This window comes from Thalassolituus maritimus, assembly GCF_900156675.1.
Classification (GTDB): domain Bacteria; phylum Pseudomonadota; class Gammaproteobacteria; order Pseudomonadales; family Oceanobacteraceae; genus Thalassolituus; species Thalassolituus maritimus.
The window spans coordinates 1-115,343 of sequence record NZ_FTOH01000003.1; the positions used below are offsets into that span (position 1 = coordinate 1).

Genomic DNA, 115,343 nt, shown 5'->3' on the forward strand with positions numbered 1-115,343 from the left:
AAGTTTTTGACCATCCTGAATGCGATGATCCGGAATGGTCAGGAGTGGTCTTATGAATAATTATTTAGCTACGGTTGAACCACAGTCGCTTGTTATCTGGTGCTTTCTGCAGCTTTAAGTAATGACAGAACTTCATCCCGAATGCTGCTCATATCTTTTGGGTTAAAGCCAACGTGCTGACTGTGTAGCTTGCCGTTGTGGTCAATAAGGTAGGCAGTTGGCATACCTCTCAGTTGATAAGTTGCCGCTGTGTTTTCGTTATCGAACAGAGTCGGGTAATCAACCGGGTATTCTTTCAGGAAGCGAAGACCCTCTTCACGGGTTTCATCGACATTCAGAGCCAGAACTTCAAACCCACGATCTTTGAGTTCATTTCTTAGTTCGTTGAGCATGGGCAATGATTTACGGCACGGGCCACACCAGGATGCCCAGAAGTCCAGATAAATCACCTTTCCTCGATAGTCTTCTAAGGATACCTGGCGTTTTTCGTCCAGCGTACTCAGCGTAAATACCGGTGCGTTAATCTGGCTTTCTGCGTGAACCCAGGTACTCCCGGTCAGTAGCAGTATTACTAACAGGCGAGTGAATACTTTTATGAGCGAAACAAAACGCGTAGCGACTTGCATAATCGTTACCCTGAAAAAGTGAGTGAATATTCTGAGGGGTATCCAGGTGTTTGACAATCCGGGCTTTTCAGCCAGATCAGTTCTTGGGGTGGTTTTCGGTTCTGGCCCTGCAGGACTGACAGTGTCGTCTACACTGTAAGGAGTATTTGCAGAGGGAACAGGAATGAAATTACAGAAGCCGCTGATTGCGATGCTGCTGGGTTTACTATTGCATTTGGTCGGAATTAGCGACGCGTCAGCACGAGTGGCTTCGATACCGGGGTATTCTGCAGAGGATGACGTGCTCGACGTGGCCGAATCTCAATCTGGTCAGAATTTGGCTTTTATTACCCGCTACGTTGAGGATACCTCTGGCGAACTGGTGATTGGAGATGAGGACAGCCTGGGCTGGAAAGCAGCACGAGAGGACTTATCTTTCGGTTACACCAACTCGGTGTACTGGTTCCGCTTCAATCTGACAAACTCTGGCCACAGGCACCTCAGCCGTTTGATCAGTATCTCTTACCCTGTTCTTGACTATATCGACCTGTACCGAAAAGCCAACGACGGTGAATGGCAACTTATCAGTCTGGGGGACAAGCAGGAATTCAGTGATCGTCTGTTACCCCATCGCCATTTTCTTATTCCGTTTGAGATCGATCCGGGGGAAATTCAGGAATGGGTTCTCCGGGTTGAAACTTCCAGTTCTATGCAGGTGCCAATGACGCTTTGGGATGAGCGTGATTTCTTTGTACATGATCAGAATCAGCTTCTTGGGCTCGGTCTGTATTACGGCATTATGCTGATTATGGTGTTTTACAACCTTTTTGTGTTTTTCTCAGTTAAAGAGGGGAATTACCTTTTTTACGTTCTTTATGTCGGCTGCATGGCGGGTTTTCTTGGTAGTTTGCAGGGCATCAATTTCCAGTATTTATGGCCATCTGCAATTCACTGGAATGATCAGAGTATTATCGTGTTGCTGTCTGGCGTCATTATATTTGCCGGTATCTTCACCAGAAAATTCCTTTATCTTCATACCGATCAGTCGTTCTTTAATAAGCTGATCGGGTTACTGATCCTGATTTGTATCGGCATAGTATTCCTCAGTAATCTGGTGGCGTATCACACCTTGATAAGGGCGTTAATTGTCGTTGCCATGCTCGCGATGATTGGCGCTATCGTACTAGGCGTGAGACGTTGGGCAGAGGGGTTTGTTGCTGCGCGTTATTACACTATTGCCTGGACCAGTTTTCTGTTGGGCGGGATCGTCCTTGCTCTCAATAAGTTCAACATTATACCCAGAAACTTTTTTACCGAGAATTCGCTTCAGATCGGCTCTGCCATGGAAGTGATTCTGCTGTCATTTGCACTGGCCGATCGTCTGAATCAGGAAAAACGTGAGCGTTACGAAGCTCAGATCAGTGCGTTGGAACACGAAAAATTGGCTCGCAAGGCACAGACTGAAGCCCTGGATCAGGAACGTAATGCGCGTAAGGCGCAGGAAAAGGCCCTTGAACACGAGCGGGCTGCGCGGGAAGCACAGGCAAAAGCACTGGATATTCAGAAGAGAGCAACGGAAACCCTGGAGCGTCGCGTTCGCGAAAGGACACTGGAGCTTGAGAATGTAAATGAACAGCTTGAGCGTATGAGTACGACAGACGCGCTTACAAACGTAAGAAACCGTCGCTTCTTTGATGACTTTCTTGATCGGGAGTTCGCTCTGGCCCGCCATGACATGGCCAACTTCTCGATTCTGCTGCTGGATATTGATCACTTTAAACAGGTTAATGATACCTACGGGCATCAGGTGGGCGATGAAATTCTGCGTTGCATCTCCGGCGCAATCAGTGAAACGATTGAAAACAAAGATTCAGTAGCACGCTATGGGGGGGAGGAGTTTGCAGTAGTACTGCCGGGGTTGAGTCAGGAGCAGGTAGCTTCAATAGCAGAAGCAATTCGTATGTCGATCGCATCTATCAATCTTGACCGTATCGCAGCTGGCTTCCGTGTGACTATCAGCGTCGGTTGTTATTCGGCGATTCCTGATGATGCAGATGGTCCTGAAAGCTGGCTGTCCAAAGCAGACGAAGCGCTGTATCGCGCGAAAGAAAATGGTCGTAATCGTGTGGAGTGCTGGTCGGAGGTAGAAGCTCAGGCGGAGGACTAAATAATCCCCGCCTGTTTGTTTCTTGTTATTGGATGGAGGTCTGGCTGGCATATCCCACTCTGAAGCCACCCCAATGCTTGCCATTAACCCAGATCGGCACAGAAAGGTCATGCATTACTTCGCCAGTGTCACGCTTATAAGTCTGGAGCAAAAATAGTTTTTGGTTACTGCCACAGCGTGACCCAGTGCGGTCATCAAAAATACGCTTAGTGCGATTATTCACCAGGTCTTTGTGATAGTCGCCGCTCAGAGGTTGAGTGAACTTGATGTTGTGAGTCGGGAAGTAGCCATTGTCATCCACGGCACCAGCATAGGCGATGAAAGGGTTGCGCTGTAAAATGGGCTCTTGGATATCTGGCAATAGCTCATCAGTGAAAGCGTCGAAATCTGTGGAAAACTTCTTGGGGTTCGTTTCGGGGATCTCGCGATATTCACGACTGAACAGGGCATCGTGTGTGATTTTTCCGCTAGCAATCGCTTCTTCAAATAACCGACCAATCGCTTCAGCGGCACTGAAGGCTTCAGCTTTAACCGTGTCATGCGGCTCGCCTAAATTACCACTACCGAAAGATTCGAAAATGGTCTCTGCGGATTCTGACAAACCGGATGACTTATCAGCAATGGAAGCAACTTCGTTTTCAGTTTCCTGATAGTGAGCTGAAGTCTGTCCGATGATTCCCGAAATGTGCTGGATATGCCCGGTGTTATCGTTCATATTTTCGACAAGTGCATTGACGGCATGTTGTATGTTGTCGGCGCGTTTATTGATTTCAGTGAGGTGATCATTCAGCTCACGCGTCATGCTGACCCCTTCATCAATTACCTTGATCAGGTTACTGCTGTTGCCTGCTGCAAGTTTCACTTCCTGATTGATTTGAGCAATGGTAGTGCCAATCTGTTCGGTCGCATCTGATGTCTTACCAGCAAGAGCGCGCACTTCGTCAGCGACCACTGCAAATCCGCGCCCCTGTTCGCCAGCCCGCGCAGCTTCAATGGCAGCATTTAATGCCAGCAGGTTGGTTTGTTCTGCAATGTCATTAATGATGCTGGTTACCTTGCTGATGTTTTCAGACTTGGCTTCGAGGTTGGAAATAAGCTCTGCATTACTTTGCACCTGATCGCGGGTTTCTTCCATTTTCGGAATCGTGCGGTTAATGGCCTCGCTGCCAGCTCGGTTAATCTCCATGGCTTCATTAGTGGCGCGTGCGGCTTCTCGTGTCTGCTCCAGCATATCTTCCATTGTGTTGGATATACGCCCAGTGCTGTGCACTATCTGTTCACTGTCTTTTGCTTCCTCGTGAATGCGTTTTTGCAGCTTGTCTGCGGCGTATGACATTTCGGCCGCAGAGATGGCGATATGACCACCGTTTTCTGCAAGGTTCTGTTGGATTTTTCTTGCTGAAGTCAGGTAGTTGTTGATGTCTTGGGTGGCATCTGTAAGCCAGTCCGCGGATGGCTTGATATCGTGTCTGTCGCCTTTTATCGAAGCGGTCAGATTGGAGATAAGATCGGTCGTTGGTCTCAGTATCAGCCTGTGTTGTAGAAGAGCAGTCGTACAGGTCGCGATAACCGCACTCAGTATTAAGGCCAGTATTGGCTCTGCGTCTGTTTTAAGAATTGCAAAACCCAAGACGATTCCGGCTAAGCTGCCGACCAGCATCGACCCAGCGATCAAACGTGAACTAGAAACCATAGAGAACTCTCCGCTTTGTCCTCTTTGAAGAATAGTTCATATGGCCTGAAAGGATATTTGTATGTGTCAGACGGCACAGAAAGTCATGCACCTGCGCGCGTAGCGGGACAGATTATTAGCGTGCTAAAGACGGATTGCTTGCTAAGAGGAGATAGGGAAATACCACCGAATGGTGCCGAAGGGGAGACTCGAACTCCCACGGGCGTAAGCCCACTGCGACCTGAACACAGCGTGTCTACCAATTCCACCACTTCGGCAAAAGGGTGTGACGACAATGTCGTCTACAGCACCACCAACACGGTAGGTTGTTGATGGTGCCCAGGGGGAGACTCGAACTCCCACGAGCGTAAGCTCACTGCGACCTGAACACAGCGTGTCTACCAATTCCACCACCTGGGCAAACAAGATTCTTCTTGCGAAGATTCTTCACTGACCGAAAGATCCGTTGGTACTGAAATATTGGTACCAGAGGCCGGACTCGAACCGGCACACCCGAAGGCGGGGGATTTTGAATCCCCTGCGTCTACCAATTTCGCCACTCTGGCAAATCAGTATCGGTCAGTGGCCGCGTATATTACTCAGTATTTTCTGAACGTCAACAATTTTTTCTAAGTATTTCCTTAACTTAGGAAATTATCTCGGGTAACCTTGCGTCCGGTTTTACGCGCATACTCCGCCCGCTATCCTCAGGCCAAATGAATGAAAACGAGTGACTTCAGCTTCGAGCTTCCTGATCACCTGATTGCCCGACATCCTGCTGCTGAACGCAGTGCTTCGCGGTTGCTGGTATTTGATCCGCAGCAACAACAGATAGACGATCGCATCTTTCGCGATATCGAGTCCCTGATCGAGCCAGGTGATCTGCTGGTGTTCAATAACACCCGGGTGATTCCAGCGCGCTTGTTTGGTGAAAAGGCGTCGGGCGGCAAGCTGGAAGCGCTGATTGAACGGGTTGTTTCTGAACATGACGTTCTGGCGCATCTTCGCAGTTCGCGCTCTCCGAAGCCGGGACAGTCAATTTCTCTCGGCGGGGAAAATGCAGAGGTGGTTGGCCGCGAGGGAGCCTTGTTTCATCTGCGCTTTACCTCTGAGCGCCCAGTACTGGATATCCTTGAAGACGTCGGTCACATGCCTTTGCCTCCTTATATGGAGCGGGAAGATGCTGAAGAAGATCGCGAGCGTTATCAGACGGTGTATGCAGAGAAGCCAGGCGCCGTAGCTGCGCCGACGGCCGGTCTGCACTTTGATGACGGCCTGCTTGAGCGTCTGACAGCGAAGGGAGTGAACTTTGCGTTTGTGACCCTGCACGTCGGTGCCGGTACCTTTCAGCCCGTGAAAGTCGATAACATTCACGAGCATCATATGCATTCAGAGTACATTGAAGTTCCTGAAAATGTTGTCGAGGCTGTCAAGGCGACAAGGGCGGCGGGTAAGCGTGTTATTGCTGTCGGTACGACCTCGGTGCGAAGTCTTGAGTCGGCCAGTCGCAGCGGGGCAATTGAGACGTTTCAAGGAGACTCGGATATTTTTATCTACCCTGGATACGAATTCCGCAGTGTTGATGCCATGATCACGAATTTCCATTTGCCTGAATCGACTCTGATTATGCTGGTGTCTGCGTTTGCCGGTCGAGAAGGAACACTTGCTGCCTACGACCATGCGGTAGCCAATGAATATCGTTTTTACAGTTATGGTGACGCCATGTTTATGCCGTGTCGTCTGTACCAATCGAGCGGGAGCTGATTATGACTCGTGAATGCTTTATGCAGTTTGAGCTGCATGGCACGGATACGCCGAAAGACGAGGGTGGTAGCTTTGCGCGTCGCGGCACCATCACGTTTCCCCGAGGAAAGGTAGAAACGCCTGCTTTCATGCCTGTTGGAACCTATGGTTCAGTCAAAGGCCTGAACCCTGAGCAGGTCGAGGCGCTGGGTGCTCACATTATTCTGGGTAACACCTTTCACCTGATGTTGCGTCCCGGCACCGAGATTATTAAGGCCCATGGCGATCTGCATGATTTCATTGGCTGGGATAAGCCTATTCTCACTGACTCCGGCGGTTTTCAGGTGTTCAGCCTTGGCGATATGCGCAAAATCACAGAAGAGGGCGTTACCTTTGCTTCGCCGGTAAACGGTGACAAGGTTCTGATGACGCCGGAAAGCTCAATGGAAGTTCAACGCGACCTCGGTTCAGATGTCGTCATGATTTTTGATGAGTGTACGCCTTACCCGGCAACGACTCAGGAGGCCGCAGACTCCATGCGCATGTCTTTGCGGTGGGCGCAACGTTCGAAAGACGCGCATGGTGATAATCCATCCGCGTTGTTTGGCATTATTCAGGGCGGTATGTATGAGGACCTGCGGGACGAGTCTTTGCAGGGGCTTATGGATATCGGCTTCGATGGCTATGCGATTGGTGGTCTGAGCGTTGGTGAACCTAAAGACGACATGATGCGCATTCTTCGTCATACCGCACCTAAGATGCCAGAAGACAAACCACGCTACCTGATGGGCGTTGGCAAACCGGAAGATCTCGTGGAAGGTGTGCGCAGGGGCGTTGATATGTTCGACTGCGTTATGCCAACCAGGAATGCGCGCAACGGGCACCTTTTTACACACAATGGGGTTGTAAAACTCAGGAATGCCGCCAATAAGACTGATACTGGTCCCATCGATGCTGAATGCGACTGCTACACCTGTAAGAACTACAGCCGTGCATACCTGCATCACCTCGACAAGTGCGGTGAAATTCTTGGTGCGACGCTCAACACCATACACAACCTGCATTATTACCAGACGCTGATGGCCGGTTTGCGCAGTGCCCTTGAAGAAGGTACATTTGCCGCATTCGTCTCAGACTTCTATGCCCGCCGCGGCAGGGAAGTGCCGCCGTTGGATACACCAGCAAGTTGAGACCAGAAAAATTTTATTTACAGGCGATGCCTGAACATTGGGAGTAAATTTGAATGAAAGCTTTAATGGCGCTGTTTGCTGTTGTTCCTGCAACTGCTTTTGCTGAGGCTGCCCCTCAGCCTGCGATGGGCGATGCCTTTTCCTGGGTATTCCTTCTCGGCTTTGCAGCGATCTTCTACTTTATGCTGTGGCGTCCACAGGCAAAACGTCAGAAAGAACACAAAAATCTGATTGAAGGTCTGGCGAAGAATGATGAAGTTGTCACTGCTGGTGGCATGCTGGGTAAAGTGACCAAGGTCACCGAAGAGTTCGCAGTGATCGAAGTGGCTGACGGCGTTCAGTTCCCTGTTCAGAAAGTTGCCGTAACAGCAGTACTTCCGAAAGGCACTATCAAAGAAGTAAAAGCCTGACCAACCCTGTAACGGCCTCCTTTGAGGCCGTTTTTCATGCTGAAGGAATAGGGCAGTTGTATGCTCAATAAATATCCACTCTGGAAAAACCTCCTCATTCTCGTGGTGGTTGCACTGGCGTTCATCTACGCCGCCCCGAATTTATACCCACCTGATGCCGCTATTCAGGTAACGCCAGCACGAGCTGGTGCTGAGATGTCTGCCGCCACGCTGAATAATGTTCGTAAAGCGCTGGACGAGGCAGAGATCAGTTATTTTGGTGAGGAAGTCAATGGCAGCACGGCGCTGCTGAGACTCGAATCCGCCGACGCACAACTCCCTGCGAAAGCCGCTATTCAGCGTAAGCTGGGTGATGAGTTTGTAGTTGCTCTGAACCTCGCACCGACAACCCCAGACTGGCTGGTCGATCTTGGTGCTGGCCCTATGACGCTGGGTCTTGATCTGAGTGGCGGTGTTCACTTCCTCATGGAAGTCGATATGGACGAGTACGTTTCCGGGCGTATCAAGAACTATCGCGAAGACCTGAGAACCAGTCTACGTCAGGAGGATATCAAATATCGTCGTGTCGTCGTTGAAGGTAATAAGGTCCGGCTGAGCTTCCGCCAGGAAGCTCTGCGCAGCGAGGCGCGAACTTTCATCAATCGCAATTACCCGGGTGAGTTCCTTCCACAGGAAGAAGAAGTGGATGGTAACTTCGACCTGATCCTGATGCTTACTGAGCAGAAAATCCGTGACTTCGAAGACTATGCTCTTAAACAGAACCTCATGACGCTGCGCAACCGTGTTAACGAACTTGGTGTTGCTGAGCCACTGGTTCAGCGTCAGGGCCGCAACCGAATTGTGGTTGAGCTGCCGGGTGTACAGGACACAGCAGAAGCCAAGAAAATTCTGGGTAAGGCTGCGAATCTTGAATTCCGCCTTGAAGCAGAACCGGGTGCCAGCCGCTTTGCGACGGAAGAATACAGCTTCCGTGACAACCAGAACCGTACTGCGCGTCTTGAGAAAAAAGTCATTACAACAGGTGACAGCGTTACAAATGCCAGCTCTGGCTTTGATGAGAACAGCTTCCCTCAGGTAAATATCAGCCTCGACAGCAAAGGTGCCGCGCGTATGACGCAGGTGACCAAGAAAGCGGTTCAGCGCAGAATGGCTGTGCTGTTCGTGGAGCGTAAACCGAAGACTACCTACGAGATGGTCGATGGCGTAGAGCAGCCTAAGACGATTCAGGTTGTCGAGAAGTCGATCATTTCTCTGGCTACGATTCAAAGTGTTCTGGGTAGCAGCTTCCGTATCACCGGGCTGCAGTCTGCCGAAGCGAATGAGTTGGCACTGCTGCTTCGCTCAGGTGCGCTTGCTGCACCGATGGACTTTGTCGAAGAGCGGACGGTAGGTCCAAGCCTGGGTGCAGAAAATATCGAAATGGGCGCACGCTCTGTGATGGCGGGCCTGGCTCTGGTACTGATTGCCATGCTCGTGTTCTACCGTGCGTTTGGTCTCATCGCGAATATTGCCCTTGCGGTTAACCTTGTTCTGTTGGTTGCCCTGATGTCGATCATCGGCGCGACCCTGACCTTGCCGGGTATTGCCGGTATCGTTCTGACTGTTGGTATGGCGGTGGATGCGAACGTGCTTATCTTCTCGCGAATACGGGAAGAGCTGAAAAATGGTCGCTCACCGCAGCAGGCCATTCACGAAGGCTATGACCGTGCCTTCCTGACGATTTTTGATGCCAACCTGACCACGCTGATTGTAGCGGTCATTCTGTTTGCAGTGGGTACTGGCCCGGTTAAAGGCTTCGCCGTCACACTGTCTTTCGGGATCCTGACGTCTATGTTCACTGCGATCATGGTGACCCGTGCAATGACTAACCTGCTGTACGGTGGTCGCCGTGTAGAGCGCCTGTCGATTGGAGGTAAGGCATGAATACTGTGAATTTTATGCGTTTCCGTCATATTTCGACGGCAATTTCACTGACGTTGCTGCTGATTTCAGTCGTTGCGATTGGGATGCGAGGCCTGAACCTTGGTCTCGACTTCACTGGGGGCACGCTGCTTGAAGTGGAGTACGAAACTCCAGTTCCTCTCTCTGAAGTGAAATCGGTCCTTGATACCGCAGGCTACCGGGACGTTGTCGTGCAGAACTTTGGGTCTGAGACCGATGTTCTGGTTCGTATGTCGGAGTCTTTCCGAGATGACTTGGGAAATGAGGTCCTTGGGCTGCTGCAGACGAATGTTGAGGATAACTCACTGACGTTGCTGCGTAGCGAATTTGTCGGTGCAAGTGTCGGTGAGGAGTTACGTGACCAGGGCGGTATCGCCATGCTGGTGGCGCTTTTCGTTGTGATGGCCTACGTGGCATTCCGCTTTCAGTGGAAGTTTTCACTCGGTGCGGTCATGGCCTTGTTCCACGATGTTCTGATTATTGTGGGCATGTTTGCACTCTTCCAGTGGGAGTTTGACCTGAACGTGCTGGCAGCCTTGCTCGCCGTTATCGGTTACTCGCTGAACGACACTATCGTTGTGTCTGACCGGATACGCGAGAATTTCCGAATGATGCGTATTGGTTCTTCTGTGGAAATTATCAACGAGTCGCTGACTCAGACCCTCGGCCGTACCTTGATGACGTCTTTGACGACAATCCTGGTGCTGCTTGCTCTGTTGTTCCTGGGTGGAGATATCATTCATAACTTCGCCCTGGCATTGACCATCGGCGTGGGCGTGGGTACGTATTCTTCGATATATATCGCAGCGAACCTGCTGCTGGCATTCAATGTCAGTCGCGAAGACCTGCTACCGCCAGAGCTAGAAGAAGAGGGTGACGAGGCTCCTTAGTTTCGGTTTACTATCTTCGGAATGAATAAGAGCGGCCCAGCCGCTCTTGTTGTTCTATCAGCCAGATACTCATACGTCTGTTTTAAACGTACTGTTGTAACGGCGTACGCCATTCATGACTGGCGTGTTGCATTTTACGCCATTTGAATGGTATCAATATGTAACGGGATGGCATGGGGGTGTCCCGGGTAGGGTCGGAACATAAGCTTCGGGATGGAGCAAAACAGGACGTTTATGGTGAAACTTGTGTCAAAAAGGGACAGTTAGCCAGATGCGTCTTTATAACAATAATGAAAGCGGTATGCTGCCGCATTGCTGATTCTCTACTGACCTTTTGGGGGCAAAAGTCAGTAAGCCTCAGAATCAGTCACCAGAAGAATAATGAAGGAAGCAGAATGAACGTCAGAACCTTGTTTGCCACTCTGTTTGGTCTTTTGTTTCTGTCGTCCGCAACACTCACTTATGCGGCTGACGATCTCGAATCCCGACGAAACGCAAAGCTCGAAGCAACAGTAATGAACCCCAATCTGCCGCTTGAGAAGCGCATACGTGCGCTCAAGAAATTGCAGAAGGATGAAATGGTTAACGGCCGCATCCTGAGAACTTTCTGTGTCTGGGACCCGCTGGGTAAAACGGGGCCTATTTCTTCCACCGTTGAAGATCAGAAATTGCGTTCTCTTCACTACGGTATGGACCTCAGTGTCATCACTTATCAGGACGAATCTGAGCTGGTCGAGGCTCTTCGCAGCGGCGAAGAATGTGATGCCGCCTTGATTCGTGGTGTTGCCGCAATGGAATTCAACCGTTTTGCCGGCACCATTGAGTCTGTAGGCGGTCTTCAGAGCCGCCAGCAAGTTCAGTTGCTCATGCAGGTAATTGCCAATCCACGAATGGCGCAGCGCCTGGGTGACGATGATTATGTCGTTCTCGGCCTGGCGACTCTGGGTTCTTCTTACCGCTATAGCGCGGATCGTAAGAATCGCTCACTTGCGAGCTTTAAAGATAAAAAGATCGCAACTGAGTCGTTCGACCCCGGAATGGCTCGTCTGACTGAGGCTTTCGGTGCCGATGCTGTCGTTGGAGATATGATGAGCAACGTTCAGAAATACGCGGATAATGAAGTTGCGGGCATGATGTCGCCTATCGTTGCTTATCTTGTTATGGGCAGTGGGCAGATATCAGGTGATGTGTCGATTATTGATACCCCCGTTGCGCAATCTACTATTCAGTTAATTGGTCGCACTGAGAAATTCCCTCCGGGGCTTGCTCAGATTCTGCGTGAAGACTTCCTCTTCAAGTTCGATAACTATGCACGCCGCGTTGATAACGAAATGGCGCTTGTTCCGGAGTCTTTCTGGGCAAAAGACAGTGCCCAGGATATTGCTGCGCTGGAGAAGCATTCTCTGGATGTTCGTCTTAAACTCCGTGAGGAAGGGTATTACGATCCGGCAATGCTCAGGCTGCAACGCAAGATTCGTTGTAAGTTTGACCCCTCTCGTAGTGAGTGTACTAACCCGAAGGAGTAATTCTCCGGCTGGGTGTAGAAACGAACAAAAGGCAGCTCAGGCTGCCTTTTTTAATAATTAATCGTTCTCAGAGCCAAAGTGTCCCCGACTGTTCTCTGTTAATTCGAGTACGGCAGAGTGACTGTGGCGCCGTTCAGCAACGATGGCGTAGAAGGCTTGCTGAAGTTCCGGTACGGTGCCGGCGACTTTAACGTCGTAGCGGCGACAGATCTCTTCAGTAATGACTTCAGGAGCAAAAAAGAATCCATGTCCCTCGCTGCCAAATGCTTTGAGCAGCGCGGAGTCATCGAACTCTCCGGCGATGCGCATTGAGATAGACTGACGTTTGAGCCAGCTCAACAGGTTGGTTCGCATTGTCGATGAAGAGCCGGTTGGTATCAGAAGCGGTGCGTCAATGAGGCAATCTGGGAATGACTTGTCCTCCAGCAAGCGGGCATGAGCAAAGCACGCCAGTCTGCTGGCGCCAAGCTCATGACTGAAGCAGCGTATGTTCATGCCCGGTGGCACAGGGCTATCAGCCAGAACGACATCAAGCCTGTGCACTGCCAGCTCCCCCAATAGCGTAGTCATCTGTTCTTCTCTGCATATCAGCTTCATTTGCGGATTCCTGGCGATGATGGGGGCAAGTAGCTGGTGGGTAATTGACTTGGGCAGAGCATCTACAATCCCCACTCTCAGTTCTTCAGGGCGTGTGGCCAGCCCTTGTTGCATTACCTCCTGCATTTCCTCGCCAAGGCGAAAGATATCTTTGCAATACTCGTACGCCAGATGCCCGGCATCGGTCAGTTCAACGTTACGGCCATTGCGGCGCAGTAACGCTTCGCCCAGCTCATCCTCAAGTAACTTGAGCTGACCGCTGATCGTTTGTGGTGTAATGGCCAGGCGATCGGCAGCGGCCTGAATGCTGCCGCTCTCTGCGACTGCAAAGAAATAATGCAGATGCTTATAGTTGAGTCGATGCATAGTTCGTAAAAATCGATGTATGATATATAGATAATACGAATATTATTGTTGGAAACAGCGTCATACAATACATAAATCAAAAAAGGAGCGAGACTATGAAACGTCCAGATTATCTGAATTCAGAAAGCAATGAGCCGGTTGCGCGCAGCATACCGGTTGATCAGTATCAGGCAGATACCGGTAGCAATGCGGTTGCTCCAGATGCTCAGAAGGTGCTGCGTAACACCTATGCACTGTTGGCGATGACGTTGGTGTTCAGTGCTGTAGTGGCTGGCATTTCTATGATGTTCAATGCGCCGCACCCTGGCCTGCTCATCACTGTGGTTGGCTTTTACGGTTTGTTGTTCGCTATCGAAAAAACTAAGAACAGCGCAATGGGGCTTATGTTTACCTTTGCTCTTACCGGTTTCATGGGATATACGCTAGGCCCGATTTTGTCGATGTACGCTCAGCTGCCTAATGGTTCTGCGCTGATCGGCACGTCACTCGGTGCGACTGGTCTGATTTTCCTGGCTATGTCGGGATGGGTGCTTACTACAGGTAAAGATTTGTCCAACATGGGCAAGACCCTGATGGTCGGCATGATAGTCGCGCTGGTAATGATGGTGGCTAGCATCTTTTTAAATATCCCCGCGTTATCGTTAGCGGTCTCTGCGCTGTTTATTATATTGATGTCTGCGATGATTGCTTATCAGACCAGTGCCATCATTCATGGCGGTGAAACTAACTATATTTCAGCGGCAGTTACCTTGTACGTTTCAATTTATAACCTGTTCCTCAGCTTGCTTCAGATTCTGGGCGTATTCGGTTCAGACGATTAATTACACTCTGACTCTCTGTGCTCACGAGGGTATGCCGCAGGCCTTTGGTCTGCGGCTTTTTTGTTTCTGGACTAAGCTGAACGTATGAAAATACTTTTGTTCTTAGTCGTGATTTCTGGGTTCAGTTCAGTGACCCGGGCTCTCCCGGTGTGCTCAGATCGCGATGCGAAGGCTGCATCAGACGAAAAAGCCCTGAGCTACTTTCGCAAGCAAGGCGAAATATTCCATCCTGCCCGAGTGCTTAAGAAACACAATACGAGCCGGCACAAGGAAGTTGCCAGTTACGTAAAGTTCGGCGAAAAACGCTACAGTATTTTCACTCTGGTCGACACGGAATGCTATGCCAGATTCATTAAACGAACCCGACAGGGTGACTAACCAGGTTCCTTGGTTACTCACAGCTTCTCATTCGCCTGGGTTACTGATAACTTATACTTAAGTTATACAATATCGAGGCATCTTCTATGATTCCGTTCCGCAAGCTGAGCAAGCGTGAGCCGATTGAAAAGGTGATTGTGCTTTCTATTGACCTGGCTCTCTATCAGGTGAGTGTTCTGATGAATGGCGAAGAACATCTTTTATCCGACAGTCGAGGCAAACCACTACGGGCGCACAATACGCTCGACATCGAAGCCTTGTTCGAAGGATATAACGTTCAGAATATGGTTCTGCGTCATGAAAGTGCTTATGACGAAATGGTGAATCAACCCGTTCGCCAGGGGAGTAATCGGATGGAGGTACCACTTGGGCGCAACGGCCTTGGGTTCGCGGCGAACGATAGCGTGTAGATCTTTCCTTTCAGGCCGTCTGGGCTAGGCTTAGTCTATCTGTAATTGCGAGTATCTCGTATGCGAGCGTTATTTGCCCTCATAGATGGCTCGGCCTTGTCGATCCGGACTAAGCTGTTTATCCCGGTTGGTATTCAGGCTGTTATCGTCCTGCTTGTCTCAGCAATTCTCCTGAATGGATATTTCGCGGTGGGAGAAATGCGGAACCGTGAAGCTTCGATGGGTGATCTGCTGAATCATTTATTTCGCCTTGGTGCTGACATCGAGTCATTCATCAATGGCGAAGCTTCTCTTGACTCCATCACTGAAAGATCGATCTCACTGAAGCAGGAGCTTGCTGCTAAAGGAGAGGGGGAACTGAATCTCCGCCTGTCAGGTCTGGAAGTGGCCTTGGCTAAGTACGATCAGTTGCGTACTGAGAAGAATGAAATCCTTAGCGGGGTCCAGGAGATCACCTCTTCCTCCCGGGCACTGTCAAACGCGTACATAGTAGGCGTCAGTAAGCGCCTTGCCGATGCTGAACAGCGTTCTGAAGTGACGACGATTGAGAGAGCGGTTATCCCAGGGGCCCTAAAGAACACCACTAACAACTATGCGATTGAGGACATGTTTCTGCTGCTTGACCGTGGTGATAAATCTGCAGAAGAGGCGATACAACTACTCGATGACACCATCGCCAATACGACACTGGACATCAAACTACTGCAGGGAACGCCTTTCGTGAGTAAAGCTGAGGCGGGGTTGCGGGTGAATAATCAACTCAAGCAGACTCTGTTAGTGTATCTGGAAATTCTCGCGCAGGAACGACTGGCCAGACAGAATGCGGTGAAGTTGCACACGGGATTGATGGAAGATGTTCTTGCGCTTTCCAGTAGCTCTTTGTTGACCACTCTTGATCGAATAACGGTGGGGATATGGACCCTGCTAGTGGTCTTTATTGCTACGGTTGGCATCAGTCTGGTGTCGTCAATTCTTGTATCTGCGTCCGTACTTCGTCCGATGAAACAGCTTCGTCATCATATTGATTCGCTGGCCGATTCCGGAGGCGACTTGAGCTATCGCCTTGATGCCTCGCGTCAGGATGAGATCGGGATGTTGGCGTCGGGGGTGAATCGATTCCTACAGACACTTCAGGAAATATTTTCTGAGGTGAAGCGGGTAGGTGAACGGTTATCTGACAGTTCACATTCTATGGCAGAGGTCACTTCGGGATGCTCTGAGCGTATGAACGAGCAACAGGAGAAGGTGCGCGGCGTTGTTGATGCAACGGGTAAAATTAAAGGTATTGTCGAGCGCGCAAGCGATGAGAGCGAGTCTGCTGCTGAGGCTGTGGAGCGTTCAGAGAGTCGCGTTGTAGAAGTCGTGGACAGCATTCGGAAAACGATCGCTGTGGTGAAAGAGGCAAATATAGAGCTTGAGAACGCCTGTATCGTGATTAACAGACTGGCAGAAGACAGTCAGAATATCGGTGGCATTCTTGAGGTGATACGAAGCATTGCAGACCAGACTAACTTATTAGCATTGAATGCCGCCATCGAGGCTGCGCGGGCTGGTGATCAAGGTAGGGGCTTTGCTGTCGTGGCGGATGAGGTGCGCTCACTCGCACAGCGTACTCAGACATCAACAAAAGAGATCGATAAAATGATCAGCAGCCTGCAGGGAGCATCAAGCCTTGCTACGGGCGTACTCACCAGTACCACAAGTAATATCTCGGCAACCCTGGATTCCAGCCAGATGGCAGGGGATGGGGTGCGTGTTATCTCTGACTGCATAGCCGAGATAAAACAGATCAATACAGATATTGCAGAGATGATGGAAAATCAGCTCTGCAAAGTGCACAGCATTAACCGTGCGGTGAGAGAGATCGGCGAAATATCAGACAACAATACTGATGCCGTTAATCAGGCCAGTAAAACCGCGGAACACCAGGCTCTGGAAGCTGAGACGCTGAGTGCTCTTATACAGCGCTTTAAAGTCTGAGTTACCTGGACGTCAGCATGCCTGCGACACTGATGACGTTCATCGCGACTTCTACAATGCGCTTATTGCTGTCCATCGCTGCCTGACGTAAGTGGCGGTAAGCCTCTTCTTCCGTAATCCCCTTAGACTGAATCAGCATGCCTTTGGCCTTATCGATCAGCTTCCTTTCATCCAGTGCCTGGCGAGCTTCAGCTAATTCGCTACTGATACGCTGCAAGCGCTCAGCTTGTCCCTGTACCAGGTCGGATATGGATCTGGCTAGTTTGACATTAACGCCAGGGGTCAGGCTATTGTCCGTGTTGAGGTTAGATTGCGGAAGCAGACTCAGCGGTGATTCGGGTGGTTCGCTGATATCCGCAAGATCTTTCAGGTGCTCGCGATGCAGCCTCAGATCTTCTTCTGCGGTATTTATTTTCTTTTCACAGAGCTCCATCAGGTCGGCTGTCATATCAAGCTCGATACTTTGCATTTCATCAATGCGACGAGTAGCGACTTCGTACCAGACTTCGCTGATAGAGGTTGGCAAAGCGTCTTCTGCACGGTATCGCTCAATCATTTTACGCAACCGCTCCAGTTCCGAGGTTGCTTCACATCCTTCGAGTTGGTTCCAGCGCGCTTTGGGTATACTGGTTGAGAACTCAGTAAAGATGCCAAAGCAACGTTCCTGAGCATCCAGCAGTTCATGCACTTTGTCTTGCAGGGCGTTACTGAAACTACCACTGGTAAAGCCGATTAACCCCATGGCCCTCTCCTGGCCGGCGTACTCTTTACCTTGAACGAAGTTAAACAGTGCGACGAGGGCGCGTGTGATCTCCGGGTCGTCGGCGATATCCGCGGCTTCAAATATGACTGTCAGCAGACCCGTAATGAGGCGGCTGTAGAGTGCGGTGTTTTCGCTCGCCGATACCTTCCGAGCGGTTACTTGAGCGCGTAATGCGTCAATGCCTTCCAGGCATTGAATAACAAATGCGAGGCTACTTAGCAGCCGGGTGGAGAGCGCCAGAGAATCGCTTTCGCTGAGCTCTGTCAGTGTTTGTCGGAATTGCTGCTGGGCAATTCCCGAGACCTCAAGTTCATCGGCCCGCTGCTGGGCGTAGCGTTGACCGTCAGAAACAAGATAGATGTTGGATAGCCCTCGCTCCCTCTGAAGTTCATGAATCAGCTCGGTGACACGCCCTACGAGGCGACAGTTAACCTGTAGTTGTTGGAGTGCGGCGATTTCAGCGTGTTTCGCAGCGAGCAGAAAGTCTTCCGAAGTGGTCAGTAGAGGCATGAATCTGAATGAATCCTGAAAGTTTGTGGGGATGATACGCCTGACGGAGGACAAGGTGAATTATGACGCGGCCGAAAAGGTGACAAGTTGACCAGTTGTGGCCCGATGAGAATGTTGTCACTAATGTTATGTCACTGATGATTGCGGAATACCTTACTTAGACTTTACTCCTTACAGCCGACTTTAAGAAAGGCATGCTAATCAATGAGTTAGAGTAAATATCAATAGGTGCACACATCACACATTGTGTGGGTGGCATGTATTGATACATCTGTCAGATGGTCATTGGATACACGATCTAATACCATTTACCTATACGGGTCTTACTCCGCGTGGCCGATTTGGACCGAAACGGATAAGTAAGAAAATAATAAGAAAAACAGTGGCTTTAGATTGCCGGGCTCGTACTCCATACCCCGATCAGCCTCAGTCACTCGTTCTCGCAGGTCAATGCTCACGCATAGACTCCATAGGAGTGTTACTTTGATTAACTTCCGCACAGCACTACTCGTCTCACTGATTGCAGGTCTTACCGCTTGCTCATCAGGTGGTTCAGATGGCGATGATCCACGTGTTCCCGATCCAGTGAATGGGGGAGATCAGGCACCAGTGTCGCTTGATTTCTCGTCAACGCCAGAAGGTAACCCTGTAGAAGACGAGCGCTGGGAATACCAGATAGAGACGAACGCAGGAACTGCTGATAGTGTCACTTTCCGTTTGCTTAGCGGTCCTACTGGCATGGAAGTCTCGCCTGGCGGAAGAGTGACCTGGACGCCGACCGATGACCACGGCGATACAGTAAATGTGACGTTGGAAGCGGTTTATGACGATGGCGAGACCCGGCTGACCGCTCAGCAGGAATTCACGTTACAAGTCGTTCATGTTAACGATAAACCTCTAATTGTCTCTACGGCGCCATCTTCTGCAATTCTCGGTGGTTGGTTTAGGTACCAGGTCGAGGTTGCGGATTCAGATGACGTTAATAACGGTACTGATTTAATATTCAGCGCTTCTTTGCCTCTCGTTCTGGAGGCCAATCGAGATAAGTACAACCTTGAGATATCGCCAACCGGGCTGGTGTCGCTCTTTATTCCCCAAGATTTCCTTAGCGATATCGACACAGAGGGTCTGGGCCTGGAGAAGATGCTTGTTGTATCGGTTTCAGTAACTGACGGCGAAGAAGATTGGCGGTCTCTTATTAATCTCCCGTCTCGCCAGCAATGGAATTTGCAGGTTGTTGAGGGCAACCTACCACCAGAAATTATTTCCGATCCTGTCACTACAGCGACAGAAGACGTTAAATATCAGTATCTGGTAGAGGCTCTTGATATCGCGGGTCAGAATGGTCTTGGTTTTGATATCAATGATGATCTGAGTTTTACCCTGACCGATGCACCGCAAGGCATGACCATTTCATCAGCAGGCCTGATTGAGTGGACGCCGACCGAGCAGGGTGCTGAGCCATACTCTGAAAACGTCACTGTAGTCGTTGCTGACGGAGGCGAAGATGGCGCTGACCCCGCAACTCAGTCATTCTCTATTGATGTAACTCCTGTCAACGATGCACCGGTGTTGTTAGGTGCGCCAGTCAGTTTTGTGGACATCGGTACCACTTATTCTTATCAGGTAGAAGTGCTCGACCCTGACGACGACAATAATGGCACAGATCTGACATTCTCACTTCTGACCGCACCTGAAGGGATGACTGTAACTGACCAAGGCTATGTTACGTGGATTCCGGAGCTGGCGTCTGGCCTCATCAGTGTCGAGGTCGAAGTGGTTGATGGCGGTGAAGACGGTGCTGTACCTGCGACGCAAAGTTGGACTATTGAAGTCCGCGGAGGTGACAACATCGCCCCTGTAATTGATCAGGGCGAAACAAGTGTCCTGACGATGGCTGAGGATTCGGTCGGTAGGGTTACCTTCACTGCGAGCGATGTTAACGGTGACACACTGAACTGGATGATCAGCTCTGATGCAGGTAATGGCGCTGCCACAGTGTCTGATTCTGGCGAAGTTACATATACCCCAGACCTGAACTACAACGGCACTGACAGCTTCACGGTCGAAGTGTCTGATGGTGTTCTGTCCGACACGATTGATGTCAGTGTGACGATCAGTGCCGTCAATGATAAGCCTGTGATCGTTTCTGAGAAGCCAACGTCTGCTGTGAAAGGCGCCTGGTTTGAATACCAGATGGAAGTAACTGATGTGGATGATGAGAACAATGGCACTGATCTGACGTTCACTGCGTCTTTGCCTCTCGTCAGTGAAGCCAATCGCCCTCAGTACAACCTTTCTGTCTCGTCGACCGGGTTGGTACGGGTTTATGTTCCTACCTCTTACAGCTACAGCGTGCTGAGACTGAAAGTAGGAGTGACTGACGGTGAAGAAGACTGGCGTAACGGGATCAACGTGGCGCCTTATCAGTTCTGGGATCTTGCTATTGTAGGTGGCAATACCGCCCCAGTGATTACTTCAGAGGCCGTAACTACCGCCACTGAAGATGTCCTCTATTCGTATCAGGTCGCTGCTGAAGACAGTGCGGGTGAGACCGCCGAAGGTGACCCGCTTCAGGACGAACTGACATACAGCCTGACTGAAGCACCGGCAGGCATGACCATCTCTGATACAGGTCTGATCGAGTGGACGCCGGCAGAGAACGGAGCGTCCTCATATTCTGAAAACGTCACTGTTATCGTTGCCGACGGCGGTGAAAACGATGTAGAGGCTGCAACTCAGAGCTTTACCGTGACAGTAACGCCTGTGAACGATTCTCCAGTGCTGAGTGGCACGCCAACCAGTTTCGTTCAGTTGGGCAACAGCTATTCCTACCAGCTTGAAGTGGCGGATGCCGACGACAATAACAACGGCAGTGATCTGACCTTTAACTTAGTGACTGCACCTTCGGGCATGACGGTCAGTGATACCGGTCTGGTGACCTGGACACCTGCGATCGCCGCGGGCGTATATAACGTTGCTGTCAGTGTCACGGATGGCGGTGAAGACGGTGCGATTCCGGCAACTCTGGCTTGGACCGTTGAAGTCCGTGCTGCTGCTAACGTCGCTCCGGTGATCAACGAAGAAAGCGCCTCGATTGAAATCGATGAAGATACGCAGGGCAATGAGACGCTGACCGCGACTGATGCAAACGGCGATACTCTGACCTGGTCTGTTATCAGTGCGGCCAGCAATGGTTCTGCAACAGTAACTGGCGGCAATGTGACTTACACACCGGCCGCTAATTTCCACGGCAGCGACAGCTTCACTGTTCAGGTGTCTGACGGAGATCTGACGGACCTCATTGTTGTTGATGTCACCGTAAACTCCGTTAATGATCTGCCGGTGATTGACCAGGGCGCGACCACTTCTCTGACGACGCCTGAAAACACCGAAGGCAATATCACGTTGACCGCCTCCGATGCGGATGGTGATTCGCTGAGCTGGTCTGTCAGCGCGGCAGCGACTCATGGTTCTGCCTCTGTGGTGGACGGCAATGTCAGCTACACCCCGAATGAAAACTTCAACGGCAGCGACAGCTTCACTGTTCAGGTAACTGATGGCACAGCCACTGACATTATCGTCGTTAATGTGACGGTCACCGCAGTGAATCAAGCACCGGTGATTGATCAGTCGGAAGCTTCTGTGACGACTGATGAAGACACTGAGGGTACGACCACACTGACGGCAACTGATACTGATGGCGATGTCCTGAGCTGGTCGGTCTCCAGTGCAGCAAGCAACGGCTTGGCGGCTGTGACCGGTGGCAACGTCACCTACACCCCGAATGAGAACTTCAACGGCAGCGACAGCTTCACTGTTCTGGTTTCTGATGGTGAGCTGAGCGATACGATTGAAGTGTCCGTGACCGTGAATGAGCTGAACGATGCGCCAGTTATCGATCAGGGCGCAACGACCATACTGACGACCGACGAAGACGAAGAACAGACGCTCGTACTGTCTGCTTCTGACGTTGAAAATGACAGCCTGAACTGGTCTGTTAGCAGTGCAGCCGCTAACGGTTTTGCCAGTGTGGTTGATGGTACGGTGACCTATCAGCCAGCGCCTGACTTCAATGGTACCGATGCCTTTGTTGTGATGGTGTCTGACGGTACTGATAGCGCGACGATTGCAGTCAGCGTGACGGTGAATGCCGTTAATGACCTGCCAGAAATCACCTCGTCCGCAATAACGACGGCAACCGAAGGCGTTGAATATTCTTACGCTGTTCTGGCGAGCGACGTCGAAGACGATTCTCTGACCTTCTCTCTGAATACGGCACCTGCGGGCATGAGCATCAGCAGCAGCGGTGTGATCACCTGGACGCCAGCAGACGGCATCAGCACCGCCAACGTGATTGTGGCTGTGTCTGATGGTAGCGGAAGTGTGACTCAGTCGTTCACGATTGCAGTGACCGATGTGAACGATGCCCCTGTGATTACCTCGGTGGCTCCAACGTCTGTCGTACTGGGTGAGGAATACACCTATACGCCAAGCGCCACCGATACCGAAAACGACACCCTGACCTGGAATCTGACTCAGAAGCCAGCCGGCATGACGATCAATGCAACAACCGGTGCGATCAGCTGGACACCAGCCGAAGCAGGTAGCAGCGGCACTGTGCGTCTGGTCGCCAACGATGGCAACAGTGATTCTGTGGCCCAGACCTTCGTGATTACTGTGTCTGAGCCAGACAACGAAGCGCCGGTCATCGCTCAGGGCGAAACAGACACGCTGACCACCGATGAAGATACTCAGGGCAGTACTACTCTTATCGCCACCGACGCTAACGGTGACAGCCTGAGCTGGTCGGTATCCAGCCCGGCGAGTAACGGCAGTGCTGCGGTCGTGGGTGGCAATGTCACTTATACGCCAAATGCAAACTTCAATGGCAACGACAGCTTTACCGTTCAGGTGTCTGATGGTTCTCTGACCGACAGCATTGTAGTGAACGTGACCGTGAACGCGGTGAACGATCTGCCAGTCATTGCACAGGGTGCGGGAACTACGTTGACCACCGCAGAAAACACCGCAACGGGCGTGACTCTGAACGCGTCTGATGTCGATGGAGATAGCCTGAGCTGGTCGGTCAGTACCGCTGCTTCTGATGGCTCGGCAAGTGTAACGGCTGGCAATGTCAGCTACACCCCGAATGCCGGTTTCAATGGCAATGACAGCTTCACGGTTCAGGTCTTTGATGGCACGGCACCAGTCAGCTTCGTTGTTAATGTCGAAGTGACTGCGGTGAACGATGCGCCTGTGATTGATCAGGAAACGGCATCAGTTTCGACGTCTGAAGACAATCAAGGCACGACTGCTCTGACGGCTACCGATATTGATAGCGCCAGCCTGAGCTGGACCGTTTCAGTTGCGGCCAGCCATGGTTCGGCGGCTGTGTCCGATGGGAATGTCACTTACACCCCGCATGAAAACTTTAATGGCAGCGACAGCTTCACCGTTCAGGTGTCTGATGGTGAGTTGAGCGACAGCATTGTGGTCAGCGTGACCGTAACCGCAGTGAATGATGCGCCGGTCTTTGCTAATGCCGCGTCTACTTCGGCCGTAGAAGGTAGCGAGTACCGATATCAGGCGGAAGTGACTGACCCGGATGATGCCAATAACGGTACGGATCTGACCTTCACTCTGGATCAGGGGTCGATTGATGCGGGCCTGACTGTATCTGGCACCGGTCTGGTGACCTGGACGCCAGATAACGGCGTGACCTCAACCTCGGTGTCACTGAGCGTAGCGGATGGTGGTGAAGACGGAGCGTCTGCGGCGGTTCAGAACTGGACCATCACCGTCGGCAGCGTGAACGACGCCCCTGTGATTACCTCCGAAGCGCCAACGACAGCGACTGAAGGGGTGGAATACCAGTACTCGATTCAGGTGAATGATCCGGACGACGCCAATAACGGCACCGATCTGATCTTTACCCCTGTATTGGTTCCTGAAGGTATGTCGGTATCGAACATGGGCCTGGTGACCTGGACGCCAGAAAACGGTGTTGAATCTGCGAATGTCGAAGTGCAGGTGCGCGACGGCGGTGAAAGTGGTGCGCTTCCAGACAGCCAGAGCTGGACCATCACCGTATCTCCGGTGAACGATGCACCTGAAATTACTGAAGGCGCGAGCGTTGCGTTGCCAGCAACCGAAGACGTGCAGGCAACTCTGGCACTGAACGCAACCGACATCGATAACAGCGGCGCTGAACTGACATGGTCAGTACTGAGCGCGCCAGTGAACGGTGTTGCTGCGATGTCTGGTACTGGCAACAGCCAGAGCCTGACCTACACCGGCAACGCTGACTTCAATGGTAGTGACACTCTGGTTGTTCAGGTGACCGACGGCGACCTGACCGACACCATCACAGTGAATGTGACGGTGGCGGCTGTAAATGACGCTGCGGTATTTACGTCAACGCCTGTAACAACTGCGACCGAAGGTGAAGCGTACGTTTACTTCGCGACGGCAAGTGATGTCGAAGGCGATACCCTGAACTTCAGTCTGCCCGTGAAACCGGTGGGTATGTCGATCAACAGTACAACGGGTGAAATGACCTGGACGCCAGCCAATGGTGTTGAGTCTGCCAACGTGACCGTGCGTGTTAACGATGGTATTACGGATACGAACCAGAGCTTCACGATCACTGTGACTGCGGTGAACAATGCCCCGGATATTACGTCAGTGGCCGTGACCACGGCGACAGAAGGTGAACTGTACAGCTACACCGTGACCGCAAGCGATATCGACAGCTCTGATCTGACGTTCAGCCTGACCGAAGCGCCAGCAGGCATGAGTATTGATTCTGAATCTGGTGTGATCACCTGGACGCCAGAGAACGGCGTTGAGTCTGCGGCGGTAAGCGTCGAAGTCTCTGACAGCGATCTGACTGACAGCCAGAACTTCACCATTACCGTGACCGCGGTGAACGATGCGCCTGAAATCGATCAGGGTGAGAGCACAGTTCTGACCACCGATGAAGACGAGACTCAGACACTGAGTCTGTCCGCAACCGACATCGACGGCGACAGCCTGAGCTGGAGCGTTACTTCTGGTGCCGCCAATGGCGAAGCGTCAGTCGATAGCGCTGGCCTGGTAACTTATGTGCCTGCGGCCGATTTCAACGGGTCAGATACTTTCACTGTTCAGGTCAGCGATGGTGAATTGACTGATTCCATTCTGGTGGATGTATCTGTGAGCGAAGTGAACGACGCGCCAGTGGTTGCTCAGGGCAGCGTGGTTTCTATGACGACCGCAGAAGACACTCAGAAGTCTGTCACTCTGACGGCCAGCGATGTTGATGGCGACAGCCTGAACTGGGCGGTAAGCACGCCTGCGAGTAACGGTTCTGCTGCTGTAGCGGCCGGTGTTGTGAGCTACACGCCTGCAATGGGCTATAACGGCAGCGACAGCTTCGTGGTCTCTGTGAGCGACGGCACTGAGACTGTGACGGTACAGATCAATGTCACCGTGACCGCAGAAAACGACGCGCCGGTGATTGATCAGGCAGAGGCGTCTATCACGACCGCAGAAGATACACAGGGCACGGTAAGCCTGAGCGCGACCGATCCGGAAGGTACTTCTCTGAACTGGAGCATCACAGGTGTTGCGGCGAATGGTACCGCCTCTGTGAGCAGCTCTGGTCTGGTGACCTATGATCCAGCCGCCAACTTCAATGGCAGCGACAGTTTCACTGTCACCGTATCTGACGGCGATCTGAGCGACAGCATCGTTGTGGCTGTGAGTGTAACCGCGGTGAACGATGCGCCTGAAATCACAGAAGGTGAGGCCGCTTCTCTGAGCACCGACGAAGACAACATGGGCAGTGTTACTCTGAATGCTACTGATGTTGAGGGTGACGCCATCAACTGGAGCATCCAGTCTCAGGCCAGCGATGGCGTTGCGGTTGTGTCAGGTGCTGGTACCAGCCAGACCGTGAATTACACACCAGCAGCGGACTTCCATGGTAGCGACAGCTTCGTCGTCCGTGTTTCTGATGGCGATCTGACCGATACCATCACTGTGAATGTCACTGTTAACGCCGCGAACGATGCGCCAGTCATCACTTCAACCGAAGTAACGACAGCGACCGAAGGCGAAGCGTACCTGTACACCGTGGCCGCGAACGACGTTGACGGCGATGCGCTGACCTTCAGCCTGACAGAAGCACCAGAAGGCATGGTGATCTCTGGAAGCACCATCAACTGGACACCAGAAAACGGTGTTGAGACAGCGAACGTGACCGTAACTGTGGCTGACGCTACAGCAGAGGCGACACAGAGCTTCACTATCACCGTGACGCCAGTGAATGATGCACCTTCTATCACGTCAGCCGCGGTAACTAACGCCACTGAAGGTGAAGCCTACAGCTACACCGTTGTGGCCGAAGACGTGGACAGTACTGAACTGACGTACAGCCTGCCTTCTGCTCCGGAAGGTATGAACATCTCTGGCGCGACGATCAGCTGGACTCCAGCCAATGGTGTTGAGTCGGCGAATGTGACTGTCGAAGTTTCTGACGGCAGTCTGAGCGATAGCCAGAGCTTTATCATTACCGTTGGAGCAACCAACGATGCGCCTGAAATTGATCAGGGTGCCGTTACTGCGCTGACAACGGATGAAGACACCTCTGCAACACTCAACCTGACGGCGACCGATGTCGACAGCGAAAGCCTGACCTGGCGCATCAGTAATGCGTCTGAAAATGGCAGCGCGAGCGTTGATGCATCGGGTGTTGTCAGCTACGAACCCGCCGCTGACTTTAACGGCAGCGACAGCTTCGAAGTCGAGGTCAGTGATAGCGAACTGACGGATACTATCGTCGTTAACGTAACGGTTAATCCGGTTGCCGATGCGCCAGTGATTGCTGAAGGCGAGACTGCTTCACGCACCACCAATGAAGATACCCCTCTGACCTTCGCATTGAATGCGACCGATGTCGATGGCGGTACTCTGACGTGGAGCATCAGCAGTGGCGCGTCCGAAGGAACAGCGACCGTATCCGGCACTGGTGCCTCTCAGACCGTAAGCTACACGCCTGCGCCTGACTTCAATGGCACAGACAGCTTCGTGGTACAGGTAAGCGATGGTGCACTGACAGACACGATCAATGTCACTATGACCGTTACGTCGATCAACGATCTGCCAGAGATCACGTCTGTAGCACCAGTGGTAGCAACGGAAGGCGAGCTCTACACGTATCTGCCAACGGCGACCGATGTAGAAGGTGACGCACTGACCTGGAACGTGGGCACTGCGCCTGCGTCTATGACAGTGAACTCAGCGACCGGTGAACTGAACTGGACGCCGGCTGAAGGTGTAACCTCTGCGGAAGTCACTCTGTTGGTCAACGACGGTGGTGCTAACGTGACGCAGGCCTTCACTATTACTGTGACGGCAGTGAATAACGCACCAGTGATAACTCAGGGTGAAAGCACAAGCGTGACCATGTCGGAAGACGGCGCACCAACTCCGTTTACCCTGGTGCTGAATGCGACCGACAGCGACCACGCAGGCTCTGAACTGAGCTGGTCAGTGAGTTCGGCTGCAACCAACGGCACTGCGACTGTGTCGGGCACTGGTCTGAGTAAGACGGTGAACTACACCCCGGATACTGGCTTCTCAGGAGCTGACAGCTTCACTGTCCAGGTCACTGATGGTGAACTGACTGACAGTATTGTGGTGAACGTCACTGTAGAAGCAGTGAACGCCGCACCTGTGATTGATCAGGGTGATACCACCACCATGACACTGGATGAAGACGGTACTCAGACTCTGTCACTGAGCGCGACAGACAGCGACGGTGATTCACTGACCTGGAGCGTTACTTCCTCTGCCAGTGATGGTGGGGTGAGCGTCGATACTAACGGTCTGGTGACCTATGTTCCTGTTGCTGACTTCAACGGTAGCGACACCTTCACAATTCAGGTCTCTGACAGCGAACTGACTGACAGTATCACCGTGAGTGTGACTGTGAACTCAGTGAACGATGTACCGGTCATTGCCGAAGGTGCATCAGTGACGCTTGAAGTGAATGAAGACAGCTCTGATTCTGTGACCTTTACCGCATCGGATGCGGATGGCGACCCTCTTACCTGGTCTATCTCTTCCGGAGCGGTAGAAGGCATCGTTACTCAGACCGGTTCTGAATTCAGCTATGCGCCTGCAGCAGACTTCAACGGCAGTGACAGCTTCGTAGTGCAGGTCAGTGACGGTACGGCAACGGGCACCAGCACAGTCAATGTGACAGTGATCGCAGTGAATGATGCGCCGGTTGTCACCTCTTCGCCTGTGACTACGGCTAATGAGTATCAGGTCTATGCCTACGATGTAGCGGCCTCTGACGCTGAGGGCGATGCGGTAAGCTACTCTCTGACAAATCCTCCGGCTGGCATGGTGATCAGTAGCGCAGGTGAAATCCGCTGGATTCCGGAATCCGCAGGTACTTACAGCGTGGTTGTGAATGCGACTGACGGCTCTGATGCTGGGACACAAAGCTTTGATATCACCGTCAATGCTGAGCCTGCTGTTGCTGGCCGCGCAGTGAAAGGTGTGCTGGCGAATGCGCCAGTGGAAGCTGCCGTGTACGCAGGTCTGGATGCCGAAGGCGAGCACAGCTGGAATGTGATTGGCACCACCACGACGGACGCCAATGGTTATTTCGGGTTTAACCTGGGTACCCAGTCCGCGCCGGTACGTGTACGTGTCACAACCGATGCAGAGACCACCATGGTGTGTGATACGCCGAGTGGCTGTCTGGTATCACCGCCTGCCAACTTCGGAGACAGCGGTACACCGGCTGCGGGTATGATTCTGGATACCATTGTGTCGGGTGCTGATTTTGGTGGCCCAGTAGCGGTTACTCCGATGACACACATGGCTGCGACCTGGCTGCAAGCCTTCCCGCAGGCTCTGGATGACAACAATGTTCTGCTGGCTCACAAGCGTCTTGCCGTCCTGTTTGGCTTCACTGATGACTCCTATGTCAGCCAGCGTGTGCCAGACCTGACGGATGCCTTCGAGCGTAACTTTGCACTCAGCAGCGATGAACAGGCTCTGCGCCACGCAATCTTCTCTGCGAGCCTGCAGGAGACGGCCATCGTTGCCAGTCTGCCGATTGATAGCCTGGCGGAGAACATTGGTCTCATCTTCGGACTATTGGGCGGTCAGATGCCGCTTAAATCTGGCGAGCTGGATGTAAGTACGCTAGGTCTGACCGATCCTGATACTGAAGAGCCGATCACTACCATCAGCTATACAGGCTTCGATACCTTCGTTGCCAGTGCTGAAACCGTAGGGCAGTTCATCAACGACGGTAGTCTCGACACCATGATTGCAGGTTTCGGAAGCCTGGTGACCGATTGGTCGCCAGAACTGGCGGACCCATCGATCTGTCTGGTTACTGACAATCCGGAACTGGATCGTACAGAGTGTCGTAACGTCACTACTATTGGTGAGGCTACTGGCTACGATGCAGCGAACTTCGCACGTGCACTAGCACCAATCGATGTAGCTGGCGGGTATCTGGACGATGCGCAGGCAGCAGAGCTGGCGAACGGTTCGACGGTGAATCGTGATCTGGGGTGGTTGTATGTTGATGAGGCTGCGCAGAACGAGACGGCAGAGATGCTGGGAGGACTCACAGAAGTTCTTGGCTATGGACTGAAGACGGCCCTGTGTGTGCCTCAGAAGAATAACATTCCGTATACCTGCACTATGGAAAAGAGTGCTGGGTTCGAATCTTTGAATGTCTCTCTGAGTAACTGCGAGGGCTATAACGGAGATGACTCATGTGATCTGCGGGTCACTGGCTCTGCGAATGGTCAATCTTTCAATGTGTCTTCTCGAATTGAGGATATACGTGAAATGCTAGGTGGAAAACGTCGCATTGGTTTGTTCCAGACTAACTACGACTTTACAGCCGGTCCTTTACCGATGTGCTTCACCGGTACCATCAGCAACTCCATTGCGACGATGAACCTGAATAACTTCTGCTTGATTCTCAATGTCTCTGATAGCCGTAGCGATTTACTTGCACCTTTCGAGGACTTGAACGCTGTTGCCTACACTTACATAGGTGATGAGGGTTCAGATGCGTACAACGCGATGGAAAATCTTCTTGATGAGATTGTCCTGGAAATTGGTGCTAGTGGCGGCCTTAGCCTGGCCAGTACCGATAGCAATATCGGCACGTACAGCATGAGCAATATTGATATGTCGTTCGTGTTTGACCGTGAGAGTCTGGTGAAGGTGAACAAGGGAACTCCGGTGTTTGACTTCGAGGTGGCCTCGTTCAGCCGTACAAACCCTTGGGGTGAGACACTGAACTCTGTTTCAGGCTATCCGATGTTCAAATTGCAGGTGGATGACACAACTATTCTGACTGGCCGTAACGTCAAAGATAACGTCGGTGTTCCACCAACGCTGTCAGTGACCAATGCGATTGTTGAAGGCTTGGGCCCTGTGGTCGATATTGCTAAAGAGTATGCCCTGAGCATGATCGATACGACGGTCGCTGCACCTGAGCTGACGCCAGAACAGTGGGATGCGATCATCGCTGAGGTTGAAGCGAATCTGGCCTATAACGGCACGATTACCACGACGATTCAGGATCCATCGGTTGGCGACCGCACCTACATCGCGACACTGACGCCAGAAGGCAATGTGTTCATCAGTCAGGAGAACAGCACAGCGAATGCTATGCAGCTCTACCTGTCCGGTGCTACTGGCTACATTTATGCTGACGAAACGCTGGTGGCGACTGCTCACCTGGGTAACAGTCAGGATGGCATGTTGCTGAGCTTTGTCGATGGCAGCCAGCGTCGCTATACCAACGCTAACCCGAATCTGTCGGGGCAGTTGGATAGCTTCCTGGAGTTCCTGCAGGTTCTGGTTCCGCCGGCTGAAGAAACAGCGCCTTAACCGGCGCTGGTTAATCCAGCTCTAAAAATGAAAATAAAAGCAATGACAATAAAAAGGCCACGCAATGCGTGGCCTTTTTATTGTCTGTGTGATTTATAAGATTAAGGGCACTCAGGATCGCCGGGGCATATCATGCCTGGTCCGGGGTCAAGTGGATCAAGGCCCGTTCCGGGGCCTATCGGATCAAGCGGATCTCCGCCCGGATTGGTTGGCAACCCGGAGCCAGTGCCTGGTTCCTGTGGTTCTGTTATTGGGGGCTCAGGCTCAGTAGCAGGCTCTTCCGGTTCTGGCTCCTGGGGCTCTGGTTCTTGAGGGACGGGCGGCTCGGGCTGAGAAGGCGCCTCAGTCGGTTGTTCCGGCGTGAAGGTTGGGTCAAATTCGTCTGGCAGGCCAAACCTCGTCTCCATACGCTCGATAATGCGTTGGACCTGAAAGTCGTTGATGTACTGCTGTGACTCCCGGCGGCTTTGCTGGCGGCTCTCGTCAGAGGACCGTCGGTTGGCATTCTCTTGTGCTCGTGCATCGGCGGGGTCATCAGTATTAACGCCGTTAATATTGCTGAGAGTGCCGTTATTTTGCTCCGTGTCACTTTCATTGCTAGCCTGAGGCTGTTCAAAAGTAAGTGGCGGCGCAAAAAAGAAAACGGGTGCCAGCCCGTCGCCAGCAATAACACTTCCTTCAGGCTGATCAACCGTGATTCTCTGACTTCCCGCAGTCACCACAAAGGTACCTGTTGGAATGGAAGAGTAAGGGCCGGGGCCCATCAGCGACGAATAACTCAGGGGGCCAGTCTCTGGCGGCAAGTTGATATCAGGAAAATGCACCGATGCCTGCTCAGGTGAGAGTATCGCGGTCACCCCCATAGTGCCCAGCACAGCGACTTCGGTGGCGGGTTGCAGGATTCTGAAAGCATTCAGGCTACCATCAGCAATGCGTCCGGTGGCGAACTTCAGTTGTCCTGCTTCCTGAGTGATCTGCAATTGCCCGGTCTTGAGGTCATCGTCAAATTCGTAGTGATCCAGAGTGATCACAGAACCTTCGCCGAATGTGAAGGTACTTTCGTCCCGCAGAAGTAGCTGGAACAGCTGTCCGTTGTCAGACTCAATCCGGTCACCAGAGAAAATATCATCGCCGCTGTACGCGGTCAGAAGCTGGTCATCGCGATAGACAGTCACTGATCCTTTCAGCCCAGCCAGTACACCCGCTTCCTGTGCATGTGTATGGACTGCTACGGCCAGCGCGCTGAGTGTCAGAAGGGTGGTTTTAAGGCGCTTGCCGGATTGGAAATGTCGGGTCATTGCGATATCCGTCTTCATTTCAGGGGCCCTCACAGACTGAAGAGTTTTGTGACCGAGGCCGACCAGCGGGTATTACGGTACTCATAATTAGAAATATCTGCGCGATTCAGCTGGCGTTCGCCACTGATCGTCAGGTCCATATTCTCAACCAGATTTACCGGCAATGTCAGTGCCAGAGATGCGAACAAAGGTTTGCTGTGTCGCACCAGCGAAGGGTCACCGGTGACGAATTCTGAGGAGCCTGAGTAACGCGTGCGACTCTGGCTGACATAAGCGGCAACTGACTGCCCGGCGGCCGCTGTCCAGCGGTAACTCATGCTGGTGGACCAATTGGTGTAACTGGAAGCCTCCGAGCGGGCTTCTTTGGTACTGTATCCCAATGCCAGATAGAGATTGTGCACTTTATCGAAGGTCAGCGAACCAGATACTTTTGAATAGTAACGCTTGCCTGAACTGGCATCGCTGCCCGGAGCGATGTAGTTGTCTGTCGAGACGCCTGTACTCAGGCGCGTATTAACGTAGAGGTTGAGGCTTTTCAGGTTCCAGGCGTACGAAGAGCTGAGGCTTCCTCCGTGGCTTCTCAGCAAGCCTTCTCCATGCAAAGACTGGTGTTGAGCATTGCCGGCGAAGGTCAGCTTTATTCCATCAAAATCGAAACGATTTCCGAGGGTGCCATACCAGCTCGAGAAATCGAGCGTGTCCTGGGTGGCATAGTTATCCCGGGTGTATTGAAGCGAAGCAATGGCAGCATGCTGACGATACTCACCCCAGGCATAATCAAGGTCATAACTGATATTGAACTCGGTACCGTATTCCTCAACTTTTTTCTGTGGGAATTCGAACTCATAGCCATAAAACAGAATGGTATCGTCGTCAGGGGCATTATTGATGTTGTCGTCGTGATGCCCTGTGATAGATAACGAGAGGGTCTGGGTTGCGCGCTGATCCATCTCATCAATTCTGCGAAGATAGTCCAGAACCAACCACTCGTCGCTTTGCGGCAGCGGCCGGGAGCGTACTTCTTCAAACTCCTGACGCGCTTCAACCATCATATCTGAGTGATAGAGCAGACTGGCGTAGATAATTCTCGCTCGGTTCTGATGGGGCTCAAGCAGAAGAATCCGCTCTACGACCGGAATCGCGGACTTAATGTCGCCTTCATCGATTTTCTGTTGGAGGTAACAGTAATTGAGCGCCAGATCATCCGGGTTACGGTAGATGTCACTGAAGCTGATGTCTGCCGGACAATTGTCTGACTCAGTTGCAGCTGGTGAAGTGGCATCGGCTCTGACCACGATGGCAGCCAGAGAAGTAATGAAGAAAATAACGTACCGCACGTTCCGTACTCATAAAAATCCTGAGCGCGAATTGTACGCCATTTGCGCCAGCATGTATTCCCATGGGCGCATGTAGGCGGGCCAGTTTCACTGGAATTCAGCCTGTCAATCTGGGCTGCTTTGCCTTAGCCAGCTTGTTTCAGTCTGGATTTCAGTTCGGAGCAAGCCTGCTGGAATTTTTCGAGTTTGTGCTGTTCTTTTTCGATCATAGCGGCGGGTACGCGGGATAAGAAGCCATCGTTCTGAAGCTTGTTACTGATCTTGTGAATTTCTTCTTCGAGCTTCGACACTTCCTCCCGGATTTTGTCGACATTGTCTGCGTTAAGCGCCTGTTCGCCCATCTGAAATTACCTCCGTGTTAGCGGGACCCCATAGTCCTGCCTGCGTGGTTCATCAATAAGTATAGACAAGATTTTCGTGTTTGCCTGAAAGGCCATTTCAAACAGGCCGGAACTCTTAGCAGCTTTACCGTTCGTAATATTGGAAGGCCGGGAATACTGAGAAATACAGGCGTGGAACTGAGTACTTGAAGTCTCAGTACTGAAGCAGAGAAGCGCAGCATTATTCAGAACTGGCTAAAACGCTAACGATATTTTGAGGTGACAACAATGGATATTTCAGCACTACTCGTTTTTCTGTTAATCGGCGCACTTGCAGGCTGGCTTGGTGGCGTTATCACTAAAGGCGGTGGCTACGGTCTGCTAGGCGACATTGTCATTGGCGTGCTCGGTGCCGTTGTTGGTGGCTATGTGTTTTCAGTCGCCGGTGTTGCCGCAGGTGGTTTCATCGGATCGGTTATTACCGCCACGGTCGGTGCCGTGATATTGATCTTTCTGGTTCGCCTGCTTAAAAGAGCGTAACCATTGATGGTTTAACTCAATGAAAAAAGCCCCGTCTGTCGGGGCTTTTTTATGTCGATCACTTATTAAGCAACGCCTGCTATTTCAGCTTCCGCTTTTTCGGCTTTTGTTTCGTCCAGCATCAAACCGCTGCCGTCGATGAAGGTGACATCAGTCATTCCCATAAACGCCAGAATGTACTTCAGCCAGCCACTGACGAAATCATTTTCCGCGCCCAGAACAGTGCCACCCGATGTCACTACGACATAGACTTTTTTGCCTGTTAGCAAGCCAACCGGGCCTTCTTCTGTGTAGCGGAAAGTTTCACGGGCGCGCGCCACCATATCGATCCAGGCTTTCAGAGCAGCCGGTACGTGGAAGTTATAGACAGGTGCTGTAATAACGACGGTGTCAGCTGCACGCAGCTCATTCACTAACTGGTCGGATGTTGCCAGAGATGTCTTCTGCTCATCGCTGCGGTCGGATGGATCTGTGAAGTTCGAACCAATCCAGTTTTCATTGATCAGTTCAATGCCGTTTGCCAGATCTCGCTCGGTAACCTGGGTGCTGCTGTCAGACAAGCGTTCGATCAGTTTATCCGCGAGATTACGGCTAACTGAACCTTCCGTTCTCATACTGCTGTCTACGCGAAGAATATGTGTCATTTCCTTCTCCTGTGTCTTGTGAGGATACGTTTAACTATTCAACGGAAACCACGATAAACATTTCTTAACTATGGAAAAATACTCTATGATTGAAAATATTATTCTGAAAAGTAGAAAAATTAGAGGTGATGGGTGCTTAACGTGATGCATCGACGGGGTCATATCAGAAAAGGGAGTAGCCTATGAGTGAGCTGGAAGAAGTACGGGTCTTCGTCACACTGGTAGAGTGCCACAGTGCATCAAAAGCGGCAGAACGCCTTGGTGTTGCAAACTCGGCGATCAGTCGACGTATGAAGGCCCTTGAAGAAAGGTTGGGAGTGCAGTTACTGCAACGCACCACACGGACGATGCACCTGACTGATGACGGCCAGCTCTACTATGAACGCTGCCGCAAGCTACTTGACGACTGGAAGGACGCAGAACAGGAGGTGATGCAATCGGCCACGTTACTGAGCGGCAATATCAGGGTATCCATGCCTCTCAGCCTTGGCATTTCCCAACTTTCACCGATCATTGCTGACTTCATGAGTGAACACCCCGGGGTGACGGTCAATTTCGATCTGTCTGACCGCAGGGTTGACGTTATTGAAGATGGCTTTGATCTTGTCTTTCGCATTGGTCACCTTGAAGATTCGACCCTGATCGCCCGCAAGGTTACACGGGTGAGGCATATGGTGTACTGCTCACCGGATTTCGTGGAAAAGTACGGGCCGTTTAATACCCCGGATGATCTGCACGGCGTACCGGTTTTTGGATACAGCAATCTGCGCTATCCCGGACGCTGGCCATACACATCACCAGATGGAAAAACAGGGGAGATTCGTCTTTCACCAGGTACGTTATCGAATAATGGCGAAGCATTAATTGCTGCCGCTGAACGGGGACTGGGAGTCGGTTGCCAGCCAACATTCACTTTGCAGGAAGCCTTCTCAAGCGGACGATTAATTCCGGTGCTGACCGACTATGAATGGTTTGGGATGAACCTTTACGCTGTGTATCCCCGGGCCCGGCATTTATCGCGGCGGGTACGTGCTTTGATCGACTATGTCATTGAGCGCCTCGGCAAAGAACCATACTGGGATAAATGTATTGATGAGTTGTGATACTTATACGGATAGTTGGTGTCATAGTTAAAAACACGGGTAGGTTTATATCCATGTGCAGGCGACAAAGGAAACATCATGTTCAGTAAATGGCAGTGGTTATTTATCAGGTTCACTCATAAATTATGGGTCAGAGCGGCGCTGTTTGCGGTCATGGCGATAGTCACTGCATTGATCGCCGCGCCAGTAGAGCGATTGCTGCCCGAGGCTCTGTCGTTTCAGATTTCGGTCGCCACGATCGATCAGATACTCGATATTCTGGCAACCAGCATGCTGACTGTAACGACCTTTTCGTTGGGAGTTATGGTGTCAGCCTTCACTGCGGCGAGTACCGGGACGACACCCAGAGCAACTCAGCTCGTTCGGGAAGATCCGATTACGCAAAATGTTCTTGCAACGTTTCTGGGTGCATTTCTTTTCAGTCTTGTGGGCATTATTGCGCTTAATACCGGTGTCTATGGTGAGGGCGGGCGTTTGGTTCTGTTTGCCGCAACGCTGCTGGTGATCGGCATCATACTGGTCGCCATACTTCATTGGATTGAACATCTTTCGGTATTAGGGCGAGTCTCTGAGACCACCGATCAGGTCGAAGTCGCAGCCGCCAATGCGTTGCACGCACGAGTAGAGCATCCGCACTTGGGAGCACGGTGCTTACCCGAAGACTGGCAGCGCCCAGCCAATGGCTTTGATATTAAGTCAGAATCCACGGGTTACATTTGTCATATTGATATCGCCAGCCTTCAGGAAACTGCTGATGAACTGAAGTTGAATATCAACGTGTTATTGACTCCGGGTAGTTTTGTCTTTCCCGGTAAACCTCTTGCCTGTGTCGAGTTTAAAGAGAAAGAAGTCCTCAACAGTGAGCAGGAAGCGCACCTGATCAATCGTGTCACGTCAGCTTATACCACTGGGAAAACCCGGTCGTTCGAGCAAGATCCAAGGTTTGGTTTAATTGTACTTTCTGAGATCGCGAGCAGAGCACTGTCACCGGCAGTCAATGATCCTGGTACAGCAATCGACGTACTGGGCAGGGCAGTAAGATTGTTCTGTATCTGGAGAGATCACCGGGTGCTGGACGATGACGATGACGATGAATCTATCTGCTTCCCGTCGGTACGTGTACCGGCATTAAAAACGTCTGACCTGATTGAAGATTTATTTATGCCAGTTGCACGTGACGGTGCGGGGTTAATTGAAATTCAGATACGCGTTCAGAAATCTATGGCGGCTCTCGGAGATATGGCTCCCGAGGCCTATTGTGATGTCATGGCCCACTACGCGGAGCTTGCAGTAAAACGAGCCAGTCAGAGTCTGGCTCTTGAAGAGGAAGTGGAGCAGTTAAAAGCGGTACAGTACAAAAAAGACTGACCTTCCGCGTATAGGCAGTGTTGAGGTTGTGTTTGAGTCAGTATATGAATCAGCGGTAAATGCGCTGAGCCCACTCTGTCAGGCCCGACACAACGCTGCCAAAGTGATCACCATCGAATAGTGGTACTTCACCAAAGACGTTTTCGACCGCATTTGTGATCACGGGAGACTTTGCACTTCCGCCAGTGACGAAAATCAGATCAGGGGAGACGCCAGCCTGGTCTTTAGCCTCTTTCATCAGCGCAATAATTTTTTCAAGTGGACGCTCGATTGCATCGGCAAGTTCGGCTCGGTTGATATCCGTACTGAGCGATTTTTCGACGAACTCAAGATTCACCGATGTGATTTCAGCATCGGACAAGGAAATCTTTGCCTCCTCCGCATGGCGAACCAATTGCTGATTCTGCTTGTTTTTACGCAGTCTGAGTAATCGACCAATCAGCTCGGGTTCAGCACAATCGCGCTGCAGTTGTTCAAGATACAGCCCTGTTTCCAGACTACTGAAGCGAGTCAGAGCGGAAACATCGTTAGTAGACACTGCATCAATAAAGGTTTTTGTCGGCATTGGCTTGCCACTTTTGAGCGCGGCATTCATGCCAAATAGTGGCATCAGAGATTCCGTTGCCAGGCGGATGTCGAGGTCGTTTCCGCCGACCCGTTCGCCCGTATGTGCAAGAAAATCCGCTGCACGATCTGCTTTCTGAATATGATCCGGCCCCATGCGTACCATTGCACAGTCACTGGTACCACCGCCAATATCGACAACCAGAACGGTTTTATCCTCAGTGAGCTGGCGTTCAAAACTTAAGCCAGCCGCAATTGGCTCGTATTGAAATTCGATGTCTTTAAAGCCGCTGCGTCTGGCTGCCGTTTCGAGAATAGATAATGCTTGTCGGTTACTTTGCTCTGAATTCAGCCCCTGAAAATTCACCGGGCGACCAATAACGGTTTGAGTCAGAGTATCGCCAGCAGAGACTTCTGCGCGATGTTTGATCGTCTGCATCATGGCCGTGACGATATCTTCGAAGAAGCCCACAAACTCAGGGCGAAGCCCGCTGGCACCAAGAAAGGATTTTGGGGATTTAACGAAGTAGCCTTCTTCCGGATCGGCAAAATACTCTTTGAACGCCGCATGCCCGACGAACATCACATCATCATCCGCGTGAAGGTCGAGCTCGCTCCGAGCCCTGAGGGCCATCTGCAACTGGGGTTTGCGTGATGCAATAAATGCATCGCGGTCAAAAATCAGTTTGTGACTTACCTGCTCAGTAATCAGTTCGCGGGCCATCGCATATAGGGCAGAGGGCATAAAAGTGCGCTCGCCATCGACCGGCAATAAACGTATCCCGCACTCCTGTTGCACGCCAATAGCGCAGTTGGAAGTGCCGTAGTCGAAACCGCAGATCATGTTAAGCAACCCAAAACCGCGAAATTTAGCACAGGCGTGAAGTCATAATCCAGACAGTTGTTAGAGTATGTGAAACGACCTCCAGCCTCTCCTGTCAGGCACTGAACATGGATTTAAAGTCGACGTCGTCGCCAGAATCCTGTGTGGTATTAATCGTCTGGTAAATCGCATCCAGGTGATGATCCATCCAAGTCTGCGCTTCTGCCACCTGATTGCTTTCAATTAACTTGAGCAGCTCAGTGTGCTCGCCACAGTCGCAGCCAACACTCGAACTTGTGCCATAAAGAGAAATGATCAGCGACGACAGAGAGGTCAGTTGTGCTACCTGTTCACCCAGAATGAGGTTACCGGTTGCTACCGCAAGTTGCACATGGAAGCGTGCAGAGAGCTGAACTTCCTCCTGAAACTTACCTTCCCTGTGCGCCGCTTTTTCCTGCGCGACTAAATCATGCAGCTCTTTATAAGCGTCAGAATGACGGTTTTCGTAGACCGCCGGGATCAGCGCGACCTCAATCAGACGACGGGCTTTGAAGACATCCGCCGCTTCTTTCCGACCCGGCTGTGCAACCCGCGCGCCGCGGTTGTGCTCCATACTGACCAAACGCTGCTGGGCAAGCTTCTGCAATGCTTTGCGAATGGTAGTACGGCTGACCTTAAAGGCCTCGCCGAGAGAGTCTTCGGGCAAGCGGGTGCCGGGGCGCAGGCGCCGATCAACGATGGCCTGCAATAGCTCCCTGACGATCTGTTCATCGCGCGAGGTGGCTTTGCTGCCGGGCGGTGTTACGTATAGCGAAAGATTGGGTGAATGCGTCATGTATACCTCAGATTGTATACAGAATTGATCGTGTTCTGTGCTCCATTATCACCCAATATCATCGGCGGCGCACCAAATATCAGCACAATCGCTGTAGCATGGGCTTCAGAGCATTAACTGGCTTTCGGCTGGAAACCTACGGTAACGCTAATGATTTCAAAGGCTTGATCATAAAGTCGTGACAATTTCGTGATCTGGCACAAATTTAGCTACTCAGTGTATACACGATTGTATCCAATCCTGATATTTTATCGTGTACGTTAAAACTGGGGGCGTCTTTTCCTGCGATGGTTCTGTAAAGAATCTGAAGAAGGAGGCAGAACACAAACAATGTTCTGAGCGGTGCCATGCTGATCCGGCTCTTGCAACGCAGACCGGGAATACAGATGGGAGAAAAACAATGTCGGGTACACAGTCGGTCGCTGCAGACAGCAGCTATGACCTGAAAGCTGGACAAGAAACTATAGCGGGAGAGGGAAAGGCCCTAGGGGAAGAAAGCCTCGCACCGCAGAAGCAACGCATTATGGGCAAGTTGTCGTATTACTTCGCCTGGACCGGGGGCTGTGTCTCTATCGGTACTTTTACCATGGGGTCGAGTGTGGTCGGCACACTTAACCTGCTGCAGGCGACACTGGCCATAGCCATTGGTTGTCTGGTCATCGCAGTGGCACTGATGATTAATGGCGCGGCAGGTTACAAGTACGGCATTCCTTTTATGGTGCAGATCCGCAGTTCTTTTGGCTTTGCCGGATCGCGCTTGCCCGGATTAGTGCGGGCGTTGCCTGCGGTGGTCTGGTACGGCTTTCAGAGCTGGATAGGGGCGGGTGCACTCAATGCCGTATCCGAAACCCTGTTCGGTTACAGCAATCTTGTGGCCTTCTTTATTGGCTTCCAGCTGCTGCAGATCGCCTTGTCTATGCTCGGCTTCAAAGGCATTAAGTGGCTGGAGAATGTCGGCGTTGTCTTTATTCTCGGTTCACTGATTTACATGTTCTTCAGCGTGATCAACCGCTATGGCTCAGCCATTACTGAGCAGCTGGTGAATATTGAAGGCACCTGGGGCATGCCATTCTGGGGGGCGACCATGCTCTTCCTGGGCATCTACAGCACCATGATGCTGAACGTCAGTGACTATTCCCGTGAGCATACGAAAGGGACAGGCTCTTCCATGCTGACGACTATTTACGCCTTTTCTATTCTGCCTGTGACTCTCTTTATGGGCCTGATCGGTCTTATGGTCTCGGGGGCAACCGGCGTGATGGACCCGATTCAGGTGTTCGCCAATGCGGTAGATAACCAGTTATTGATGGTCATTACTCTGCTGTTCATTGCGTTTGCGCAGGTCACTACCAACGTACTTAATAACGTTATTCCACCGACCTATGTGTTGATGGATGTGTTCAAAGCACCGTTCAAACTGGCGACTATTTTGGTTGGTCTGGCAGCTTTCGCTACTTTCCCATGGGAGCTGGTAAAAGACGAGTCAGCATCTGGTCTGCAATTGTTTGTACAGATTTACTCTGCGTTCCTCGGTCCTATTTTCGCCATCATGGTGGTGGATTATTTCATTATCCGTAAGCGCGAACTGTCGCTCGATAATCTTTATGACCCTAAAGGCCCGTACGCTGGCGTGAACCCGGCTGCCATTGTCGCTGCGATCGCAGGCTTAGCTGCTGCGTTCTCATTCCCAGCAGTGTCCTGGTACGCAAGTCTGATTCCGGCAGGCCTGACGTATTACCTGCTTATGAATCACTGGTCAGCGTGCGCACGTTTCCGCCAGTAACGCACACATAGATTTCAAAGCAGATTTTAAAAGAACGAATTTTTCAGGAGAACACATATATGGCTCGCATTCTGGTGATCAATCCCAACACCACGGCAAGCATGACCGAAACCATCGGCGAGGCTGCTCGCTCCGTGGCCGCCGCAACCACTGAAATTGTTGCGACGAACCCGGAAGACGGTCCGGTATCCATCGAAAATCACTACGACGAAGCCATGAGTGCAGCGGCTATGTTGCAGGTCGTTCGTCAAGGTGAGGCGGACGGATACGATGCGTTTGTTATTGCTTGTTTCGGTGATCCGGGGCTGACCGCCGCGCGTGAAGTTGCCAGTGGCCCTGTCATTGGTATTGCGGAAGCCGCCATGCATGCAGCCAGCTTTATTGCGACAAAATTTTCGGTGGTTACGACTCTGTCACGGACCTGTGTCATCGCAGAGCACCTGGTGCGTAATTACGGCATGGAGCATTTCTGCGCCGGCATCCGTGCCTGCGATGTACCTGTCCTGGAGCTCGAAAACGAAGAGAGTGGTGCCTATCAGTTAATCCGTGATGAGTGCCTGCGGGCAATCGCGGAAGACGGAGCCGGTGCCATTGTTCTGGGTTGTGGCGGCATGGCCGACCTGACTCTGAAACTTCAGGCCGACATCGGTATTCCCGTGATTGACGGTGTGACTGCTGCAGTGAAATTTGCCGAAGCGCTGGTGGACCTGGGTCTGAAAACCAGTAAGCACGGCGACCTCGATTATCCGGGGCCAAAGAAATATACAGGCGCGTTCAGTCAATACGCACCTGGCAAGAATTAATCCATTTTAAAACTTTATACGAATTTAAATACTTCAGGAGTTCATCATGAAAAAGACAATCAACTTCCGCCTGTCGGCTTGTACTGTTGCGATTCTGAGCTGCGCAGCATCCGCACCTGCAATGGCCGAAATTGAAATTGGTAATGGCTTCAGTGCCATCGGTCAGTTTGATGCAGGCTATCGCTTTACTGATGCCGATGACGACAACAGCGAACAGACGCAGACGTTTTCTACGAATGAGTTTCAGATCGACCTGAACTACAACCACGCAGAAACTGGCTTGTACGCTCACCTTGAGCTGGAAGGTCGCACTAACGACAGCAGTGACAATCAATTCCGTACCGAAGCTGCCTTTATTGGTCGTAATTTCGAGAACGGTGCAGGTTTTAAAATGGGTCAGTTTATCAGCCCATCCGGCTACGAAGGTGCAGAGCCATGGGATCGCTTTGGGCGCACGACCGCGTTCGGCGGCATCTTTGCCTATCTACAGAACGGTGTAGCAGGTTACTACCAGAGCGGCATCTTCAATGTGTACGGCGCTTTCGTTGATGGTGCGTGGAGCGGTGACAACGACATCACAGATCCAAGTGCCGAAATTCAGTTTGGTATCACCACTGATCAGAGTGTTACCCGTCTGACCATGGCCTACGAAAAAGTCGATTCAGAAGACAGCGACGATGATGGCATCGCTGATACCGAAGAGCAGGACCGCACAATGGTCAACCTCTGGTCTCAGTACACACTGGGTGAACTAACGGTCGCAGCCGAATATAACTACCTGACCGACATGAACCGTGCTCTGACCGACACCACCACAGCGTGGGATGGTCAGGCGTATATGGTCTTTGCCAAATACAGCCTCAGCCCAGCGTGGAAACTTGGCGTGCGTTATTCCGAAGCCGAATACGAAGATATCAACGGCGACACCGTGTCGGATTCCTCTGAAGTCACTATCACTCCGCGTTATCAGGTGCTGAGTGGTGATGTGAACTGGGACTTCCGCGCCGATTTCCGCTTCCAGGATGGCGACAACGAAATTGCCGGTGTGCAGGATGGTTTCCTGTTTGAGCTCGGCACAACTCTGAAGTTCTGAAGTTTTAACTGTGTGTCGGCGTGCGGGGTATACACCGCACGCTGGCATGTTTTATCTGTAGTAAATAGTGGAGAACCCATGCGCGGTGATCATTTAAACCTCGACCAATATCCTCGTGATATGGTCGGTTATGGCAGCAACACACCATCAAATCCTTGGCCGAATAAGGCGCGGATTGCTGTGCAATTTGTGCTGAATTACGAAGAGGGTGGCGAGAATTGTGTGCTGCACGGCGACAAAGGATCGGAAACCTTTCTGTCTGAAATCGTCGGCGCCAAATCCTTTCCGGCGCGACACATGAGCATGGAGTCCATGTACGAATACGGAAGCCGGGCTGGCTTCTGGCGCATTCACCGGTTGTTCGAAGAAAAGAATATTCCGGTGACTGTCTACGGCGTAGCAATGGCATTGGTCCGCAATCCCGATGCCGTTGCGGCTATGAAAGCGAGTAACTGGGAAATTGCCAGCCACAGTTACCGCTGGATTAACCATCAGTTTATGCCGGAGATTGAAGAACGCCGCCATATTCAGAAAGCGATCGAAATTCATACCGAAGTCACAGGCTCACGGCCACTGGGCTGGTACACCGGACGCGACAGTCCGAATACCCGCAAGCTGGTGGTAGAGCAGGGCGGCTTCTTATATGACTCCGACAGTTACGCTGATGATCTTCCGTACTGGACGACTGATTACGGTGATCCACACCTGATTATTCCCTACACGCTGGATACCAATGATATGCGTTTTATGACACCTCATGGGTTTCATAACGCCGATCAGTTTTTTGCCTACCTGCGTGACAACTTTGATGTGCTTTATGCCGAAGGTGAGCATGCTCCCAAGATGATGACCATCGGCCTGCATAACCGGATTATCGGTAAGCCTGCACGCTTCAGGGCATTGCAGCGCTTTATTGATTATGTGCAGCAACACGACGATGTCTGGATCTGTCGTCGCGAAGATATCGCACGTCACTGGCACGAAAACTTTTACCCGGCGTAAGCCGGTACACACCCGGCCACTACGGCAGGGTAAATAAAAAACTACTGCAGGAGGCTAACAATGTCTGCTCACCACTACGACGCCGGAGATGCCGGTCTACACAATGATTCTTTAGTGCCTCTGAAGAAAAAAGAACAGACCTGGGGTTGGTTCGAAATATTTAACGTCTGGGCGAATGATATTCAGAGCCTGTTTGGTTACTCCCTTGTCGCCTCCCTGTTTATTGCCTATGGCGTGACAGGCTGGACTGCCTTTGCGGCATTGATTGCAGCAGGGTTTCTGGTGATGTTTCTGGTTAATATATCGGGCAAGCCCGGACAGAAACACGGTATTCCATATCCGGTACTCGCGCGCGCAAGCATGGGCGTAAATGGCTCGAAACTCCCGGCAGTATTACGTGCAATTGTTGCTGTGTTCTGGTTCGGTGCGCAAACCTATTTCGCGTCGACGGCACTCGAACTCTTTTTAGTCTCAGTGACAGGCAATACCGGCGGCGAGGAATTTCTCGGTCTGACGGCCTTCGGCTGGATCAGCTTTGTCGCGGTCTGGGCGTTTCAGGTGCTGCTGTTTTCCCGCGGCATGGGTTGGGTGTCTACCTTCCTTAACCTGGCCGGGCCTATCGTTTATCTGGTGATGGTTGGTCTGTTAGTCGTACTCTGGATTGAGTCCGACGGTAAGCTGCTGAGCGCTGCGCAAACCATCTTTGCCCCCGAGAATCCAACGTTTTCTAGCGAGTTCACCGGCTTTATTGCCATCGTTGGCACTATGGTTGCGTACTTTGCTGCGGTGATGATTAACTTCAGTGACTTCTCGCGTTACTCAAAAAGTACGTCTTCCATGAAGTTCGGCAACCTGGTTGGTTTACCTGCGAATATGGTGATCTTCTCTGCATTGGCCTTACTGATTACTGCCGGTGCTGCCGTTGTTTACGGTGAAGAACTGACGAACCCTACCACTATTGTTGAGCGTACTGACAGTGTTCTACTGAGCGTTATTGCTGCCTTTACTTTCTTTGCTGCAACCGTGGGCATCAACCTGGTGGCGAACTTTGTACCTGCTGTGAATGGTATTGCCAACCTGGCCCCAAAAACGCTCGATTATCGCCGCGCAGGCTGGATCGCTTCATTGCTCGCTCTGGTGATTGGTGCTTTCTGGGTCAGCCTCATCAGCCAGATTGGTATCAGCGCCTTTGTGAATACGCTGGGCGCCACGCTGGCTCCTCTCTACGGCATCATGATTGTTGATTACTACTGGCTTAAAAAGCAGCAGCTTAAACTGAAAGACCTCTACAGCTCAGACCCTGACGCGGCTTACCACTACACAAATGGCTGGAATAAGTCGGCGCTTTACGCGTTCGCGGTCGGTGCAGTCTTCTCTGTGGCAACGGTATGGGTGAAGGAGCTGCAGTTTCTTACTGGTTACGCCTGGTTGTTCGGCGCGGTACTCGGGGGCGCTGTGTATAAAGTGCTGTCGCCCTCCGCTGCCGCACAATCAAGTGCAAAAGAGGCAGCTGCCAATTCTTAAATTGTATACAAAGTAATAATCATATTGTGTACAATAATTTTTTCAACATGCCACCTCATCCCCTGAGGCTCAGCATAACAACCGCAAGTCCAGCGTGCTCCCTCAGGAGCCGCTGTCTTGTTCTTTGGAGAAATACAACGATGAATGCAAGCACAGAGGCTCCGGCCGTTATCCATACCCATATCGACCTACTAGGTGAGAAATACGGCGGACAGGCACTTTCCTGTAACGACGAGTTCTTCGCAGAAGCCAGCAATATGGTGAAGCGTGAAGAACCAGTCTTTATTGCCGACAAATACACCGATCGGGGCAAATGGATGGACGGGTGGGAAAGCCGCCGTCGTCGCACAGAAGGGCACGACTGGTGCATTCTTCGCTTAGGTGTACCGGGCCGTATTAAAGCGTTTGATGTGAACACCACGCACTTCCGTGGTAACGCGCCTGCTCAGGTGTCCATTGAAGGCTATATCGGTACCACAGATCCGGGCAGTGATGCTGAATGGCAGACGATTCTTGAAGTCTCAGACGTCAGCCCACACAGCCACAACTTCTTCGAAATCGACAATGCTGAGCGCTGGACACACCTGCGCCTGAACATCCTGCCAGACGGCGGTGTGGCGCGTCTGCGTGTTTATGGTGAGCCGATCCCGGACTGGTCGACCCTGCTGACCGGTGAAGTAGTTGACCTTGCAGCCTGCACTAACGGTGGTCGTGCGGTGGATTGTTCAGACATGTTCTTCAGTCCGATGAACAATCTCCTGGCACCGGGCCGTGGTATTAACATGGGCGATGGTTGGGAAACCCGCCGTCGTCGTACTCCGGGCAAAGACTGGATCATTGTGCGCCTGGGCACGCCGGGCAAAATTGCACGCTTACTGGTCGATACCTGCCACTTTAAAGGTAATTACCCGGATACCGTATCGCTGGAAGGCACTGTGTCTGACTCTGATGGTGTGCCAGCTGAAGATGCAGAATGGGTAACGATTCTGGATCAGGTGAAAACGGAAGCACACACCGAGCACTATTATCAGGAAGAACTTCAGAACACCGACGTGAAATACACCCACGTGCGTCTGAATATCTTCCCGGACGGTGGTGTCAGCCGCCTGCGTGTTTACGGTTACCCGGAACTGGATTAATACGCAATAGAGCAAACTGAGTAGATCCCAGCCCGGCAGTTGCTTCGCAATCGCCGGGCTGATTTATGAGAGGCAGATGATGACCGAAATAAAACCACTGACCGCTGAAGCGTTCGCAAAATATGGCGACGTGATCGAAGTCGATAGCAAAGAACCGATCGGTATTAACTATGGCTACACCGAGCGCTTCCATGATTTAGCGAATATCGATGCTACCGCTGAAGGTGGACGAGCAGGAGTCAGTATTTTCCGTTCACAGCCACTCCCGATGCCGATTTCCATCAAAATTATGGAACGCCACCCGCTGTCGAGTCAGGCATTTATGCCACTGTCGAACGAGCCCTATCTGGTCGTTGTAGCGCCTGCGGGAGAATTTGACGAATCCAGGATTGAAGTCTTTCTGGCGCAGCCCGGGCAGGGCGTGAATTACGCTGCGGGAACCTGGCATCACTTCTGTCTGGCACTCAATAAACCAAGTAACTTCCTTGTTGTCGATCGTATCGGAAAAGGCCACAACTGCGATGAAGTTGAGTTGAAGGAACTGAAGTCGATTGTCGTGTAACATACCGGGAAGGAAGCCGGAGCAGTTGCATGCGTACGAAGATAGGAAACTACAAGCTCACATACCTTAATCGCGAAAAGAAGGACTGGCGAAGGAAGGTACTGACCGAGTTTGGTCTACTGGCTAATATCTGGATAAGTGGTTTTTACATACCATTCCATCTATTCGATGGGCAGGATTATGCCTCTTTTATTTCACTTGGCTGCGCGTTAATCCTCAGTCTACTTTGTTGCTTTGGGTTGTATCGGTTGCAGGGCTCCCCTGTACGACAACTATACTGGCTGGAAAATATTCCCGTTCTGATTATTGAATTTTCAGCGGGTGTTCCTATTTTCTATCTCCTCATCGGCGTTATGACCGGAGATTTTTCAGCCGCTATTCTTTTCTTTCTTGCCGCAATATACGCGTTGCCGTTTATTTTTGACTACGTTCTGCCTTCACAGCCTGAAGTACCAAAGTTCTTCGGTACCCTCGAAACTGATGATAACAGCCCAAGTAGTGGCTCACGCTGCATGACCAAGGAAGAGCTAAAAGAGTCCTGGAACCGTTGCTGGTCAGGTATTGGAGCTGCTGGGGATGGGGTGTCGTTGAAAAACGACTTAGTAACCGCTTGGAATGAACCTCAGCGTAAGTACCATACACTCCAGCATCTTCATGAGTGTCTTTCTATTTTCGAAGAATTCCAGCACCTTGCCGAACATCCTCACGAAGTTGAACTCGCAATCTGGTTCCACGATGCCGTGTACGATATTAAAGGCAAGAATAACGAGCAGAAGAGTGCGGAGTGGGCACGGGCTGTACTCCATGAAGCAGGCGTCAGTAAAGAGCGTATTACGCGGATTTACGACCTCATCATGGCTACAGAACACAGTGTAATGGATGAGCTAGATACGTCAGATAAGCGATTACTCGTCGATATTGATCTGGCCATACTAGGCAGCTCTCCAAAAAGATTCGCTGAGTATGACAAGCAGGTAAGGGCGGAATACAGCTATGTTCCGGGCTTTCTCTATAGAAGAAAGCGTAAGCAGATACTGCAGTCGTTTCTTAAGCGAAATCCGATTTATCAGACACCCGACCTGAAACTCAGATTTGAGCTTCAGGCGAGACGAAACTTGAGCTGTTAGCCCGCGCTACCAATCACCATCTGAGCTTCCACCGACACCGGTACGGACTTAAATGCCGGTGTCCGGCTGCGCTGATCAACGGTCTGGCCGACGAGGACATTCGCTTCAGGATAGTAAGCCGCGATATTGCCTCGCGGAAGGTCAAATGCGACGACATCCAGATTCCGCATCTCGCCAGTATCAGAACGCAGGGTGACTTTATCCTTCTCTTTTAAACCGAGTGCTGCGATGTCGTCTTCGTTCATCAGAACCGAATGTCGGTGGGTGGTATCCCGGTAGCTGTCACGCTCTTCATAAATGATGCTGTTGAACTGTCCTTCGCTGCGGATGCTCATCAAGGTAAAGGCATGTTGTGCTTTTCGCTCTTCAGGGTGATCGTGCGGGTTGACGATAAACACCGCGCGGTTATCCGGCATATTAAATTCAGGCGTGTGTTTAATACGATTGCGGATAAAGAATTCTTTTTTCGCAACATCAATATCGGCGAGATCCTGCATACCCGGAATTGACTTCGCAATGGCATGGCGAATCGTGGTGTGTTTTTTAAAGGTCGAGAAGTCGAAGTGGCTTTTATCGACAATGCCCATGCCAATGTCCGAGAGGATATCGACTTCTGAACGCAGGTTATCAAGGCGATCGATGCCACCATCACTCAGCCGCACGTAGTTGAACATGGATTCCTGACTCGTAGCATCATGCTCTTCATCGCGTGCCAGTACCGGGAAGATTATGCTCTCGCTGTTATCGCAACCATGCACATGGCCCTGATTCAGGGTGGTGGTTAAAAAGACTTTAAACGGAATATTATCCAGCGATTTTTCTGCCCACTGGCTGTCAGGTGAGGCCGCATACAGATTGCCACCTAGCATAAGAGCGTTGTCGATATCGCCTCGTTCAGCAGCCTGAAGGCAGGCCATAGTATCCATGCCTTTATTGCGGGGCAGGGTTATTTTAAGTTCATTTTCAATGGCACTGAAGACGTCTTCAGCGAGAACAGGTTTAACACCGACGGTTCCCACACCCTGAATGTTCGAATGCCCTCGAAGTGGTAGCAGTCCTGCACCGGGTTTACCAAGCATGCCGCGAAGCATGGCAAGGTTGGCGATGGCCTCGACGTTATCAACGCCGTGCAGGTGGTGGGTCATGCCCATGCCCCAGGCGAATACGGTATTTTCAGAGTGTGCGTATACCTCGGCGACGGCGTGAATATCATCACGCGAAAGTCCGGTAATCGACTCGATCTCGTTCCATGACGTCCCTTCTATGTCAGCCAGATAGGCATCAAAATTGCGGGTGTACTGCGCGATAAAGTCAACATTGTGCTGTTGGTTCTCAATAATACTTTTCGCAATGCCTTTAAATACCGCGACATCGGTTGCGATTTTTGGTTGCAGGTATTCCGAGGCAATATCGTTGCCGCCCATTAACAGAGATTTCGGGCTTTTCGGTACGGCGAATTTCACCAGCCCGGGTTCTTTGGCCGGGTTAATTACAACTACGTGGCCGCCGCGCTCGCGACAGTTTTTCAGTTGGTGAATAAAGCGTGGGTGATTTGAAGACGGGTTCGCGCCCAATACAAAAATCAGGTCAGATTTTCCCAGGTCTGCGAGTTCTACGGTTGAGGTACCTGTGCCTATCGTTGTCGCCAGCCCGTCACCGGAGGCCTGATGACAGTAGTAAGAGCAGTTATTGATGTTAGTGCTGCCATACAGGCGCGCCATTAACTGCAACACAAAGGCCGCTTCATTGGATGAACGACCAGACGCATAAAAGAAGCTGCGCTCCGGCGCCGAAGCCGAAAATCGCTCTACCGTGCGGGCGATGGCATCGTCCCAGCTTATAGGCTCAAACTTATCCGAACCGGCTGCTTTATGGAGCGGCGTGCCTAAACGGCCCAGATGCTCAATTTCGTGGGATGACAGCTCTTTAAAGTCTGTAATCGTGTGATCGAATACGGGCAGAGGGATGGGACCCTGAATGTCGGTCGACTGCGCCTGAACGCTTTTGTTACACACCGACGGAAATTCATCCAGCTCATTGATCATACCGCCACGCTGGCCGCCCATACCCAGACCGCAGGCCTTGCAGGCATTGTGCGCTGCCAACGCTTTCGCGGCGTCTTTCACGCCAATACGACGCACGGTATTCAGGGTGTAGAGGACTTTCTTAAAGCCACCGCCAACGATCTTCTTGTGCATCGAGCTGTCTCTGTATGTCGTGTTAACAATAAGAATCAGTAAAGCGTAGATACTGGAGGCGGGCAATACGTCGGATTACGTATTTGCAGATATCTGATCGCTGATGTGTTTTGGTTGAAGGAATCGGGGTTAATAATGTTGTATGGTAGCGCTCTCGGAGTCGCAGCGACAATCAGGTATCAAACAGCGCCCGCCTGAATAGGATCCCGACTGGTAGGGTTTGTAGCGACGATGGATTGAACAAACATGGATTGAACAAAAGGATAATAAATGTACACCGATTCAGATCTGGAAAGTGCTGTCACCAAAGGCATATTCACGCGTGATTCCGTAGAGCGTTTCCGCCAGGACTACGAACAGCAGCACGCCAGCCCCATTGTTGATGAGGAGAACTTCCGCTTAGTCAGTGGCTTCAACGATATCTTCGTCGTTGTTATCTCTGTGGTCGTACTTCTTTCCTCCCTATCCTTTTTCAGTTCCATGTTTGGCGATGTGATTGGTTTCGCTGTCACGGCCTGTGCCGCTTGGGGACTTGCTGAGTATTACATTCGTATTCGCCGAATGGCGTTGCCTTCCATCGTGCTGCTATTTGCTTTTATTCCCAGTGCAACGGCAGTCATGGCGTTCCTATATTTAAGCGCGGCAGACATCAGAGAGTTGCCGATAAATGACCTTGTTAAGGAAAGTGGATTTGTAATTCCGCTGTTTTCTCTTATTGCTGCGCTTGCACATTGGTTACGTTTTCGGGTTCCGGTTACCATTGCGCTCATTACTGCTGCCGTGGCTGCTACGGTACTCGCCATACTGTTTACGTCGTTCCCACAACTTAGTGCCTACCTGTACCCGATGATGATGGTGGCTGGTGGTGTGGTATTTATCTTCGCCATGGGATGGGATATTTCCGATACTCGCCGCGTCACGCGTCGTTCGGATGTAGCATTTTGGCTGCACCTTCTATCGGCTCCGTTATTGATGCACCCCTTGTTCAAGATCATTGGCGTGATGGATGGTGATGTGAGCACCTCGGTTGCGGCTGTGATCCTCGGCGTATTTGTTCTGATAACGCTGATCTCTCTGCTGATTGACCGACGTGCGCTGATGGTTTCTTCTCTTGCCTATGTTCTTTATGCCATGAATGCGCTGTTCGATAATGTCGGAACACTTGGGCAACAACTCGGCCTGACAGGTTTGATCGTAGGCTGCAGCATGGTGCTCCTCACTGCATATTGGGATAAAGCCCGAACCTCGTTGCTGAAGCCGTTACCGGATAGTGTCTCCCGTTTGCTTCCGAACAAGGCGAGCGACGGTCCGACTTCATAGGGTGTTTGTTCAGCAATGTCGTAAAGAGTCTGAAAGTTACGAACTAGTCCAGAGCCGGTTTGTACAAATATTGTTCTAATTTGGTTACCATTGTTCGCCTAACGAAATAGGCATATCGCGACATCCCCTGGCGCGATAGGCAATAGGAAAGCCAGACAGGACATAATAATCATGGCGATTAAACGACTTGCAGCAATCATTTCCGCACTGGCGCTAGCATCTTGTGGTGGAGAAGGGTCGAGCATAGAGGGCCCCGCAAATCATCGCGTAAGTACATCCGTTACCGGGCAAGGCCAGATCTCACCCGATTTAGCGGATGTCGCTGAGGGCAGCAGCGTCCAGATGATTCTGCAACCTGTCGATGGCTATCAGGTCGCTACCGCCAGCGGTTGTAACGGCTCAATGCAGAGCAACCTGTACTACATCAGCAGTGTGACTCAGGACTGCACGGTGAACGTGTTGTTTACTGAAGTTCAGGAAGCACCAGCTGCACAGGAAGAGCCGGACGAAGAGCCTCCACGAGTATCCGGCGCAGTCTCTGCCGGTAACGGCCTGGTGATCGTCCAGTTTAACGAGCCGATGTCTGCGGACCTGATCGATTCCGTCGTTAACTTCAATATTACCCGTACCGACACCCAGCAGATTCTGCCGGTATTGGCTGCAAGCTTTGTCGATAGTCGCCAACAAGCCGTGCAGTTAGCAACCGGTGCTCAAATTAACACCGAATACAGTCTCGTCGTTGTGAACGCCTACGACATTGCGGGTAACGCGATTGCGCCACCAAGCGAAGAAGTCGAAATCAATCCTAACTCAGCCACCTTTATTGGTACCCGCCCGGATGGCGATGAGTTGATCGACAGCGACGAAGACGGTCTTGCCGATTACATCGAACTCGAAGGCTGGCCGGTGATCGTTACCCGCACCGACGGAAGCACTGAAACCTTCCACGCCAGCTCTGATCCACTCGACCCCGACACCGACAACGACGGCGTCCCCGATAACGACGAACGTCACGGCGGTTTAAACCCGTTAAGCATAGATACCGACGGCGACACCCTCGACGACGACGCCGAATGGAACCGCATCTATTCAGACGGCACCAAGCAAGACACCGACGGCGACGGCATTCAGGATGGCTTCGAATACGTCTTCTTTAAAACTTCGCCGATTCTGGCCGATACCGACGGCGACCAGATGGACGACCCCAGCGAAGTGGCATCAGGCAATCGTAATCCATTGATGGCCGACATGCCGATCCCGGATATTGATGTGGGCTTGGTGAATCTGCAGCTGGATACCCGTTTAACCTACACCGATGAAAGCGGGCAGGTCGTTACTGAATCCAACACCAGCGAAGCCACACTGACGCAGGGTAATAACCAGACGTACTCCTCGGCCAACGAGAACTCAACCAAAGAGACGGTAGAAAACTCCGTCTCACTGACGCTCAGTGCAGAAAAAGAAATTAAATACGGCGTGACCGATGGCGGTGGTAAAGGCAGCACAAAATTCAGCGCGAGCCGGACAACGTCCGCATCCAATACTAACGAATGGGGCAGCACCGTCTCATTTGGCGAAGAGAGTAACCAAAGCGCCGAAGAGGCCTACCACGACTCGCTCACTACCGAAAACGCCCGTGATACCCGCGAGAGCATTACCCGTGAAGTTTTGGGTGCATCAATGCGTGTCGACGTGACCGTGGCTAATGCCGGCAATATTCCATTCTCGATCAGCAACCTTGAACTGACCGCACAGGCACAAGACCCGAATAACCGCCGCCGTATTATTCCTATCGGCTCGCTTGTGCCGGAAAACGACAACCTCGATTCTGTGAATATCGGTGCCATTGGCGAAACCGCTCGTGGGCCGTTCATCTTCCGTACCGAGAACGTCTTCCCGCAAGAAATCGAAGACCTGATGAAAAACCCGCGAGGTTTAGTCGTGCAATTAGCTAACTACGACATCACCGATGAAAACGGCAACAACTACGCCTTCACCTCACAGCAGATCCAGGACCGAACCGCCGAGATTACCTTTGATATGGGGAATGGTGTGGTCGAAAGCTACCGCATTGCCACCGCCAGTGATCATCATTCTTCGACTGGTGCACCCAACGGCATCAGCATGAAACGCGCGTTAGAGATTGCCGGTATCCGTGGCACACAGATTATCCGCGACGGTGGCAACGGTGTGGTCGAAACCGTCGCCGCGCCAACCTCCGATGATGAACAACTCGAAACCGCGGGCAGCAGCGTTGAGCCGCGCAGCATTATTATTGCCGCCGGTGACGACAACAGCATCACTACCAGCCCCGGAGGTGACGACATTCTGATAGAGCCGGATTACGCCACCGAACTGTTCGCTACCTCTGCGGTTATTATTGACGGCGGCAATGGCATCGCCGAAACCGATGCCTCCGGTGATGATGATTTTGTCAGCACCCTGAACGCCGACATCGAACCCGGCCAGGTAGTCATACGGGCGGGCGACGACGGCGTGATTGATTCTATCCCGACCGGTGACGACGTACTGGTTGAAGCAGGACAAGAGCATTACGTACTGACGCGCTTCCGCGATGTAGAAGCCATCGCCGGTGAAGCCCGCTTCTGGGTACTGTTTACCAACAACCAGAATATCGAAAACGTCGACTTCGATAACCTGCGTCTGCGTTCTGGTCAGCAATACAACTTGACCTACGTGCAGGACAAAGACCTCGACCGCGTCTGGGCGCGTGAAGAATACCTGCACGGCAGCTCAGACGAGAGCATTAACACCGACGGCTGTGATCAGGACAATGGTCTTGAGGTGTGCGATACGCTTACTGACTACACCGAAATCAAAGAAGGCTGGCTGGTGCAGCTCAAAGGCGCACGTCAGAGCTACCGCGTGTTCTCCAATCCGGCACAAGCCGACTCCGACCGCGACGGCCTGACCGATGATCTCGAACGCGCTTGTGGCCTCGACCCACGCCTGCGTGACACCGACCTTGATGGCCTTACTGATTATGAAGAAATTACCGGTCAGCGCGTCGAAGGCAACATCGTAACGCCGATGGTCAGCATCGATGTTGATGACTCCAGCGTACCGTCCATGACGATTACGCCTTACCTGGGTACAGAGCCTGATCCGATTCCAACAGAGCGAGAGACTGGTGCCATATGGACGGAGCACAGCGTTAGTGCTGAATGCCAGCAGATGCTTGAAGACAAACTCACCGGAGGTTACGCCACTGATCCGCTGAACCCGGATACCGACGGCGACTTCGTCAATGACCTCGCCGAACTGTCACTGGGTCTGCACCCGAACGACCGCGTCGACGGCGCAGACTTCCTCGATGACGACGGCGACGGGCTGGTGAATTCTGCTGAAAGCAACGGCTGGATCGTGACCGAAGCCTTCTGGGGTGCGAACCGTTTGGTCACTGCTGACCCTACTAAAACCGATACCGATGAAGACGGCCTGCCGGATCTGCTTGAGTTCTACCTCAAAACCGACCCACGCAGTACCGACACCGACGGCGATGGTATTAGCGACGGTGATGAATACCGCAACGGCGGTGACGTCTGTGTCACACGAGCCAATCCGTGCATCACCTTTAATCAGGTACCGGAGAACGACTACGCCGCCTTCGTGCGTGCCTGTAACCTCGCACCGGCCTGTAACGTCGCCCAGATCGAAGCGACACTCGCGGCCGAAAGCCAGTACGGCACCAACCCAAGCTCTGTTGATAGTGATACCGACACACTCTACGACAGAGAAGAACTCGGCCTGCCACAGGGCGCGACACCGCCACGCCGGATTACCATTAACGGCAGTGATATTGGCATCTTCGTATCAAACCCGCGCGTCAGCGACACGGATAACGACGGCCTGAACGATCAGACGGAATACCTCGACTACACCAACCCGAACGCGGGCGATTCAGACGGCGACGGTAATTCAGATTTTTTTGAGAAATACACTTCAGGCACGAATCCGCGCCAGGGTGATATCAAATATAAAATCTGGCTCGACGGTTTTGACCTGCGCGTCAACGCCGCCACCTGGTTGGATGTCAACGCAGGGCGGACACTTACCGAATGTGACTTCCGCATATCGGTTGGTACCTTCTCGTACGATGCGACACTGCCAGCAGGCACACCCATCCCGTGTTATTACGGCGAATATATCGTCGATACCAACAACGTGTTGCAGCCGGGCTTAGGCTTCCCAGCTCTGGAAGCCTATATCCAGACCAATGGCGGCAATAACAACTACTGTTACCTCAGCATCCCGCTGGATTACGGTAAGGTCGAAGGTTCGCACTACACCGTGACCTGCTCGCACAACAACGGCACCTATAACGACATCGACTTTACTGCGCGCTTCTACTTTGATCGGGTGGAAGAATAAATAAAGTGGGTGAAACGGTAGGATGAAGGGACTTTTGAGTGATAAAACAGCCGCCGTTTGGCGGCTGTTTTGGTTGTGCCTCAGGCCCGTCGTTTGGTGCGGGCTTTCTGGCGCTTACGCCACCAGATTTTCACTCCGCTGTAGCTGAAATAGGTGACCATCAGTCCTAGCAGGCACACCAGTAGCTGATAAGGTCGGCCAAATACTTCCGCCATATGAAGAGCGTAAAGCCATTGCGTAACTGTGGTGCCTGAGTACTGACCGGTTGGCCAATACACATCAAGGAACTCACCCGTCGCAGCATCAATATAGATCACACTTCTGGCGATGGCATCGTCAACGTCCCGCGATGAATGGAAGCGATACTGAAACGTATTTTTTGCTTTCAGGTAACGAAAAGACCGCTCGTGCCCCAATGAAACCTTGTACTCGCTGGCGATACTTTCGGCATGAGCGCGGGCCATCGACAATGCCTCCTGAAAAGGCAGAGGCGTTAACGTGTGTCCTGTAGAGGGAGTTTCTGGCGGCGCTTGAAAAACCGCATAAGTCACAGGCTTATAAACATCACGAAGATTAAACGCCACCGATGACCAGGCGAATATCAGCAGTAAGGCCCAGAGCCAAAGACCCGCAGAGCGGTGCAGTAAAAAGTGAAAGGTATAGCCCTTGCTTTTCCAGCGCATTTTAAAACTTTGCTTCCATCGCTGGCGGAAAAGCTTCCACGAAAACCTCTTCATGATAGGAAGAGTCGTGGCGACTGCGATAAAGCAATCGACTGTCCAGATGAGCGCGATAATGCCCAACAACAGAACACCCCAGGTGCCGGGCAACCAGAGCGTGTAGTGGAGCTTATAAATGAACCCAGCGATGTTCCGCCAGCTGTCTGACAAGTCACCCCATTGCCGTGCGCCCATCACCTCGGCGGTATAAGGGTTAATAAATAGCCGGTTAAATTCCTCAGAGCCATTAACATACAGGCGTAGCGAACGCCCGGACACAAACTCCAGGCTCATGGTGTTCAGCGTACCGCCGTGCGATTCGGTGTACCCCTGAGCGGCTCTATACAGATAATCTTCTTGTAGAAAATTACTGCCTTTCTGCTCAGTAAAAAACAGATCAGGGTTCAGCCACTCATCAAGCTCGTGGTAGTAAGCCAGTATGCTACCGGTCAGGCCAGATACCACCAGAAACAGCGCAATGGTTAATCCAAAGTAGCGGTGCAGAGAAACAAATTTCTGTTTATGTTGTGCGTGTGAAAACATAACTCTCAATAACTAAAAAGGGCCCGCGTTGCGGACCCTGAGTACAGGATTCGATTCCTGGTTAGGAACGTACCGGTGATCAGAACTGCAGGCGGCTGCCCAGCACAATCGTACGACCCGGACCTTCTGTGTAGTAGCTTGCATTCGTTGTCAGGCTCTGTGACGCAACCGGGAAATAATCCTCGTTAAACAGGTTTTCTACACCTGCATACACCTGCCAGTCACCTGGTTGATAGGTTACACGTGCATTCGCCACCTGATAACCAGAAATCGGGCCTTCATAGTTTGAATAAGTACCGTCTTCCTGTGCGTCGAACTCATCACGCTCACCGATATGCGTAATATCTGCATTCACAGTGACATTGTAAGACACCGGCCAGTTAACGTATGCCGTCAGCTTATCAGGGCTGATAAAACGATTGCTTAGCGGATCGTTGGTATCCGGATTTTCGCCACGGATATGGCTGTAAGTAGCACCTAACAGCAGGCCAGAGTTAAATTGATAATCCGCAAGGATTTCAACACCGTAAATTTCCTGAGGCTCGCGCACAGGCAGGTAAATACCCGTGTTCGGATCTTCAACGGTAGAGGTACCCAGCGTGGAAGTACTTCTGTAGATAGCGACTTCAAGGTGCAGATTATTGACGTCACTGCTGGCACCAATTTCGTAGTGTTTTACTTTTGAGGCTTCGGTTTCTACCTGAGACAGACTGGTAACCGTGGCACTGCGAAGCAGGCGACCGAGGTCTGAAATGTCGTAACCTTCAGAGTAGTTAAAGAAGGGGCTGAACTCCGGCATTGCTGTGTAGCGTACACCCAGGTTGTAGGTGGTCAGGTTATATTTCAACGTACCACCTTCAACAGCAAACGCTTCAGAACAGGTGTCTTCGCTGCGGCAAAGTCTTAATGTATCGTAGTCATCCACCTGGATCTCAGTTCTTTGCTGACGGATACCCGCCTTAAACATCCAGTTGTCATTCCAGTTCAGGTTGTTCTGAACGTACGCTGCCGTATTATCCATATCCATTTCGGGCACCCAGATACGGCCATCGACCAATGGTTGCGAGCTTACGTCTTCAACGTAGTCGACGCCGTAAGTAATGCGGTTATCAAAGTCTCCGAAGCTGAAGACGCTGGATAAATCGGTACGTAAACCCTGTTTCTCAGACAAAATCACAGACTGACCACCGTCATAACCTTCATCTGGGTTGGCCAGGCGGGTACTGAAGAAAAAGACGTTCTCAATTCGCTGTTTATACGCATCTATCGAGAAAGAAGTACCAGGCAGTACTTCATCGTGGCTGTACTTCACCATAAGGTTGTAATTGTCGTTGGGACCCTGTGGGTCACCCGGGCGTGCTTCGCCAGTGTCGTTATCAACCGCAATGGTTTTCTCGCCCGTGGCGTAACTGCCTGGCTCATCAATCAGGTTGGTGTCCTGCTGAGAGTCAAAGTAGTTGTAGGTCAGGTGAATGCGTTGCTGATCATCAAACTCCCAGCCCAGTTTAGTGAGCAGGTTCTGAGTCGTTAAATCAGAGAGACCATAGACCAGACCCATAGTGTCGCCATCAGAGTCTTTCTGTTCGCCGTAACTGTCGTAAGCGCCGCTCACCAGATAAGAGAACTGCCCCAGCGTACCGCTAACCGTAGAATCGATACGCTTACTGAGGCTGTCTTCAAACTCTACGGCTGAGAAGCGGGTGCTGATGCCCACATCGCCACTGAATTCTGAATCCGGGTCAGCCTGCTTAGTGATGTAGTTGACCAGACCGCCCGAAGCGCCGTGACCATACAAAGAAGAAGAGCCTTTAATGACCTCGATACGCTCGATCGCAGCGGCATCAATGGTACGCAGACCCAATGCGCCGTTACGCAGAGGGGTAGACTGAGGTACACCATCAATCAGAATCAGAGCATTACGACCGCGTAGCTTAAAGCCGGAGTTACTGGTGCTCGCTTTCGACGGCGAGAAGCCCGGCACCTGAACCGACAGCAGCTGCTGAATTTCTGGCGATACCTTCAGGCCTTCCTCAATGGCTTTCTGATCCAGAATGTTCACCGACGCAGGCATACTGGCCACGCGCTCTTCGGCGCGGCTGCCCGATACAACCATGTCATCGAGGGAAACATCCTCGGCCTGAGACGTGCCTGCCAGCACGATAAGAGTGGCCGCAGAGAGACTACGCATGAAAGACTCCTAATAATTATTTATGAGAATGATTTGCATTATGCATATATTTGTCAGAATTGTAAGTGATTTGTATTTACGAAGGGGCAAGTTCGAGAGGAGCTGTAGGAGCGCAACGCGAAGCTTGCGCGATGGCTGCACGTTTCCGTTAGGGTAGTGGACTTGTAGGAGTGGAGGTTATCTGCGACCTGTTCACACAACAGCGGCATCTGCAACGACATTGATTTCACTGCGCGGTTTTACTTTGATCGGGTGGAGAAGTAAATGAGATGGAGTGACCTCGAAGGGAAGAGGGGCCTTTAGAGTAATGAAACAGCCGCCATCGGGCGGCTGTTTTGGTTGTTGGGGTGGCGGAATATGGGGTTGTGAGGATTGGGGATATCCGACAAACTATATTTCTCAAGGAATAGGAGAACCAGGGATGTTAAAGGTACATGTATGGCCACCGCATGGCGGGATGGTTGGTCACACTTCATTGTCGTTCGGGGCGGACTACATTAGCTTCTGGCCACAGGATGTAGCAGGTAAAAAAGATCTGAAAATCAAGAGGACGCATCCTGGTCACTTTATGGCGGCCTTGCAGGAAGATATTCGCGCTGAAGGTGGTCGGCAGCCCATTACAGTTGTGATTAACAACGTCAACAGAACCGAACTGGCCAAGCATATTGCGAACTTGATTGCTAATAAACCCTCGTATCAGCTAGCTCGAAACAACTGTTCCAACATTGTCGCTGAATGCCTGGAAGTGGCTTGTGGGATTGGCCCATCATTCAAACCCTCAGCACATGATTATGGCAAACTTGGAAAAGTGCTTGGGCGTGGTATATGGACGCCTAATGAGGTATTAAGATACGCAAATGAACTTGCAAGAGATAGCCGGACGCTCGCATGAAAATCATATATAACGAGAACTTCAACTTTGACCTCGGGTTGCTGAAACATCTGCACCCTTTTGAGGGAATGAGGTTCCGTAAAATATATGATCGACTCTCTCAAGATAATGGCATTGAATTCTTGTCGCCCGAAGAGCCTGTATCTGATGAGATAATCAGTGAATTTCTTTCTGAGGTAATGCTGCAACTCGTTAAGAATCGAAATGGCGTTTTAAAAGCACTGGAATTTCCTAGGCTACCGTTTATTACTCAGGCGTACCTCGAACGGAAAGTTCTGAGTCCGATGCGATGGGGTGTGGCAGGTACTCTGTTTGGCGCTGAAAACGCATTGCAAAGTGGTCAGAATTATTGGAACTTATCGGGTGGTTACCACCATGCCATGCGAAATCAGATGGAAGGATTTTGCGTTTACAACGATATAGGTATCACATATCAGCAGTTGCTTAAGAGCGGTCAAGTGACCGGCGATGATCGTATTCTGATTATCGATACCGATGCTCATCATGGTAATGGTACCGCACACGTGTTTATGGATAACCCAAATGTTGTCCTCATGGATGTGTATAACGCCAGTATTTATCCGACCAGTGAATACACTCGCGATCGTGTCGATATTCCAATGAAGCTCAAGCCAGGGACCGATGGCGAAACCTACCTTGAGTGTTTGAAAATCGCTTTGGGAGAAATTCAAGGAGACTTCAGGTTAGCGTTTGTTGTCGCCGGAACGGACGTTCTGAGTTCTGATAAATTGGGTGGTTTGAAACTTACTCCTGATGATGTAGCAAAGCGAGAAAGGCTGACTTTAAGTCGTTTAAAGGAACTCGCTATACCAGCGGTCATTACTGGCGGAGGCGGCTATTCCTCAGATGGAGTGGATGCGACAGTGAAAGCTGTTCTTAAAGCAAAGTCCGAAGGGTTGTAGATGGTATCCGGAGGCTAAAGCCAGTGGCAGATCCTAACGTATATTCATTGGAAGTTGATTTCGCACATATCAAAACCTTCAGTTGTGTCAATGGACGGCCTTTCCGCTGCAAAGGATTACTAGTCACCGTAGAGCAACCAGTAGCCGTCAAACCTGACGAAGATGATGCCGAGCTTCCACTGTGTGATATGTCACTGGTAAATGTCGGCTCTTTCGTCGTCAGTAATGATCTTTATGAGTACTTAAAGCCACTCGCTGGCAACACGGTGCAATTCATTGAGCTGCAGTGGGAGAATGCTCGCTTATGGCTCTGTAATGTCGTCAGCGTGGTTGATTGCCTTGATCAGCAGAAGTCAGAGATGAATCCATTCGGTGGGGTTGCTAATGCTGTTTTCGATTTGAGTAAAGTTCCGGAGCAAGGCTTCTTTAAAATCAAGGAAGACAATTTTACAGGTATTTACCTGAGCCCAGCTATTTATGAGGCATTGATTGCCTATCAGCCAAGTGGAGTTGAGTTTGAAGAGGCCGCTCTTACTTGAAGCTAAGGGACTTGCGACAGGTCATGGGCGGATACCATGGTGTACAGAATCTCAACGAATGATTTGGATTTCCTTAGTTTGATCTATAACGATGAAGAAGTCATAGAAAAACTCGGGGAAGATAATCTGATCCAGGTTGAATGCGACCCAAGAGAATATGCACCTATATGGTAGAAACTGTCAGTCCGCTTTGAGTCTGCACTAGGTGGTAAGAGCGATAAACCTATTCCTGATCTTCAGGTACACAGCGGCCATCTCTTTTTATCAGAGAGAGCCCTGAAGGCATTGAAAGACGTTCTCGAGCCTCATGGTGAGCTGCTACCAGTAGTCTATAGCTCTGAAAACGAAGCTCCGAAAGAGGGAGCTATTTTCAATCCTTTGAAGGTCGTACCAACCAATGAGAGGACCAGTACTAAGGATTCATTCGGGGAGGTTGCTTCTTTGTTTTTCGATACTGAGGAAGTGATTTTCAAGACAGATTTTGATGATTACTTTGGTTTGTACTGTAGTAACGAGTTTCAGAGGTTTATTAAAGCGAATGAGCTTACCGGTTTGGAAATGAGAGAAAACCTTGCTTCTAATGAAGCTCAGATTAACACTCGGATGTGATCGATGAAGATTGTGACGTGGAATTGCAATGGAGGACTCAGAAATAAACTTCATGCAATTGACTCACTAGAGGCAGATTTAGTTGTTGTTCAGGAATGTGAAGATCCTGCCCAGTCTACGAAGGCCTACAGAGAATGGGCCGGCGATTACATTTGGTATGGAAAGAACAAAAATAAGGGGATAGGCATCTTTCCCCGCAATGGAAATTGTGTTCGGAAAGTAACATGGTCGGGAGAGTTTACGATCGAAGGCTTGGGTTCCCATGATCGCCCTATATTCTGGCGAACTGAAGATCTGGAATTATTCCTACCATTTCGATTAAACAATAGGTTCACGTTGCTGGCTTGTTGGACAAAAGGTGGTTCAAAGGCCTTCGGGTATATCGGTCAGCTGTGGAAGTATCTTCAGATACATAAATGCGACCTCTCTGAACCGAATACTATTGTATTAGGTGACCTCAATAGTAATTCTATTTGGGATAAAGACGATCGTTGGTGGAATCACTCCAATGTAGTAGAGGAGCTGCGTGATTTGGGCTTGCAGAGCGTATATCACAACAGAAGAAATGAATCTCAAGGAACAGAAACTCAGCCTACTTTTTATCTCCAGCGAAACAGAGCTAAGGCGTATCACATTGACTATGCGTTTGTTTCAGAGAACCTTCTTTCCGGCTGCGTGTTGACCATCGGTGACCCAGATATCTGGCTCTCGATTAGTGATCATATGCCACTCGTTTTGGCATTGTCGCTAGATAATCATGTTTGATCGGCCGATCTGTCTATTGAGAGAGGCCAGTAGTCTCTCTACAATGTGAGGCTTTAAATATTTGCCAGGTTGCAGTTATGTCCGACAACAAACCAGAACTCCCCAATCACCTGTCCATCAACCCGCGCAGCCCGCACTTCGTTGAAGAGTGCTTTGAGTACGACATCGGCATCCGCTTCAAGGGGAAAGAGCGCACGGACATCGAGGAATACAACATCAGCGAAGGTTGGGTGAAGATTTCTTCTCCGACGACTAAGGATCGCTTTGGTCGTCCGCTGCTGATTAAGCTGAAGGGTGAGGTTGAGGCGTTTTACAAGTAAGCGCTTAGTCCCGCATCTGATAGCAAAGAAACCGCCTTTTGGCGGTTTCTTTGGTTTTATAGGTCGGATTACCGGTGTTGGCAAAAGAGAGGTTTAGATGCGGGAGGTCGTAGGCGGGTTGTTCCAACCCGTATCGCCAAAGCTGCGCGTATGGCTCCTACAGGGGCGGCTCAGGCGGCGATGCCGCCTTTGTGTTGGTAGTGTGAGAAGAGCATGGTCTTTTCATCTACCAGGCAGAAGACTGCGATTGCTTCATCATTCCTCATCATCGCCTTTGACGCTGCTTTGGCAGCTGCTTCGTTTTCCCAGACGATGAACTCAATCCAGTGGCCGTTTTCTTCGCTGTAGTAGTAATCCCTTGATTTGAAGCCTTCTGCAGTCTGTACGACGGCGTTAAGGTTGGCCATGGCGGTCTCCTGAGCGGCGAAATCGACGTCTGCGCGGAACTGCAGTGCGATTATTTCGAAGCTGTTGTTCAGGTTGGCAGCGGTGGCATTAAGAGTCGTGTGCATATCCGTATCTCCGGTCTGTTCTGTTCAATTCGGTTCAAGTCAATTGTCGGGGGGTTGCTCCCGAGTTGTGTGTGCGCCTTTGTCTTGGCACAGATTCAGAGTAATCTTATAACCGACGCTAAATGTCGGTTATTTTGTTAGGCTGTGAACATCGAACTAACGCAGGCTGTTTCAGGAGAAAGATACGCGTGGCGAAAGGGAGCTTACTGAATAAGCAGAATCGCCTGGATCGTCTGGTCGGATTGTTACGGCAGGATGAGGTATGGACGATGAAGCGCCTCGCTGAACAACTTGAGGTGAGTGATCGTACGCTGCTGCGTGATATCAATGAGCTGCGTGAGCAGGGAGTGCCGATTGAAGCCGAGCGCGGCCCCGGTGGTGGTGTCAGCCTGAGTCGTCGCTGGGGTGTCGATAAGCTGCGGCTGAATCACGAAGAGGTGATCAGTATGCTGGTGTCGCTGGCGATTACAGAGACGCTGCAAAGCCCGTTATTGGCAGAACCTGTGCGCAGTGTTCGACAGAAGATGACGTTGGGTTTACCAGAGCATCAGCGTCAGGTGGTCAATCAGTTACGTAAACGTATTCTGGTGGGTGATCCGGCATCAGGGCAGGTCACACAGACCTACAGCCAGCCCAGTGCAGCCATTACCAGGCAGGTAACGACCGGGTTCTTTGAGCTGGAGATGCTGGATATTGAGTATATCGCGGGCACGGGGGCAGTGACTGAGCGTCGGATCGAACCTCAGTATTTGTTCTTTAATTGGCCGGTCTGGTATCTGCTGGGTTGGGATCACTTGCGTGATGCGCCAAGGGTGTTCCGAATTGATCGGATGCAGAAGGTGAGGCTGGCAGGTAAGGTATTCAGGCCCAGGTCAAAGTCGCTGATTTTGCAGGGGCTGGATGATTATTATCGGTTGTTGTGAGGGGGCTTCAGGCTTTTCGCCGTTAGCAAAATGCGCTGAACGGCTCCTACGGGAATATGCATGGCACTGGACTCCCGCCTTTGCGGGAGTGACAAACTTGGTTCAGAACTTATCCGCGAGGCTTCGTCTGTTCGCGAATATTTTTTGTGCAGGCCGCACAGGTTCCCATTCCAAGTCGCAGTTGCAACTTGTAAAACCGAAAAATAGGGCCTGATCCAATTCTGGTGTAATCAAACTTTACTGGAAGGACTCGATCTGGATCATCAAAACCGTCCTCAAAAGGACTGATACCACACTCCTGGCAGCGAACAGTACGTCGAAGCTGCACTACCGCGAAAATAATGAATGGGACGACTAAGAATAGTGCGGCTAGTGGGATGTTGTTATTCACGATTACCTTGTGCAGCATGAAGATCGATGCTGCACCAGAAGCGACGAGTGCGAGTTTTAAAAAGTGCATTTGATGTCTCATTGAATGGCCAATACTTCAAACGTTGAACCCGTAATGGGTGCCATCAGGCAGTTCGATATCAATTTTCAGCTTGCCACCAGATGCTTCAACGTATCGTTTTAGCGAAGAGAGCTTCAGGTCTCTGCCCGGCTTTTCCATATCGGATACCGTCGGCTGTTTGACTCCAAGCGCTTCTGCGATCTGGCCTTGAGTCATATTCATTTTTTCGCGTAGCTCAGCCAGGTGAATATCAAGGAGGGTATCAGCTGCAATCTTCTTTGCCTTTACGACGACTTCAGGCTTTTCATTAGCAATGATGTCTTCAAGCTTCATTGTGTTTACCTCGACTTCAATCTGTTCAGATGTTCGGTAAATTCCCGATCAGCAATCGGGATCATAGTTTTATAAAACCGCTTCTCGTTTCCGGTTTTGTTTCCTGCGCAGAGCAGAATGGCTTTGCGTTCTGGGTCAAAGGCGAAGAAGGCACGTATCGGGTCGCCTTTGCTTTGTACCCTGAGTTCTTTCATGTTGCTGTGGACTGAGCCTTTGACGGTATCTGCGTATGGGCGTGGCAAACCAGGCCCTTGTTCTCGCAATACCAACATGGCCGCAAGCACGTTAGCTCGGTCGGTATCGGAGAGGTCTGCGTACCAATCATCAAACCAGTCGGTTGTTTCAACACTCCACATGACGAATCCTTGTCTGTATAGGTTTTAGTCTATATAGGTTTTGGTCTATGTCAATCGGTTGTTTGAGAGACGCCTAAGAGGGCGGTGTTCGCAAAATAGGGCTTTAGATGGGGTAGGACGTAGGCGGGTTGTTCCAACCCGGTTCGCCAAAGCTTCGCGTTTGGCTCCTACAAGGGGAGCGCAGTTAAACCTTAAACCCGGCAGGTCTGTCGGGGATAAGATCCCCTCCTACAGGCGATGGCAGTAGCCTGAAAGAAACGAGATATAAAAAAACGCCAGGTCTTTGCAGAGCTGGCGCTTTTGTTTTCAGAGCGGTGTCGCTGATTACAACGCTTTGATCTTTTCGATCTGGTCGTTGAGTTTGGCGATGTCACGCTCGAAGCCGGCGGCTTTTTCTTTCTCTTTTTCGATCACGGCTTCTGGTGCTTTATCAACGAACCCTGGGTTACCCAGTTTGTTCTGTACGCGCTCCAGTTCTTTGCCGAGTTTTTCAATCGACTTGGCCAGACGCGCGACTTCTGCGTCTTTGTCGATGAAGCCAGCCATGGGTACGAGTACTTCCATGTCGCCAACCAGTTGGGTGACAGACATTGGTTCTTCGTCGCCTTCGTTCAGCCAGGTCAGTTTGTTGAGCTTGGCGAGTTTCATCAGGAAGGCCTGGTTTTCTTCAGCGCGGCGGAAGTCTTCGTCGCCGCCGTTTTTGAACAGCAGTTCCAGTTCAAAGCCTGGGGCGATGTTTTTCTCAGCGCGGATGTTACGCACAGCGGTAATCACGTTCTGCAGCCATTCGATGTCGGCTTCTGCGCCTTCGTCGATCAGTGCTTCCTGTGGCTCTGGGTAGGCCGCCAGCATAATGGTGTCGCCTGATTTACCCGCGAGGTCTTTCACCTGATGCCAGATAGACTCGGTGATGAATGGGATGATCGGGTGCGCCAGTCGCAGAATGGCTTCGAGTACGCGTACCAGTGTACCGCGGGTGCCGCGTTTCTCTTCTTCGGTGGCGTTCTCATCCCACAGTACTGGCTTAGACAGCTCGAGGTACCAGTCGCAGTATTCGTTCCAGATGAATTCGTACAGCGTCTGTGCGGCCATGTCGAAGCGGTACTGGTCCATATGGCGGCGTACTTCGCTTTCGGCGCGCTGCAGGCGGGAGATGATCCAGCGGTCTGCCAGTGACAGGGCGGCATCTTCACCGTTCACGCCGCACGCGGCTTTCATGGCGTCGGTGATTTCGATCAGGCCGCCATCTGCGTTTTCGACGGCTTCTTCGCCCGCTACAGACAGCATCACATAGCGTGAGGCGTTCCACAGCTTGTTGCAGAAGTTACGGTAGCCTTCGAGGCGCTTCATGTCCCAGTTAATGTCACGGCCGGTCGAGGCCATAGCAGCGAGGGTAAAGCGCAGGGCGTCGGTGCCGTGTGGCGCGATGCCTTCCGGGAATTCTTTTTTGGTGCGCTTGCCGATTTTCTCAGCCAGTTGCGGCTGCATCATATTGCCGGTGCGCTTTTCCATCAGGTCGTCGAGGGAAATACCGTCGATCATATCCAGCGGATCGAGGACGTTACCCTTAGACTTCGACATCTTCTGACCGACTTCGTCACGGATCAGGCCGGTCACGTAGACGGTTTTGAACGGTACTTGCGGCTTCCCATCGTCGTCTTTGATGAAGTGCATGGTCATCATGATCATGCGCGCTACCCAGAAGAAGATGATGTCGAAACCGGTAACCAGAACGTCGGTCGGGTGGAAGTCGAGCATGCGCTTGGCGACCTCTGGGTCGTCCAGGTTTGGCCATCCCAGCGTACCGAAGGTCCAGAGAGCAGAGGAGAACCAGGTGTCCAGTACGTCTTCGTCCTGAACCAGTTCTACGTCGTCAGCCAGTTTGTTGGCAGCGCGTACTTCGGCTTCGTCGTGGCCAACGTAGACGTTGCCTTCTTCGTCGTACCAGGCTGGGATACGGTGACCCCACCACAGCTGACGGGAAATACACCAGTCCTGAATGTCTCGCATCCAGCTGAAGTACATGTTTTCGTAGTTCTTAGGTACGAATTGAATGTCGCCGTTCTCAACCGCTTCAATCGCAGGCTTCGCCAGGGTTTTAGCGTCGACGTACCATTGGTCAGTGAGCATCGGTTCGATGACAACGCCGCCACGGTCGCCATACGGCACTGTGAGGTCGTGGTCTTTGATTTCGTCGAGCAAGCCCGCTGCTTCGAAGTCTGCAACGATGGCTTTACGCGCAGCGAAGCGCTCCATGCCACGGTACTTCTCTGGAATGCTGGCCTTCACGTCTTCGTTGACACTGCCGTCGGTATTGAATACCTGCGGCACGTCACGCACGTCGGCGTTGAAGGTGAAGATGTTGATCATTGGCAGGCTGCAGCGTTTGCCGACTTCATAGTCGTTGAAGTCGTGTGCTGGGGTGACCTTAACGGCACCGGTGCCTTTGTCCATGTCGGCGTGTTCGTCGCCAACAATCGGAATGCGACGGTCTACTAAGGGCAGAACGATGTCTTTACCGATCAGATCTTTGTAGCGCGGATCTTCCGGGTTAACCGCAACACCGGTATCGCCCAGCATGGTTTCTGGGCGAGTAGTCGCAACAACGATGTAGTCTTTGCCTTCAGAGGTTTTCAGGCCATCGGCAAGCGGGTAGCGCAGGTGCCACATGTGACCTTTCTTGTCTTTGTTTTCGACTTCGAGATCGGAGATGGCGGTGTGCAGTTTCGGGTCCCAGTTGACCAGACGCTTGCCACGGTAGATGAGGCCGTCTTTGTACAGACGGATAAACACTTCCTGAACGGCTTTGTAAAAGCCATCGTCCATGGTGAAGCGCTCGGTTTCCCAGTCGACTGAGTTGCCCAGTCGTCGCATCTGGCTGGTAATGGTACCGCCAGACTGTTCTTTCCATTCCCAGACTTTTTCGAGGAATTTCTCACGGCCAAGTTCGTGTCGGTCTGGCTGGTTTTCAGCGGCGAGCTTGCGCTCAACAACCATCTGAGTAGCAATACCGGCGTGGTCAGTACCGACCTGCCACAGTGCTTTCTGCCCCTGCATACGCTTGTAGCGGGTGAGGGCGTCCTGGATGGTGTGCTGGAAGGCATGACCCATGTGCAGCGAGCCGGTAACGTTCGGCGGCGGGATCATGATGGAGTAACCGTCTCCATCAAGGCCTTCCTGATACGGTTTGAAGTAACCTTTCTGTTCCCACTCCTGATACCAGGACTGTTCAATTGCGCTGGGCTTGTACGTCTTATCCATTACTCGCTGCTACTCATATCGGACTTGAAAAAATGAGCAGCAGTATACCGGAATTGAACGCGGCCGTCAGAGGTCTTCTTTGTTGTTGAGCATGTCGCGTACGCGGGCACGAAGGCGGCTTTTGATCATGGGCATCAGCTCTTCAACGAGCTCATCGACCATGCGCTCACGCTGGAGCAGGGAGGTCAGCGACGCTGTGGTTTCGGCCATGTTGGCATCCAGCTCAGCACGCTTTGAGCTCAGTGCTGTTTCGCTGGCACCCGGGATCGGCGTCATTGCGGGCGTTTCGGTTTCCTGGCCGCGATTGATCTTGTCGAGGATCTGATTCAGCGGGCTCAGGCCACTGGGAGGCGCTTGCTTAGGTTCAGGTTGAGGTGCTTCAGGTGCGCGTTCAACAGGAGGCTGCGGCTTTGGTACTGCACGCAGTGACGCTGGCTGAGAGGCGACGTCATTAACTGTTGGAATATCTGTAACCGTCGGAATGTTGCTGAGATCAAGTTCAGCAGGTTCGTTGACGGTAGGGATGCTTCCGTCGAACAGGTCATCCAGAACCGGAATGTCATCCGCAGAGGAGCCAGATGAAGTCGGGTTATCAAGCACCCGTTGCAACATCTCGAGTTCGGCCAGAAGGTCTTTTGGCTCTTCCTTGTTTTTCATCAGCTCATTCTCATATCGTTGTGCGTCACCGGGTATCCCCGATCTTTCAGAAACCGGAAGTGTTGGCGCGTGTAGGCCAGAATATCGTCTTTCTGAACGACAATTTCTACCAGTCTTTCAAAACGGCTGAAAAAAGCCGGTAATTCAGCGCTCAGGTTAATAATGACATCGTGGTGATGTCCGGGTTCCTGAGCCCAACCAATGCTTACCGGACAGTCTACAGGTGCGTCTTTTGCTGTCAGCAGCGCGTGCGGTACAAAGGCGTCTGCCCGGAATTGCCAGAGCATATCATCGAGTTCTCTGGCTTTCTGCTCATTGTCCACCTGAAGCAGGATTTTATGACCTTTCTGCTGAATCTGTTCTACCAGCCGACAAGCGAAGAACCACTGATCATGGTCTGCCTGGCCACCTAGTATGTAGAAGTCTGCTCGGGTCATTACGAATCTTTCTGCCTGCGAAACCGGTGTAATACTACGTCGATTTCGAGTGTCAGTGAATCAATTGTCTGGAGTTTTTCTGCGCGTTCCGGACTTACCTTCCAGCGATGCGGTGTCATATTGAACAATGCGACCAGGGGATCACCACCGGGCACCGTTACTTCGTAGGTCAGCTTTTGCTCATCGACTGCGATGAAACCGGCATCTGCCATCTTCGGAACCGGCGTAAAACTCTCAGCCTTCACTTCATCGTAGATGACTTCCCGCAGTTGCATCAAATGCTGGGGGCCGGTGTTAACGGTAATGATTTCACCGTCATCCGCAAGCGCATGATCCAGGCCCTTAGGCATGAGCGGGGTAAACAAGCTGATAATGGTTTTTATACTGCGGGCGGAAACCGGAGGCCGCGCGCCACTGGCGACCAGCCAACGGATATCTTTTGTACGTCGGCACGCCCCTTTGATGGCTTCGCGGGAGATATCCAGACCGATGACTTCACACCCTGATTGCTGCTGGAGGCGATGAGTGTAGTAGCCCTCACCGCAGCCTATATCAAGCACGGGGCCTGTCTTTACCAGTGCATTCAGAGCGTCTGAAATCGGCTCATAGATTCCGGAATCCAGAAACGCTGTACGCGCCCGGACCATATCTACGTCATCTCCCGGATTTTTCGACTTTTTCTGGTTGACCAGCAGCAGATTGATGTAACCCTGCTTCGCTGTGTCGTAGCTATGGCGGTCAGGGCATTGCCACTGGTTACCCTGAGCTGTCAGGGGTTGCTCGCATTTGGGGCAGATAAGCCCGGAGGCAGAGTCTTTCATCAGGCGAGTAATTCAACCAGCATTGCTTCGTAGATGTCGGTCAGTGTGTTCAGATCATCGGCGCTGACGTGTTCATTGACCTGGTGGATGGTCGCATTGATCGGGCCAAGCTCGACGACCTGAGCACCTGTCGGAGCAATAAAGCGTCCGTCTGAAGTACCGCCAGATGTTGATAGTTCGGTCTCGCGACCGGTGACGTCTTTAATCGCTTTAACAGCAGCTTCGACTAAAGCGCCTTTGTCAGTAAGGAAAGGCTGGCCGCTCAGTTTCCAGTCGATGTCGTACTCAAGACCATGCTTGTTCAGAATCGCTTCGGTGCGTTCTTTCAGAATATCTGCGGTCAGTTCAGTCGAGAAACGGAAGTTAAATACGACTTCGCATGTACCCGGTATCACGTTAGTCGCCCCGGTACCTGCATTAATGTTTGAGATCTGGAAGCTCGTTGCAGGGAAAAAGTCATTGCCCTGGTCCCATTCTTCTGTGGCTAGTTCTGCTAAAGCCGGAGCAGCGATATGCACTGGGTTTTTCGCGAGGTGGGGGTAGGCAACGTGACCTTGTTTACCTTTGACCGTAAGGACGCACCCAAGAGAACCGCGACGCCCATTCTTAATAACGTCACCCACCAAGTTCGTGGAGGATGGCTCCCCAACAACGCACATATCGATTTTCTCGTTGCGGGCTTCCAGCGTTTCAATGACTTTAACAGTACCATTGTGCGCCGGACCTTCTTCGTCAGACGTAATCAGGTACGCAATTGAACCTTTGTGGTCAGGATATTTTTCAACAAAGCGTTCGGTGGCTACCAGAAATGCAGCCAATGAACCTTTCATGTCGGCAGCACCTCGGCCATGCAACATGCCGTCGATGATTTTCGGCTCAAACGGCGGGTTGTCCCAGTTGGCTTCTGGTCCGGTAGGCACTACGTCTGTGTGCCCAGCGAAGCAGACAACCGGCTGGCTGTTGCCTTTACGCGACCAGAAGTTATCTGTATCACCGAAGCGTAATGGCTCGTTGTTGAATCCGAGAGCGGCAAGGCGCTCCATCATCAATGCCTGGCATCCTTCATCTTCAGGTGTCACGGATGGGCGGGCGATCAGATCAACGGCAAGTTGCAGCGTCGGTGTCATGGTGGTTCCTGCGTTTTTGATGTTAGTTATTGTGATTCAGAGGCGTGAATCATATCACACAGGGGGTGTATGAGGCGTTTGTTCGCTTGCCGCGAGTACATCTGGCCCATACCATAACAGTCTCTTTACAAATGTATGTGGACTTAGAACTTATGACCGAGAGCCTTTCGCGCGAGCAACTTAATACCGTGATGGATGAAGCTGATCTTCTGAAAAGCAAAGAAGAAGTCGAAGCTGCCCTTGATACTCTGGCGGCTGACATCACAGCGCGGCTGGCAGACAAGATGCCTGTGGTTTACAGCATTATGAATGGTGGACTCGTGGTTGCTGGACAACTGCTGACGCGGCTGAAGTTTCCTCTGGAGCAGGGGTACATGCATGCGACCCGTTATCGTGGGGAAACCTCGGCTCAGGCTGATCTTCAATGGCAGGCGCCACCATCCGTGCCCATGGATGGCCGTACCGTGCTGATTGTCGATGATATTTTTGATGAAGGCTACACGCTGGAGGCAGTCGTTGAGGCCTGTAAAGCACAGGGCGCGGCGGAAGTTCTCACGGCGGTGCTGGTGGATAAGCAACACGATCGCAAAGCCCCCGGTATGAAGGTCGATTTCATTGGCCTTGAAGTCGAAGATCGCTATGTTTTCGGCTTTGGCATGGACTACCGCGGTTACTGGCGTAATGCCCCCGGTATATACGCTGTAAAAGGTCTCTGATCAGCGTTTCGCCAACGCTCACCAGACCTGACGACTGAGGGAGCCAGTACCCTGTGTACTGGCATCTCTGTAATAGGTAAATCTTTCCGGCAAGGCCAGGCAACTCGACTACACTGAGATTGCGGAGGTGGCCGATTATATGAATGTTCAATTCATCAATCCCTTCATAGAGACGATTAGCAACATACTCGCAACCATGGCATCCATGACGTGTGAGCATGGCAAACCATATCTGAAAGAAGGCGAGAATCCCCTTGGAGTCGTGACAGGGCTGATCCCTATGGAAGGCGATGCGGTTAATGGTTCTCTCGCCATCAGCTTTAACGAAGACACCATCATCAAGATAAGCAGCAGCATGCTCGGCGAGGAAGTCGCGGAGTTTGACGATACCTGCAAAGACCTGACCGGTGAACTTACGAATATGCTATCTGGTGGCGCTCGTAAGCTACTCTGGGAGGGCGGGTACAGCTTTGAGATGGCTACTCCCAAGATGTTAACGGGCGACGCGCCTATCGTGCACCACGTTGAAGGGCCTGTAGTCGTTATTCCGTTCGATACAAAAGCCGGTGAGTTTTACATTGAGGTTGTGATCGGCAGCCGACTCAAACGGGCCGAAGTCGCAGGCGCGTAGCTGCAACAGACTGTTGCGATATTCGTAGTAACTGTCCTTTTTTGTGCATTTGATTCCCCTTCCTTAGTGTGTAATATGACGATTCGTCAAAAATGACGGATCGTCAAAAATGATTGTATTGCACACAGCGCTACAGACCTTGAAAGGTCTGCTCTTCAACATACGCCCCTACTGCCCCTTTCAGCAGTGGCGGATGGCGGGTTGCCCGGATTCGACGGTCATGTTGATGGACGACATGTCGCCCAAGAGTTCTACTAAGGCACCTGAGCCCGTAAAGCCTGAGCGCACCCCGCGTCAGGAAGAGAAGTGGCAGAAGCGCGAAAACACACTACTTGATCACGTTCAGTTCATCATTGATGACGTGGGTTACGCGCATTTCAATATGGATCGTCTGGTCCGCGCCAGTGATGTATCCAAGGGCACCGTCTACAACCACTTCACCAGCAAAGAGGATTGCCTCGCTGCACTCTGTTGCCGTGGGATGGAAGAACTCAAAGATATGTTCTTACGGGCGCAGGCATTTGATGGCAAGCCTCGGGAAAAAGCCCTGGCGATTCATTACGCCTACCGCCTGCATATGAAGTTGCACCCGGTGATGTCGACTGCTTTGGTGACAGCCCGCACGGCGGCCTTCGTCGAGAAAACCTCACCGCAGCGTGCTGCGAAAGTCCGCCACAACGATGAAACCCTCTTTGCAATCGCCTTTGAAGTGATCGATGCCGCCGTTCAGGCGGGTGACCTTGAGATCACAGAGGATCTGGATGCCACCGTAATTACCTTTCTGACATGGTCGACCTCCTACGGGATCAACATGTTGGAGGACACAGGATTCGAGCACACGATCAGTGATCTGCTTGAAGAAAAGAACATCGCTTTAATCGGAGCGAATGTGCTGATGGACGGCATTGGTATGAAACCTTTGTCGAGGGATTGGGATTATCGGGCAACCTGGCAGCGTATTGCCGAAGAAGTATTCCCCGAAGAAAGTCAGAAAGCTTCGCTTTAATTCAGGAGAGCGCACTATGCGTCAATGGGTAGAAAAACTGGCAACGGAACGTGCATGGTTAGTAATTGCCGCGCTGATTATTGCGGCTCTGGCCGCAGCGGCAGGTGGTGGCAATCTTTATTTTCGGGGAGATTACAAAGTCTTCTTCGAAGAAGGGTATGGCCCGCTGAATGATTTTGAAGAGATGCAGAAAATCTTCAATAAAAGCGACAGTATCGCGGTATTAGTGGTGCCTGAATCGGGCGAAGTGATCGACGAGACGATTCTGACCCTGATACAGGAATACACAGAGGAAGCCTGGCAAACGCCGTTTTCCAGTCGCGTAGATTCGCTGACCAACTATCAGAATACGTGGGCCGAGTACGACGATATGATCGTCGAAGATATGGTGCTTTATCCTGAGGAGCTAACGGAGGACGATCTTAACCGAATCCGTGAAACCGCGCTGGCGGAGCCGTCTCTGAATGGCCGCATCATTTCACCGGATACTGACGTCAGCCTGATCAATATTACGTTGCAATTGCCGGACGTCACGGACAACACAGCGAACGTCGCCAGTGTGATGGATTTTGTGCGTGATCTGAGCGCGCAATTTGCCGAGCGCTACCCGGATGTTGCTTTCTATCACACCGGAATTATTCCGATGAACTACAGCTTCGCGACCGAAGGCCAGAAAGACATGTCGACTCTGGTTCCAGCAATGCTGCTGTTGATCATCGTCCTTCTGGCGGTTCTGCTGCGCAGCGTACTGGCCATGCTCGCCACCGTCGTTGTTCTGGTACTGACCATTATGGCCACCATGGGGCTGGCGGGATGGATGGGCTTTTTCCTGTCGACGGGGACGATTAACGTACCAATTGTGGTTCTGACCATCGCGGTGGCGGATTGTGTTCACGTTGTCGCGACCATGCAATATGGCATGAAGCAGGGTAAGAGCAGAAAAGAAGCCGTGCGCTACAGCCTCGAGTTGAACTGGATGCCGATTTTTATTACCAGTGCGACGACCGCGGTTGGCTTCCTGACACTGATGATGTCGGAGTCTCCCGTATTCGCTGACTTCGGCTTTCTGTGTGCCATGGGTGTGATGTTAGCGTACGTGATGTCTGTCACTCTGTTCCCTGCATTGTTGTCGGTGCTGCCGGTCGGAGCGGGTGGCCGCGTTGACGATAAAGCGCCTGCGATGGCTCACTTTGGTGATTTCGTGATTCGTCACCAGACGCCTTTATTATGGGGCGGTGTCGCTGTTGTTGCTGTATTAAGTGCACTGGCGATGCGTAATGAAATTAACGATGTCGCAACAGAATACTTTGCTGAATCGACGGCGTACCGTCAGTCGGTTGAAAAGCAGGCCGATACGCTCTCAGGTTCACAGTCTATCGATTGGGCTATGTATACCGACGAAGCGGGTGGCATCAGTAATCCTGAGTTTATTGCAGTGATGCGCGATTTTACCGAGTGGCTTGAACAGCAACCGGAGATTGATCACGTCAGTGGCCTGTCGGATACCTTTATGCGTCTGAATAAAAACATGCACGCAGACGATCCTGACTGGTACAGAATTCCAGACGATCGAGAGCTGGCAGCGCAGTATCTGTTGCTTTACGAGATGTCATTGCCGTACGGACTTGATCTGAATAATCAGGTTAACGTGGATAAGTCTGCGGTACGTATGACATCGATTCTGAAAAATCTGGGCAGTGTTGAGATTATCTCGCTCGAAAATCGCGCCAAAGACTGGATGGATGCGAATGCGCCCGGTATCCGGCTTACTGCTGCCAGCCCTTCAGTGATGTTCTCTCACATTGGTGAGACGAATATGAAGAGCATGATTCTCAGCATGATGATGGCCCTGGTGATTATCTCGGGTATCCTGATTTTTGCTTTACGTTCACTCAGACTGGGTGTGATCAGCCTGTTCCCGAATATTACGCCGGCACTGGTTGGTTTCGGTTTCTGGACCTTTATTTCGGGTGAAATAAACCTGGGCCTTTCTATCGTCAGCTCAATGACTCTGGGCATTATTGTCGATGACACAGTGCACTTTCTGAGTAAATACAAGCGTGCACGGTTGGAGGGTATGACGACCGAAGCGGCAGTGCGTTATTCGTTTATCAACGTCGGTCGTGCACTGCTGATCACAACTCTGGTTCTGGTATTAGGCTTCTCTATGCTGGCGTTCTCGGCATTCCGCCTGAACTCAGACATGGGTATCGCAACGTCCCTGATTATTCTGATCGCACTGATTATTGATTTTCTCATCCTGCCACCCATGCTGTTGTGGCTGGATAAAGATAAGCCTGAAGCAAACGCTGAAGAGCAGACATCCCTAAAAGGAGAACACGCATGAAACTGATAACTACACTCGTGACGGGACTGGCATTGGTTGCACCTTTCGCTATCGCTGATGACGGTGGGCGAGGCCTCGAAATCGCTAAGGAGCGTAAAGCGCGGGACACCGGCTGGGGCGATTCTCAGGCTGAGATGACTATGATTCTGCGTAATTCACAGGGGGAAACCTCTGAGCGGAAAATGCGCCTGAAGAATTTTGAAATCCAGGATGACGGTGATAAAGGTCTGACGATTTTTGATGAACCTAAAGATGTCAGCGGTACGGCGTTTCTGAGCTTTTCTCACAATACGAAACCTGATGATCAGTGGCTGTATTTACCTGCACTGAAGCGTGTTAAGCGTATTTCTTCCCGCAACAAGTCAGGCCCTTTTATGGGCAGCGAATTTGCTTATGAAGATATGGGGTCGTTCGAGCCTGAAAAATACGAATTTACTTACCTTCGAGATGAACCTTGCGCTCAGGATATGACGTGTCATGTGGTTGAAAGTGATCCGGTGGATAAGTTTTCTGGTTATACCCGCCAGATCAGTTGGATCGATACCGAGCACATGCGTGCCGTAAAAACGGAATATTACGATCGTAAGAATACGCTGCTGAAAACACTGGAGCTGTCTGAGTGGAAACTCTACAAAGATAAGTTCTGGCGTGCTCACAAGCTGGATATGCAGAACCACCAGAACGGCAAGAGCACAACCATCATCACACACAGCATTGAGTTTGATACCGGGCTGAGCGAATCGGATTTCAGTCAGGCATCGCTTAAGCGTGCGCGATAAGGCAGTGATATGAAAAAGCTAATTCTGACAGCGTCTGCGTTGCTGGCAGGCGCGGGGACTTCCCCTCTGGTGAGTGCGCTCGACTGGTCGCTTGAGGCGGGCATTGAAGGACGTCGCTTCCTTGAATCCGGTGCTTACAGCGGGCAGGTCGATGATCAATGGTCTCTGACCTTGCAGCCTGAAGTCGTCTGGGATGCGGAATCTGGCAACGGGCGCTTCACCTTTGTACCTTTTTATCGCAAAGATTTTGCAGATAACGAGCGAACGCACGGCGATATTCGCGAAGCCATGTTCATGACGTGGAATGGCCCATGGGAACTGCGTGCTGGTATCGGTAAAGTGTTCTGGGGCGTCACAGAGTCTCTCCACCTTGTGGATGTCATTAACCAGACGGACTACGTAGAAGCTATTGATGGGGATCAGAAACTGGGTCAGCCGATGATTCAGGGTATCTGGTTGTCTGACGTTGGTACCTGGGAGGCGTTCGTACTGCCCGGCTTCCGGGAACGTACATTTCCGGGCGAAGCAGGGCGTTATCGCACAGAACTTCTGGTCAGTGATGATGCAGAATACCAGGCCGACGAAGAGCAGCAGCATGTTGATCTGGCGGCGCGCTGGTCATATGTGTCTGAACTGAACGGGTATCCACTGGACCTGACAGCGTCTGTATTCCGCGGTACTTCGCGAGATCCTTTGTTGGTTCCTCAGGTGGAAGTGGTCAACAGTGTGCTCACTCCGACTGAGCTGGTGCCGTACTACGCTATGCAGAATCAGATTGGTTCTACCATACAGTTTGCGCCTGAGGGGTGGTTGCTTAAGGCAGAACTCCTGTATCGCGATTATCAGATTGATACCTTACCGGGTGTGATTGAGGTGAAAGATCAGACAGCGGCCGTTGGTGGTTTTGAATACACTCTGGTTGGCCCGTTTGGGGATGCTGCCGATCTTGGCTTACTTGCCGAGTATCAGTACGACAGTCGTGGTGCAGACTATTCTGACGCTCAGAATGATCTGTTCCTGGGTACGCGTTATGTCTTCAATGATATGGCATCGAGTGAAATTCTTGCGGGTATTACACAAGATCTCGATTATACGGGCACTCGTTTATTTCTGCTGGAAGCCAATACCCGGTTAAATCCGTCGATGACGATTGATGCGACCATTACGCTGGTAACAGCAGAAGAGGAGTCACTTGCGAGCATTTTCCGCCGTGATGATACCTTCGAAGTGGCGTTAAACTTTTTCTTCTGAGCCATTTTGCACTGACGGCCTGTCGAAGGCCGTCAGAGGCGGTAAAGAAGGGTAAAATGCAATATCAGTCGCTCTGCTGAGGCTCTATCATTGGGCTCAGATTATTATGGAGCTTCTTCCGTGAGCGGACCCCCTTCCTACCTCTCTGGCCGGTCGACAAGACTGGCGTCCCGGCTATTTCTGCTTTCTTCTGCGGTCATGGCGCTACAGGGTTGCAGCAGCGTCGCTGTCTCTGAACCTGACCCCATCGTTCTGCCTGATACGTTTACTGATCAACAACAGGTTCTACCTGCAGTCGACTGGTGGACGACGTTCAATGACAGTGAGCTTAATGAGCACGTAAACGATGCTCTGCAAGGCAACTACAGCCTGCAGGCCGCAGAGGCGCGCCTGCGCCAGAGCCTGGCTCAGTTGCGGGGCTCGCGCAGTGATTACTATCCAGAAGTAAATGCAGAGCTTGGTAAAAGCCGGGAATGGACCAGCGAAGACTCAACCACGGATACCTGGTCGGCCGGCTTAACCGCTAGTTATGAAATCGACCTATGGGGTGGCATTCGTGCAGGTGCGGCAGAGTCCCGTTTCAGTGCCGATGCCAGCGAAGCGGCGTACCGTACGCTGGCAAACACCGTGGCGGGTGAAGTTTCGACCTATTGGCTGGGGTTACGAGTTCAGGCCGGAAAGCTTCGTCTTCTCGAAGATCAGAAGCAACGTCTCGCAACTGCGCTTAAGGTAGTCGAAGGGCGTAAACGTCGAGGTCAGGCAGCGTTGACGGATGTCTGGCAACAACAGCAGCTCGTTGAGTCTCTGAGTGTTGATATCATCGAAGCTGAAGCACAGCGTGATATCTATCTGCAGCAGCTCGCTCTCTGGCTGGGTCGTGGGCAAGCGCCGCTAACTGCTGATATGGTGTCTGACCTGACACCAGTGCCTCAGCCTGATATGACACTGAATAGTGTCCCTCTGGAAGCCCTGAAAGCACGCCCGGATATTCAGGAAGCGTACGCCAGGCTTCAGGCGGCCAGTGCCGGTGTAGCGGTTGCAGCCGCGAACCGTTATCCCCGTTTTTCGCTTTCGGCAAGTTATCGCGACAGTGATGCAGATTTCAGTCAACTGTTTGATAACTGGGTAGCCAACCTTGCTGCCTCTCTGGTGTTGCCGATCATTGATGGCGCAGGCCGTCGAGCAGAAGTCGAGCGCCAGAAAGCAGCAGAGCAGGAGGCTCTCGCGGACTATAGTCAGACCGTTCTTGAAGCCGCTCAGGAAGTTCAGCAGGCGCTGGTAGAAGAGCAGCGTTACCTGAAGACGCTACAAAGCCTGACGGATCAACTTGAACTGGCACGAAAAACTCTCGAACTACAGGATTACTACTACGCGCGTGGTCAGATTGATTTTCTCGACCTGCTTAACGCCCAGCAAGAACTCCTGAGCCTTGAGTCCCAGCAACTGACCGCCCGCTGGAACCTCACCCAATCAAGAATTCAATTATACAAAGCCGTTAGTCACGGTAGATTCGGAGAAACTGACGCATGACCGATCGTAAGAAAAACCTGGCATTAGCCGGTGTCAGTATTCTTATCATTCTTGCGAGTTTTGGCGCGTGGAAACTCATTCAGGACACGGCACCTAAGCCGGGTAAAAAAGAGCGGGAGAAAATAGCGCGGCTTGTAGACGCGACGCCGCTTGAGAAAGTGGCCTCCCGTGCGTCGTGGCAAACTGGCGGTGCGGTAACAGCCTCCGACAGTGTGACTCTGGTTGCTCAGGTAAGCGGAAGAGTGGAACAGGTTTCAGCTCAGGCGGTGCCCGGTGCGCTGTTAAAGAAAGGCGCGTTATTGGCGCAGCTTGAGAAGGGTGATTATGAATTAGCGCTGGAACAGGCTCAGGCAACACTGGCTCAGGCGAAAGCGGCGCTGGCAATTGAAGAAGGACAGGTCAGCCTGGCTCAGGAAGAGTACGCGCTTTCAGGTACCGAGCTGTCGACGTCGGACCGTGCGTTGGTTCTGCGCGAGCCTCAGCTTCAGGTTGCTGAAGCCGACATGGCCAGTGCTGAAGCTGCGGTTAAACAGGCGAGAATTAATCTGGCGCGTACCGAAATTCGTATGCCTTTTGATGGTCGCTTGAGTTCCCGAGCGGTCAGCCCGGGGAGCTATGCCAGTGCAGGTAGTGAACTCTTTTCGGCCGTTGCAACTTCTGAATTCTGGGTCGAGGCGAAACTCCCCCGATCTTTCTTACCGCTTCTGGACCGTGATCACGAAGTGATCGTATCGCACTCCGCCTGGGGCAATAGAACCCGCACGGCTTCTATTCTGAACGTGTTACCGGGCGTCGACAGTGGTGACCGTCAGGCACGCGTTATTTTATCACTCAAGAGTCCTCTGGACCCAGAGTATGGCCCGATCGTTCTGGTGAATGATTTTGTCACACTGACGCTCGCGGGTCGGGAGTTTGACGATGCCTATCAGGTACGTCGTGATCGCGTTAATGACGACGGCAGTGTTTGGGTTATTAATGACCTGAAGTTACGCAAACGACAGCCTGAACTTCTTTATTCCGGGCGTGACTTTGTTTGGTTCTCGGAAGGCTTTGAGCCAGGGGACCAGCTGCTGGCCAGTCAGGTTGATGCCGCAGTTGAGGGGATGCCTGTGCGGGTTTCAGGCCAGAAATCTGACGAAAGCGCAGGAGATCAGCCATGATCAACAAGGCTGGGCCAGTCTCCTGGATGGCGCGACACGGTGTTGCGCCTAACCTGCTGATGGCATTTCTGATCATTGGCGGCATTCTTATGTCGCTGGCAATTCGTAAGGAATTTATCCCGAGTACTGAAGCCGATTATGTTTCGGTGAATGTTGCCTATCCGGGAGCGACGCCTTCAGAGATGGAGCAGGGCGTTGTCTTACCGATTGAAAATGAACTGACGGGCCTCGATGGTCTGAAAGAAATTACGTCGACGGCTGCTCAAGGCTCCGCCCGTGTTTCTGTTGAGATTGAGAATAGCGGCGACCGTCAGAAAGCGTATCAGGATATTCAGCAGGCAGTCAGTAATATCAGTAGCTTTCCGGCGGGTATCGAGCGTCCTGTAGTTAGTTTGTCCGGCCACTCTATTGATGTCATGGACATCAAACTCTTTGGCCCTCTGAGTAAATTTGAACTGAAGAAGCTGGCCGAGCAGATACGTAATGATTTACTGGCGGCGCCAGAAATTACCAACGTTGAAGTTAAAGGTACGCCTGATGAAGAACTGCACGTTGAGATCTCTCAGGCGACGCTTGAATCTTACGGCCTGACCCTTCAGCAGGTCGCGAATACCATTGCTGCTAACGCTATCGAGCAGAGCGCCGGTACGGTTCGTACCAGTGGCGGCGATATTCTGCTGACGTTGGATAATCGTATTTACTGGGCGGATGAGTTCAGTAAGTTGCCTGTGATCAGTGATGACTCAGGTGTGCTTTTACAGCTTGGTGATATCGCTACTATTTCTGATGGCTTTGGCGATACCAACCGTGAAGTAACTTATAACGGTAATCCTTCCATCGGGCTGGATATTTACCGTAGTGAAAACCAGACGCCGTTCACCGTCACCGAAGCTGCGTATCGGCAAATGGACGAAATCAAAACCCGTCTTCCTCCGGGCGTTGAACTGATCGTTACAGATGACGATGGTGAAACGTATAACCAGCGTGTCGGCCTTTTGATGAAAAATGCCGCCATTGGTCTGGTGCTGGTTCTTGTATTGCTGAGTCTGTTTCTGGAATATCGTCTCGCCTTCTGGGTCACGATGGGTATTCCAACAGCGTTCTTGGGCGCCTTGCTGTTAATCCCAGCGGCCGATGTATCCATCAATATGATCTCGATGTTCGCCTTTATTATTGCACTCGGGATTGTGGTGGATGATGCCATTATCGCCGGTGAAAATATCTTTGAGCATATGCAGCAGGGCATGGCATTTCCGGATGCCGCAGTACAGGGGGCGAGAGAAGTCGCCGTGCCTCTGGCATTCGCCATTCTGACCAACGTCGCAGCATTTTTACCGATCCTTGCGTTGCCGGGGATGATGGGGAAACTGTTCCTTGCGATCCCCGTGGTTGTTATCAGCTGCTTCCTGATTTCTTGGATCGAAGCCCTGTTTATTCTGCCTACACACCTCGCGAATCTGAAAAAGAAACCGAAAGACGCGCCGCTGAACTTTCTGGAGAAAATTCAACGAAACGTCGACAGCAAGCTTGGTTACTTTATTAACGAAATTTATCAGCCGATATTACACCGTGCAGTCCGTGCACCTGGCCTGACCTTCGCTGTCGCATTTTTCTTTCTGATGATTGCGATGGCGTGGGCTGCAAGCGGTCGAATGGGCTTCAGCATGTTCCCGCGTCTTGAAGGAGAGTTTGTTGTTGCGACGGTCGAGCTGCCTTCAAATGCACCTCTGCAGCAGGCGACGGATGTGCGCAAAAAACTGGAGCAGGATCTTCGTACCGTTGTTGCGCCATACGAAGCTGACGGGACTGAGTTTTTGTTAAGTATCGAGGGCGACGTTAATGGCACCAGTGTTGAAGTCGAAGGACAGCTGGTTGACTCGGATGCACGACCAATTCCTGCAGCAGAACTGGTGAACTTATGGCGTGAAGAAATCGGTGAAATTGCGGGTATTCGTAGCTTGACGTTTGACTCTGAGCGCGGCGGCGGTCCTTCTGGGGGCGCGGGCCTGACGGTCGAACTGCGTGGCAGCCATACCGATGTGCTGGAGCGAGCCAGTGAAGATATGGCGAATGCTCTGGCGGGTATTACTGGGGTCAAAGACATTGCGAATGGATTTAACAGCGGTAAACCTGAATGGGATGTTGAGCTGACGGATCAGGGGCGCAGTCTGGGGCTTGAGGCCGACGATGTTGCGGCACAGATCCGTGCGGCGATATACGGCTCACGTGCATTGCGCCAGCAGCGAGGTAACAGCGAAGTCACGGTATTAGTGCGTTTGCCGGAAGATGAGCGTAGCCGTGCCGCGGATATTGAGCGTTTACGTATTCTGACGCCGTCTGGAAGTTACGTACCTTTGGCAGAAGTCGCGATACTGGAGAAGGGCGTGTCGCCGTCATCCATATCACGACGCAACGGTCGTCAGATTGTGAATGTAACGGCGAACGTCGAGCCGAGAGAACAGGTGCCCGCGGTAATGACTTTGTTACGGGAGAGTATCTTCCCGGACATGCGTTCGCGTTATCCCGGCGTTGATTTCGGCTTCCAGGGGCGTCAGGCCGAAACTCAGGAAAGTATGTCGTCACTTAAGCTTTATGGCTTTTTCTCGATGCTGCTGATTTATGTCTTGCTGGCGATCCCGTTCAGAAGTTACTCGCAGCCTTTGCTGGTGATGGCGGTGATTCCCTTCGGTGCTGCAGGAGCCTTGTACGGGCACCTGATGATGGGCTATGGCCTCAGCGTGATGAGCATTATGGGGATCGTTGCGTTGGCGGGCGTTGTAGTGAACGACAGCCTGATTCTGGTCGATTTTGCTAACCGACAGCGTCGTGATAAAAAAATGAGCGCGCATGACGCGATTATTTCGGCGGGCATCCGTCGTTTCCGACCGATTCTGCTCACCACCCTGACGACCTTTGGTGGGCTTGCGCCTATGGTGTTCGAGACTTCGCGTCAGGCGCAGTTTATTGCTCCCATGGCGGTATCCCTCGGGTTTGGCATCCTGTTCACGACCTTCGTCTGTCTTCTGGTTCTGCCAGCGCTCTACATCATGTTAAGCAATGTGCTTGATAAATTGGGTCTGAGTGATGTTGTGGAGACTGATGAGGCAGGTGAAAAGGACCAGAAGCCTGTGGATATGCCTGTAAAACCAGTAGAAGCATGAACTACTGGTGAAACCAGTGCTTCGTATCAGTAAATTGCCTGGCGGCCTTTATCGCGTCGCTGGGCTTTACTGATGGGCATGACCATGCGGAAGTGCACACCGGTGTCTGACGGCTCAATACTGATTTCGCCTTTCATGCGCTGCTTGATAATGTTGTAAACCAGATGCATACCCAGGCCAGTACCGCCGTCGCTCCGGCAGGTCGTGAACATTGGCTCGAATATCTTTTTCGCAGCTTCACGGCTGAGGCCGATACCGTCGTCCTGATAATCCATGATCAGGTTGTCTGAATCTTCTTCTACCGTAATAACCACAAGCCCCTCAGCCCGACCTGAAAAACCATGTTTCAGGGAGTTGGTGATAAGGTTAGTGAGTACCTGAGTGATCGCTGTCGGAGATGCCTGTATGCAGATATCCTCAGGGCAGTTAACCCGGATTTCGTACGGGTGATTGCGCAACATAGGCGACAGGCTACGCAGCAGATCAGAAATGGTTTTGTGAATATAAATCCAGTCGTTGTCATCATTGATATGACCCGCCGACACCGATTTGAAACTCTTCATCAGGCTGGTAGCACGGCGCAGATTTTCTCTCAGCAGCTCCAGGCTCTCAGAAACCCGCGACCATTCTTCCGTTTTTGCCAGCTCTGGATGTTCAGCGATGACCGCCTGTACATCATTACGAAGGCAGGACTCCATTGTCAGGCATAAGCCCAGTGGTGTTTCGATTTCGTGTCCGATGCCGGCAATCATGCCGCCGAGCGCGGATTGTTTTTCCGCTTCGATCAGTTGTGACTGGGTAGTGTTCAGTTCGTCGACGGTCTGATTGAGCTGTGCAATGGTTTCTGACAGGTGCTCGGTACGCTCCTCGACTCTGTCTTCAAGCTCGGTGTTCGCTTTACTTAACTGGTGTTGCGCCAGCTTGTTGCGCTCAAGCTCTTTAATCAGCTGCTCGTTGAGTTCACGAAAGGCCACCATCAATTGATCGACGTCGTCCATGGAGCGGCTTGGGCTGATATCGACTGGCGTCAGAATGCCGTGTTCAATCCGGCTGTTTACAGCCCGTGCGAGCTTAGTGATGCGTCGTGTGACAATCTGATGGAGTACGAGCACCAGGGCGCCCGCGAGCACCAACAGCAGGAGGAAGATACTGCCGATATAGGGGGAGGCATTCTCCAGTGCTTTCAGCCAGGGGCTACCATTGAAATACGCGACACTGAGATCGCCGACTAACAGTTCGTCGTAGTAAACCGGGATACGGGTAACGTGCGAATGGTATGGCCTTGTACCGGCCTCGGTACTGAAGTTCGTTGTGTCGACGGCACGGACATAAGAGACCCCCGGGTCCCCCTGTAAACCGGCTACAAGAAGACGTAACTGCTGTTTGTCGTACTGCCAGAGAGCGTGGGCAATGGCGGGTTTGAAGGTGTTCGTGATGCGCATCATTTCCTGATGCTCACGCTCAATTTCACGTTCAAACTGAATACTGTAGAGCAGGGTGCCGGCAATGCTGCCAACGAGGGTTAGCGTCAGGCAGATATACAGAAACATCCGACAGACGATGGAGCGTCTGGCGGATGTTGATATCTTCTGAGGTTCTTGGCTCACGCTGGCTCTTCCTTGTAATACTTGGACTCGCTTCCTGTTATCCCCCGGCGTAACGGTTACCCGTTATCGCTGGGCTGGCTGGTGAGCTTTCCACGCATGGCGCTGAAGTAGAGCAGCGGAATCACAACCAGAGTCAGAACAGTCGATACCAGAATACCAAAAATCAGCGAAATCGCGAGACCGTTGAAGATCGGGTCATCAAGAATAAAGAAAGCGCCAATCATAGCTGCAACGCCTGTCAGAGCAATGGGCTTTGAACGTACGGCCGCAGAGTGCACGACGGCGTCTTCGAATCGCATGCCTTCGCCTGTTTTCTGGTTAATGAAATCAACCAGCAAAATAGAGTTCCGCACAATGATGCCGGCCAGCGCGATCATCCCGATCATTGATGTGGCGGTAAACTGGGCCCCAAACAGGGCATGCCCGGGCATGACACCAATGACCGTTAATGGAATAGGCGCCATGATAATGAGCGGTACCAGATACGATCTGAATTGCGCGACCACGAGCAGGTAAATCAGGATCATGCCGATACCGTAGGCGATGCCCATATCCCGGAATGTTTCATAGGTTATCTGCCATTCGCCATCCCATTTCATTTCGATCGTGTCGGCCATAGGCGGTTGCTGAATGAACCATTGCTCCCAGTTCAGGTTGTGCTCTGGCATGTCCATGGCAATTGAGAACAAGCCATAGAGAGGACTGTCCAGTTCGCCAGCCATATCTGCGGTCACGAAGACTACGGGCTTGAGGTTCTTACGGTAAATGGTTTTCTCGACTGTCGATTTTTCAATCGTCACCAGGTCCGCGAGCGCAAAATAACGACCGTCTGCACTTTTTACTCTGAGAGTCAGGAGATTATTCAGACCGGTTTTATCACCTTCGGGTAACTCCAGACGAATCGGTAAAGGGTACTTCTGCTGGCCTGTATGAAGGTAACTGACATCTTCACCACCCAGCGCGGTATTAATTGCCTGCACAATGCTGGCTTGCGCTACGCCCACATGAGCAGCGCGTTGACGGTCGATACGTATCAGCCACTTCGCCTGATCATCTTCAATCATATCGTCGGTATCAACGATATCGGGTGTCGCTTCAAAGACTGTGCGTAGCTGTTTTGCTGCAGCTATCTGGCGTTCGTAATCGGGGCCATAAATTTCAGCGACAATGGGCGCCATGACCGGTGGTCCTGGCGGTACCTCAACGACTTTCACATTGGCATTCATTTTCTCGCCAATGGCTTGTAGAGGTGCGCGGACTGACAGAGCAATGTCGTGGGACTGGCGATCTCGCTGATGTTTATCGACAAGGTTGACCTGAATATCTCCCTGATGAGGAAGCCCTCTCAGATAATATTGTCGTACCAGACCGTTAAAGTTGATAGGCGCCGCTGTCCCCGCGTACATCTGAACGTCACGAATTTCAGGAACCGTCATCAGCTCTTCAGACAAGGCTTCCAGCACAGCGAGTGTTTCCTCGACGGGGGAGCCCTCAGGCATATCTACGACGATCTGAAATTCTGATTTATTGTCGAAGGGCAGCATTTTCATCACTACCGCGGTAAATACCGGCAGTGACACTGCGATCATGATCAGAAGAGTAATAGCGGCAAACAGTAACCCGCGTTTCTTTCCTGCACCTTTGCCTTCAATAAAAGGTCGCATCGACTTATTAAATACGGCATAGAGTTTTCCTGATGCTTCGTCGTCATCGTGCGTTGCTGGTGTGTTCTCGTGTTTCTCTGACACTTTTTTAAGCAGCTTGTATGACAGCCATGGTGTGACGACAAAGGCCACAACCAGAGAAATAAGCATACCTGTCGAGGCGTTAATCGGGATTGGACTCATATACGGGCCCATTAATCCAGAAACAAACGCCATCGGCATCAGTGCAGCAATTACCGTAAACGTAGCCAGAATCGTAGGGCCACCGACTTCCTCGACGGCGGTAGGAATAACTTCAAGAAGCTTTTTGCCGCCTTTATGCATATGGCGGTGAATATTTTCTACGACGACGATGGCGTCATCGACAAGAATACCAATGGAGAAAATAAGGGCAAACAAGGAGACTCGGTTGAGGGTGAAGCCCCAGACCCAGCTCGCAAATAAAGTGATTGCGAGGGTAATAAATATGGCGCCGCCAACAATAATGGCTTCGCGCCAGCTCATGGTCGCCAGTACCAGCACAACGACAGCGGCAGTCGCGAACAGGAGTTTTGCGATCAACTTGTCGGACTTATCCTTCGCTGTAATACCGTAGTCACGAGTGACCTCGGCAATGACGGTGTCTGGAAGCAAGCGGTTTTTCAATGTAGTAAGCCGAGCTTCAATGCCTTGTGTAATATCGACTGCGTTTGTCCCCGGCTGTTTGGCTATAGCAAGAGTGACGGCTGGCAGGCTGCTTTCCATACCAAGGGCCCGGTAGCTGACGTATTGCTCTGGCGTGTCATTGGCCAGCGTTATATCTGCAACATCAGCCAGGTATACCAGCCCGCTTTGACTGCGACCGACAATCAGCTGGCCCACTTCAGAACGGTCGCGGAGAAAATTTCCCGACTGAATCTGAATAACCTCGTTATTCTGGACGAGTGACTGACGATAGCCTCCGACATTCGCGCTCAGAAGTGCATTCCGGACATCGCTGAACGCGAGCCCGTGACCATTCATGCGTGCAGGGTCGAGTTTTACCTGTAAAACATCTGAGTGAGTTCCAATGCTGTAGATATCCCGCGTACCGGGTATCTGCTTCAGATCAGTCTCGAGTGTATGTGCAATGGCGGTCAGTTCGTTGGCGCTGATGGAAGCGTCTTTACCGCGCAGGGTAACACTCATGATGGGAACATCATCAATGCCCATCGGTTTAATGACCGGCTCCATGACGCCAAGGTTGGGTGGAAACCAATCTTTGTTGCTGTGCACCTGGTTGTAGAGATTCAGGATCGCTTCTTCGCGAGGAATTCCGACTTCAAATGCGACGGTCAGTATGGCCTGCCCCGGCTGACTGATTGAAAAGATGTCGTCGACTCCCTTTATTTCAGACATGACCTGTTCAGCGGGGATCGAAACCAACTGCTCAACATCCTGTGCACTGGCTCCCGGATATCCGATGAACACATTTGCAAAGGTCACGTCGATCTGTGGTTCTTCTTCTTTCGGCGTCACCAGGATGGCGAAGAAGCCAAGTAATAAACCGACGATGGCGAGGAGAGGAGTAATCGCGGAGTTCTGAAACGCGCGCGCGGTTTTTCCTGATATTCCCAGAGGTTGTGTCATGGTGTCCTCACTTACTTAACATCAGGCTTAGCATCGGTGCTGGTGCTACTGTCGGCACTTCTGTTGGCACTGGGTGAAATGTCGCCCAGTTCATCAAGCGCATTGGCCTTGATGGTTTCGCCAGCATTCAGACCCGCCAGAATTTCGTACCAGGTTTCTCCCTGGTGTTGTTGCGGGAGTTGTCTTTGAGCGCCGACGCGCACTTGTCTCAGAGTAGAGCGCTCGTTCATTGTGACAAAGACAGCGGTCATTTCGCCACGGCGCAGAATCGCGGCTTCAGGGACGAGAATGGCAGGGCGTGAGCCTACCTGAAGCTGAACTTTAACCCACTGGCCCGGAACGACCGTCTGGCTCGTATCTTCAGCAAGTGTTGCCCGCAGGCGGACACTGTGGCGGCTGCTATCTGCGAATGGGTAGAGGGTAACGCCTGTTGCTGGTGTGTGTGTGTCTTTTACCTGAATACTGACCTGACTGGTATCTGTGTACTTTGCAGCGATACGCTGTGGAACGTCTGTCACAGCGCGCATTGCGCCAGTGCCATAGCCACTCATTAGGGGTGTTCCCGGGCTGACAAACTCTCCGACTTCGACAAAACGCTCCATGATGATACCGGCGTAGGGTGCTGTGACTTCGGTATAAGAGAGCTGTGTGCGGGCCTGACGCAGAGCTGCTTTAGCTGCCTCGACGTTGGCAGCTGAACTTTTCGCCTGTGCTTCCGAACGGTCATATTCACCTTGAGAAAGTGTGCCTTGTTTAACCAGCCGTGCATTGCGTTTCAGCAGTGTCTGGGCGTCGTCGTTGAGTGCCTGGGCTTGAGCGAGCGCTGCTTCTGCTTGAGCTACCGCCGCCTTTTGTTGGGTGTTGTCGATACGGATGAGTATCTCGCCATTTTCTACTTTGTCGCCGACATCACCATTGATTGAGAGAATATTGCCACTCGTCTGTGCTGAAATCGTACCTGAGTTGACTGCTTCTATAGTGCCGTTGAGGTTAAAGGTATCTGGCAGCATAGTTTCTGTGATGGTGAGTGTCTCTGCCATCGAGTGAAGAGGCATCAGGATAACGCTGGTAAGCAATGCGCTGTTCAGAAACTTCTGGAGACTCATGGTTGTTCCTCTCTGGTTCTCTTCGGCTTATTCACTTCTGGCTGATTCCTGTCTTCGCCGGAAATGTCTAAATATTACTACTTGGTAATATGCTAATAAAAGAACATGTTTTGCGCAACTCTTCTGTGCCGAATGATTTAACATCATTCCATGTCCACTGTAGACAGGGTAGTCGACAGTGGACATGGCTTTCGACAAAACGGGCTTATACCGAGTGGGCTGGTGCAGAGGGCTTTCAGAAGTCAGTAAAAGGGTCGTGCCAGTCGTCAGGGATGTCGGGCCAGTGGCTGCCGGAAGGGGATGAAAACAGGCGCTGCTGTACCTGGCCGTCGTTGAACTCCAAAGCCCAGGCATGCAGATAGGTCCGGTCGGCTTGATCACCACCGTATCGGGTATCGCCGAGAATAGGGGCGCCGAGGCTTTTCATGGCAACACGCAACTGGTGAGTTTTTCCGGTATGAGGCTTCAGCAGAAAAAGGCGCTCACCCCCGGAGGTGTCAAACCTGCTCCAGAAACGGGTGATTGCGGGGTTATCGAGGGTGCGTAGAAGGCGGTAACTGCCGTTCCGGGCTTTACCCATATCGCCTTTGATGATGCCCTGCTTCTTCTTAGGCCGCTGCCGCGACAGGGCAAGGTAGTACTTACTGGTTGTCCGCTCTGCAAATTGCTGCGACAGGAAAGCGGCGCTCTCTGTTGAGGTGGCGACCAGAACCAATCCTGAGGTGACTTTATCCAGCCGGTGCACAGGCCAGAGCTTCTGGCCAAGCGCGGCTTCGGCTGCGGCGAAGAAGCCTGGCTCTCCGTCTTCACTGTGAAAGCTTTGGCCTGCGGGTTTATCCAGTACGAGCCAACCTTGCCCCTGAGCAATGACTGTGGGCGCCGACTCGGAGGGTTCAGTCGCAGAGGATTCACTCAACGGTGTGCGTCCTGCTCCATGATTTCGAGAAGACGTCTTACCAGGGCTTCGAAGAGCTCCGCTTGCTGATTACCTGACTCGGCGGTTGTGGTGTACATCAGGCTTTCTATTTCTGCTCTGGACATGTACTTAACAGCAACAGGGTTCGTCATAGAGGTTCCTTACGGGCAAGCTGTTCTGATCAGAAGCGGTAGCTGATCAGAAGGTTTGAAAGGATAGGGGCTGGAGGTGTGTCGTTTCCGGTGGCTGCCTTATTTTCCTGGCGGTAGTCACGGGTATCGCGGTAGGTCGCCGCGATTTCAAGAGTAAGGGCCTGGTATTGGTAACCTGTGCCAAGCTGCCATCCCCAACCATTAAAGACCTGTGGGTCAGCCTCGCCATTACGGCGCACATCAATCACTTCGCGATGCCATGCAGGCCCTGTGTGAATGCGGAATCCCGGCTGGGCCAGGCCGTAACCTATCATCATCTGGGTCTCATAGCCCCAAAGTGAGGTATCGCCCTCATCGAGTGCGTAAATAATAAAGCGGGAGCCGTGGTAGTTGTCCTGAGGAAATTCGGCAAAGATCGTAGTGCCTGACTGGCGGAAGTCCGGCATGTAGTCAGGAGCCGGGTGAATGTCGTACTTCAGGAGGCCAGCCCCGACTCTGAAGTTAGTAGGCTCAGCATGTACAGTATCGACCGTTGCGAAGATTGTTGCGAACACTGCAATGAGCGGCAATAGCAAGCGCATGATTTGGGCTCCAGATTAAGTCCCGCAAGGCTATCCCAGCAACCCGCGGCTGGCAAGCGCTACCAACGCGGCGTCAGGCCGGGTAAGCTAACACTCTGTTCGCTCCGCCGAACAGATACATTCTCTACCGGTGTTAGCGTGTCATATGAAGTGTGAGCCTGGCTGCGGCGCCTGCTGCGTTGCTCCGTCGATCTCTAGTCCGATTCCCGGAATGCCTGAGGGTAAGCCTGCCGGTGTCCGCTGTGTTCAACTCGACGACAACAACCTTTGTCGCTTGTTTGGCGATCCATCACGTCCGGATGTCTGTCATCAGTTCAAAGCTGACCCTGATATTTGTGGCGAGGGGAGTAAACAGGCCATGGCGAATCTGATTGAGTTGGAACGCATCACCTGACCTACCTCGTTGACTGGAGGCTAACGTGTATAAATTCGTATTTTTTGTACCAGCGGATCATCTGGAACCCGTGAAGGAAGCTGTCTTTGCTTCTGGGGCGGGCCGGATCGGTGACTATGAACATTGCTGTTTTCAGAGCAAAGGAGAAGGCCAGTTCCGTCCTCTCGAAGGTGCACAGCCACATATCGGCAAGGTTGGTGACATCGAGAAAGTCGTGGAATACCGCGTCGAACTGGTCTGTACCGACGATCTGATCAAAGCGGCAGTCGCCGCAATGAAGTTGGCGCATCCCTACGAGGAGCCTGCTTACGACGTGTGGCAGCTCGCTGATATCTGATCGTCAGTCATTGCCCGCGTGTAAAGCCTGGTCGGGGCGGATATCAAATACGTGAGGCCCGGTAGCGCCGTCGATAAAGCGCTTCAGTGTTTCTGATACCGTTGGGAAGGCGATCTTATCCCATGGGATTTCAGCGGGTGTGAAAAGCGCAACCTCCAGACTTTCAGGGCCGGCAGAAAATTCGGGTACCTGCATCTCAGCGAGAAAGAAAATATGTACCTGGTTGATGTGCGGCACGGTAATCATGCTGTAGAGGTTACCCAGTACAGGACGGGCTTCCGCTTCTTCCCAGGTTTCTCTGAGAGCCGCCTGTTCGGTACTTTCACCGTTCTCCATAAACCCGGCAGGGAGTGTCCAGTAGCCTTTGCGCGGCGAAATCGCGCGTCTACAAAGCAGTATCCGGCCGTCAAAAACAGGAAGTGTCCCGGCAACGATTCTGGGGTTTTCGTAGAAAATGGTGTCGCAGCTATGGCAGATGTGACGATGGCGATTGTCGCCTTCGGGAATATCGAAGGTGACTTCAGCTCGGCAATGGCTGCAGTATTTCATGATGATGGCCCCCAGTAGAACTGAGGGCAGTATATGCAATCAGCTATTAGCCTGCATAGGGAAGGCGAGAACCTGAGCCTGAGAAGGCGCTTCCAGTGGCATCACGAAGTCGTCTGCCGTCTCGCCCACAGCTGCATTCAGCGTCTGACGCATTGTGTACAGAGAATCGTGCATCATCTTTGAGATTTTGATGCATGCGCCCATCGGGTTATTGGCACGGCGGCGTTCCATATCGATCTGGAACTGCAGTCCACGCAGGCGGCGGTGGCAATTTGCTGGTGCTTCGGCGATGGTTTCTTCAATCAGTTTCAGGCGGATACGTTCCAGTGTTTCAGGATCGTTCTTCGCTAAGCGAACCATTTCGTCAAAAGATGGCATGTCCACGGCTCAATACCTCGTATCTGTTTCTAGATTCTGCAAGTCGCGCATTTGCATATTTCGGAAACTAGTCTACCCCAAGGTGAAAGCGTCAAACATACATCACTGCCATTGTTTAACCTGTCTAACTATCTGATTATCTTGAAAAAAATCTTTACTGTAACTTTGTGTTACTTGGAAAATTGTTATAAATCAGTGGGTTAACCGCTTGTTCAGCGAAAGTGGATTGCGGTTTTTCTAGTAGGTTAGGTTATTTAATTTATTGCTCTGATTATAAAATGATCTATAAATTGGTCAAGATACGACAATTAATGTAGTTTGATGTTTTTAGTATTCAGTGGCTGCGATTTTTTTGACAGGGCGTACGGATAGCCACGGATTACCTCTGAGCTTACAATGGCCATATGACGAATATGCCCCTACATGATCTGTTGTCGATGAAGCATCAACAGTTGACCCCCAGACAGATTCCTCAGCCTGACCTTGCTGAGGCCGGTGTCTTGCTTGCTCTTACCGATGAGCCTTCTCCGAATGTTCTTCTCACACGCCGGGCCGCACATCTGTCTTCTCACAAGGGGGAAGTGGCCTTTCCTGGTGGTAAACGAGACCCGGAGGACGACAGCATTGTAGCCACGGCACTTCGCGAGGCGCATGAGGAGGTGGCTCTGCACCCAGCGGATGTTACCGTCATCGGGGAGCTTGATCAGGTGGTCAGTCGTTTTGGGTATCTGGTGACTCCGGTTCTGGCGATTATTCCGCCTGGGCTTCAGCATGTGGCCAGCCCCGATGAATTGGATGCAGTATTCGAGGTGCCGCTGTCGTTGTTCACTCAGCCACCCAGTCGCTATTTTGAACGCGGGAGTATTCGCTTACCGAGCTACGATTTCGAGGACTTTCATATATGGGGGTTAACCGCCATGATGATTGCCGAATTTATGAATAACTTCTGGGATACGGATATCAGTCTCAAATACTGATCCTGTCGTCCCGGACATCTGAACCGCCTGTCGAGGTTCATCACTCGTCAGAACAAGAGGTACGTTATGTTTTACCGAATCGATGACCGAACTCCAGAAAAGAAAGAGGGGGTATTTGTCGCCAGCAATGCAACGGTTATCGGCAGTTGTGTTCTGTGTGAGGAATCGAGCATCTGGTTCAACGCTGTGCTGCGCGGTGACAACGATGTTATTACAGTGGGGCCCCAGTCAAATGTTCAGGATGGTGCGGTTCTACACACGGATTCAGGCATTCCTCTGACTTTGGGTAAGGGGGTGACTGTTGGTCATAATGCCATGCTGCACGGGTGCGATATCGGCGATTATTCGTTGATTGGTATTGGTGCTGTGATTCTGAACAAAGCTCGTATCGGTAAGCACTGCATTATTGGCGCCAACGCTCTGGTTCCTGAGGGCATGGATATTCCTGATGGTTCTCTCGTGGTGGGGTCTCCAGCGGTCATAAAGCGAGAGTTAACTGATATGCAGAAGAAACTATTGGAAGCGAGCGCCGCGCATTACGTGCAGAACGCTGAGCGTTATACGAGCACTCTGGAAGAAGTTGATTTATGACGGACACAAACGAAACGCCGCTCAGATCACCTTGTGTCAGTATCTGTGCTCTTGATGAAAATAATGTCTGTCTGGGCTGCTACCGCACCGGTCAGGAAATCACAGACTGGGGCAGCATGACGAATGACCAGCGTCGCGAGGTGATGCAGTTAGTCGGCGAGCGGGAGCGCGCGGCAATGAATTTTTTTAGTGTGGATACTTCAGCAGAATAGTCTCTCCGTACTACGCACATTTAACAGATTTGGATTGATATTATGACCACGATTGGTACTCCGTTCTCACCTTCGGCAACCCGCGTCCTTCTCTGTGGCTCGGGAGAGCTCGGAAAAGAAGTCGCTATTGAACTGCAGCGGCTCGGCTGTGAGGTTATTGCTGTCGACCGCTACGCCAATGCGCCTGCTATGCAGGTGGCTGATCGTAGCCATGTTATTTCAATGCTCGACGGCAATGCTCTCCGTGAGGTGATTGAGAGTGAAAAGCCTGCTCTGATTGTTCCTGAAATTGAAGCCATTGCGACAGATACTCTGGCTGAACTGGAGTCAGAAGGATTTAACGTGGTTCCGACTGCGCGTGCGACTCAGCTGACCATGAACCGCGAAGGTATTCGCCGGCTCGCGGCCGAAACCTTAGAAGTACCAACATCTTCGTATCAGTTCGCCGCTTCCGAAGAAGAGTACGAGGCTGCGGTAAAGTCCATCGGACTGCCATGTCTGGTGAAGCCGATTATGAGCTCCTCAGGCAAAGGCCAGAGTTTTGTTAAATCAGAAGATCAGATTAAAGCCGCCTGGGATTACGCTCAGGAAGGTGGACGTGCTGGTAAAGGTAAAGTCATCGTTGAGGGTTTTGTCGACTTCGATTTTGAAATCACTCTGTTGACGATCCGACATGATGATGGCGCTGGCAATACCGTTACGAGCTTCTGTGATCCTATCGGGCATCGCCAGGAAGATGGCGATTATCAGGAGTCCTGGCAGCCGCAGGCAATGACGGATGCCGCTTTAGGAAAAGCAAAGCAGATTGCAGAGAAGGTCACGTCAGAACTCGGTGGTCGGGGTCTGTTTGGTGTCGAACTGTTTGTGAAAGGTGACGAAGTTATCTTCAGTGAAGTGTCTCCACGTCCGCACGATACTGGGCTGGTGACTCTGATCTCTCAGGATCTCTCTGAGTTCGCTCTGCATGCGAGAGCAATCCTTGGTTTGCCGATTCCGAATATCGTGCAGACTGGGCCTTCAGCGTCTTCGGTTTTGCTGGTGGCCGGTGAATCGACCAATATGCAATTTGGTAACCTGACCGCCGCACTGAGCCGACCAGATACTCAGGTACGTTTATTTGGTAAGCCCGAAGTTGTGGGGAAACGCCGATTAGGTGTCGCTCTGGCACGTAGCCAATCTATCGAGGAAGCACGCGATACAGCGAATGCTGTGATTGCCGATATTTCTGTCACTTTATAAGGACGAAACCATGAAAACAGCACTCATTACCGGAGGCAGCGCTGGCCTTGGCAAGATCACTTCTGAGACTCTGGCAGGTCTTGGCTACCGGGTAGTGATTGCTGCGCGAGATGAAGTAAAAGGCCAGAGAGTGGTGCGAGAAATATTGGAAAAACATCCCTCCGCAGACGTCGAATTCGCTCAGGTGGACATGGCTGACTATACGAGTGTCGCTGAGTTTGCAGAAGCTATCGGCTCCCGATTTGATCAGATTGATCGTTTGATACTTAATGCAGGTTTGTTTACCTCGTCGATCCGGAAGAACGATGCAGGCCATGAATATATGTTTGCGGCCACGCACATGGGACATTTCCTACTGACTCACAAGTTAATGCCTCTGCTTAAGCGTTCTGATGATCCCCGCCTGATCGTAACCAGTTCTGTCGCTCATTGGGTTGGTAATATTCTCGATTTTAATGCGACCATCACGAATCCACCGCGAGGCGACCGCTTCCTGTTGAAGCAATTCCTGCTGTATGGACGCTCTAAACTAGCCAATATCCTGTTCGTTAACGGTCTTGAAAAGCACCTGAAGGACAGCAATGTAAAAGTATTTTCTTTTCATCCAGGTGGGGTGAAAACCGAGTTTTACAGGCAGTTTCCTGATTTGTTTGTGAAGCTGTTTTTCCCATTTCTTATTTCTGAACGAAAGGGTGCTGACACGCAGATATTTCTGGCGACGGATGATTCAAAGAGCCGGAACGGTGGATATTGGTGTCGCAGAAAACCAGGTATCAGAAGCCGGTCATCGCGTAGTGAAAAGCTTACGGATGACCTCTGGGACTTCAGTAAAGAGGTTTTTGGTATTTCTACTTTCGGTGAGTCATAACGGGACGTTGGTCGACTCAGGGCTGCAGATCTGATCTCTTCCTTGTGATTTGGCCTGATACAGAAGTTCATCGGCTGCCTTAAGCAGAGTATCTGTTTCGTCCGAGCTACCTGGTTGGCGTGCAATTACTCCAATGCTCGCGGTCACTCTGATGCTGTGACCAGAGACGGAGACAGGTACTTCTCTTATCAGGGACAGAAGAGTCTGCGCTGCTGCGCGAGCGGTGGAGAGATCTTCATCGGCCATCAGAATAATAAATTCTTCACCGCCATATCGGGCACAGACTGCATCAAAATTTTTAGCAACTGACTGAATACGGTTAGCGATATCGATCAGGCAGGCGTCACCTGCGGGATGGCCGTAGTGGTCGTTAATGGCTTTGAAGTGGTCTATATCTAACAATATCAGGCTTAACGAAGATCCGTCATAGGTAGCGTCCTGATGAAGTCGCTGAAATTCCTGGTCGAAGTGGCGTCGGTTAAACAGGCCCGTCAGCGGATCGGTGATACTCGCCTGATGCAGTTGTTCGTTCGTTTTCTCCAGCTCAACTGTTCTTTCGCGCACTAACACATCCAGTTTTTTATTCAGCTTTTGCTGTGTTTGCAGCAACTCCGCATTGCTCAGGCGCACGGCCAGCTCGGCCTTATGCCTCTTGTGCTGTTCCCAGCGCATACGTTGAGAAAGTAATAGTGCGTAGAAAATGGCCATGATAGTAAAGCCTACGTCGCCTGCGGAGCGGGTGACGGGTGTCGACACAATCAGACCTGTTTTTTCTAATATTGTGATGCCCATTCCTATTAACAGAAATGCACTGGCGCTGAAGCCGTAATAAGCGGGCTCGTACTGATCAAGGACCCTTATAGCCTGTGAACTGATGACGACCAGAGTAGCAAAAATGGCGTAGCCGGTAAGAAGCTTGATGGACAAAGAGTAGGGAATGTACATGGCGGCTATGGCCAGTATGACTCCGGAAGCAATAACAGCATTGAGGGCTTTAGAATACCCTGGACGGCTACGAGGCAAGTCGAGTGTCCTTTGTATGTAAAATATGCAGGACAGCGCAACGAGTGCATACGACCACGACAGAAAGTGGTTACTGTGTCGCCGGAGGCTTTCGAATGCGTATGCGTTTATGTAGCCCTGAAAGTAAGCGAAGATGCTGACCAAAGTAATAAGGAAGGCCGAATACCAGAAATATGAGGGTTCTCTGAGCTGGGCAAACAGAAGCAGGTGGTAGAGGGCAATCCCCACTAATATGCCGTACATCATCATGTCGAATACGGTTGTCCGGACCGAAGATGATACGAACGCACTTTGCGCCCAAAGTGTCAGCGGTACATTGAGAGTCGCCTCGGTTTTCACACGGACAATTATCTGGTGCTCACTCATCGCAGGGAGTCGGAAATCGGCAAGCAGATGTGGATGCTGTATCTTCTGAGCACTTGCAGGGCGTGTGTCACCCAACTGATGAAGGGTCTCATTGCCTGATTCATCTTTAATATACACATCCACTTCATCGAGCAGAGGGTAGGGGAAATCGAGAATCAGGTTTTGTGTCTCGGATGAGGTATTGCGCACGGCAAAGCGGATCCAGAGGTTATCTGGGTTGAATCCGAAAGTAAGTGTATCGCGGGCGACTTCCCAGTCGGTATTCATTTGCGGACGATCTGGAGATGCCTGCAACCTGTATTCCAGCCCTCCTTCGAGGTTGTAGTGTTCGAACGAGTTTCCTGTAATGACTGTGAGTGCCTGCGTTGGCATGCAGAACAGTAATACGAGAAACAGTGTTAGTCGCATATCGGGATAGTCCAGTGACGGAAGATTGAGGTAGTCAGTCATGTGTGTCAGCGAGTATGTCGTTTCCAAGCCGTTCTACTCATAAAAAACCCGCTGTAACAAGGTAGTTCAGAAATGTAGAATGCGCAGCATAGGCTGGATAGTTAAGAGATATTTTGAGTGCTTGACCTGAGAGTTACTCGCAGGTTTATCGTACACTGAGTTCGAAGCTAAACAGGTGAGTGAGTGTATGAAAGCGAGTGAGCTTGCGAAAAGGTTTGCCGTGAACGTGAATACCGTTCGGCATTATGTGCGGTCGGGGCTGCTGACACCCGGTAAAGATGCTTCGGGGTATCATAGTTTTGGCCACGAAGAAGTCAGGCGACTCTCGTTTATTTTGAGGGCTCGGGCGCTGGGCTTCACGCTGGATGATATCCAGCAACTGCTTTCGGATGCTACCCAGGGGCAGTCTCTTTGCCCTCATGCCCGTGAATTGATTGAGCTCAGGTTGAGAGAGGCTCAGGAAAAACTGATTAATATGCAGGCTTTGGTAAAGCGCATGGAGTCTGCGGTGGAAGAGTGGAAGAAATTACCGGACTGTTCCCCTTGTGGCGACCATATTTGCCATCTGATTGAAGGAGGTCACTATGAGTGACGATAAGAAAAGCTGCTGCAGTGCGTCATCTCCGGCAGACACGTGCTCAGATACTTCCAGTAAGCCTGCGGCAGAAAGTACTGGTTGTTGCGCTGGTAAGCCAAAAGAGCCTGTCAGTAGCTGTTGTGGCCCCGAGGCTACTGCTAGCAGTGGTGATGCTTCCTGTTGTGCTCCCACCGACAAACAACGCCGTGACTGGATTATGTGGACCTGCTTACCGGCGGTGGTGGTGGGCTATCTGGGCTTTCTGGTCGTCGGTCATACCGAGCAGCTTCCTGATTGGCTGGGCACTATGTTCCATACCAGCTATGAAATGGTGAATGCCATGTGGTGGGGAATACTGTCAGCGGCGTTCTTCGTTGGCATTCTCGGGCGGATTCCGCGTGAAGCGATCATGTCGGTACTCGGCAGGGGAGGCAGTAAGCGCGGTATATTCCGGGCGACGCTCGCCGGGCTGCTGCTTGACTTGTGCAACCATGGCATCCTGATGGTCGCGATGAAGTTATATGAGCGTGGAGCGAGTATCGGACAGGTGATGGCGTTTCTTATTGCCAGCCCATGGAATTCCCTGACACTGACACTTATTCTCGTCGGTTTGATCGGCCTGCAATGGACGTTACTGTTTATCCTTGCATCATTGGTGATCGCCTGGATCAGCGGTTGGATTTTTGATCGCTTGTGTGACCGGGGTGTCCTGCCCGGAAACCCTAACACTGTGGAGTTTGACGACATTGCGTTCTGGCCGTCTGTGAAAGCATCCTGGAAGGAACACGACTGGCGTCCTAAGGCCTTGCTCCAGATGTTCTGGGGCGGATTGAAGGAATCCAGAATGGTGCTGAGATGGGTGGTTTTCGGCGTTGTACTGGTCGCCTTGATCCGGGCTTTTGTACCGCCCGAGAGTTTTGGCGTGTGGTTTGGGGCAAGTATGTCTGGGCTGCTATTGACCCTGCTGGCCACCACGCTCATTGAGGTTTGTTCTGAGGGTTCAAGCCCCATCGCTGCCGACCTGTTCAATCGAGCCGGGGCACCTGGGAACGCGTTCACCTTTCTGATGGCTGGTGCAGCGACCGACTATACAGAGATTATGGCGTTGAAAGATACGACACGTAGCTGGAAGATTGCATTGTTTTTGCCTCTGGTTACGGTGCCGCAGGTTTTGGCTATCGGTTGGATTATGAACGTGGCAGGTACGTGACACTTGCAGGAACTCCTGGGTAAATGGATACTCTGTATAAGTATTGAATAACTTTGGAGTTCCATATGCGCATTTCTCGTCAGCTATCTCGTTCAGGAGTGCTATCCGGGGTACTGGGGATTGCGGCAGCAGTGACTGTTGCAGGGTGCTCGAGTACTCAGGTGGATCATGCGGCCGGGCGCTCACCAAAACTAATCCCTCAGACCTTTTTTGAAGGGAAAATCTGTGCCGATGGCGTGGTTCGTGATCGCAGTGGTGCAGAAATACGTTCGTTTAACGCACGTATCGATGCCAGCTGGGATGAGAATGGCGTCGGTACATTGGATGAGGTATTTTACTTCTATGATGAACCGGGTGCAGAAGCCAAGCGTGAAACGCGAATCTGGACCCTTACGCCAGCGAGGGAAGGTGGGCGAGAGGTACTCAGTGCCAAAGCCTCGGATGTTCCTGAGGCAACCACCATGGAGTGGGCGGGTAACGCGATTCACATGGCATACACTCTACGTTATGGTGAGCCAGGTGATACGATTGATCTGAATATGGACGACTGGATGTTTCATGTCGCTGATGGTGTGGTTGTTAATGAAACGCGCATGACCAAATTCGGCATCCATGTCGGTCAGATACTGCTGGTGATGCGTAAGGTCGATCCCGAGACACAGTGTCTGTGATTATCCGCAAAACAGACTATTAGCTGGTATTTCGATAGCTACCTGATCCATTCAATACAGAGGACGTAAGTGTGATTGATCACCTGAGTACATATGCACGTGACTTTCTCAAAACCAGAGATTTTTATGCGGCTGCCTTTGAGCCTTTAGGATACTCACTGCAGATGGAGTTTACTGCTACCTGGAACAAGTATTTTCCGACTCAGAGAATGTGTGCCTTTGGGCCTGAGGGAAAGCTGGTGTTCTGGGTTATTGAAGTGAAAGAGACATTTACACCACGACACGTTGCTTTCTCTGCCAAAGACCGCGTTGGGGTCGATGAGTTCTATTCTGCTGCGATGAATCAGGGAGCTGAATGCAACGGAGAGCCGGGATTACGCCCACAATACCATGAGCATTATTACGGCGCCTTTGTGATCGACCCGGATGGCAATAACATCGAGGCAGTCTGTCACACACCAGAGTGACTGGTCATTCTCAGGATCAGCGAACTTGCAACATTATTCAGCCGGGTGATTTCTGTCACCCTGTCGCTTGTTTTCTCCGTCATGAAGGTTTGCAATATCAGCTCGTTAATCCCTGCAACCAGCGCCAGAGCTTCCTGTCTCGATAAGGCGTGATTCAGCTCCGCTGACGAGCGCCTCAACTTTGTCTGACTGCTGAGAAACTCCGCAAAGGTCTGACTGATCTCTCGTCTTACTTCCAGGCCACTCTGGCCGAGAGCCGCCACCTCCACATATAAGGCGTACATAAGAGTGGGGTGTTCGGCGATGAACTGCAGATACCCGGATGTCACTTTTGTCACAGTTTGTGGCCAGTCATCAGCCGCGTCGTATGAGCTGATGATACTTTTCATAATGCGCTCGCTTGTCGTTCGAGCCAGCGCCAACAGACATTCGTCTTTGTTCGTAAAGTGCTCGTAGAAGGTGCGTCGCGATACTTTGGCACTGCTGGTGATATCAGCCAGGGTGACGTCGCGATAGCGCTTCGTCGCCATTGCATTTTCGAGTGCGGAGAGGAGCCTGTCTTTATGATCCCTGGCAGGTGCAGTCATTCGCTTTGTTCATACCGCTTATCGTAATTTCACTCAAGTATAGCGGATGGTACTTGACAGTACCAGTGCTGATGGATAGGTTGGTACGCAAGAGTACCGGTTGGATTTTCCAGATCTGGTGAAACTTCAGGGAAACTGTCCATGAATACTCCAGAGCGCCACGGCATCCATATCCATACAGCCAGAAAAATAGCATCTCCTATTTTGTTGACGATAAAAGATCAAGCAGCTGCCGAGCCGAACTCTGTCGAGTGGCAGGAATTGGGGCAGCAGCTTCTGTGCGGCGATCCATTAGCTGACGATGTGGCGGCTTGGTTGGCAACCAGTGAAGGGCAGTGGTCAGTCATAGAGTATGCTTTGAAAGGCAGTATGGCAGATGTCTCTTCACTACCACCTGAGTTACAAGCCTTTGTTCAGCATGCGCACCAGCTTCCGGATTGGCTTAATGAGGAGGCGTTGAGCCGAGGTTGTGCTGTCGTTGCCCGGTCAGGTAAGACGGGGATGCGTATTCTCAGGGATTTCGGCCTGATGGCTGGCTATCAGGCCAGCGCGATTAACCAGGCTCTGTTGAAAACCGGCGCTCTTGGAAAGGGTGCACAGCGCAGAGTGGCTGAGACAACGAAATGGTGGATGGATTGTACTGAGCCGGGCTCTATCCTACCCGGTGGTCAGGGCTTCGCTACGACTCTGCGTGTCAGACTGATACATGCTATGGTTCGGCGCCAACTCTCGGTACGCAAGGACTGGGATCATGATTATCTGGGTCTGCCAGTAAACCAACTTGATATGCAGGTCACTTACCTCGCGTTCTCTGTCATGTTTCTCCTTGGCCAGCGCGTACTCGGTGTCATTGTTTCGAAGGAGGAGGGTTCAGACGTAATGCACCTTTGGCGCTACATAGGTTGGCTGATGGGGCTGGATGAATCGCTGCTGGTGGATAATGAACAGGACGGACGCATTGCTTTATATCGTAATCTGCTGAGCCAGGCTCAGGCAGATGAAGGCTCGAAGCAGTTGGCCCAGGCTTTGATGGATGAACCTCTTGGGCGTTATTACCCAAGCTTCCAGAAGTTGAGAGGGCATTGGGACAAAGAGGTGCATCTCAGCATTATCCGTTTGTTTATTGGCTCTCAGGGAATGCGGGCATTGGGCCTACCCGCTTGTCGTTTGCCCTGGTATCCACTGCTGTTCATGCCCCTCAATGCAACGTTTCACACGGTGATACGCTTGATTCCGGGCGGAAAAACATGGCTCTCCAGGCGCGGACGTCGTGCGCAGAACCAGATGCTAGCCGTACTATTCGGCCAGCATAAGCCTCGTATTATTCAGGTTGCAGAGACGCAATGATGCCAAGGGCCAGTGCCTGAATACCCGCAGGATCTGAGGTCGAAGATGCGCCTTCATTATTGAAAGTGACACCTGTGCGTACGATCACCAGATCATAGTCTGGAAGCATCATGACTATTTGTCCCTGAAATCCTCGGAAAGCGTAAGTTGATGCCGGAAGTGACGGCCAGAAACCTCGATCGGTATTCAACCATATTTGATACCCGTACAGGGGGTTACTGTTTGAGGGTGTCAAAGTTTTGTTTATCCATTCTTCTGAAAGAATCTGCTGGCCGTTCCACTCCCCGTTATTGAGGTAAAGCTGCCCGAGTTTCGCCCAATCGCGAGTTGAGAGGTAATGAAAAGCTCCGCCAACAGGCTGACCTGTCGCGTCAAATTCGACAATTGCGCTAGTGATGTTCAGTGGTTTGAACAGGTGGTTCTGAATGAATTCATAGTAGTCGCTGAGCGCACCACCTACTTTATCCTGAACCAGACTAGCGATCAGATTGCTGCTTCCTGTTGAGTAGTTAAATACTTCGCCGGGGGTAGCTACCATAGGCTGATCAACGTAGTAGCCGGCCATGTCCGGTACTTCAAAGAGGCCGTAGCCCTGATCAGGATCGTCACCTTGAGCAGCTTCATTCCAGTCCAGACCAGCGTTCATCTGGAGCAGGTTCTGGAGTTTAATGGTCGATCTTGCATCATCTCTCCACTCGGGAACTAATACGTCGGCATCCTCCATGAGAACACCCTGATCGTAGAGAATACCGGCGGCCGTCGCTGTGATGCTTTTTGCCATAGACCAACTAAGCAGAGGGCTGGCTGGCTCGATGTCATCGGAATATCGCTCAGAAATCAGTTCTCCTCTATATGCCACTGCAACGGAGAGTGTATTACGTGTGACTCCCTCCGGTTCTGCAAAGGCTTCATCAATTACGGACTCAAGGAGAGTATGATCAAACTGTGGGTGGAGGCTCTCGATTGGGGCATCGCCTGCGGGCCACAGTGACTGATAGTCTGTATTAGGATACGTCATCTCATAAGGTATCTGACGATCCAGCTCTTCCAGTGTTTTATCGTGGATAAGAGTGCAGCCTAAACCTTCACGGAAATATGCGGTCTTGGCATTCTGCGAACCGAATAACCGATCTCTTACTGTGACAGTGTGGCTGGTTTCGTCGATGTCGATTTTCCAGATAAGGGGCAGGGGGGCTACTTGAGGAGCGATGAAGTCTTCAGTCAGACGTTGTTCATCAATCTGGCTTATCCATAGCCCGGAGCAAAGGTATTTCGCTGCATAGCCAGTGCCAATGGGAATATCGTCTAGTATGCATCCTGACATCGCAATGGATGTGCCTACTAACAAGGAGAACTTCGTCCAGCTCGTGTGCTTCATAGTGTTATCTGCCAGTATTATTATTCTTTTGGACAGTATCTCATAACTCCTCCATTAAATGACTAAGTGTTATCTATTGGCGCGCTTTGATTGAATTCGGCGCTAAAGTCAGAGACCCTGTGCCAGTCTCCTAAAACTCAGGACGTCCTATTGAGATCAATTCTTCTATTACTAGCTAGTATGGGTGTAGCTGCTGGTTGTGCTGCGCTTCTGAATAACGATACTGAAGAAGCTCATATGAGCCGGCCAGCTCATCACATGGCTGACGGTACTTTCGTGAACACCGATGGCAAGGCAATCAGTAAATCCTTCACGGATCTCTTACGTTGGCGGTGGAACAGGGCGGAGCCAGACGCTCAACACTTCGATGTTATTAAGCCAGACCCTGATCTCATATCGAAGCCAGCGGTCACTCAGATCACATGGTTGGGACACAGTGCTTTTCTATTGCAGGTGAAAGGTAAAAATATTCTTACTGATCCACATTTCTCGAAGCGCGCATCACCTCTTAGTTTTTTAGGCCCTGAACGTATCGTTGAGCCTCCGATGATGATTGAAGAGCTCCCTCATATTGATGCCGTGGTTATTTCTCATAACCATTACGACCACCTGGATGAAGAATCGCTCACTGATATTTATCTCAGGCAACAAGGTACCCCTCCTGTATTTCTTGTACCGCTGGGTTTGAAAGAGGAGTTACTCAGTTACGGAATTGAGCAGGTGGTGGAGCTTGATTGGTGGGAGTCCTACGAATATGACGGCGTGGTACTCACAGCTCTTCCTGTAAAACATTGGTCTCAACGAACCTTCTTTGACAGAAATAAATCACTCTGGGCTGGGTGGCTGGTCGATGTGGAAGATTTTCGCTTTTTTCACACAGGAGACAGTGGTTATTCCGATGACTTCAGAAAAATCGGAGAGGGCTATCCGGGGATAGATCTGGCAACCATTCCGATTGGCGCCTATGATCCGCGCTGGTTTATGAAAGACGCGCACATGAGTCCGGAAGAGGCGGTGCAGACATTTATTGATCTGAAGGCTGAAAAAGCCATAGGAATGCACTGGGGGACTTTTATTTTAACGGACGAAGAGATGGATGAGCCGCCAATAAGATTAGCTGATGCATTGCAGGAAATGGGGATTGAGGCGAGTAACTTCCCGGTCATGGGACATGGCGAGATTTATCAAATATCTAGCGCTGACGAATAAGTGGAAAGCGTTTTAAAGAATAGGGCTATCGACCAGTGCATCGATAGCCCTCCGTTTGTTATTGAGGCACGTTGAAAATCATATCAAGCACGATAGTTCTGTTTGATGTATTCAATTCTACGTTTTCAACGGCGTAGTAACCGTATACAGGACTGTCGTTTTCAATGTTTCCATCGAAAAATGCTGGGTTGATATTGCTTATTGGTAAGTGCATTTTACCCTTCATCCAGCTCGGCGCGTGAGGGGTTGTCCTCCAGCGCTCTTCAGTCTCAAAATCATGGTAGGTTACGTTACATATCTCTACGCTGATTACTTCCCCATCAAGTCGGCATGTGTAGCTGTAGAGGTTGCGCGACTCAATACTATCAGTGATCTCCAGAGTGACTGGCTCCGATGTAGGTAAAGTGAAGTGCTGCCCCCGGAAAGGAGAGAAGTAGAAATACTCAGGTTCAGAATAAAGATCGTTATAAAGTTCGCCATCATTAAAGGCACTGGCAACGGCAATGTCCAGGCTGTTGGCGCTATTACTATAACTAATCGGAGCGGTAAGTGGAGTTCCGCTATAGTCACCTGCTCTGACCACTGTGTTGATACCTGAATCCGACGTTACTAATGCTGTGCACGGGTAATATTCACCTTGTCCGCCATCGAGTGTTGCATAACAGCTCAACTGTCCTACCGCAGTCTCAACTTCATACTCTTTGATGATCACAGATGGAGCATCTGCCACGTTAATCGTGTCGGTAACTATGTTCCCCTGTAGTGAAAGAAGTAAATTGACAGGTTCACCTTCAACGAGAGGAACTCTGACCGGTGAATTAGAACTGTTAGATTCCAGAAGAGTAGAATGTCCGCCATCGTCTCTTACAGTAGAACCAAAACATTCAACAGGGCGCACAACACTCCCATCAGTCACTGTGCATGAAATAAATGCAGCGCCCTCGCCGGTATAGCCCAGGTTTACGTTGACTGAAATATTACCCGGGACCGTCGTGAAAGAAGTCTGGCCAGTATACAGGTCACCATTGATCGCTCTCACTCTGGCACTGGCGGTTAGCTCGATGCCAGGAGCCAGATTTACGATAGTAACGCCCTCGCGGCCTATTGACGTTGTCCGATAAATACCGTCCGCAGAAAGAGAGACATTACAGTTGTCTTGTGGGCCGATCTGTGAGCCATTAACCAGACAGTTAAGTGTGATAGATGCTCTGTCTTCGGCTTTATAATAATCCCAGTTCCACGTAGTGAAGTGCTCTACTGTTGCGATCAGGCGCATACCTGTTGGTGATGTCGCAGAGGCAACGATTTCGCCAGCACCTTCTTCAACCCAAAGGCCAGTGGCCTCATCAAACCACCACATTTCAATTTCTTCGCCGATTGCATATATGCGTCCGTCCGGCCCGGTTTCGGTCACCAGATCCATTTCAATCCGTGCGCTGGCTTCTGCTGCCAGTTGCACTGCTTCACCGTTCTGGGTGAATTCAAAATCGATCATACCCAGTGACAGAAGCTGAACGACTTCGCTTTCTTCGGTCAGAGCAACGCCACCACCGAGGTAAGACGCACCCATTTCACGGGTATCAACAGGCGTAATAGTGGCTGTGATTTCTCCTGTGACAGGATCACCATTGGCGTCCACAAAGGCACCTGCCGGCAAGGTGACGCTGGTGTTCAGGTCACTATTTTCGACAGTCACTTCAGTGTCGTTGTTGAATGAGACAGGATTGGCGCGCTCCATCAGCGTTAACTGAATATCGGCACTTTCTTGAGCGGATGCGAGATCAAAGCGATAGCTTTGTGGGATATAGCCCTCTTTATTGGCAGAGACGGTCAGTACCGGGGTCTGAGTCAGGCCGGTAAACGCAGCGATACCCTGGGCATCGCTTTCGACGGTCACACCGTCAATAGTCACAGTGACGTTTTCTAAGGGAGCTTCTTCCATATCCAGAAGCTCGACATTCACTGCAAAGTCAGCATTGAGGATCTCGGCAGGGAGAATATCCAGCCTAACTTCTGCCTCGCCAGTTTCACCTTCTTCATCGGTGATTTTTACGCTCAGAGTATGCTCTCCGGCGGTGGCGATCAGGGCATTATCAATAGGCAGGCTGCTGATGATCGCGCCATCGAGGAACCATTCATACGCGATCTGGCCAACAGCATCCGGGTCAGCTTCAGCTTCATAAGAGAACGGCTCGTGTTGGGTAATGGAATCCGGCACGATGATGTCGACGGTCAGGGTATTACACCCAGCCAGTATCAGCGTGAAGAGTAGAGTCGAAAGTAGTCCGGCGATTCGGGACATTGATGAACACTCCGTGTGTAGTTGAGATCAGGGTGAAGGGGCCTGACTTCATCGGTGATCCTTCACCTTTTTTAGAAATCGTCACAGCACTTGGACGACCGCGTCAGTATGCCAGATAGACAGGCGTTAAGGTACTGTCATGCTGCGACGAATCAGCGCGAAGTCAGTCTTTGCCTGAACGCTTACGCTGGGCTTCTTTGTAAGCCAGCTTTTCTTTTCGGCGCTGGTCGCGGATGTCGTTCAGATCGGCGCCCAGATGGTCTAGACCTCGCTCGCGAGCAAGCTGCATCTGCTGCTCACGCTGGCGGAAACGTTCCTGTTGTTCCGCTGTGTATTCGTTAATGCAGTGATGGCAACTGACACCTGCTTCATAATCGGCGTGTTCTTTGTCTTCATCGGTGATAGGGCGTCGGCACGCATGACACAGATCGTAATGACCTTTGTTCAGTTGGTGGTCGACGCTGACGCGATTGTCAAAGACGTAACATTCACCTTCCCACATGCTCTCTTCAGCGGGCACTTCCTCGAGGTATTTCAGAATGCCACCTTCGAGGTGATAGACCTCTTCGAAACCCTGCTCCTTGAGGTACGCGGTGGATTTTTCACAGCGGATACCACCGGTACAGAACATCGCCACCTTTTTGTGCTGCTCAGGGTTAAGTTTCTCCTTCACATATTGTGGGAACTCACGGAAGGTCTCTGTCTCTGGATTGACGGCCCCTTTGAAGGTACCAATACCTATTTCGTAGTCATTTCGCGTGTCGATCAGGGTAACGGCGGGATCTGAGATTAAATCGTTCCAGTCCGCAGGCTTTACGTAGGTGCCGACAGTATGGCGAGGGTCGATGCCCTCTACACCCATGGTCACGATTTCTTTCTTAAGTTTGACTTTAGTCCTATAGAAGGGCATTTCGTTTTCATAGGACTCTTTGTAACTGATGTCTGCGAGGCGATCGTCCTGAGCTAACCATTGGAGCAATTGGTCGATACCTTCACGTGAACCGGCAACCGTACCGTTAATGCCCTCTTTAGCGAGGAGTAGGGTTCCTTTGATGCCGAAAGCGACCATAGCGTCGTGAAGTGGCTCACGTTTTGCTTCGTAATCATCAAGTGTCACGAACTTGTACATCGCACAGATGACGAAAGTATTGGGCTGACTCATAAAGAAACCTACTGGGTCTGAGGGATCGGCGGAACCGGTTTAGTGGTCGCCTGATACTGGTAAACACGAGCCTGAGAGGCTAAACGCGGCGGAGTATACCTGAAAGTAGTTTTTGCGGCATGCCCTGTAGCTTTTGAGGCCGGGTCTGTGTGAATCAACTCACAGTCCATTGCGATGGACTAGAGTTAAATGTGAGCAGTTCACAAAAACTGAGCGGAAGGATGCAGATTATGTGGCTAACCATAGGCTTTGCTTGTCTTGTACTTTTTGCAGTAGCGATGTTAATGCACCGTTTTACGGCAGAATGGAAGGGCGTGCCGGGTGAGTATGCAGGAATCAACTACGAGTACCGGACCCACGAGGGAAAGACAGGGCGTCAGATTAAAGTCGGTATGGAGGTCTCCCTCCGCTATGACTTTGTAATGCGCCGCCATGGTGCGCTTGATCGACTGCTGGCCCGTGTCGGCGTCGACAGTGATAAACGAATCTGTAATCCCGCCTTTGACGACTCTCTTCTCATTTTGTCTGACGACTTCACTGCTTCACAGGCGCTTGCCGCTGCGCCAGGCCTGAGCGATAAACTCTTGAGAATGTTTAATCTTGGATCGCCGGAGACAGTGCAGATCAACAAGCTGGTTTGTCGCCGCGGGCGGCTCTGGGCGCTGGTCGATGATAATTCGCAGGACAGAGCGGAGATGAATGCCTTTGCGGATGTGGCTCTGCCAGCCATGGCTGAGTTTGCCGAAATACTCCAGCGACTCGAAGGTCCTGAGCGTCAACAGCGTCCGGATCGCTATGCTGTCCCCGCGGTGGCTTTTTTACTGCTGGCGACCGGTTTTCTGACTAAAGGAACACTGGCATGGTTTGAAACCGGAGCGCAATTGCCCGATACCAATCTGATGCTGCAATCGCTTATGTTCGGGGGGCTTGTTGCCCTGGCGCTGGGTGTGATCACGATTCGTCTGATGCATTACAATTTCGGCAATCACAAGGTGTTCGCGGAGTTGTTTTTCGTTGGCATGTTGGGAGCATCTGCCACCCTATACGCGGACAAGGCAATAGAGAACCGAACTAATGCAGGCTTTGCGCAGGTGCACTCAGAGCAAATGGCAGAGTTACAACAAGCGAAAGGACGCAGCTGAGCAGTGCGCTCAGCTGATTTTTCCGGTAACACGGACGCGCTTCGAGCCCGCTTCAACTGGTGCTGCTTTAGCGGCAGCCGCCTTATCAATCCGGTCGTCAATCAGGTTCTTGAGGGCGATCAGCAGACCCATGCCAACAAATGCGCCCGGAGGAAGAATCGCAAAGAGAAAGTCTGGATAGCTCTCAACCAGAACAATCTTCCAGTCAGCGGCAGACGGTCCGAATAAGAGTTCCATATTGCCGAAAATCTGCCCCTGACCCAGGACTTCACGCAGTGCGCCGAGCAGCACAAGAACAACCGTAAAACCAATAGCCATCATTACACCATCGACCACCGATGGCAGTATCGGATTCTTAGAGGCAAAAGCATCAGCCCGCCCGAGGATCGCACAGTTAGTAACAATCAATGGAATAAAAATCCCCAGTACTTCATACAACTCGTAGGTGAACGCCTGCATCGTCAACTCTGCGACGGTGACGAATGAGGCGATAATCATAACGAACGCAGGGAGTCGGACCGCGTCAGACACGTGGTTACGGATAAGTGAAACGGACAGGTTAGAACCGACGAGTACCATCATGGTCGCAAGCCCCAGCCCTAAAGCATTAACAACAGAGCCCGTTACAGCGAGAAGAGGGCATAACCCTAACAGCTGAACCAGTGCCGGATTATTCTTCCACAGGCCGTCGAGGGATATATCTTTGAGTGACTTAGTTGCCATCGCTGTTTTCTCCCGAAAGTGCGTTACCGTAGAGCAGCTCGTCACGGTGCATCTCAAAAAATTTCAGTGCGCGTTTAACGGCGCGAACAACCGCTCTTGGTGTAATGGTTGCGCCAGTGAACTGATCAAAGCTGCCACCATCTTTCTTTACTGCCCACTGCTCAGGCGCAGGGCGACCGAGTGACTTACCCTCGAAGCTGGTGATCCAGTCAGATTTCCTGATTTCAACCTTGTCACCCAGTCCGGGAGTTTCTCGGTGTGCGACAACACGGACGCCAGCAAGCGTTCCATCAGACTTAACACCGACAATCAGATCTATTTCAGCCGTGTACCCGTCTGGAGCAACCGCAGGCAGAATCACTGCGCTGACTTCACCGTTATTGCGGGCGCGATAAATAACGGCACTGTCCGGCAGGGGGCCCAGCAGCTGTTGATTAAATCGCTTATCCACATTCATTGTGTCGTTCAGCAGGTCGTTGTCGTAACTGCTTGCCGGAAGGATCTCATTCAGCGCGCGGGCTTCGGCCGCTTTGATATTGTATGCGATACGGTCCGCTGTCAGTGTCTGGGCGAGGGCGATCGCACCGGCCGTCACAACCGCGAAAATTGCCAGACCAACAGCGTTTTTGCGTATAGCTGAGAGCAACTCAATCATGATTTCTCCCCCGGCTTGAGGCCACGCTTAGGCTTGCTATGGCCATAACTGCGTGGCTGGGTATAGGCGTCAATGAAGGGAGCCGCGAAGTTCATCAGCAGTACGGCAAAGGCTACGGCATCCGGGTATGCGCCCCAGGTACGGATGACATAAAGCAGAATACCTATGCCGGCACCGTAGATAAGCTTACCTGTCGGTGTGGTCGACGCTGAAACGGGGTCCGTGGCAATAAAGAATGCACCCAGCATGGTCGCACCACTGAGCAGATGCAGTGACAACGGCGTATACAGATCTTCATCCCAGCCCAGAATCAGTGAACAGATGCCCAGTGCGGCGAGCATGGACACCGGAATGTGCCAGGTAATGATGCGTCGGACCATAAGAAACAGGCCGCCAGCGAGGAAGGCCAGATTAACCCATTCCCAGCCACCGTTCAGCCAGCCATTAAACGTGTTTCTCTGGAGAAGTTCGTCAGAAGTCTCTTTGCTGATCAGGTACTTGTATTGATCAAGCGGTGTAGCCCCTGTGAATGCGTCAGCGGTTGAAGATGCGCCCGCAAAGATAATGCTCAAGGCGTCAGTGAACCCGGCAACATCTGATCCACTGACCTGAAAAGAGGTCACCCAGTTCGTGGTCATCTGTACTGGAAAAGAGATCAATACGAGCGCGTAACCAACCATCGCAGGGTTAAATGGGTTATTACCCATGCCACCGTAAATCTGCTTCGCAAAAATGATGGCGAACGAGGTGGCTAAAACAGTGATCCACCAGGGGGCGAGGGGAGGTAACGCCAGGCCCAGTAACAGACCCGTGACCAATGCGGTGTTATCTTTGAGGAAAAAGCTCACCGGATATTTACGTAGCTTGAGTACAAGCGCTTCAGAAGCCAACGCTGTGATAATCGCAAGTACTGTATTGATCAGACTGCCAAAGCCGAAAAACCAGGTCATCACCGCGAGGCCCGGCAGAGTCGCCAGTGCCACGGTGAGCATAATGCGGCTTGTGCGGTTTGGCCCGTGAGTGTGGGGTGAGGACAGCGTCAGCAGTGCCATGGTTATACTTCTCCTGTGGTACTGGCCTGAGCTTCAAAGGCTGCCAGTTTATCCAGCTGTTTGTTCAGCGCCTTCTCAAGAGCCTCAACAGAATCCAGGCCCTCGGCACGTGCCATCTCGAGACGCTCTTTCGCTTTCTCCACGCGATCTTTCTGGGCGAGTAGCTTTTTCTGGAGCTGTTCCGCGTCAGGCTTTGCCGCGACCGTTTCAGCTGATGT

At 51.5% G+C, this 115,343-nt stretch carries 94 protein-coding genes and 3 tRNA genes (1 of these 97 running past the window's edge); 54 read left to right on the forward strand and 43 right to left on the reverse strand.

Annotation, left to right across the window (positions count from 1 at the left end; translation table 11 throughout):
• Positions 1–92: 92 nt before the first annotated feature.
• Positions 93–626, reverse strand: a complete 534-nt coding sequence (locus tag BW941_RS05030) for a TlpA family protein disulfide reductase (protein ID WP_076514569.1) — start codon at positions 624–626, stop codon at positions 93–95.
• Positions 627–789: 163 nt separating this feature from the next.
• On the opposite strand from BW941_RS05030, the gene BW941_RS05035 reads away from it, so the two are divergent.
• On the forward strand, positions 790–2,772 hold the full coding sequence (locus BW941_RS05035; RefSeq protein ID WP_084188652.1) for a sensor domain-containing diguanylate cyclase: 1,983 nt from the start codon (positions 790–792) through the stop codon (positions 2,770–2,772).
• Between the two features lie 25 nt (positions 2,773–2,797).
• Here the strand turns inward: BW941_RS05035 and BW941_RS05040 are convergent, their stop codons facing one another.
• From BW941_RS05040 to BW941_RS05055, 4 genes are all read right to left on the reverse strand, one after another.
• Positions 2,798–4,465, reverse strand: coding sequence for a methyl-accepting chemotaxis protein (locus tag BW941_RS05040; protein ID WP_084188654.1), 1,668 nt, complete (start codon positions 4,463–4,465; stop codon positions 2,798–2,800).
• Positions 4,466–4,635: 170 nt separating this feature from the next.
• Positions 4,636–4,722: transfer RNA gene (locus BW941_RS05045), tRNA-Leu, on the reverse strand.
• A gap of 55 nt (positions 4,723–4,777) precedes the next feature.
• Positions 4,778–4,864: transfer RNA gene (locus BW941_RS05050), tRNA-Leu, on the reverse strand.
• Between the two features lie 61 nt (positions 4,865–4,925).
• A tRNA-Leu gene (locus tag BW941_RS05055) sits at positions 4,926–5,010 on the reverse strand.
• A 154-nt stretch (positions 5,011–5,164) separates the two neighbouring features.
• On the opposite strand from BW941_RS05055, the gene queA reads away from it, so the two are divergent.
• The 6 genes from queA to BW941_RS05085 all read left to right on the forward strand — a co-directional run bounded on the left by queA (position 5,165) and on the right by BW941_RS05085 (position 12,144).
• Entirely contained in the window at positions 5,165–6,208 is a 1,044-nt protein-coding gene (gene queA, locus BW941_RS05060) for a tRNA preQ1(34) S-adenosylmethionine ribosyltransferase-isomerase QueA (RefSeq protein WP_076514570.1), read from the forward strand.
• Positions 6,209–6,228: 20 nt separating this feature from the next.
• The gene (gene tgt / locus BW941_RS05065; RefSeq protein WP_076514867.1) at positions 6,229–7,377 is read left to right on the forward strand and encodes a tRNA guanosine(34) transglycosylase Tgt; all 1,149 of its coding nucleotides are present in this window, start codon (positions 6,229–6,231) and stop codon (positions 7,375–7,377) included.
• A 53-nt stretch (positions 7,378–7,430) separates the two neighbouring features.
• Complete coding sequence (gene yajC, locus BW941_RS05070; protein WP_139325749.1) at positions 7,431–7,787, forward strand: preprotein translocase subunit YajC; 357 nt, start codon at positions 7,431–7,433, stop codon at positions 7,785–7,787.
• A 60-nt stretch (positions 7,788–7,847) separates the two neighbouring features.
• Positions 7,848–9,710, forward strand: coding sequence for a protein translocase subunit SecD (gene secD, locus BW941_RS05075; protein ID WP_068444112.1), 1,863 nt, complete (start codon positions 7,848–7,850; stop codon positions 9,708–9,710).
• Positions 9,707–10,618, forward strand: coding sequence for a protein translocase subunit SecF (secF, locus tag BW941_RS05080; RefSeq protein ID WP_068444115.1), 912 nt, complete (start codon positions 9,707–9,709; stop codon positions 10,616–10,618). The genes secD and secF overlap by 4 nt, the downstream gene beginning before the upstream one ends.
• A gap of 395 nt (positions 10,619–11,013) precedes the next feature.
• A complete protein-coding gene (locus BW941_RS05085) occupies positions 11,014–12,144 on the forward strand; it encodes a putative solute-binding protein (RefSeq protein WP_076514571.1) in 1,131 nt (376 codons plus the stop codon).
• Between the two features lie 57 nt (positions 12,145–12,201).
• Here the strand turns inward: BW941_RS05085 and nhaR are convergent, their stop codons facing one another.
• A complete protein-coding gene (nhaR, locus tag BW941_RS05090; protein WP_076514572.1) occupies positions 12,202–13,107 on the reverse strand; it encodes a transcriptional activator NhaR in 906 nt (301 codons plus the stop codon).
• A gap of 95 nt (positions 13,108–13,202) precedes the next feature.
• On the opposite strand from nhaR, the gene BW941_RS05095 reads away from it, so the two are divergent.
• Positions 13,203–13,928 (forward strand): Bax inhibitor-1/YccA family protein, encoded by a 726-nt coding sequence (locus BW941_RS05095; RefSeq protein WP_084188656.1) that lies wholly within the window; start codon positions 13,203–13,205, stop codon positions 13,926–13,928.
• 177 nt (positions 13,929–14,105) lie between these two features.
• Here BW941_RS05095 and BW941_RS17720 read toward each other — a convergent pair whose 3' ends face one another.
• Positions 14,106–14,327, reverse strand: coding sequence for a hypothetical protein (locus BW941_RS17720; protein ID WP_139325750.1), 222 nt, complete (start codon positions 14,325–14,327; stop codon positions 14,106–14,108).
• Positions 14,328–14,392: 65 nt separating this feature from the next.
• Here BW941_RS17720 and BW941_RS05105 point away from each other — a divergent pair, with 65 nt between their 5' ends.
• Positions 14,393–14,716 (forward strand): DUF6482 family protein, encoded by a 324-nt coding sequence (locus tag BW941_RS05105; RefSeq protein WP_076514573.1) that lies wholly within the window; start codon positions 14,393–14,395, stop codon positions 14,714–14,716.
• A gap of 60 nt (positions 14,717–14,776) precedes the next feature.
• The gene (locus BW941_RS05110) at positions 14,777–16,696 is read left to right on the forward strand and encodes a methyl-accepting chemotaxis protein (RefSeq protein ID WP_076514574.1); all 1,920 of its coding nucleotides are present in this window, start codon (positions 14,777–14,779) and stop codon (positions 16,694–16,696) included.
• 1 nt (position 16,697) lies between these two features.
• Here the strand turns inward: BW941_RS05110 and BW941_RS05115 are convergent, their stop codons facing one another.
• On the reverse strand, positions 16,698–17,969 hold the full coding sequence (locus BW941_RS05115; RefSeq protein WP_076514575.1) for a nitrate regulatory protein: 1,272 nt from the start codon (positions 17,967–17,969) through the stop codon (positions 16,698–16,700).
• A 483-nt stretch (positions 17,970–18,452) separates the two neighbouring features.
• On the opposite strand from BW941_RS05115, the gene BW941_RS17725 reads away from it, so the two are divergent.
• Positions 18,453–30,893 carry an Ig-like domain-containing protein gene (locus BW941_RS17725; protein ID WP_076514576.1) on the forward strand — a complete coding sequence of 4,147 codons (12,441 nt, stop codon included), beginning with the start codon at positions 18,453–18,455 and terminating at the stop codon, positions 30,891–30,893.
• 101 nt (positions 30,894–30,994) lie between these two features.
• Here the strand turns inward: BW941_RS17725 and BW941_RS05125 are convergent, their stop codons facing one another.
• The 3 genes from BW941_RS05125 to BW941_RS05135 form a co-directional block, all read right to left on the reverse strand.
• Positions 30,995–32,191 (reverse strand): FecR domain-containing protein, encoded by a 1,197-nt coding sequence (locus tag BW941_RS05125; protein WP_139325752.1) that lies wholly within the window; start codon positions 32,189–32,191, stop codon positions 30,995–30,997.
• Between the two features lie 29 nt (positions 32,192–32,220).
• The gene (locus BW941_RS05130) at positions 32,221–33,528 is read right to left on the reverse strand and encodes a porin family protein (RefSeq protein ID WP_076514578.1); all 1,308 of its coding nucleotides are present in this window, start codon (positions 33,526–33,528) and stop codon (positions 32,221–32,223) included.
• Between the two features lie 125 nt (positions 33,529–33,653).
• Positions 33,654–33,869, reverse strand: a complete 216-nt coding sequence (locus BW941_RS05135) for a hypothetical protein (RefSeq protein WP_076514579.1) — start codon at positions 33,867–33,869, stop codon at positions 33,654–33,656.
• A 267-nt stretch (positions 33,870–34,136) separates the two neighbouring features.
• On the opposite strand from BW941_RS05135, the gene BW941_RS05140 reads away from it, so the two are divergent.
• A complete protein-coding gene (locus BW941_RS05140) occupies positions 34,137–34,388 on the forward strand; it encodes a GlsB/YeaQ/YmgE family stress response membrane protein (RefSeq protein WP_076514580.1) in 252 nt (83 codons plus the stop codon).
• Between the two features lie 65 nt (positions 34,389–34,453).
• On the opposite strand, the gene BW941_RS05145 is transcribed toward BW941_RS05140, so the two are convergent.
• A complete protein-coding gene (locus tag BW941_RS05145) occupies positions 34,454–35,032 on the reverse strand; it encodes an FMN-dependent NADH-azoreductase (RefSeq protein ID WP_076514581.1) in 579 nt (192 codons plus the stop codon).
• A 182-nt stretch (positions 35,033–35,214) separates the two neighbouring features.
• On the opposite strand from BW941_RS05145, the gene BW941_RS05150 reads away from it, so the two are divergent.
• Both BW941_RS05150 and BW941_RS05155 read left to right on the forward strand, forming a co-directional pair.
• The gene (locus tag BW941_RS05150) at positions 35,215–36,135 is read left to right on the forward strand and encodes a LysR family transcriptional regulator (protein ID WP_076514582.1); all 921 of its coding nucleotides are present in this window, start codon (positions 35,215–35,217) and stop codon (positions 36,133–36,135) included.
• 78 nt (positions 36,136–36,213) lie between these two features.
• Complete coding sequence (locus BW941_RS05155; protein WP_076514583.1) at positions 36,214–37,503, forward strand: DUF2254 domain-containing protein; 1,290 nt, start codon at positions 36,214–36,216, stop codon at positions 37,501–37,503.
• A 49-nt stretch (positions 37,504–37,552) separates the two neighbouring features.
• Here BW941_RS05155 and yegD read toward each other — a convergent pair whose 3' ends face one another.
• Both yegD and BW941_RS05165 read right to left on the reverse strand, forming a co-directional pair.
• A complete protein-coding gene (yegD, locus tag BW941_RS05160; RefSeq protein ID WP_076514584.1) occupies positions 37,553–38,911 on the reverse strand; it encodes a molecular chaperone in 1,359 nt (452 codons plus the stop codon).
• Positions 38,912–39,005: 94 nt separating this feature from the next.
• Entirely contained in the window at positions 39,006–39,725 is a 720-nt protein-coding gene (locus BW941_RS05165) for a GntR family transcriptional regulator (RefSeq protein WP_076514585.1), read from the reverse strand.
• Positions 39,726–40,125: 400 nt separating this feature from the next.
• On the opposite strand from BW941_RS05165, the gene BW941_RS05170 reads away from it, so the two are divergent.
• The 8 genes from BW941_RS05170 to BW941_RS17880 all read left to right on the forward strand — a co-directional run bounded on the left by BW941_RS05170 (position 40,126) and on the right by BW941_RS17880 (position 48,758).
• Positions 40,126–41,508, forward strand: a complete 1,383-nt coding sequence (locus BW941_RS05170) for an NCS1 family transporter (RefSeq protein WP_084188660.1) — start codon at positions 40,126–40,128, stop codon at positions 41,506–41,508.
• 59 nt (positions 41,509–41,567) lie between these two features.
• Complete coding sequence (locus tag BW941_RS05175; protein ID WP_076514586.1) at positions 41,568–42,311, forward strand: aspartate/glutamate racemase family protein; 744 nt, start codon at positions 41,568–41,570, stop codon at positions 42,309–42,311.
• A gap of 46 nt (positions 42,312–42,357) precedes the next feature.
• Positions 42,358–43,404 carry a porin family protein gene (locus BW941_RS05180; protein ID WP_076514587.1) on the forward strand — a complete coding sequence of 349 codons (1,047 nt, stop codon included), beginning with the start codon at positions 42,358–42,360 and terminating at the stop codon, positions 43,402–43,404.
• 78 nt (positions 43,405–43,482) lie between these two features.
• The gene (gene puuE / locus BW941_RS05185; protein WP_076514588.1) at positions 43,483–44,406 is read left to right on the forward strand and encodes an allantoinase PuuE; all 924 of its coding nucleotides are present in this window, start codon (positions 43,483–43,485) and stop codon (positions 44,404–44,406) included.
• A 60-nt stretch (positions 44,407–44,466) separates the two neighbouring features.
• Positions 44,467–45,930, forward strand: a complete 1,464-nt coding sequence (locus tag BW941_RS05190; protein ID WP_076514589.1) for an NCS1 family nucleobase:cation symporter-1 — start codon at positions 44,467–44,469, stop codon at positions 45,928–45,930.
• A gap of 140 nt (positions 45,931–46,070) precedes the next feature.
• Complete coding sequence (alc, locus tag BW941_RS05195) at positions 46,071–47,069, forward strand: allantoicase (protein ID WP_076514590.1); 999 nt, start codon at positions 46,071–46,073, stop codon at positions 47,067–47,069.
• A gap of 76 nt (positions 47,070–47,145) precedes the next feature.
• Entirely contained in the window at positions 47,146–47,631 is a 486-nt protein-coding gene (locus tag BW941_RS05200) for an ureidoglycolate lyase (protein ID WP_139325753.1), read from the forward strand.
• A 29-nt stretch (positions 47,632–47,660) separates the two neighbouring features.
• Positions 47,661–48,758 (forward strand): HD domain-containing protein, encoded by a 1,098-nt coding sequence (locus BW941_RS17880; RefSeq protein WP_217693569.1) that lies wholly within the window; start codon positions 47,661–47,663, stop codon positions 48,756–48,758.
• Here the strand turns inward: BW941_RS17880 and BW941_RS05210 are convergent.
• Positions 48,755–50,956: an FdhF/YdeP family oxidoreductase gene (locus BW941_RS05210; RefSeq protein WP_076514592.1), complete on the reverse strand. Its 2,202-nt coding sequence runs from the start codon at positions 50,954–50,956 to the stop codon at positions 48,755–48,757. The two genes, BW941_RS17880 and BW941_RS05210, sit on opposite strands and share 4 nt — an antisense overlap.
• A gap of 270 nt (positions 50,957–51,226) precedes the next feature.
• On the opposite strand from BW941_RS05210, the gene BW941_RS05215 reads away from it, so the two are divergent.
• Entirely contained in the window at positions 51,227–52,276 is a 1,050-nt protein-coding gene (locus BW941_RS05215) for a hypothetical protein (protein WP_076514593.1), read from the forward strand.
• A gap of 171 nt (positions 52,277–52,447) precedes the next feature.
• Positions 52,448–56,668 (forward strand): Ig-like domain-containing protein, encoded by a 4,221-nt coding sequence (locus BW941_RS05220; protein WP_076514594.1) that lies wholly within the window; start codon positions 52,448–52,450, stop codon positions 56,666–56,668.
• An 80-nt stretch (positions 56,669–56,748) separates the two neighbouring features.
• Here the strand turns inward: BW941_RS05220 and BW941_RS05225 are convergent, their stop codons facing one another.
• The gene (locus tag BW941_RS05225) at positions 56,749–57,930 is read right to left on the reverse strand and encodes a PepSY-associated TM helix domain-containing protein (RefSeq protein ID WP_076514595.1); all 1,182 of its coding nucleotides are present in this window, start codon (positions 57,928–57,930) and stop codon (positions 56,749–56,751) included.
• A 79-nt stretch (positions 57,931–58,009) separates the two neighbouring features.
• Positions 58,010–60,118, reverse strand: coding sequence for a TonB-dependent receptor (locus BW941_RS05230; protein WP_076514596.1), 2,109 nt, complete (start codon positions 60,116–60,118; stop codon positions 58,010–58,012).
• Between the two features lie 421 nt (positions 60,119–60,539).
• Here BW941_RS05230 and BW941_RS05235 point away from each other — a divergent pair, with 421 nt between their 5' ends.
• The 6 genes from BW941_RS05235 (at position 60,540) to BW941_RS05260 (ending at position 64,166) form a co-directional block, all read left to right on the forward strand.
• Positions 60,540–61,010 (forward strand): hypothetical protein, encoded by a 471-nt coding sequence (locus BW941_RS05235; protein ID WP_076514597.1) that lies wholly within the window; start codon positions 60,540–60,542, stop codon positions 61,008–61,010.
• The gene (locus BW941_RS05240; RefSeq protein WP_076514598.1) at positions 61,007–61,933 is read left to right on the forward strand and encodes a histone deacetylase family protein; all 927 of its coding nucleotides are present in this window, start codon (positions 61,007–61,009) and stop codon (positions 61,931–61,933) included. Before BW941_RS05235 ends, BW941_RS05240 begins: the two co-directional genes overlap by 4 nt.
• Before the next feature lie 23 nt (positions 61,934–61,956).
• Entirely contained in the window at positions 61,957–62,472 is a 516-nt protein-coding gene (locus tag BW941_RS05245) for an imm11 family protein (RefSeq protein WP_076514599.1), read from the forward strand.
• 285 nt (positions 62,473–62,757) lie between these two features.
• The gene (locus BW941_RS05250; protein WP_076514600.1) at positions 62,758–63,081 is read left to right on the forward strand and encodes a hypothetical protein; all 324 of its coding nucleotides are present in this window, start codon (positions 62,758–62,760) and stop codon (positions 63,079–63,081) included.
• 3 nt (positions 63,082–63,084) lie between these two features.
• Positions 63,085–63,846: an endonuclease/exonuclease/phosphatase family protein gene (locus tag BW941_RS05255; RefSeq protein ID WP_076514601.1), complete on the forward strand. Its 762-nt coding sequence runs from the start codon at positions 63,085–63,087 to the stop codon at positions 63,844–63,846.
• Between the two features lie 77 nt (positions 63,847–63,923).
• The gene (locus tag BW941_RS05260; RefSeq protein WP_076514602.1) at positions 63,924–64,166 is read left to right on the forward strand and encodes a DUF3297 family protein; all 243 of its coding nucleotides are present in this window, start codon (positions 63,924–63,926) and stop codon (positions 64,164–64,166) included.
• Positions 64,167–64,336: 170 nt separating this feature from the next.
• On the opposite strand, the gene BW941_RS05265 is transcribed toward BW941_RS05260, so the two are convergent.
• A complete protein-coding gene (locus tag BW941_RS05265; protein WP_076514603.1) occupies positions 64,337–64,678 on the reverse strand; it encodes a hypothetical protein in 342 nt (113 codons plus the stop codon).
• Between the two features lie 188 nt (positions 64,679–64,866).
• On the opposite strand from BW941_RS05265, the gene BW941_RS05270 reads away from it, so the two are divergent.
• Positions 64,867–65,601 (forward strand): helix-turn-helix transcriptional regulator, encoded by a 735-nt coding sequence (locus BW941_RS05270; RefSeq protein WP_076514604.1) that lies wholly within the window; start codon positions 64,867–64,869, stop codon positions 65,599–65,601.
• Between the two features lie 109 nt (positions 65,602–65,710).
• On the opposite strand, the gene BW941_RS05275 is transcribed toward BW941_RS05270, so the two are convergent.
• The 8 genes from BW941_RS05275 to dapE form a co-directional block, all read right to left on the reverse strand.
• Positions 65,711–66,061, reverse strand: a complete 351-nt coding sequence (locus BW941_RS05275) for a hypothetical protein (RefSeq protein ID WP_076514605.1) — start codon at positions 66,059–66,061, stop codon at positions 65,711–65,713.
• Between the two features lie 27 nt (positions 66,062–66,088).
• Complete coding sequence (gene proR / locus BW941_RS05280) at positions 66,089–66,385, reverse strand: transcriptional regulator ProR (RefSeq protein WP_076514606.1); 297 nt, start codon at positions 66,383–66,385, stop codon at positions 66,089–66,091.
• A 5-nt stretch (positions 66,386–66,390) separates the two neighbouring features.
• Positions 66,391–66,741 carry a type II toxin-antitoxin system RelE/ParE family toxin gene (locus BW941_RS05285; protein WP_076514607.1) on the reverse strand — a complete coding sequence of 117 codons (351 nt, stop codon included), beginning with the start codon at positions 66,739–66,741 and terminating at the stop codon, positions 66,391–66,393.
• 324 nt (positions 66,742–67,065) lie between these two features.
• The gene (locus tag BW941_RS05290; protein ID WP_076514608.1) at positions 67,066–70,002 is read right to left on the reverse strand and encodes a valine--tRNA ligase; all 2,937 of its coding nucleotides are present in this window, start codon (positions 70,000–70,002) and stop codon (positions 67,066–67,068) included.
• A gap of 66 nt (positions 70,003–70,068) precedes the next feature.
• Entirely contained in the window at positions 70,069–70,659 is a 591-nt protein-coding gene (locus tag BW941_RS05295; protein WP_076514609.1) for a hypothetical protein, read from the reverse strand.
• Complete coding sequence (locus tag BW941_RS05300; RefSeq protein WP_068439921.1) at positions 70,659–71,096, reverse strand: DNA polymerase III subunit chi; 438 nt, start codon at positions 71,094–71,096, stop codon at positions 70,659–70,661. Before BW941_RS05300 ends, BW941_RS05295 begins: the two co-directional genes overlap by 1 nt.
• Positions 71,096–71,917 (reverse strand): putative RNA methyltransferase, encoded by an 822-nt coding sequence (locus BW941_RS05305; protein WP_076514610.1) that lies wholly within the window; start codon positions 71,915–71,917, stop codon positions 71,096–71,098. Before BW941_RS05305 ends, BW941_RS05300 begins: the two co-directional genes overlap by 1 nt.
• Entirely contained in the window at positions 71,917–73,044 is a 1,128-nt protein-coding gene (gene dapE, locus BW941_RS05310) for a succinyl-diaminopimelate desuccinylase (protein ID WP_076514611.1), read from the reverse strand. The genes BW941_RS05305 and dapE overlap by 1 nt, the downstream gene beginning before the upstream one ends.
• Positions 73,045–73,196: 152 nt before the next feature.
• On the opposite strand from dapE, the gene BW941_RS05315 reads away from it, so the two are divergent.
• The 9 genes from BW941_RS05315 to BW941_RS05355 all read left to right on the forward strand — a co-directional run bounded on the left by BW941_RS05315 (position 73,197) and on the right by BW941_RS05355 (position 85,625).
• The gene (locus BW941_RS05315) at positions 73,197–73,760 is read left to right on the forward strand and encodes a hypoxanthine-guanine phosphoribosyltransferase (RefSeq protein ID WP_076514612.1); all 564 of its coding nucleotides are present in this window, start codon (positions 73,197–73,199) and stop codon (positions 73,758–73,760) included.
• Positions 73,761–73,899: 139 nt separating this feature from the next.
• Complete coding sequence (locus tag BW941_RS05320) at positions 73,900–74,391, forward strand: chemotaxis protein CheX (protein ID WP_076514613.1); 492 nt, start codon at positions 73,900–73,902, stop codon at positions 74,389–74,391.
• Positions 74,392–74,500: 109 nt separating this feature from the next.
• Positions 74,501–75,397, forward strand: coding sequence for a TetR/AcrR family transcriptional regulator (locus BW941_RS05325; RefSeq protein ID WP_076514614.1), 897 nt, complete (start codon positions 74,501–74,503; stop codon positions 75,395–75,397).
• Positions 75,398–75,413: 16 nt separating this feature from the next.
• The gene (locus tag BW941_RS05330) at positions 75,414–77,744 is read left to right on the forward strand and encodes an efflux RND transporter permease subunit (RefSeq protein WP_076514615.1); all 2,331 of its coding nucleotides are present in this window, start codon (positions 75,414–75,416) and stop codon (positions 77,742–77,744) included.
• Complete coding sequence (locus tag BW941_RS05335; protein ID WP_076514616.1) at positions 77,741–78,523, forward strand: outer membrane lipoprotein-sorting protein; 783 nt, start codon at positions 77,741–77,743, stop codon at positions 78,521–78,523. Before BW941_RS05330 ends, BW941_RS05335 begins: the two co-directional genes overlap by 4 nt.
• A gap of 9 nt (positions 78,524–78,532) precedes the next feature.
• The gene (locus tag BW941_RS05340) at positions 78,533–79,774 is read left to right on the forward strand and encodes a hypothetical protein (RefSeq protein ID WP_076514617.1); all 1,242 of its coding nucleotides are present in this window, start codon (positions 78,533–78,535) and stop codon (positions 79,772–79,774) included.
• Between the two features lie 120 nt (positions 79,775–79,894).
• Positions 79,895–81,304, forward strand: a complete 1,410-nt coding sequence (locus BW941_RS05345; protein WP_139325754.1) for a TolC family protein — start codon at positions 79,895–79,897, stop codon at positions 81,302–81,304.
• On the forward strand, positions 81,301–82,464 hold the full coding sequence (locus BW941_RS05350) for an efflux RND transporter periplasmic adaptor subunit (RefSeq protein ID WP_076514619.1): 1,164 nt from the start codon (positions 81,301–81,303) through the stop codon (positions 82,462–82,464). Before BW941_RS05345 ends, BW941_RS05350 begins: the two co-directional genes overlap by 4 nt.
• The gene (locus BW941_RS05355) at positions 82,461–85,625 is read left to right on the forward strand and encodes an efflux RND transporter permease subunit (RefSeq protein ID WP_076514620.1); all 3,165 of its coding nucleotides are present in this window, start codon (positions 82,461–82,463) and stop codon (positions 85,623–85,625) included. Before BW941_RS05350 ends, BW941_RS05355 begins: the two co-directional genes overlap by 4 nt.
• Positions 85,626–85,651: 26 nt before the next feature.
• Here the strand turns inward: BW941_RS05355 and BW941_RS05360 are convergent, their stop codons facing one another.
• From BW941_RS05360 to BW941_RS05385, 6 genes are all read right to left on the reverse strand, one after another.
• A complete protein-coding gene (locus tag BW941_RS05360; protein WP_139325755.1) occupies positions 85,652–87,232 on the reverse strand; it encodes a sensor histidine kinase in 1,581 nt (526 codons plus the stop codon).
• A 56-nt stretch (positions 87,233–87,288) separates the two neighbouring features.
• The gene (locus BW941_RS05365) at positions 87,289–90,504 is read right to left on the reverse strand and encodes an efflux RND transporter permease subunit (RefSeq protein WP_076514622.1); all 3,216 of its coding nucleotides are present in this window, start codon (positions 90,502–90,504) and stop codon (positions 87,289–87,291) included.
• A gap of 11 nt (positions 90,505–90,515) precedes the next feature.
• A complete protein-coding gene (locus BW941_RS05370) occupies positions 90,516–91,610 on the reverse strand; it encodes an efflux RND transporter periplasmic adaptor subunit (RefSeq protein ID WP_076514623.1) in 1,095 nt (364 codons plus the stop codon).
• Positions 91,611–91,845: 235 nt separating this feature from the next.
• The gene (locus tag BW941_RS05375) at positions 91,846–92,526 is read right to left on the reverse strand and encodes a TIGR01621 family pseudouridine synthase (RefSeq protein ID WP_076514624.1); all 681 of its coding nucleotides are present in this window, start codon (positions 92,524–92,526) and stop codon (positions 91,846–91,848) included.
• A complete protein-coding gene (locus BW941_RS05380; protein ID WP_068439891.1) occupies positions 92,523–92,678 on the reverse strand; it encodes a cell developmental protein SirA in 156 nt (51 codons plus the stop codon). The genes BW941_RS05375 and BW941_RS05380 overlap by 4 nt, the downstream gene beginning before the upstream one ends.
• Positions 92,679–92,707: 29 nt before the next feature.
• Positions 92,708–93,259, reverse strand: coding sequence for a hypothetical protein (locus tag BW941_RS05385; RefSeq protein WP_076514625.1), 552 nt, complete (start codon positions 93,257–93,259; stop codon positions 92,708–92,710).
• Between the two features lie 145 nt (positions 93,260–93,404).
• Here BW941_RS05385 and BW941_RS05390 point away from each other — a divergent pair, with 145 nt between their 5' ends.
• Both BW941_RS05390 and BW941_RS05395 read left to right on the forward strand, forming a co-directional pair.
• Positions 93,405–93,653 (forward strand): YkgJ family cysteine cluster protein, encoded by a 249-nt coding sequence (locus BW941_RS05390; RefSeq protein WP_076514626.1) that lies wholly within the window; start codon positions 93,405–93,407, stop codon positions 93,651–93,653.
• Between the two features lie 25 nt (positions 93,654–93,678).
• The gene (locus tag BW941_RS05395) at positions 93,679–93,990 is read left to right on the forward strand and encodes a YqfO family protein (protein ID WP_076514627.1); all 312 of its coding nucleotides are present in this window, start codon (positions 93,679–93,681) and stop codon (positions 93,988–93,990) included.
• Between the two features lie 3 nt (positions 93,991–93,993).
• On the opposite strand, the gene BW941_RS05400 is transcribed toward BW941_RS05395, so the two are convergent.
• Both BW941_RS05400 and BW941_RS05405 read right to left on the reverse strand, forming a co-directional pair.
• Complete coding sequence (locus BW941_RS05400; protein ID WP_076514628.1) at positions 93,994–94,539, reverse strand: NUDIX hydrolase; 546 nt, start codon at positions 94,537–94,539, stop codon at positions 93,994–93,996.
• A 39-nt stretch (positions 94,540–94,578) separates the two neighbouring features.
• On the reverse strand, positions 94,579–94,917 hold the full coding sequence (locus BW941_RS05405) for a DUF3135 domain-containing protein (RefSeq protein ID WP_245820051.1): 339 nt from the start codon (positions 94,915–94,917) through the stop codon (positions 94,579–94,581).
• 413 nt (positions 94,918–95,330) lie between these two features.
• Here BW941_RS05405 and BW941_RS05410 point away from each other — a divergent pair, with 413 nt between their 5' ends.
• From BW941_RS05410 to BW941_RS05430, 5 genes are all read left to right on the forward strand, one after another.
• On the forward strand, positions 95,331–95,894 hold the full coding sequence (locus BW941_RS05410) for a CoA pyrophosphatase (RefSeq protein ID WP_076514872.1): 564 nt from the start codon (positions 95,331–95,333) through the stop codon (positions 95,892–95,894).
• Positions 95,895–95,960: 66 nt separating this feature from the next.
• Entirely contained in the window at positions 95,961–96,485 is a 525-nt protein-coding gene (locus tag BW941_RS05415; RefSeq protein ID WP_076514630.1) for a gamma carbonic anhydrase family protein, read from the forward strand.
• The gene (locus tag BW941_RS05420; RefSeq protein WP_076514631.1) at positions 96,482–96,697 is read left to right on the forward strand and encodes a DUF1289 domain-containing protein; all 216 of its coding nucleotides are present in this window, start codon (positions 96,482–96,484) and stop codon (positions 96,695–96,697) included. The genes BW941_RS05415 and BW941_RS05420 overlap by 4 nt, the downstream gene beginning before the upstream one ends.
• A 42-nt stretch (positions 96,698–96,739) precedes the next feature.
• Positions 96,740–97,936, forward strand: coding sequence for a formate-dependent phosphoribosylglycinamide formyltransferase (gene purT, locus BW941_RS05425; RefSeq protein WP_076514632.1), 1,197 nt, complete (start codon positions 96,740–96,742; stop codon positions 97,934–97,936).
• Positions 97,937–97,946: 10 nt separating this feature from the next.
• The gene (locus BW941_RS05430; protein WP_076514633.1) at positions 97,947–98,804 is read left to right on the forward strand and encodes an SDR family NAD(P)-dependent oxidoreductase; all 858 of its coding nucleotides are present in this window, start codon (positions 97,947–97,949) and stop codon (positions 98,802–98,804) included.
• On the opposite strand, the gene BW941_RS05435 is transcribed toward BW941_RS05430, so the two are convergent.
• On the reverse strand, positions 98,799–100,670 hold the full coding sequence (locus BW941_RS05435) for a sensor domain-containing diguanylate cyclase (RefSeq protein WP_217693570.1): 1,872 nt from the start codon (positions 100,668–100,670) through the stop codon (positions 98,799–98,801). The genes BW941_RS05430 and BW941_RS05435 overlap by 6 nt on opposite strands.
• A gap of 160 nt (positions 100,671–100,830) precedes the next feature.
• Here BW941_RS05435 and BW941_RS05440 point away from each other — a divergent pair, with 160 nt between their 5' ends.
• From BW941_RS05440 to BW941_RS05455, 4 genes are all read left to right on the forward strand, one after another.
• Positions 100,831–101,235 (forward strand): MerR family transcriptional regulator, encoded by a 405-nt coding sequence (locus BW941_RS05440; protein ID WP_076514635.1) that lies wholly within the window; start codon positions 100,831–100,833, stop codon positions 101,233–101,235.
• On the forward strand, positions 101,228–102,430 hold the full coding sequence (locus tag BW941_RS05445) for a permease (protein ID WP_076514636.1): 1,203 nt from the start codon (positions 101,228–101,230) through the stop codon (positions 102,428–102,430). The genes BW941_RS05440 and BW941_RS05445 overlap by 8 nt, the downstream gene beginning before the upstream one ends.
• A gap of 65 nt (positions 102,431–102,495) precedes the next feature.
• Positions 102,496–103,101, forward strand: coding sequence for a DUF3833 family protein (locus BW941_RS05450; protein ID WP_076514637.1), 606 nt, complete (start codon positions 102,496–102,498; stop codon positions 103,099–103,101).
• A gap of 71 nt (positions 103,102–103,172) precedes the next feature.
• Entirely contained in the window at positions 103,173–103,568 is a 396-nt protein-coding gene (locus BW941_RS05455) for a VOC family protein (RefSeq protein WP_076514638.1), read from the forward strand.
• Here the strand turns inward: BW941_RS05455 and BW941_RS05460 are convergent.
• Positions 103,553–104,155 carry a TetR/AcrR family transcriptional regulator gene (locus tag BW941_RS05460; RefSeq protein WP_076514639.1) on the reverse strand — a complete coding sequence of 201 codons (603 nt, stop codon included), beginning with the start codon at positions 104,153–104,155 and terminating at the stop codon, positions 103,553–103,555. The genes BW941_RS05455 and BW941_RS05460 overlap by 16 nt on opposite strands.
• Positions 104,156–104,296: 141 nt before the next feature.
• On the opposite strand from BW941_RS05460, the gene BW941_RS05465 reads away from it, so the two are divergent.
• On the forward strand, positions 104,297–105,502 hold the full coding sequence (locus BW941_RS05465; protein ID WP_076514640.1) for an oxygenase MpaB family protein: 1,206 nt from the start codon (positions 104,297–104,299) through the stop codon (positions 105,500–105,502).
• Here the strand turns inward: BW941_RS05465 and BW941_RS05470 are convergent.
• Positions 105,477–106,880, reverse strand: coding sequence for a serine hydrolase domain-containing protein (locus tag BW941_RS05470; protein ID WP_084188664.1), 1,404 nt, complete (start codon positions 106,878–106,880; stop codon positions 105,477–105,479). The two genes, BW941_RS05465 and BW941_RS05470, sit on opposite strands and share 26 nt — an antisense overlap.
• A gap of 237 nt (positions 106,881–107,117) precedes the next feature.
• Here BW941_RS05470 and BW941_RS05475 point away from each other — a divergent pair, with 237 nt between their 5' ends.
• Positions 107,118–108,089: an MBL fold metallo-hydrolase gene (locus BW941_RS05475; RefSeq protein ID WP_175607868.1), complete on the forward strand. Its 972-nt coding sequence runs from the start codon at positions 107,118–107,120 to the stop codon at positions 108,087–108,089.
• A 58-nt stretch (positions 108,090–108,147) separates the two neighbouring features.
• On the opposite strand, the gene BW941_RS05480 is transcribed toward BW941_RS05475, so the two are convergent.
• Together BW941_RS05480 and trhO are read right to left on the reverse strand one after the other, a co-directional pair.
• Positions 108,148–110,391 carry a hypothetical protein gene (locus tag BW941_RS05480; protein ID WP_076514643.1) on the reverse strand — a complete coding sequence of 748 codons (2,244 nt, stop codon included), beginning with the start codon at positions 110,389–110,391 and terminating at the stop codon, positions 108,148–108,150.
• A gap of 163 nt (positions 110,392–110,554) precedes the next feature.
• Positions 110,555–111,553 (reverse strand): oxygen-dependent tRNA uridine(34) hydroxylase TrhO, encoded by a 999-nt coding sequence (gene trhO / locus BW941_RS05485; RefSeq protein WP_076514644.1) that lies wholly within the window; start codon positions 111,551–111,553, stop codon positions 110,555–110,557.
• Positions 111,554–111,783: 230 nt separating this feature from the next.
• Here trhO and BW941_RS05490 point away from each other — a divergent pair, with 230 nt between their 5' ends.
• The gene (locus tag BW941_RS05490) at positions 111,784–112,695 is read left to right on the forward strand and encodes a hypothetical protein (protein WP_076514645.1); all 912 of its coding nucleotides are present in this window, start codon (positions 111,784–111,786) and stop codon (positions 112,693–112,695) included.
• 9 nt (positions 112,696–112,704) lie between these two features.
• Here BW941_RS05490 and BW941_RS05495 read toward each other — a convergent pair whose 3' ends face one another.
• The 4 genes in view from BW941_RS05495 to rsxC are tightly spaced (at most 2 nt apart) and all read right to left on the reverse strand, a layout consistent with a single transcriptional unit that may run on beyond the window.
• The gene (locus BW941_RS05495; RefSeq protein ID WP_068439850.1) at positions 112,705–113,418 is read right to left on the reverse strand and encodes an electron transport complex subunit E; all 714 of its coding nucleotides are present in this window, start codon (positions 113,416–113,418) and stop codon (positions 112,705–112,707) included.
• Positions 113,408–114,073 carry an electron transport complex subunit RsxG gene (gene rsxG, locus BW941_RS05500; protein WP_076514646.1) on the reverse strand — a complete coding sequence of 222 codons (666 nt, stop codon included), beginning with the start codon at positions 114,071–114,073 and terminating at the stop codon, positions 113,408–113,410. Before rsxG ends, BW941_RS05495 begins: the two co-directional genes overlap by 11 nt.
• The gene (gene rsxD / locus BW941_RS05505) at positions 114,070–115,125 is read right to left on the reverse strand and encodes an electron transport complex subunit RsxD (RefSeq protein WP_076514647.1); all 1,056 of its coding nucleotides are present in this window, start codon (positions 115,123–115,125) and stop codon (positions 114,070–114,072) included. The genes rsxG and rsxD overlap by 4 nt, the downstream gene beginning before the upstream one ends.
• Before the next feature lie 2 nt (positions 115,126–115,127).
• On the reverse strand, positions 115,128–115,343 hold the 3' portion of the coding sequence (gene rsxC, locus BW941_RS05510) for an electron transport complex subunit RsxC (RefSeq protein ID WP_076514648.1). It continues 2,010 nt past the right edge of the window; 216 of the gene's 2,226 nt are visible here — the last part of the coding sequence; its start codon lies off the right edge, out of view — the gene reads right to left on this strand; it ends in the stop codon at positions 115,128–115,130.

Excerpts from the sequence above, each read along its gene's own strand:
- BW941_RS05415 (WP_076514630.1), top strand. The coding sequence starts at position 95,961 with ATGTTTTACCGAATCGATGACCGAACTCCAGAAAAGAAAGAGGGGGTA.
- BW941_RS05490 (WP_076514645.1), top strand. The coding sequence starts at position 111,784 with ATGTGGCTAACCATAGGCTTTGCTTGTCTTGTACTTTTTGCAGTAGCG.
- BW941_RS05040 (WP_084188654.1), bottom strand. The coding sequence starts at position 4,465 with ATGGTTTCTAGTTCACGTTTGATCGCTGGGTCGATGCTGGTCGGCAGC.
- BW941_RS05495 (WP_068439850.1), bottom strand. The coding sequence starts at position 113,418 with ATGGCAACTAAGTCACTCAAAGATATATCCCTCGACGGCCTGTGGAAG.
- BW941_RS05285 (WP_076514607.1), bottom strand. The coding sequence starts at position 66,741 with ATGTGGAGTGTTGAAACAACCGACTGGTTTGATGATTGGTACGCAGAC.
- BW941_RS05410 (WP_076514872.1), top strand. The coding sequence starts at position 95,331 with ATGCCCCTACATGATCTGTTGTCGATGAAGCATCAACAGTTGACCCCC.
- rsxG (WP_076514646.1), bottom strand. The coding sequence starts at position 114,073 with ATGATTGAGTTGCTCTCAGCTATACGCAAAAACGCTGTTGGTCTGGCA.
- BW941_RS05110 (WP_076514574.1), top strand. The coding sequence starts at position 14,777 with ATGCGAGCGTTATTTGCCCTCATAGATGGCTCGGCCTTGTCGATCCGG.
- BW941_RS05315 (WP_076514612.1), top strand. The coding sequence starts at position 73,197 with ATGACCGAGAGCCTTTCGCGCGAGCAACTTAATACCGTGATGGATGAA.
- BW941_RS05370 (WP_076514623.1), bottom strand. The coding sequence starts at position 91,610 with ATGAGTCTCCAGAAGTTTCTGAACAGCGCATTGCTTACCAGCGTTATC.
- BW941_RS05450 (WP_076514637.1), top strand. The coding sequence starts at position 102,496 with ATGCGCATTTCTCGTCAGCTATCTCGTTCAGGAGTGCTATCCGGGGTA.
- BW941_RS05330 (WP_076514615.1), top strand. The coding sequence starts at position 75,414 with ATGCGTCAATGGGTAGAAAAACTGGCAACGGAACGTGCATGGTTAGTA.
- BW941_RS05175 (WP_076514586.1), top strand. The coding sequence starts at position 41,568 with ATGGCTCGCATTCTGGTGATCAATCCCAACACCACGGCAAGCATGACC.
- BW941_RS05290 (WP_076514608.1), bottom strand. The coding sequence starts at position 70,002 with ATGGATAAGACGTACAAGCCCAGCGCAATTGAACAGTCCTGGTATCAG.
- BW941_RS05210 (WP_076514592.1), bottom strand. The coding sequence starts at position 50,956 with ATGCACAAGAAGATCGTTGGCGGTGGCTTTAAGAAAGTCCTCTACACC.
- BW941_RS05225 (WP_076514595.1), bottom strand. The coding sequence starts at position 57,930 with ATGTTTTCACACGCACAACATAAACAGAAATTTGTTTCTCTGCACCGC.
- BW941_RS05335 (WP_076514616.1), top strand. The coding sequence starts at position 77,741 with ATGAAACTGATAACTACACTCGTGACGGGACTGGCATTGGTTGCACCT.
- BW941_RS05220 (WP_076514594.1), top strand. The coding sequence starts at position 52,448 with ATGGCGATTAAACGACTTGCAGCAATCATTTCCGCACTGGCGCTAGCA.
- tgt (WP_076514867.1), top strand. The coding sequence starts at position 6,229 with ATGCAGTTTGAGCTGCATGGCACGGATACGCCGAAAGACGAGGGTGGT.
- BW941_RS05340 (WP_076514617.1), top strand. The coding sequence starts at position 78,533 with ATGAAAAAGCTAATTCTGACAGCGTCTGCGTTGCTGGCAGGCGCGGGG.
- BW941_RS05095 (WP_084188656.1), top strand. The coding sequence starts at position 13,203 with ATGAAACGTCCAGATTATCTGAATTCAGAAAGCAATGAGCCGGTTGCG.
- BW941_RS05255 (WP_076514601.1), top strand. The coding sequence starts at position 63,085 with ATGAAGATTGTGACGTGGAATTGCAATGGAGGACTCAGAAATAAACTT.
- BW941_RS05305 (WP_076514610.1), bottom strand. The coding sequence starts at position 71,917 with ATGAAAGACTCTGCCTCCGGGCTTATCTGCCCCAAATGCGAGCAACCC.
- BW941_RS05470 (WP_084188664.1), bottom strand. The coding sequence starts at position 106,880 with ATGAAGCACACGAGCTGGACGAAGTTCTCCTTGTTAGTAGGCACATCC.
- BW941_RS05380 (WP_068439891.1), bottom strand. The coding sequence starts at position 92,678 with ATGACGAACCCTGTTGCTGTTAAGTACATGTCCAGAGCAGAAATAGAA.
- BW941_RS17880 (WP_217693569.1), top strand. The coding sequence starts at position 47,661 with ATGCGTACGAAGATAGGAAACTACAAGCTCACATACCTTAATCGCGAA.
- BW941_RS05295 (WP_076514609.1), bottom strand. The coding sequence starts at position 70,659 with ATGAAAAACAAGGAAGAGCCAAAAGACCTTCTGGCCGAACTCGAGATG.
- yegD (WP_076514584.1), bottom strand. The coding sequence starts at position 38,911 with ATGATCTGCGGTTTCGACTACGGCACTTCCAACTGCGCTATTGGCGTG.
- BW941_RS05300 (WP_068439921.1), bottom strand. The coding sequence starts at position 71,096 with ATGACCCGAGCAGACTTCTACATACTAGGTGGCCAGGCAGACCATGAT.
- BW941_RS05240 (WP_076514598.1), top strand. The coding sequence starts at position 61,007 with ATGAAAATCATATATAACGAGAACTTCAACTTTGACCTCGGGTTGCTG.
- BW941_RS05150 (WP_076514582.1), top strand. The coding sequence starts at position 35,215 with ATGAGTGAGCTGGAAGAAGTACGGGTCTTCGTCACACTGGTAGAGTGC.
- BW941_RS05275 (WP_076514605.1), bottom strand. The coding sequence starts at position 66,061 with ATGCACTTTTTAAAACTCGCACTCGTCGCTTCTGGTGCAGCATCGATC.
- BW941_RS05035 (WP_084188652.1), top strand. The coding sequence starts at position 790 with ATGAAATTACAGAAGCCGCTGATTGCGATGCTGCTGGGTTTACTATTG.
- BW941_RS05135 (WP_076514579.1), bottom strand. The coding sequence starts at position 33,869 with ATGGGCGAACAGGCGCTTAACGCAGACAATGTCGACAAAATCCGGGAG.
- BW941_RS05430 (WP_076514633.1), top strand. The coding sequence starts at position 97,947 with ATGAAAACAGCACTCATTACCGGAGGCAGCGCTGGCCTTGGCAAGATC.
- BW941_RS05390 (WP_076514626.1), top strand. The coding sequence starts at position 93,405 with ATGAAGTGTGAGCCTGGCTGCGGCGCCTGCTGCGTTGCTCCGTCGATC.
- BW941_RS05325 (WP_076514614.1), top strand. The coding sequence starts at position 74,501 with ATGATTGTATTGCACACAGCGCTACAGACCTTGAAAGGTCTGCTCTTC.
- queA (WP_076514570.1), top strand. The coding sequence starts at position 5,165 with ATGAAAACGAGTGACTTCAGCTTCGAGCTTCCTGATCACCTGATTGCC.
- BW941_RS05440 (WP_076514635.1), top strand. The coding sequence starts at position 100,831 with ATGAAAGCGAGTGAGCTTGCGAAAAGGTTTGCCGTGAACGTGAATACC.
- BW941_RS05230 (WP_076514596.1), bottom strand. The coding sequence starts at position 60,118 with ATGCGTAGTCTCTCTGCGGCCACTCTTATCGTGCTGGCAGGCACGTCT.
- BW941_RS05030 (WP_076514569.1), bottom strand. The coding sequence starts at position 626 with ATGCAAGTCGCTACGCGTTTTGTTTCGCTCATAAAAGTATTCACTCGC.
- BW941_RS05405 (WP_245820051.1), bottom strand. The coding sequence starts at position 94,917 with ATGCCATCTTTTGACGAAATGGTTCGCTTAGCGAAGAACGATCCTGAA.
- BW941_RS05155 (WP_076514583.1), top strand. The coding sequence starts at position 36,214 with ATGTTCAGTAAATGGCAGTGGTTATTTATCAGGTTCACTCATAAATTA.
- BW941_RS05475 (WP_175607868.1), top strand. The coding sequence starts at position 107,118 with ATGAGCCGGCCAGCTCATCACATGGCTGACGGTACTTTCGTGAACACC.
- BW941_RS05105 (WP_076514573.1), top strand. The coding sequence starts at position 14,393 with ATGATTCCGTTCCGCAAGCTGAGCAAGCGTGAGCCGATTGAAAAGGTG.
- BW941_RS05215 (WP_076514593.1), top strand. The coding sequence starts at position 51,227 with ATGTACACCGATTCAGATCTGGAAAGTGCTGTCACCAAAGGCATATTC.
- BW941_RS05355 (WP_076514620.1), top strand. The coding sequence starts at position 82,461 with ATGATCAACAAGGCTGGGCCAGTCTCCTGGATGGCGCGACACGGTGTT.
- BW941_RS05170 (WP_084188660.1), top strand. The coding sequence starts at position 40,126 with ATGTCGGGTACACAGTCGGTCGCTGCAGACAGCAGCTATGACCTGAAA.
- BW941_RS05235 (WP_076514597.1), top strand. The coding sequence starts at position 60,540 with ATGTTAAAGGTACATGTATGGCCACCGCATGGCGGGATGGTTGGTCAC.
- BW941_RS05085 (WP_076514571.1), top strand. The coding sequence starts at position 11,014 with ATGAACGTCAGAACCTTGTTTGCCACTCTGTTTGGTCTTTTGTTTCTG.
- dapE (WP_076514611.1), bottom strand. The coding sequence starts at position 73,044 with ATGACACCGACGCTGCAACTTGCCGTTGATCTGATCGCCCGCCCATCC.
- BW941_RS05320 (WP_076514613.1), top strand. The coding sequence starts at position 73,900 with ATGAATGTTCAATTCATCAATCCCTTCATAGAGACGATTAGCAACATA.
- proR (WP_076514606.1), bottom strand. The coding sequence starts at position 66,385 with ATGAAGCTTGAAGACATCATTGCTAATGAAAAGCCTGAAGTCGTCGTA.
- BW941_RS05115 (WP_076514575.1), bottom strand. The coding sequence starts at position 17,969 with ATGCCTCTACTGACCACTTCGGAAGACTTTCTGCTCGCTGCGAAACAC.
- BW941_RS05125 (WP_139325752.1), bottom strand. The coding sequence starts at position 32,191 with ATGACCCGACATTTCCAATCCGGCAAGCGCCTTAAAACCACCCTTCTG.
- BW941_RS05190 (WP_076514589.1), top strand. The coding sequence starts at position 44,467 with ATGTCTGCTCACCACTACGACGCCGGAGATGCCGGTCTACACAATGAT.
- purT (WP_076514632.1), top strand. The coding sequence starts at position 96,740 with ATGACCACGATTGGTACTCCGTTCTCACCTTCGGCAACCCGCGTCCTT.
- BW941_RS05350 (WP_076514619.1), top strand. The coding sequence starts at position 81,301 with ATGACCGATCGTAAGAAAAACCTGGCATTAGCCGGTGTCAGTATTCTT.
- secF (WP_068444115.1), top strand. The coding sequence starts at position 9,707 with ATGAATACTGTGAATTTTATGCGTTTCCGTCATATTTCGACGGCAATT.
- rsxD (WP_076514647.1), bottom strand. The coding sequence starts at position 115,125 with ATGGCACTGCTGACGCTGTCCTCACCCCACACTCACGGGCCAAACCGC.
- BW941_RS05465 (WP_076514640.1), top strand. The coding sequence starts at position 104,297 with ATGAATACTCCAGAGCGCCACGGCATCCATATCCATACAGCCAGAAAA.
- BW941_RS05385 (WP_076514625.1), bottom strand. The coding sequence starts at position 93,259 with ATGCGCTTGCTATTGCCGCTCATTGCAGTGTTCGCAACAATCTTCGCA.
- alc (WP_076514590.1), top strand. The coding sequence starts at position 46,071 with ATGAATGCAAGCACAGAGGCTCCGGCCGTTATCCATACCCATATCGAC.
- BW941_RS05180 (WP_076514587.1), top strand. The coding sequence starts at position 42,358 with ATGAAAAAGACAATCAACTTCCGCCTGTCGGCTTGTACTGTTGCGATT.
- BW941_RS05480 (WP_076514643.1), bottom strand. The coding sequence starts at position 110,391 with ATGTCCCGAATCGCCGGACTACTTTCGACTCTACTCTTCACGCTGATA.
- BW941_RS05445 (WP_076514636.1), top strand. The coding sequence starts at position 101,228 with ATGAGTGACGATAAGAAAAGCTGCTGCAGTGCGTCATCTCCGGCAGAC.
- BW941_RS05260 (WP_076514602.1), top strand. The coding sequence starts at position 63,924 with ATGTCCGACAACAAACCAGAACTCCCCAATCACCTGTCCATCAACCCG.
- BW941_RS05400 (WP_076514628.1), bottom strand. The coding sequence starts at position 94,539 with ATGAAATACTGCAGCCATTGCCGAGCTGAAGTCACCTTCGATATTCCC.
- yajC (WP_139325749.1), top strand. The coding sequence starts at position 7,431 with ATGAAAGCTTTAATGGCGCTGTTTGCTGTTGTTCCTGCAACTGCTTTT.
- BW941_RS05200 (WP_139325753.1), top strand. The coding sequence starts at position 47,146 with ATGATGACCGAAATAAAACCACTGACCGCTGAAGCGTTCGCAAAATAT.
- BW941_RS05140 (WP_076514580.1), top strand. The coding sequence starts at position 34,137 with ATGGATATTTCAGCACTACTCGTTTTTCTGTTAATCGGCGCACTTGCA.
- puuE (WP_076514588.1), top strand. The coding sequence starts at position 43,483 with ATGCGCGGTGATCATTTAAACCTCGACCAATATCCTCGTGATATGGTC.
- BW941_RS05145 (WP_076514581.1), bottom strand. The coding sequence starts at position 35,032 with ATGACACATATTCTTCGCGTAGACAGCAGTATGAGAACGGAAGGTTCA.
- BW941_RS05420 (WP_076514631.1), top strand. The coding sequence starts at position 96,482 with ATGACGGACACAAACGAAACGCCGCTCAGATCACCTTGTGTCAGTATC.
- BW941_RS05165 (WP_076514585.1), bottom strand. The coding sequence starts at position 39,725 with ATGACGCATTCACCCAATCTTTCGCTATACGTAACACCGCCCGGCAGC.
- secD (WP_068444112.1), top strand. The coding sequence starts at position 7,848 with ATGCTCAATAAATATCCACTCTGGAAAAACCTCCTCATTCTCGTGGTG.
- trhO (WP_076514644.1), bottom strand. The coding sequence starts at position 111,553 with ATGAGTCAGCCCAATACTTTCGTCATCTGTGCGATGTACAAGTTCGTG.
- nhaR (WP_076514572.1), bottom strand. The coding sequence starts at position 13,107 with ATGCATCGACTCAACTATAAGCATCTGCATTATTTCTTTGCAGTCGCA.
- BW941_RS05365 (WP_076514622.1), bottom strand. The coding sequence starts at position 90,504 with ATGACACAACCTCTGGGAATATCAGGAAAAACCGCGCGCGCGTTTCAG.
- BW941_RS05460 (WP_076514639.1), bottom strand. The coding sequence starts at position 104,155 with ATGACTGCACCTGCCAGGGATCATAAAGACAGGCTCCTCTCCGCACTC.
- BW941_RS05265 (WP_076514603.1), bottom strand. The coding sequence starts at position 64,678 with ATGCACACGACTCTTAATGCCACCGCTGCCAACCTGAACAACAGCTTC.